The organism is Methylomonas koyamae (assembly GCF_006483455.1).
Lineage (GTDB): Bacteria > Pseudomonadota > Gammaproteobacteria > Methylococcales > Methylomonadaceae > Methylomonas > Methylomonas koyamae_B.
Genome location: NZ_PPPU01000018.1, coordinates 1 through 115343, shown reverse-complemented (window position 1 = coordinate 115343; position 115343 = coordinate 1). Strand labels below are relative to the sequence as shown.

Below are 115343 nucleotides of genomic sequence, written 5' to 3'. Positions count from 1 at the left end.
CCGGAAACCGGCTCGAATCTTTAAAAAGCGATCGCAGTGGGCAATACAGCATCCGTATCAACGAACAATGGCGGATTCGCTTTGCATGGCGAGAAGATGGTGCCTACTAGGTCGAAATTGTGGACTATCACTAGGTAAAACATGATTGAACTACTTGATGAAATACACCCTGGCGAAATCTTGCTGGAGGATTTTATGAAGCCGATGGGCATCTCCGCCCGTCAGCTCGCCCCGGATATTGACGTTCCCCCCAGTCGAATCAGCGAATTGGTCAATGGCAAACGCCCGATCACTGCCGATACCGCCCTCAGGCTGGGTTTGTTTTTCGGCATGGAACCACGGTTCTGGCTAAACCTGCAAAGCGAATACGACATGCGCACTTAACCATGGCTATCTTGAAAGCCGACATCCAAGATGTTTAAATTCTTCATGAAAAAACTGTCGGTAACGACCCAAACCAGTCAGTTTATTCGTAACATTATGTGTCGGTTGAAGGTTGTATTTCGATCATTCGAATTCACTAACTAAAAATCTAAAGGACTTCGGGCTTCCTTAATCGATCTGATTTGTTCTATGTGGATGTAAATCATCGTAGATCTTAAATCACTATGTGTGAAACGGCGTCTAGCACTTTCCAGTATTCAGCGTACTGGTAAATTCATAACATTATTTTAAAAAACAGTTGCTTGAGATTTACATGAAAAAAAATGAACTTTTTTCGCTAAAAGTGGAAAAATTTCAACGCTAATTGACAGGCTATAAACAATTACATTACACATAGAATCAAATTGACTCAAATAGGTACAAACAATGGATGCTTTAAGCGCAATTATGGCCGCAATTATTTCCGGGGCCGTTGCCTCGGCAAAGCCTACGACTGAAAAAGTAATCGGCGATCTTTACAATGGACTCAAAACGATTATTCAGCGTAAATACGGCGGTGTCTCACTGGAGGCGGTGGAGAAAAAGCCCGAATCCGAAGCTAAACAAGCCTCTTTGCGCGAGGACCTGGTAGAAGCGAAGGCGGCAGAAGATAATGAGTTATTGCAACAAGCGCAAGCGTTATTGAATGCAATTGCAGAACAGCCACCGCAAGTGGCGCAAGCAATTGGTATTAAGCTGGAAAATGTAAAAGCCGCTAATGTGCGTTTGCAGGAGATTATAGTCAGTGGCAAGCAAGCCGCAGGAGTTCATGCAAAAGGCAGTGAGTTCAGCGGCGATATTGAAATCAGCAGAGTAAAAGTTGAAGCCTCGGGAAAAAAATAGATGCCGCGCTGATGGAGGCATCTTTTGGTGCGGCTGTTTCAATGCAAAATGTCCAGGCGGGCGGTGATATCTATACTCAAGTTGTTGTTTATTATTCTGAACAAGAGCAGAGAGACATAGAAGTTATAGTCAATATCCATCATTTGCCTCAACCCACCACAGCCTTAATCGGCCGCACAAAAGAGCTCGCCGATCTAACCAAACGATTTACAGACGGCAAAACCCGCTTGGCAATTATTGTCGCGGCGGGCGGCATTGGTAAATCCGCTTTAACCGATGAATGGTTACAACACATCGCTGAACACCATTATTACGGCAAAACCCGAGTGTTTGGCTGGTCGTTTTATTCGCAAGGTTCGCATAATACTTTTACCAACTCGCAGCCGTTTTTTAGTGCGGTGTTGCCGTTTTTAGGCATTAACGAGATTCCAAAAGATGATATTGAAAAGGCGCGGTTGTTGGCGCGGGAATGTCAAAAACAGCCGTGTTTGCTGATACTCGATGGTTTAGAGCCATTGCAATATGCCGAAAATCTACCCAGCATGAATGGCGAATTGCAAGACAGCGCGCTAAAGGAGTTTATTCTGCAATTTCGGCGGGCAGCGGGGCAGAGTTTTGTGTTGTTGTCATCGCGTCAGCCGTTGGTGGAATTGAAAAAGTGGCAGGATGAACATTTTTTGAGTTTGCCGTTAGCGACGTTGCCGCATTGCGACGGCGCGAAACTGTTAGCCAAATTAGGCGTTCAGGGTAATGAAACCGAACGGCAGGCAATTAGCCAAGAGTTAAACGGTCATGCCTTGAGTTTGGTGTTAATGGGGCATTTGTTGTTGGAGCATCATGCAGGCGACCCGCGTTATGCTAAGGAATTGCCGCCGTTGACTTCGGCGCATGGATATAGTGATGCGGAAAAAGACAGCCGACATGCGCTGCGGGTCTTGGATTATTACGACAGTTTGCAGGACGCCGCCTCGCGTTGTTTTTTGCAGTTGTTGGGTTTATGCGACCGTCCGATGAATGCAGATGAAAAAAGGGAATTGCTTGCGAAAGCCGACCACGCCGCGCCGTTACGCGCTTTGACCGATGCCGGATGGAAAAGGCTGGAACAGCGATTGGAAAACAACGGTGTGTTATTGGGTAAAAAAGGCTGTTTTGGGCATATGGAATGGGATACGCATCCGATTATTCGTGCCTATTTTATTGAGAAATTTAAAAGCGACACTCCTGAAAGTTTTAAACAGGCACATTTTGTTTTGTTTGATTTTTATCAAAAACTGCCTGAAAAAGAATTTCCTGATACGCTGGAAGAAATGTTGCCTTTATATCGGGCGGTAGTGCATGGATGTTTGGCGGGAGAATATGGCAACGTCGTACAAAAAATCTTTTTAGAACGTATTTGGCGTGGTGGTGAATATTATAGCTCGAAAAAACTAGGAGCATATAGCCAAGATTTAATAGGATTATCTGCCTTTTTTTCACCAGACTGGTTACAGCCCTATGACAATGATATGCCTAAAAATGTGCAAGCAGGACTATTTTCAATTGCTTCGTTTTGTTTTATGTGTTTAGGGCGATTTGAAGAATCTGCTAAGTTGCGACAATTAGATATAAACTTACATAACGAATTAGAAGATTGGGGAATGGCAGCTAATTCTTCTGAAAATTATACAGACCTATTATTGTCCTTAGGAAAGCTCAGTGATGCTAAAAATTCGGTACGATTGGCCATAGATTTTTCTAACCGCGCAAACGATACAGCTAGAAAACTAGGTAGTTTCGGACGTTTAGCAACAGTGTTGCACCGTTCAGGCAATTTGCATCAAGCACAACATTATTTTGAAAAAACAGAGCGTTTGTGGCGAGAAGAATTTGATGACTATCCGTGGACAACTTCACTAGGCGGAAAAGACTATTGTTCCTATTTGTTAGATACAGCGTCAGATCCAGTCGCTCTAAAGAAAATATTGGAAAGAGGGATATTTGGATTAAAAATTGCGAAACAAAATAGTGATTCAAATGATATTGCTATTTTTCACCTTATTCTTGCCAAAACTTACCAAGCATTGCAAAAATCCCAAAAATCTAGTGCAGAATTCGATTTAGCTATAGAAACTATACAAAAAACAAAATTGATTATTTTCATGCCTGAGTTTTATTGCTCGCGTGCCGACTTCTATCTTACCCAAAACCAACTCAAAAACGCAGCGACCGATTTAAACAGCGCGTGGGAAGTCATAGAACGCTGCGGCATGAAACTATATCAAGTAGATTATTTATTAATACACGGACGTTACAGCCTTGCCATACAAGATGTTGATACCGCTTTAAACCACTACGAAGAAGCCATAAACATAACTCAAGAAACCGGCTATCACCTGCGCGATGCGGAATTAGATTTATTTGCCGCGCAACTGCGCAGACAATGCGGCGAGGCTTATCGGAGCACTAACCCAAATCTATATTCTCAAACGCCGGATTATTACCTGCAAAAAGCCAGACACCGTATCAAAAAAATCGGGCAATGGGGACTTTTGCGGGTAATTGAACGAGATTTTCCAGGCATTTAGAAGCTCCAGGTAGGGAACGCACCGGATAACTTTCTTGATGTTTAATTTATATGGTAAAAAAATGGTGCGACGAGGCTTATCATGTGAAAAGTGTGTTATCCCTGTCGGGATAATCATTAATTAAAAGACCGCTTTAGGTGCTATCGCCGCAATACAATTCAATTTTTGAATGTCGCAAAGTGGCCGATCTTGTCTGTCAATTGCTAAAAAATTTTGAAATTTGAACGGCAGATTTCGAGATTAACTCCCTTTAAATTTATCCAGCCTCATCCATATAATTTTGGCGGTATCGTTGTGGGCGAAGTTTACTTGCCGCAAGCCAATCCGGACGGATTGCTCGATCATGTGCTGATTCACGTCCCGGCCGGTATCGACGACGACATACGCCGGGTCGTGGGAACGTTAAAAACGGTCAAAGGCTTTGACGGCCAGGAATGGCGCTTGATGTTGGAGCATATCGGCCAGCGCAACGACTTCGAAAACGTCTCGCCTATCGTCCGGACCGCCAGTGTTTGGCAGTCGCAAACGCCGTATCTACATCCGTGGCATTGCAAAAAAGACTTTGACGTACCGGCACAGATTCGGCGGGAATGTCGGGAGCGCAAATTACCGGAACCGATAGAAATTCTGCCCATCCCGACCATCAAGCCGCACGGCCGCGAGCTACGCCCGATCGACTTTCACCGCTTTAGAAGCAAAAGAGGCCTAGTGCAGCCGGATACCCGAGGCTCGTTCTGGCAACTGACGTTCGCCGAACCACTTACCGGCCCGCTGGCATTGGGCTTTGGCTGTCATTTTGGTTTGGGCTTGTTTGCTCCAGTAGATACAGATGGATAAAAGCTCACCACAACCCCATAAGCCCCCGCAAACTCTTCTCCACCGCCGCCAGTTCCTCGGGGGTGACGGTGGCGAGCGGGCCTTCGCCGAAGCGGGAACGGTCGATGGCTCGAAGTTGTTCGGCCATGACGTAACTGGCGGCTTTCAGCCGGCCTTGCGGTGCAATCGGTATCCGTAGCGGCGCCAAGCTTGGCCGAAACTGGCTGGTCAACGGCACCACCACAATCGTGGGCAGGCCGCCGGTAATCATCGCGTTGTCCTGCAACACCAGCACCGGCCTGATCTTGCCGATTTCGGCGCCCTTGTCGGGATTCAGATTGGCGGTCCACACTTCGCCGCGCCTCATCATTCCCACCATTTTTCGTCGGGGTCGATACCGGCGGCGCGCTCTTCGGCAATCAAACGGTCCAGGCCATCGTCCGCCGCGTCGAAATCTGCGGCAATTTGCAGCGCTTCCGCCCTGGCTTGCGGATCGTTGGCCAAGGCGCGTGCCGCTTCCACCATTTCCGCCATAAACCGCTCGCGCTCGCGGCGGGCCAGGTATTCGGTGATCGCCAAGCGGGCGATTTCCGATTGGCTTTTGCCTTCCAGTTGGGCTTCGGCTTTGAGATTGGCTTCGACATCGTCGGGTAAACGCAGGCTGATGGCCGGCATGGCGGACTCCAGGTAATACGTTGATGATGACGAATTGTATTACAAAATGACTGACAACGAACGCCCGCCTGTCCAACTGGAACTACCGCTGCCCTTCCCGGAATTGTCCGGCGACATGCCGTTGCTGCCAGCGCGGATGATCAACGAATACCAGTACTGCCCGCGTTTGGCCTATCTGGAGTGGGTGCAGGGCGAGTGGGCGGCGTCGGCGGACACCGTGGAAGGCGACCATGCCCACCGCCGGGTGGACAAGCCGTCCAAAAGTTTTCCGGAAGCCGACGAACTGGACGACACCGAAAAACTGCACGGTCGTTCGATCACGCTGTCGTCCAATCGTTTGGGTTTGATCGCCAAACTGGACTTGATCGAAGCCGAGGACGGCGTGGTCACACCGATCGATTACAAACGCGGCAAGCGTCCGCATGTGGCGCGCGGCGCTTACGACCCGGAGCGGGTGCAACTCTGCGTGCAGGCCATGGTGTTGCGCGAACACGGCTACGTCTGCGAGGAAGGCGCGCTGTATTACGTGCAAAGCCGGGAACGGGTGCGGGTGGTGTTCGACGACGAACTGCAGCAACTCACCGCCAACGCCATCAACGGCCTGCGCCTGATCGCCGCCGGTGGCCACATTCCCGATCCGCTGCGGGACAGCCCGAAATGCTCCGGTTGCTCGCTGGTAGGTATTTGTTTGCCGGACGAAGTCAATTACCTGCGCCACGCCGACTTGGAGCCCCGGCCGCTGGCGGTGATGCGCGACGAAGCGCTGCCGGTTTACGTGCAGGCCTACAAAGCCAAGATCGGCAAAAAAGGCGAGGAACTGGAGATCAGCATCGACGACGAGAAAGTCCAGACCGCGCGGCTGGTGGATGTTTCCCAAGTCGTAGTGATGGGCAACGTCTACATCACCACGCCGTGTTTGCAGGACTTGATGAAGCGCGAAATCCCGGTCAGTTGGCAGGCAGCATTCCCCGGCCTCCCGCCGGGGCCTCATTGAAACATTTCGATTTAAAGGGGATGCAAACCTGCAAGCGGGCTAGCGATTTCGGCGACACGGTTTCATCTTGCCTACCCCAGCGGAATAGACGGCTAGCCCTGCCCTATCAGCAGGCGCAATTCGGCCAATTGGATTTGGGCGTCGTCGATTGCGAATCGGTCCAGTTTATTGCCGATTTCGGCGACCGCATCGCGGTAGCGGTTGTCGGTCAGGCTGCGGCGTAGTTGTTCCATCAAATCTTCCGCTGCGCCCAGATCGTGTTCCAAGGCGTGCGCCAGCTTTTCCAATACCGCAGCAACATCGGCCGGCGGTGTGGCTGCGCAGCTGTCCGCCACCGGGCCGGCAGTGCCGGTTGCCGCGAGCTTGGCAATTTCCGCCAGCAAATCGGCCAGCAAGGTTTCCATGCGTTGCAGTTCTGCCAAGTCTGGGCGCTGGTGTTGTTTCAATTGCTTGTCGATTTCGGCGGCCGCGTCGAACAAGGCCGCTGCGGCCAGATTGCCGCTGACGCCTTTCAGGGCGTGACAACGTTCTTCGGCGGCTTTCAATTGGTCGGCGTCGATCAGGCCGCGAATTTCGGCTACCGTACCGGAATAGTGCGCGGCAAAACGATGTAGTTGTTTACGATAGGCGTCGGCGTTACCGCCGATGCGGCGTATGCCCTGGGCAGCGTCTACTGCCGCCAAGGCCGCCAAATCGGCCGGGAGTTCCGCTGCCGGAATTTCGCTGCCGACGGCGACGCGTTGCGGCAACTCCACCCAGGTTGCCAGCGCAGACAGCAGCCGCTCCGGGTCGATCGGTTTGGTTATGTGGTCGTTCATTCCGGCCTCCAAGCTTTTTTCCACATCGCGCGCCATCGCATGGGCTGTCATTGCAATGATAGGGACTTTGGCGTAACGCCGGTCTCCGGTCAATTCCGCCAGATCCCGAATTCGGCGGCTGGCCTGCAAGCCGTCCAGCACCGGCATCTGAATGTCCATCAATACCGCATCGTAGTTCTGCTGCTGCACCATGATCACCGCCTCTTCCCCGTTCACCGCTTCATCGACTTGCATGGCGTGGCTGCGCAACAATTCCGAGGCGAATTCGCGGTTGATTTCGTTGTCTTCGACCAACAGCAGGCGAATGCCCTGCAACTGACGGGCATCGCCGGCGGCCCCGGTTCCAAGCTGTTTGAACTTGTCGGCCATGGCTTGCACCCGGCCGCGGCCCAATGCCGATAAAATCGCGTCCAGCAGCGATGACGGCGATACCGGCTTGACCAAAAAGCCGTCGATACCGGCGCGGCCGGCGGCATGCATCACGTCTTCGCTGCCGTAGGCTGTGACCATGATCACTTTCGGTTGCTGAGCCAAATCGGTATCCGACCGAATCCGGCGGATGGCTTCGTCGCCGTTCATGCCGGGCATTTTCCAGTCCATCAATACCACGTCGTAAGGTTCGGCGCCGGCTTGATGGATCCGATTCAGCGCGGCAGCGGCGCTGGCGGCGCAATCGATCCGCAAATGAAACGGCCGCAGCATGTCGGAGATGATTTCGCGGGAGGCGGCATTGTCGTCGACGACCAAGACCCGGACGTCCGCCAACAATGCACCGATGCTGCGTTCCATTGCCTGCTGGCGGGCCAGCGTTTCGCCGGCCACGCCCATTCGCACGGTAAAACAGAAGGTGGTGCCTCGGCCCGGCTCCGAATGTTCGATCCAAATCCGGCCGTGCATCATTTCCACCAGGGTTTTGCAAATAGCCAAACCCAGGCCGGTGCCGCCAAAACGGCGGCTGGTGCCTTGGTCGGCTTGGGTAAACTCCTTGAATAGTTTGTCTTTGTCGGCGGCAGACATGCCGATGCCGGTATCGCGCACCGAAATCCGCAAGTCTAGGGTTTCTTCGGTCTTGGCCGTACAGTAAAACGCCAATTCCAATTCGCCGGCGTCGGTGAATTTCAGGGCATTGCCGCAGAGGTTGGTCAAAATCTGACCAAAGCGCAACGGGTCGCCAACCAGCACCGGCGGGATTTGCGGGTCGTGCCGAATCAAAAACTCGATGCCTTTCAGGCCGGCTTGATAACCGATCATGTCGGCCAGTTGCTCCACCACACTATCGAAGCGGAATTCGATACATTCCAGCACCATCTTGCCGGCCTCGATCTTCGAGAAGTCCAGAATGTCGTTCAAAATGCCCAACAGCGCCCGAGCCGAGCTATGCGCCTTGGCTAAATAATTGCGTTGCGACGCATTCAAATCGGTTTGTAGCGCCAAATGCAGCATGCCCAGGACGCCATTCATCGGGGTGCGGATCTCGTGCGACATGTTGGCCAGAAACTGGCTTTTGGTTTGAGTCGCCGATTCGGCGGCGTCGCGGGCCTCCTTCAACGCGGCCTCTGCCTGGATTCGCAAGGTGACGTCTTCGTAGGTACTGACAAAGCCGCCGTCCGCTATCGGACCGCCGGCAATTTCGATCACCCGGCCGTCCAGCCGGGTACCGGTGAAGCGGTGCGGCCGGAAGTGCCTGACCTCATGGAAAAACTCGCCCAAGGCGCCGTCGGGATTTTCGAAGCGCAAGGCTGCGTCCGCCGAATCGAAGCGGACAAACTCGGCGTAGTCCCGCCCGGCCTGCAACATCGCCGCCGGATAACCGCGCACTTCGCTGAGTTTGCTATTCCATACCAGTAATTTCAGATCGGCATCGAACGCGATCAGTCCCTGCGACATGCTGTCCAGGACCGTGGCCAGCATCACGCTGTTGTGCGCCAATTTGGCGTTGGTGTCGGCCAGTTCGGCGGTGCGCGCCGCGACCCGTTCTTCCAGCGCTTCGTTGATACCGGCCAGTTGTTTTTCGTTGTCGGCCAACTGGCGGTTGGCGGCCAGTAGCTCCCGGTCGCGCGCCTCGATGGTGGCGATCATGGTGTTGAATGCGCGGTTCAAGGCACCGAATTCGTCGTCGCTGTCCACCGCCGCACGCAGCGTATAGTTTTTTTCGCTGTTGATGGTTTCGACCGTTTTTTTCAGTCGCATCAACGGTTCCGAAACCACCCGTTGCAAGCGGGACGCCAGTATCAGGGCGATGGTCGCCGACAAAGCGATGATCGCCGCAGCCGCCAATAGAAACTTGCGCCACAAGCCGATCAGTTCGTCCAGGCTGGCTTTGATCCAGACTTTACCGAGCGTCCGGCCGTCCCAGACGATGTCTTCGCCGACATTGCTGTAGCGGTCGTATACCACGACGCCGTCGTCGCCCAGCAGCCCCGGATACAGCGGCGGGCACGCCTCGTCGCGACGGTATTCGGCAAACAAATGATCGCTCTGATCGTAAATGCAGGCGGAGACAATGCTGCTTTTTACGCTGAGCGCGGCCAGGGTGCCGGAGGCGACAGCGCTGTCGTTGAAAGTCAGCGCCACCGTGCTGCGGTTGGCGACAATCCGTGCCAGGGATTGTATATCGCGGTCCATATCGGATTTGACGCGGATATGTTCGTAAGCGATGAAGCCGGCTCCGGCCAGCACTAACGCCACGCAACTGGTAGCCAACATGATTAGCACCAATTTGGTCTTGATGTTCATATCGCGTTTGATATCGGTCATGGCAAGATTCTCGCGCTCATCAGCGGACAATACGGGCTATTTCCATCAGCATAGCGTTGATTTTCAATTGGGCTTTTTGGGCAGCATCCGGATTGACGCTGAGCTTGACTTGCCCGTTCTCATGGTAAAAACCGATGGCACCGCCTCGCTCCGCAAAACCGTCGGCATCGCTGACCGTCAACACCGGATTGCCGCCAACCTCGCGCATCAGTGCCGGCAATTCCGCAACCGTGCGCTCGACGTACAAGATCTGGCACACGTGCGGATCGTCGACTCCCGACCAGATTTGCAGCAGGCGGCCTTTGGTATCGCGGCTGGCCAAATCGCTCAAGACATTGACGACCGCTTCCGAACCGACCACGCAAATATGCAACGCATCGCCGGCCGATGCCGGCCACTCGACAAACTTGGTGAAGTTATACAGGTAATTTGCCTTGGTCCGGACCTCGGCCAATTCGTCGGCAAAGCCGGTCAGGGTGGCGAAGCCGAGTGCCAAACCCAACACTCGCGCCGCCCGGCTGCCGTATCGCGCAGTTATCGAAGCGAAACCGGACATCAAAACTCCAACCGCGCAGTCAGTTTCAGCGTTAAGCCGGGGCCGGCCAAGGTACCCAGCGGCGAGCCGAAATTGGCCGAAGCGAAATCCGAGTTAAACGCCGCATAGTTTTTGAAATCGAACAGATTCAAAACGTCCAGTCGCAACTTCATCCGGGTGTCGCGCGGGGTATCGAAACTTTTGATCAACGCCACATCGACCTGGCGGTAGCCCCACCAATTGCCCGGAAAAATAAAGTCCTCGCCGCGCGGCGTGAAAGTATCGAATCGGCAACCGCCGCCGGTGCAATTGATGCCGGAACGGGTCTCGGGGGTGGCCAAGGTTAACTTGGTGGAGAATATCAAATCCCACGGCAAATCCACACTGCCGCTGGCGACGATTTTATGTTTGCGCACCCCGGCAGTGTCCAGCCAGCCGATGCCGTGGGTATTGGGATACTCGAACAGATAACTGCTGTTGTCGACAAAGGACTGCGGTTTATTCTCTTCCGAATCGGTAAAGGTATAGGCAAAGGTCATGCCCCAGCCGCTGTCCTTGCGGTAGGGCTTTTCGGCTTTCAGAAAGATCGAATTGGTTTTGGTCTGCACCCCGTTATCGAACAATATCACTTGGCCGAAGCCCGGCAATGCCTGAAAAGTGCCGCCGAAAGCCGATCCCGGCGCGAAAAAGCTGCCGTCGGCATTGCGACCGCCCAACAGCCCGACCAGACCGTTGTAGCTGACCACGTGCGAGAACGCGATTTCGGCGAACCAGTCGCCGATCCGGTTACGCATGCCCAGGCTGAATTGGTCGGAGAACGGGGTTTTCAGGTTGTTGCGGACTAAATTGATTTCGCGGCTGGTCCCCGGAACGGCGCCGGTCAGCGCCGTCAACTGTGCCGGCGAGTAATTCAGATACGCAGGGTTCCAGGGAATGCAGTCCGCCGCCGCCGCGCAATCGTAGTTCGGGTCGCCCAGAAAATTGACGCTGTAGCCGGGATAAGTGCCTTTGGTCTGTTCCAGTTGCAAAACGTCGTAAATATTGCGGTCGTAGGCCCTGGCAAAGCCGCCGAACACAATGTGGCGCTGGTCGGCCAGCAAGTCGTAGGCAAAACCCAGGCGCGGCGCGAAATTGTTGCTGTCCGCGCTGCGGTTGTCGCCGCTGCTGATGAAATTTTCGATGTCGTAACCGGCGTTGGCTTTCGCAATGTTGCTCCAGTTGCGCAACGCACCGGCGACGTCGGCCGGCGTCACGAAATTCAGATAACCCGGGTTGTACTCGTAGTCCCAGCGCAGGCCCAAATTCAAACTCAAATGCTTGTCGACCTGCCAGTCGTCCTGCAAATAAACCCCGAACTGGGTAACGTCGCTGGCAGTACTGCCGTCGCCGGCGCCGGCCAGCGCCGACGCCCAGCGCACCCGGTAAGGATTGCCGGCCGGGTTGTTCAGGTTAAAACTGAACTGCGGGTGATACGGATCGCGTTCCAGCGCGCTGAGTTCGATCTGTTTCAGTTTGACGCCGAGTTTGGCGACGTGGTCGCCGTACCAGTGTAAGTTGCTAAAGGTCAAATCGTCTTGCAAGCCTGGTCCGATCTGGCCCTTCTGCTGATAGTTGGTGGAGCCGCCGGCATTCAGCACGGCGCGGCTGGACAAGGTATTTGCCAGCAGGCTGCCGTCTAAGCGTTGCAGCACTATGCCCGGCGAGTTTTCCGCCGGCGTTTGCTGCCAATTGGCGTCTTCGTAGGTAAAACGGGCTTCGTTGACCCAATGTTCGGCCCGGTACTGGTATTTGAAATCCAGGCGTTTCTCGCTGTTGCCTTTTTCCAGCGCATAAGGCTGCGTATTGATGCCGCCGATTCCCAACGACTCGGTCTCGTCGCGGAATTTGAATGTGGCTTCGATCAAATGCCGGGTACCGATCGCCCAATCCAATTTCCCGAAAAACAGATCTTGTTCGAACGGCCGGTTGAATTCGCCCAACAAGGGCTGATAGGCGGCCGGAACCGGGCCGCCGTCCCCTGCGGCAACGTTGGCGAAATCGTCGTTGACCTTGCGCTCGTAAGCCATGAAGTAATGCGCCACGTCCTTGACGATAGGTCCGCTCAAGGTCACGCCATACTGCGCCTGTTCGGTATCGCGCTTGCCGGTAAGCTGTTCGCTGGGGGTGGCGGCCCGTAAATCCTGGTTGGTATGGTCGTAAAAGGCCTCTCCCTGAAACCTATTGCCGCCGGATTTGGTTTGAACCGAGACCGCTGCGGCGGCGACTTGGTCGAACTCGGCTTTATAGTTCTGACTGATTACCTTGTATTCGGCCACGGCCGATTCCGGAAACACGTTGCCCTTACTGGAATCCTGGCCGGCCACGCCGCCTCGCACCACGTAGTTTTTCTGGCTGACGCCGTCGATGAACAGGTTGACGCTGTCCGGCCGCTGTCCGCCGCTCTGCAACCGGGTGGCGCCGTCCTCGCCGTTGACGACATTGACGCCGGGGGCCAGGTCGGCGTAATTCAGGAAATTGCGGTTGACTTGCGGCAAACGCTGCATTTGCTCCGGCGTCAGATAAGTCGCCAGTTCCGACGAATTCTGTTCGGCCGGATTGCCGGCGGCAGCTGCGCTTTCCGGATCGAGCGAAATGTCGAGTAAGGCGGTCTGGCCGACCTGTAAGGTCAACTCCTGTGAGGTCTGCCGTCCATCCGGTGCCTGCACCGAAAGCCGGTAACGGCCGGGTTTTAACGCCATCAGCACATAGGAGCCGTCATCGCGGGAAAAGGTGCGGGTCGAGAAACCGCGTTGCAAGCTGGTGACGATGATTTGAGCGCCGGCCGGGCTAATGCCAGCGCCGGACAGCACTTGGCCGCGAATCATGGCCGCGCTGACGTCGGCACGGCTGGCCGTCGAAGCGATCAGCCCGTAACAGGCTAGTGCGATGGTTAACCGGGGCGTTTTTCGATGCATTCCTTGTTCCGGTTTGAGTGCCCGCAGCCGCCGTTCAGGCCCCGAGAGTTTGCGGTTTAATCGGCATCTTGCGCCGATAGGGGCTTGGGCAGCGGTTTGCCCAAGTAATAGCCCTGGGAAAAATCGAAACCGAGCTGCTTGGCCTTGAGTTGAATGTCGGCGCTGCCGACGTATTCGGCCACGGTACGCATGCCTAAACGGCGCGCCGCATCGACGATAACTTGAGCAATGGTTTCCGAATCCGGATCGTCGATGATACTCATGATGATCGAGCCATCTATTTTCAAATAGTCGATTTTCAAGCGCAGCAAGTGCACGAAATTGGAGTAGCCGCTGCCGAAGTCGTCGATTGCGAATTTACAGCCGTAGGTTTTCATCCGGTCGACGAACAGGCGTATTTCTTCGTAGTTTTCGATACCCTCGGTTTCGGTAATTTCCAATACAATCCGCGGACCGACACCGGGTTGCGACAGTTTTTGGTCGATGAAGGCCACGGTGTTACTGTCCAGAATGTCTTCCACCGTCAAGTTGATTGCGACCTCGCCGCTGCACTTGTCCAAAATGGCTACGGCCTGTTCGAAGATTGCTTTGGTCAACGCCGCATATTGCCTGGACAGTTTGGCCGCCCGCAAAAAGGTCGGCGCGATAACCTCGCCGTCCTCGTCTATCATCCGCATCAAGGCCTCGTGCTTGCAGACCTGTCCGCTGACATTATCGACAATCGGTTGAAAAAACGGCACGATGCGGCCGTCGGTCAACGCGCGCCGGATCTTCTGGCTCCAGCGGATGTTGTCTTTGTAATGCGATTTGATTTCCATCTGGTCGGTGTAGACCAAATAATCGCGCCGCTCTATCCGCGCCCGCTCCAAGGCCAAAGCGGCATGAGTGTAAGTGTTGTCCCGACCGAAACAGATGCCGGCTGTGACGCGGATATTGATTTTGTCGTCGCCGCAATCGACGGCCACCGATTCCAACTGATTAAGTATGGTGGCAATCAAGCTTTCGAAGCCGGCCGCGTCGCCCTGCTTTTCGGAAAACAGGGCGAATAAATCGCCGCCGATCCGGTAGGCCGAGGCACGCCCCGCCGTCATTTTTTGCAAGCGGGCGCCAATTTCGAGCAAGACTTTGTCGCCGTTGCACAAACCGTAGAAATCGTTAATCGCTTTGAACTGGTCGATGTTAATCATGCCGAGCATCGCCCGGCTGGAGGCCTTGCCCAAATCCTGCATGAGCTTGACCCGGTTCGGCAAGCCGGTCAACGCATCGGTGGTCTGCTGCCGGATCAGCTCTTCCTGCTTGATCAGGTAGGTGACATTAACGCTGGTCGAGATGAATTCGCGAATGCTGCCGTCGGCATTCAGAATCGGCACGATGGTGTTGTTGACGTAAACCTCCTCACCCGATTTGCTTAAATTGCAAAAAGTACCGCGCCATATGGCGCCGGACAGGATGGTGCTCCATAACTCGCGAATCAAGCCGGGAGGCGTACTCGGGTCGGCGATCACCCGGTGAGTTTTGCCGATCAACTCCTCGCGCGAGTAGCCGTAGGTTTCGACGAAGGCATCATTGACGTAAGTGATCACGCCTTGCGGATCGGTTCTGGAAACGATATTGGAGACGTCAGCGGCGTGCTTGTATTCGTTTAGCCGCTCGACGCGGCCTTCCAACACCTTGCGCAGACGGCCGAGTTCGAGGTGGGTTTTGACTCTGGCGCGGACCTCGTCGATATCGAACGGCTTGGTGATGAAATCGGCGGCACCCAACGAAAAACCGCGAATTTTTTCGCCGGATGCGTCGACGATCGTCACGAACAGGATCGGAATGTTGCAGGTCTTGGGACTGCTTTTCAGCCACTTGCACACTTCGTAGCCGTCCATTCCGGGCATTTTGACGTCCAGTAGTACCAGATCCGGCGGCGTCGGCCCTTGTGCCAACTCCACCGCTTTGGGGCCGTCGGTCGCAACCAGAATACTGTAGTCGTCTTTCAACGCTTCGAGGAGACCGTGGATGTTTTCGGGTAAATCGTCTACAACCAAAATGGTGGGCCTAGCGCTAGGCACTGCACAGTCGTCTCTGCTCATTGGTGTAATCGGCGTGGGGGATGTTGTGGGCTAAAATTCCCTAATTATAGTCGCCCATAACGTTTCCGATAGGCGGCCAGCTCCAAGTGTACTTCAACCCGGGCCATCAAGATTTCCGGCACTACCGGCTTAGTCACGTAATCCACGGCACCGAGCGCGAACCCGCGGCCTGCTTCCTGGGCTTCGGCGGCGGCCGTCACGAAAATCACCGGAATGCCAGCGGTACCCGGTTGGCTCCGCAGGCGTCGCAACACTTCGTAACCGTCCATTTCCGGCATCATGATGTCCAGCAATATCAAATCTGGCGGCGGCACGTGGCCGGCGATCTCCAGAGCTTTACTGCCACTGGTCGCCGCTTGGATCGCATATTTTCCACGCAGAATATTCAGTAGCGTGTGCAGATTTTCGTGAACATCGTCGACAATCAAAATTCGGGGCTTATCGGGATTGGTATCGATCATGAGCAGTAAGGAAGTCAATGCGAAGCGATATACCGCTGATCTTTAAGCGACATAATTACAAAACAAGGTTAGCCAATGTTCCGCCGCACCGCAATTGGGAGCCTCTCGTCAACGCTGAGTCCAGACCGAATCTCGTAACGCCGGCAACCCGGCAGTGACAGGAACACACTCCTCGATTGCAATTGCCCGCCGTATGAATTATTCTATTGAGCTTAAGTCAGCAAGCTGCATGCCAACGTACTACATTAGCACGCCATGACTGACCGAGATTTTGGAGAGATGGCCGAGCGGTCGAAGGCGCACGCCTGGAAAGTGTGTATACGGAAACGTATCGAGGGTTCGAATCCCTCTTTCTCCGCCAAACTTTGATCCGACCACGGATCAGACCCTTTAAAAACCCGCAAACCGCATGGTTTCGCGGGTTTTTTATTGTGACATCGCTATCAGCCGGCTGAATCCAGTAAAGCTGCGCGCATCAAACTCGCATTGTGCATCTAAATACGCCTACGCAGCAGCACATTAGCCAACGCCAATCCATCGAAACGTTTGTTTTGTCTACAATGTTATGCGGCTGCGCACCTTACAGCCGGATCATACGCTTGACTTCAGCGTAGCGCTCGCCAGCATGACGCTACACTTTGCCATTTATTTTCAATACATTGACGGAAACGCAAATCCGTTTTTAAACAGAATCGGTCTCTATCCATCATCAGAAACATGAACCATCTTCAACCTGCCAAAACAGTCACGTACGCATTTTGCACGTATAACAGGGCGGGCAGGTTAGCTAAATTGCTATCAGCAATCCGCTCGCAAACCTGCCCGGCGCCATTCGAGATATTGGTAGTAAACAATAACAGTTCCGACCAAACGACTGAGGTGTTAGAGGAATTGTCCGCGCTACCCGGAATCCGGTTACGCTGGGTGACCGAACCGGAACCCGGTATAGTTGCAGCCAGGAACCGTTGTCTGAATGAGGCGATCGACTCGGATATACTGGTATTCATCGATGACGACGAGATTCCACAACCCGGTTTGCTCGAAGCCGCTTACGATGCCATCGTCAATGAGGGCGCAGACTGCGCCGGCGGAAGAGTCGTTGTCGACTTCGCCGACCTAAACCGGCCTGAATGGCTAAGAGACGAATTGTTGGGCTTTCTGGCTGAGACTGATTATGGGGATGAGCCGTTTTGGATCAGTGACAAGCAAACTCCGCTTTGGACGGCAAATATCGCTTACAACATGCGCCTTTTTCGCGACAATCCACATCTGCGGTTTGACAAACGCTACGATCGGGTCGGAAAGGCGGTTGGTGGCGGAGAAGACGTCATCATGTTTGATGCTTTACTAGCCGCAGACTGCCGGATTCGATATCGTCCGGATATGGTCGTACTTCATTCAGTGGAAGCGTGGCGATTAAAACGCCGATATTTTTTAAAACTACATTTTGTATCGGGATACAAGAACGCGTATAACCAAACAACCGAATTCCCGCGCAGTTATTTCGGCATACCTCCTTTTTTAATTTTTAAAACAATCAAGTTATTTTCGATTTGGCTAACGTCCGCATTAAAAAGCCGGGAGATTAACATTAGAAAACTGATGAATTTCACCCACTCCAGCGGTTTGATATTCGGTTATTTCAAGCGATGGCAACAAACCAAATTAGATTCAGATAATCAGTCTTGAGAAAATCGTGCGCGACATTGTTGTTCTTATATTTTTAACAGCCTGCATAATCGCTGCACTAAAAAAGCCGTGGTGGGGCGCTCTTTCTTTAGCCATATTCAGCTACTTGAACCCGCATGCCTACGCCTGGGGATTTGTCCGTTCGCTACCGGTATATTACGTACTGTTTCTCGTCGTCACTGTCAGTACCATTGCGACAAAAGATAAACAGCCAATACCGAAAGATTGGCGCATTCCTGCCTTCCTATTTCTTTGGGTTTATTTTATTTTCACGACCACGCAGGCCCCGCTACAAGATATTGCATGGACCAAGTTTTGGTTTATTTGCAAAATATTTATACCTTTTTACTTTACCTGGGTATTAATTAATACTAGAGAAAAACTTTATTATTTGATTTCCACCATAGGCGCATCAATTGGCGTTGTAGCCGTTAAAGGCGGTATTTTCGCCATCGTTACCGCATTCGGCCACCGGGTTTATGGCCCACCCAATACTCAATTCGAAGATAACAATTTGTTCGCGGTAGCCATGCTGATGGCCATACCGCTATTATTAGTCTGGGAAAAGGAATTGACCAAGAAATGGCTTAAAACCGGCATCTTGTTATCCGTTCCGATTATTTATGCTGCTTCGTTATCTTCTTGGTCGCGCGGCGCCCTTTTGACCATGATCGCCTTGACGTTAATATTAATTTCAAATAGTAAGCGTAAATTCATGACGATACCCATCGTGATTGTTGGAATCATAGCGGTAATACCGGCTATGCCCGAGGAATGGTTCGGACGCATGCATACTTTGGAAACCTACGAAGAAGACTTATCCGCGATGTCTCGAATCGAAGCCTGGACCGACGGCTGGAACTACGCATTGAGCCACCCATTCACCGGTGCCGGATTCGACGGCTGGATCCATGTCACCATGCGGGACTGGCATAGCTCCTATATAGAGATGCTTGCCGAACACGGCTTTGTCGCATTTGGAGTCTGGTTATCGATGGTCCTGGGTAGCGTTATAAGCTTGACGAGTCTAATACGGCAGGCAAAACGGATTGAAGGGATGGACTGGGTTGTCCATTACAGCTCCATGGTTAGAGCGTCGATTATTTGTTATATGGTGGGTACTGCATTTCTTGGCCTATCGTATTGGGACTTGATCTATCATTTAATATTTATATCGGTATTAATAAAACAATTTGCGCTTCGAGACTTTTCCGAGAAAGAAAAATTCGCTGCCGAACAGCTTAGAACGAACAAAAAGCCAGCCATAGACCGAGCCTTAAACTCAACCATTGATTAGAGATGGAAAAAACACTAATATCGCTCTATAGTAGTTCCATTATTGCTTTCTGCTTTGCCCTTACCGTTATAATTCTCGCGCTCTGTAATTACTCAAGAACCGGACCGGGCATACAGCGAGAAATAGAAAAAAGATTTGGCTACTATCTTTTATACGCCATTGCCAGACTGATTTTTTGGCTATTTATCATATTCTTTCTAACATCACTACCAGGTACCGTAGCCGTTTATACTCTTTCGAGAACCTCCACTCTGATAGACTTTAATTTTGTTAGCAATCTGATGGGCTGCATCTTTTCCAGCACAATCATCACGCTTTATTTTTTTTTACACCAACTACTGTATAACCCGGGAAGCATTCAACTGTCTTTCCAATATCGATTTTCGCGACTATTCTTTCTGTGGAAGCTTTTATCTCCCAATTTAATTAAATTTTGCAAAAATTTTCTGTTGGCGTTTTTTGTTTCAGGTTGGATATCTGCGTTTTATTTTTCAACCGCTGAAGGCGAACTGTCATTTTTAATTTATATAGCGGGGTTAGCCGCTTTATATACATACATTCACTGTGCAGCTAGCGAAAAAGAACCGGCCGTAATTCAGTCGACCAAACAAAATAAAATGAACGTTGTCATGATAGGGGCCGACACGTTACGTTGCGATCGTATCGGCGGCAACGGTTATCCACGGAATCTGACACCCAACATAGACAAATTACGCTCTCAAGGCGTCAGCCTAAAAACTTGTATTACACCTCTCGCCAGAACCGCCCCCAGCCTGACTTCGCTGCTCACCGGCCTCTGGCCGCAAAATCACCGCATACGCGATAACTATCCGTCCGAATCGGATTGCAAATTGCCCCAACCCTCATTAATTGATTTGCTCAATCAACACGGCTACCTGACAGCCGCCATATCCGATTGGTGTGGTGCCGATTTTGCAAAACTGAGTTTTAATTTTTCGGAACTCTCTGTAGCCGAAGACCAATGGAATATTAAACTATTACTAAGGCAAGGCTCTTCTTTGATTAGAAACGTTTTGTCTTTATTTACCAAAAATCCGCTCGGAAAACGTTTTCTACCGGAGTTCTATTACTTGGCCGGCTCGCCTTTAACCCGCCAAATGGGACGCGAGTGTAGAAACTATCTAAAGCGTTGCGGCCAAAAATCGCAACCTTTTTTCATTAACTTATTTACGTCGGCCACCCACGTTCCCTTCAATTCGGAATATCCTTATTACAATTTATTTACACCGGCGGATTACAAAGGCGAATCGCGGTTTATTATGACCAGACTGGCATCCGCCGAAGAAATTATTGAAAAACAAGAAAAAAACGCCGATTTTTTCGATATCCAACAAATCAATAATTTATACGACAGTTGTGTAAAACAATTCGACGACGAAGTTGGCAGGATAGTGGATTATATCGAGCATTCGGGTTTGGCCGACAATACGATAATAATTATTTACAGCGACCATGGCGCCGACTTCTTCGAAACCGGGTGCTGGGGACAGGGAAATACGTTAGTCGGCAACGACCCGAGCGGCCGGATTCCTTTGATAATCAAAGGCCCTGGCGTTCCGAGCGGCATTGATTTTACATCGGTCACGCGCTCTATTGACGTGATGCCGACCTTACTGGAACTGTTGGACCTGCCGGTGCCGGCCAACATCGACGGTATCAGTTTGGTGCCCTATCTCGAAACCCGGACGTCTCCGGAACTTTTCGCATACCAAGAAACCGGAGTCTGGCTGGGACGAATTCCCGGATTACATCCACGGCAGATTTTTTATCCGAATATCGTCGAGTTATTGGATATCCCTAATAAAAAAACCGGGACGCTGGTAATCAATGAGCAACTTTATCCTACCGTCATCCAGGCCAAAAACAGGTCTATCCAAAATCACAAGTGGAAACTGATTTACATTCCAACCTACGACGGCCCCGTTTACCAACTTTATGACTTAGAAAACGATCCTTATCGCGATGTTACGGATCAATTCCCGCTGATATTTGCAGAGTTGAAATTACTGCTGGATGCACACATTGCAAACGATTCGTTAATCGCTGCTCATTGATCTCGCTCAAGCGTAGTACTCTGCGAAAATGGGCGACTTTATAGAGGCTCGACACTCACTTGCCGAGTGCCAATAATCGAAAATATTAAGTACCGACCGGCATCCACAAATTTTGCCGAACTGGAAGTGTTTGCCGACAAAGGATTCATCCGAGCCGCCAGATTTGTAGTTCCGACCATAAAGCATGCCGGAACTCAAGTTACCGCTATACGTTTGAAAAGCCTCAGCGGGAACGATAGTAGTCCAAATACCATTCAACAAAGCGCTGTATGCCCTGCTCTATGCTGGTATTGGGTTTGTAGCCGACATCGCTCACCAAGGCTTCGACATCAGCGTAAGTGTCGGGGACATCGCCGGGTTGCAACGGCAACAACTCTTTCTCCGCCGTTTTGCCCAAAAACCGCTCCAGCGTCTCGATGTAGGCCATCAGCTCCACCGGATTTTGGTTGCCGATATTGTAAACGCGCCACGGCGCTTTACTTGTACCAGGATCCGGATTCGATCCGTCCCAGTTGAGATTGGCCTGCGCGTTATGATCCAAGGTGCGCATGACGCCTTCGACGATATCGTCTATGTAGGTGAAGTCTCGCCGATGTTTACCGTAGTTAAATACCTTGATTTTTTCACCCGCCAAAATGGCTTTGGTGAATAGGAACAACGCCATGTCTGGCCGCCCCCAAGGCCCGTAAACGGTGAAGAAGCGCAATCCGGTAGTTGGAAGCTGATACAGATTACTGTAGGTATGCGCCATTAATTCATTTGCCTTTTTTGAGGCGGCATACAGGCTTAATGGATGGTCGACATTGTCATGCACTGAAAACGGCATCGACTCGTTAGCACCGTAAACCGAACTACTCGAGGCATAAACCAGATGTTCGACCTTATGGTGTCGACAACCTTCCAAGATATTGATAAAGCCGACAATATTGCTATCAATATAGGCATGGGGATTTTCCAACGAATAGCGTACCCCCGCCTGAGCCGCTAAATTGACGACTTTTTGCGGTTGGTACTTCTTGAAAACCGCGTCCATTCCGGCCCGGTCGGCAATATCCAACCTTATATCGGTAAACCCGGAATGATTTTTGATTCTATCCAAACGGCTGAGTTTGAGATTCACGTCATAATAGTCGTTGAGGTTATCGATGCCGATAACTTCGTCACCGCGTTCCAACAACTTAACAGCCAAATGGTTACCGATAAAACCGGCTGTGCCGGTCACCATAATTCTCATGTTTACAACCTTGCGTCGGTTTGATCGGCCGGAAATAAATATTTCAGATCGTAGACTATCGCCTGCGGCGTACCAAGAGCTCTGATCGCGGAGATCGGCATTTGCCGGAACTGATCGTGGGCTACCGCCAGGATGATTGCATCGTATTTGCCCTTATCGGGCTGCTGGACTGGAGAAATACCGTATTCGTGCCGAGCTTCATCAGCGTCGACCCAAGGGTCGTAAATGTCGACATTGACGCCGTAAGTCTGCAATTCGGCCACAATATCCACTACTCGGGTATTGCGAATATCCGGGCAGTTTTCCTTAAACGTCAAACCCATGATCAGTACGTTGGCTTCCTGAACGTGAATCCGTTTTTTTAGCATCAACTTGACCAGTTGCGACACCACGTATACGCCCATACCGTCGTTAATACGCCGGCCGGACAGGATGACTTCCGGGTTGTAACCGATCGCTTGGGCCTTGTGGGTCAGATAATAAGGATCCACGCCAATGCAATGACCGCCAACCAAGCCGGGTCTGAACGGCAAAAAATTCCATTTGGTACCGGCTGCCAGCAAGACTTCCTCGGTATCGATACCCAATTTATTGAAAATTAAGGCCAGTTCGTTAATTAAAGCAATGTTGACGTCGCGCTGGGTGTTTTCGATGACTTTGGCGGCTTCGGCCACTTTAATGCTGCTGGCTTTATGGGTTCCCGCAGCGATAATACTCTTATAGAGGGCGTCGACTTTTTCGGCAATTTCCGGGGTCGAGCCGGAAGTCACCTTCAAAATATTTGTCACCCGATGCAGTTTGTCGCCAGGATTAATCCGCTCGGGGCTATAGCCGACGAAGAAATCCTGATTGAATTTCAATCCGGAAACCCGTTCCAATATCGGCACGCAGACTTCTTCAGTCGCCCCCGGGTAGACCGTCGACTCGTAAACGACGATATCGCCTGGTTTGACGACCTTGCCGAGCAAATCGCTAGCTTTCTGCAGAGGCGTCAAATCGGGTTGCTTATGTTCGTTGATCGGGGTGGGAACCGTGACAATGTAAACCGAACAATCGGCGATATCCTGCAAATCCGCGCTGTAAGTCAGTCTAGTGGCTGCCGCCAGTTCCTCTCCGCTGACTTCAAGAGTATGATCCCGGCCGGCGCGCAACTCCTCGATACGATGCCGATTGATATCGAAACCGACCGTCGGATACTTCCGACCAAACTCCACTGCCAACGGCAATCCGACATAGCCCAGACCAATCATGCCAATCTTAACGTTGTCCAACATCAACTAAATCCTCCACTACCGCACTGGTACTTTTTGAGTTCGCTATTTCTTGGCGATACAACCCCACGCCATCAACCAGGCTTGAGAAAGGTAACTATCGGCCGTTTTAGGCAGCCCCCCTTTCAAGACCATTTCCAAAGTATGATTGATGATGCCAAAAAAGTAAGTGTAGGCGAGTAACGGATCAATGGCCTTAATTTCGCCGTCTTTGACACCGTTCTGAAAAATGCGCTTGATTTTGACAAACGCCGCCGTATCCAATAAAGGTTTCGGTTCGGCCAGAAACTCATCGCTGTTTACAAACAACAGGAACTGCACCACTTCCGGCGCGTCGTCGGTTAAACGGAATAATAAGTCTACTATTTCCCGCAGTTGTTCCGCCGCTTTACGGTTACGACGGCGAATATCGTCGACCGATATGCTCAGACTATCGAGAATATTCTCGTGTAAAGTCTGAGCGATCGCTTGTTTGGTTTTGAAAAACTGGTTGATACCGCTATTGGTTCTAATGCCCAGGGCATTCTTAATATCGGTCAACGAAGTATTGAAATAGCCTTTTTCAGCAAATAGTTTCAATGCCGCTTGCAATACTTCGTCCTGACTGACCGTTTTTTTCAGCTCAATCTCTGATGTCGATTCTAATTCTTGTTCCATGCTCTTTTATACAGCTTTACCTGCTGTTTACTCTCTGTTATTGCAGTATTAATACCGCTTTATTATTTTATTCGCTAATGGTGGAAAACGCCGCCACCAGGTAATTGACCATCGACCACAACGTCAATATTGCCGACAAGTATAATAGCCAATAACCTATCGAGTTGATCGGCAGACCGAACAAGTCTTCCCGGTACAACAACAAACTGACCGCGGTCATTTGTGCCGTGGTTTTCCATTTTCCCAATAACGACACCTTAACCTTGGCGCGTTGACCGATTTCCGCCATCCATTCTCTTAACGAGGCTATGGCAATCTCCCGGCCGATGATAACGGCTGCTGGTACCGCCAGGAAAGGATTACCTTGCTCCTGCACAATCAACACCAGAACGATCGCCACCATCAATTTATCGGCCACCGGATCCAAAAAGGCGCCGAAAGCCGTTTGCATATTCATTTTTCTGGCCAAGTAACCGTCCAACCAATCGGTAACGCCGGCTATCAAAAAAATCAGCGTGCAGGCGATATTCGAATACTGCCAAGGTAAATAAAACACAATGGCCAGCAACGGGATCAATGCAATCCTCAGCAAAGTCAAGTAAGTCGGAATTGTGAATCTAATGGCCATCTTGGTGGTGAAACGTATCGTAAATCCGCTGTGCTAATTGTCGGCTAATGCCATCTATACTGGCCAAAGCGTCCACGCCTGCACTGGACACTCCCTGCAAACCGCCGAACTGTTTCAGCAGAACCTGTCTTCTTTTCGGCCCCAGTCCGGCGATATCCTCCAATACCGATTGCTTATTGACTTTACCGCGCCGCTGTCTATGGCCGGTTATAGCAAAACGATGCGCCTCATCGCGAATCTGCTGAATCAACAGCAAAGCCGACGCTCCCGGCGTTACGTCCAATGGCTGTTGATTACCGACCAGAATAATTTTTTCCATGCCGGCTTTGCGATCGGGCCCTTTGGCAACCCCAACTATCATAACATCGTTTATCTCCAATTCGGCCAAAGCCTTTTCCGCTTCAGCGACCTGGCCTTTACCGCCGTCGATAAACAAAATATCCGGTGCCCGATGTTCACCTTGCTTCAAGCGCTTGAAGCGTCGGGAAACGGCTTGATAGATCGCAGCATAATCGTCGCCCGGCGCAATGCCTTCGATATTGAAGCGGCGGTAATCGCTCTTCACCGGCCCATCCCGATCGAACACCACGCACGATGCAACGGTCTGCTCGCCTTGAGTATGACTAATATCGAAACACTCCAACCGGCTCGGGATCAGATCGCAACCCAATTCCTGTTGCAAACTGGCGAATCGGCCAAACAATCCTTGTTTATCCGCCAAGCGGGCGCTCAACGCATTTTCGGCATTGGTAACGGCCATCTGCAGCCATTTCAGACGTTCCCCGCGCACATTGCTCGAGATGGCCACCGCGTGCTTGGCCTGCTCGGCCAAGACCTCGGCGACCAAAGCTGATTCCGGCAAGGCGTGGCTTACGATCAACTCCTGCGGCACGGTTTTTTCCAAGTAATATTGGGCGATAAAGGCCTGCAATATTTCCTCCGGCTGGCTTTCTTCCAACATCTTCGGAAAAAACTGGCGATTGCCCAAGTGCTGGCCGTTGCGAATGTAAAATACCTGCACGCAGGCCATGCCGGTTTTTGCGGCGCAGGCGACAATATCGACATCGCCGCGTTCGCCCTCCACGCATTGTTTCTCCAGCACCGCTCGCAATCTGGCGATCTGATCCCGGTAAATCGCTGCTTGCTCGAACTCCAGTTCTGCGGCGGCAAGCTCCATTTTGGCAACCAAGCGATCGATCAACAATCCGCCCTTCCCCTCCAAAAACAATATCGTGTTTTCGACGTCGGCGGCATATTGCACTGTGCTGACCAAGCCAACGCAAGGCGCGGTGCAACGTTCGATCTGGTATTGCAAACATGGCCGGGAGCGGGCGCTGTAATAAGAATCCTCGCATTGCCGGACCGGGAATATTTTCTGCAGCAACTTCAAGGTTTCCTTAACCGCGCTGGCGCTCGGATAAGGCCCGAAATATCGGCCGCGCCGTTTCTTGGCGCCTCGATGAAACGTCAGTTGCGGAAAATCGTGAAAACTGGAGATAAAAACGTAGGGATACGATTTGTCGTCGCGCAAACTGATGTTGTAACGCGGTTTGTACCGCTTGATCTGCTGGCTTTCCAGCAGCAAAGCTTCGCCCTCGGTATGAGTAACGGTGACCTCGATCCCGGCCACTTTAGCCACCATGGCCTGCTGCTTGGGTGAAGCGGCGTTGGTCCTGAAATAACTCGACACCCGGTTCTTCAGATTCTTGGCCTTGCCGATGTAAATGATCTCGCCTGCCGCGTCCAGCATTTTGTATATGCCTGGACGCTGGGTCAGCGTTTTGATGAACGCCTTGGCATCAAAGCCGGCCGGGTCGGTATCAGTCACGGCCAATCAGCAACGAACGAACGGTCGAAAACACTTCGGCCAGCATTGTCGGGCTTAAACGCTTGGTCTGCACATTGTAGCGGCTGCAATGATAGGAACTGACCAAGGTGTTGCCATCCGGCAATTGAAACAACGAGTGATGGCCGAATTTGGCAGCGTTGCTTTTCAAGCCATAAGCACGCAGTACGGCTTGGTGGGCGATATTACCCAAAGCCAAAATCACCGAGCGCTCAGGCAAGGCCTGGATTTCCGCTGCCAAATAGTGATTGCACCGTTTTATTTCATCGCCGGTGGGTTTATTTTGCGGCGGCAGACACTTGACGGCATTGGTGATCCGGCAGTCGGCCAAGACCAGTCCGTCGTTCAACGCGGCAGACTCCGCCTGATTGCTAAAACCGTGATCGTATAACGCTTGATAAAGCAGCAAGCCGGCATAGTCCCCGGTAAAGGGCCGACCGCTGGCATTGGCACCGTGCATTCCCGGCGCCAAACCGACAATCAGCAGTCTCGCTTCCGGATCTCCGAATGGCGCAACCGGCAAGGCATGGTAATCGGGGTATTTACGTTTGACATCATCGAGAAACCCCGCCAAACGCGGACAATCCCGGCAATCTTGATTAAAGAAATTAGAAGGCAACATGACACAGACAAAGTAAGACTGCGTTGATTTTACCCGACCCGACAAAATCCTGCCGCGGCTACGGCAAAATCCGGCCGTTAAATTAAGCGTTTGGCACAGGGGACCACAGGTAACCCACAATAAAAAAGGGCCTTACGGCCCTTTCTTGTCGCTGCGATAAGCGCTAAGCGATCAGTTGTTATCAACTTCTTTCATACTCAAGCGCACCCGGCCTTGGCGATCGATTTCCAACACCTTGACCTTGACCACGTCGCCTTCCGACAACTTATCGCTGACTTTCTCGACCCGCTCGTCGGAAATTTGCGAGATGTGTACCAAACCGTCCTTGCCCGGCAAGATCGTGACAAAGGCCCCGAAATCCATCAAGCGCACGACTTTGCCTTCATAGGTTTTGCCGACTTCGACTTCTGCGGTAATTTCCTCGATCATGCGTTTAGCTTCTTCACCAGCCGCTTTATCGACCGAGGCGATATTTACGACGCCGTCATCGGTCAAATCGATGCTGGCACCGGTTTGTTCGGTTATGGCCCGGATTGTCACGCCGCCTTTACCGATGACTTCGCGGATTTTGGACGGATCGATTTTAAAACTGATGATGCGCGGCGCGAAATCGGACATAGTCTCGCGAGAGCAGGACAGGGCTTTGTTCATTTCGCCCAAAATATGCAAACGGCCTTGCTTGGCTTGGTCGAGAGCGACTTTCATAATCTCCGGCGTGATGCCGTCGATCTTGATATCCATTTGCAGCGCAGTGACACCGTTCTCGGAACCGGCCACTTTGAAATCCATATCGCCCAAGTGATCTTCGTCACCCAGAATATCGGATAACACGGCAAACTGGTCGCCTTCTTTGATCAAACCCATCGCGATACCGGCCACCGGAGCCTTGATCGGCACGCCGGCATCCATCAACGCCAAACTGCTACCGCAAACCGAGGCCATCGAGCTGGAACCGTTCGATTCGGTGATTTCAGATACCACGCGCAAAACGTAAGGGAATTCGCCCATGTTCGGCAACACCGATTGCACGCCGCGCTTCGCCAGACGACCGTGGCCGATCTCGCGGCGTTTCGGCGAGCCGGTACGGCCGGTTTCGCCCACACTGAACGGCGGGAAGTTGTAGTGGAACAGGAAAGTGTCTTTGTATTCGCCAGCCAACGCGTCAATGATCTGCGCATCGCGCTCGGTACCCAAAGTCGCGACGACCAAGGCCTGAGTTTCGCCGCGGGTGAATAACGCAGAACCGTGGGTTCTGGGCAATACGCCGGTACGAATCGTAATCGGCCGCACGGTGGTCAAATCACGGCCGTCGATACGTTTGCGATCGTTCAGAATTGCACCACGGACGATGTTGTATTCCAGAGTTTCGATCACATTGCGAATGGCTTTTTCGTCGTAAAGACCTTCCGCAGTCAATTTTTCCACGACGTCGCTACGGATTGCGCTCAGCGCATCCTGTCTCGCCAACTTCTCGGGAATTTGGTACGCGGCTTTGATTTGCGCTTCGGCTTCGGCGGCAACGGCAGCTTTCAGGGCTTCGTTATCGGCCGGAGCCGTCCAAGCGATTGCCGGAGTGGCGGCTTCGGCGGCAAATTCGTTGATCGCGTTGATTGCAACCTGCATTTGCTCGTGGCCGAACAATACTGCACCCAGCATAACGTCTTCAGGCAACAAATCGGCTTCCGATTCCACCATCAACACCGCTTTGTTAGTGCCGGCAACCATCAAGCGCAAACGCGATTCTTTCAGTTGCGGCAAGGTCGGATTCAACACGTACTGGCCATCGATATAACCGATGGTCGCAGCGCCCAGCGGACCGTTGAACGGCAGGCCGGACACGGCCAGTGCGGCGGAAGCGCCCAGAATAGCCGGCGCTTCGGTATCTATTTCAGGATTCAACGACAGTACGGTAGCGATGATCTGTACTTCGTTAGTGAAACCTTCGGGAAACAGTGGACGAATCGGGCGATCGATCAGGCGAGAAATCAGCGTCTCGTTCTCGCTTGGACGGCCTTCGCGTTTGAAAAATCCGCCGGGAATTTTACCTGCGGCAAAGGCTTTCTCTTGATAGTCGACAGTCAACGGAAAAAAATCACCGCCGCTGCTTTCCTTTTTGCCGACCACGGTCACCAACAGCGTGGTGCCTTCGACATCGATAATCACCGCGCCGTTGGCTTGACGGGCAATTTCGCCGGTTTCTAACGTGACGAGACGATCGCCGTACTGAAATTGTTTCCTGATAGGATTCACTATAAGGTTCCTTCGATTAAAGGTTATGCTGAAAATTTTGCCCTAAAGCAGAAACGGCGCCCCATGCGCCGTTTCCAGATTGTGTTACTTGCGGATACCCAGGCGTTCAATCAAGGAACGGTAACGCGCCACATCGGTGTTTTTCAAATAATCCAACAGTTTGCGGCGTTGGTTAACCATGCGCAACAGACCGCGGCGCGAATGATTGTCTTTCTTGTGGGTAGCGAAGTGCGGAGTCAGTTGGTTGATATTGGCGGTCAACAAGGCAACCTGGACTTCAGTCGAGCCGGTATCGGATTCCGACAAACGGTATTCTTCAACGACGGCTTTTTTTTGTTCTGCAGTTAATGACATTCTTAATCCCTATCGATTAATTTTGATTTTAAAAAACCATCTGACGATGGCAAGGATGGCACCGTCTCCGCAATAGGGTGCAGCGACGATGCATAGACCCGGATAATCAAACAGTTTGACTATCCAGATGAAACAGTTTTTTCGGGGCTAGTTTACCATCCATTGAAATTTCCCCCAACCCCAAAAAACACTCAGGCGAATAGATTCTGACCCGCTCGGCAGCGGCTTCCGCCACTCGGATACGCTGCCCCTGGCGAACCCGCTCCGCTTGTTCGGCAGTCAAAGCAATTTCCGGCATGCCCAGCAACGGTTGGTCCAATGCGATCAAAACCTGCTGCAATTGTTCAGAATCCATTGCCTGCAACCCCTCCAACGTATGAGCTTGGCCGATGTCAAACATGCCCGCAGCGGTGCGGCGCAGCATCTTGACACTGGCGCAACTGCCCAAGCGATGGCCGATATCTTCGGCAAGCGAACGAATGTAAGTGCCTTTGGAACAGGAGACATCCAGCGTCAAGCTGCCGCGCTCGAAATCGGCCGCCACCAACTGCAGCTGGTATATTTTGATACGTCTAGCCTGCCGCTCGACGGTCTTGCCCGCCCTGGCCAACTCATACAGTTTTTGGCCTTGATATTTGAGCGCGGAGTACATCGGCGGCACTTGCTCGATCTCGCCGAGAAATTCAGTCAGACACTCCAGCAGGCGACGCTTATCCAACGGCGGCACCGGCATTTCGGCAATGACTTTACCTTCACTGTCGCCGGTATCGGTCATTACCCCCAACTGAATCGTCACCAAGTAACGCTTGTCGTCGTCCAGCATTAACGCCGATACTTTGGTCGCTTCGCCGAAACAAAGCGGTAGAAGCCCGGTGGCAAGCGGGTCCAACGCCCCGGTATGGCCCGCTTTGTTGGCATTGAACAACCTTTTTACTTCCTGCAGCGCCTGATTCGAAGACACCCCCAGCCGTTTATCGAGCAGCACGATGCCGTGCACATCGCGCCCAGACTTGCGTTTCGCCATTAAACGTCCTGTTCCGGAGTATCGTCGCTAGCCGCAACGGGCTTACCGCCTTCCAAATCGTGCAACAGCGCCGCGACGCGCATACCGGTATCGAACGAATTGTCGTAGTAAAAATGTAATTCGGAGATATGCCGCAAACGCATCCGCTTCGCCAACTCATGGCGAATGAACGGCGATATCTCGTTCAACACTTTGACATTGGCTGCCTTACCGGCATCGTCGGCGTTCAATACCGTGACGAAAATTTTCGCCACCGCCAGATCCCTGGACAGCTCGACCTCGTTGATCGTCACGAAACCAAGCCGACTATCCTTGACGTCGCGCTGCATGATGATGGCCAATTCCTTCTGCATCTCCGAAGCGACCCGCTGGCTGCGGCCGAATTCTCTGCCCATGCTTAGATTTCCCGCTTCACTTCGATACGTTCGTAAACTTCGATCTGGTCGCCGGCTTTGACGTCGTTATAATTTTTGACGCCGATACCGCACTCCATGCCCATTTTGACTTCGTTGACGTCGTCTTTGAAGCGACGCAACGACTCCAATTGGCCTTCGAAAATCACCACGTTGTTACGCAGCACCCGGATCGGCAAATTGCGCTTGACGAAGCCGTCGACGACCATACAGCCGGCGATCGCGCCGAACTTCGGCGAACGGAATACGTCGCGCACCTCGGCCAAACCGACGATCTTTTCCTGAATGTCCGGCGCCAGCATGCCGCTGATCGCACGCTTAACTTCATCGATCGCCTCGTAAATGATGCTGTAGTAATGCAGATCGATATCTTTTTCTTCGATCAACTTACGCGCGACCGCATCGGCACGAACGTTGAAACCGATCAAAATTGCATTGGAAGCGAGCGCCAGATTGGCGTCGCCTTCGTTGATACCGCCGACACCGCCGTAAATACACTTGACTTGCACTTCCTCGGTCGACAGGCCCACCAGTGATTCGCGCAAGGCTTCCAAACTGCCCTGTACGTCGGTTTTGATGACGACATTGAGAGTCGAGGTCTCGCCCGCAGACATCCGGGAGAAGACGTCATCCAGTTTCGACGCATGCTGCGCGGCATGACGGCTGGAGCGTTTGCGCTCTTCACGGTGCGCAGCCAGTTCCCGCGCCACCCGCTCGTTTTGCACGACCAGGAACTCGTCGCCGGCATCCGGCGTACCGGACAAGCCCAAAATCTCGACCGGCGCGCTGGGGCCAGCTGACTTGATCGCATGCGAATTCTCGTCGAACATCGCCCGAATCCGGCCGTATTCGTGTCCGCATAAGACGAACTCGCCTTTGCTCAGCGTACCCTTTTGAATCAGCACCGTAGCCACCACGCCGCGGCCTTTGTCCAGACGCGACTCGATACAGACACCGGAAGCCACCCCGTCTTTCGGCGCTTTCAGCTCCAATACCTCGGCCAGCACAATCAACGCCTCGATCAAGTCGTCGATACCGGCACCGGTTTTGGCGGAAACTTTCAGGAACTGCACGTCGCCGCCCCATTCTTCCGGCACCACGTTCAACGTAGCCAATTCCTGCATGACTCGGTCCGGATTGGCTTCCGGTTTGTCGATTTTATTCAGGGCGACGATGATCGGCACGTTGGCGGCGCGAGCATGGTCGATTGCCTCCTTGGTTTGCGGCATCACGCCGTCGTCGGCAGCAACCACGACGATAACGATGTCGGTGACTTCCGCACCACGCGCCCGCATCGCGGTAAATGCAGCGTGACCCGGTGTATCGAGGAAAGTTACCGAACCGTGGTCGGTTTTGACCTGATAGGCACCGATATGCTGGGTAATACCGCCAGCCTCCCCGGCAGCGACACGGGTTTTACGGATGTAATCCAGTAACGAGGTCTTACCGTGGTCGACGTGACCCATGATGGTCACGATCGGAGCTCTAGCCGATAGCTTGACCTCTCCGGCCTCGCCGATCACTTCCGCCAGCATTTCCTGCTCGAAATCGTCCTCGCTTTGCATGATGGCTTTGTGTCCCATCTCTTCAACCAAAATCACCGCAGTTTCCTGATCGATGGTCTGATTGATGGTGGTCATGATGCCCAACTTCATCAAGTGCTTGATCACTTCGGCGGCCTTGATGTTCATTTTCTGCGCCAGATCGGAGACCACGATAGTCTCCGGAATGGTGACTTCGTAAACGGTAGGCGCTTGCGGTTTTTCGAATTTGTGGCGAGCCTGATGCAGATCGATCTCGAATTCAGGTTTTTCCCGACGCGGGGCCGGTTTCGCTTTCTTGGCCTTGCCGCGCCGCGCATCACCGCCGCCGCCACGATCGACTTCGACATCCGGAGTAGGACCGCGTGAAGGCTTGAATTCGGCTTTTTTCTTATGCAGCGTCTGCTGTTGCTTGGCTTCGGCTTTCTTTTTGACCTTCTCAGCCGTTCTTTGTACCGCCGCTTCCAAGCGCTGCTTCTTTTCTTCCTCCAAACGCTGCTCTTCGGTCAACTCCACCGGTTTGGCGGGTACCTGAACTGCAGCGGCCGCAACTTCCGACTTAGCCTCCGCGACGGGTTCCTGTTGAACCGCGACCGGTTGCTCCAACTCCTGGGCGGCAGCTGGCGCTGGTGGTTCGACAGCCACAACCACGTCTTCCTCGACGGCCTTGGGTTTCAGCTCGATTTGCTGCTTGCGTCTTTCCTCTTCCAGCAGTTGCTGTTTGCGTTGTTCTTCCAGAGCTTGTTTGGCCAGCTCCGCTTGCCGCTGCTCATCGCTACCGGGTAAATCGCTACGCTTGATATATGTCTTTTGCTTGCGCACTTCGACGCTAACCGTTTTCACCGCGGCACCGGGCGGAGTCGATTGCTTCAATTCGGTCTTGGTGCTGCGTTTCAGCGTAATGCGCTTGGGCGTTGCCGCTTCCTGATCGGCATCGGTCTTACCGTGGCGTTTTCGCAAATGGGCGAGCAGTTTGACTTTTTCGTCGTCGTCAATGACGTCGTCCGGCGCGCTGGCGCTCAAACCGGCTTCCTTCAACTGCTCCAAAAAACGTTCCAGAGGGATGCCTACAACTTCCGCTAATTCCTGTACTGTTTTATCGCTCATAATCTCCTCCGGCCTCAGCCCTTATCCTCTGCGAACCAAGACTCGCGGGCTTTCATGATTAGTTTACCAGCACGCTCTTCGGTCATTCCGGTAAATTCGATAATATCATCGATGGCCTGTTCCGCCAGATCGTCCAAAGTCACGATACCTTTGGCAGCCATTTCCCTGGCCAACTCAGCGCTCATTCCTTCCATGGCCAGCAGCTCCGGACTGGGTTCGGCGGTTTCGATCTTTTCTTCCGAGACAATCGCGCTGATTAACAACGCGTCTTTGGCCCGGCTGCGCAAGGCTTCGACCAACTCTTCGTCGAAGCCTTCGATTTCCAGCATTTCGTCGACCGGAATGTAAGCAATTTCCTCGATATTATTCAAACCGACATCGACCAGGACGTCGGCGATTTCTTCATCCACATCCAACAGCTCCATGAACTGTTGTTTGGCTTTCGCCGCAGCTTCGTCGTGACTCTTGCCGACCTGGGCTGCGTCGAGAATATTCAATTCCCACCCGGTCAGCTCGGTAGCCAGCCTGACGTTTTGGCCGCCGCGGCCGATCGCCTGCGACAGACTGTCGGTCGCCACCGCCACATCCATGCTGTGTTTATCTTCGTCGACCACGATCGATTGGATTTCAGCCGGCGACATGGCGTTAATCACGAACTGCGCGTCGTTGGCATTCCACAAAATAATGTCCACCCGTTCGCCCGCCAGTTCATTGGAAATGGCCTGGACCCGGGAACCGCGCATACCGACACAAGCACCGACCGGGTCCAATCGCGGATCGTTGGCTCTGACCGCAATTTTTGCCCGCGACCCCGGATCGCGGGCCGCAGCCAATATGTCGATCAAACCTTCACCCACTTCCGGCACTTCCAGACGGAACAGTGCAATCAGCAACTCCGGCGCGGTGCGACTGACAAACAGTTGCGGCCCGCGCGGCTCGGAGCGAACCGCTTTCAAATAGCCGCGCACCCGGTCGCCCATCCGCACCGGCTCCTTCGGAATCATATCTTCCCGGGCGATATAAGCCTCGACGTGACCGCCAAGGTCCAGGTAAACGCTGCCTTTTTCCAGTCTTTTGACGACACCGGTCACCAATTCGCCGACTCGGTCTTGGTATGCCTCGACGATTTTCTTGCGTTCCGCTTCGCGCACTTTCTGAATGATCACCTGCTTGGCGGTTTGCGCGGCAATCCGGCAAAATGCAACTGACTCGATCTCTTCTTCGACATAGTCGCCGACTTGCACCTCGGGATTATCCAACTGTGCAGCTTCCAACAGAATTTGCCAGCCGGGATGCTCGACATCGCCGTTGATTTCCGGATTGGCGTCGACAACCTGCCAGCGGCGGTAGGTCAGATAGTCCCCGGTATGGCGGTTAACTGCCACCCGAACTTTGACCGGATTTTCGTAACGTTTGACAGTGGCCGCTTCCAAGGCCGATTCGATCGCCTGAAAGATAATTTCCTTATCGATTTCTTTTTCGTTGGCAAAAACATCCGCCACCAACAGAATTTCTTTATTCGCCACTGCGACCTCCTTTATTAAAATCGTAATCCGGCGCCAAGCGCGCCTTGCTCATTGCCTGAAACGGCACGCTGAATAATTTTTCGCCTTCTTGAATCACAACCGTCTCGCCATCGACGCTTTTGATTTCGCCAGTAAGCTTGCGGCGCTTATCGATGGGTTTAAACAAACTGATATTGACTTTGCTGCCGATAAAACGCTGAAACTGGCTCAGCTTGAAAAACGGCCGATCGGCACCGGGCGAAGACACTTCCAACTGGTATTCGCCGGGAATCGGATCTTCGACGTCGAGCATCCCGCTCAACTGGTGACTGACTTTGGTACAGTCGTCCAACAAAATACCCTGTTCGTTGTCGATATAAACGCGCAGCATGCCATGCGAGGGATGCGGGTTATATTCGATGCCAACGCATTCGTAACCCAGTCCTTCTACGATGGGCTCGATCAAATCCACCAAGTGTTCCGGAGCCTGTTTCATTGCCGTCTTGCCTTTTCAAACCCAAAAAAAAAGAGCCTCAGGCTCTTCCATAAACGTTAAACACTGCCATGGGATTCCAATTTCGAAAGCCCACAAAACAAAAAACCCCATAAAGGGGCTTTCGGTTTCTCAAACCACGCTTAGGAATGGTGCCCAAGGACAGAATCGAACTGTCGACACGAGGATTTTCAGTCCTCTGCTCTACCGACTGAGCTACCTGGGCTACGGCCTATCCAAAAAATCTGTGGTGCCCAAGGACAGAATCGAACTGTCGACACGAGGATTTTCAGTCCTCTGCTCTACCGACTGAGCTACCTGGGCGGCGCTAAGAGCCGTGCATTAAACTAGGTTATCCGGATTTAGTCAAGCAAAAAACACAGATACCGCCACGAACTGGACAGCAAGCGGTTTTTTATGCAATTCTTCGCCGCCTGTTGGCCGGCCGCTGAAAGGTCCGGCTTCGCTCGGTTTCAGCCGATTTTACGACAGGCATTTGCCCATTCGCCAACTTCGACCATCAAATCCAGTTATGCAAGAATTCAATGACGTCCGCGGCTTAATCATCGACATGGACGGCGTACTGTGGCATGGCGACCGCCCGCAGGCCGGGATTGTCGAATTTTTCCAGACCCTGAGAGACAGGCGCCTGCGGTTCGTACTTGCCACCAATAACGCCAGCATGACCGCCGACCAGTACGTCGCCAAACTGGCCGGCATGAGCGTCAAAGTCGAATTGGACGAAATTCTGACCTCCGGCATGGCCACCGCGCTGTATCTGGCACAGCGCTACCCGCCGCAGGCGACCCGCGTATTCGTGATCGGCGGCATCGGCGCCCGCCAGCCACTATTGGACTTGGGCTTTACCCTAACCGGACTCTACGAAACCGAACCGGAAACGCGCGCTCAATTGGTAGTTTGCGGCATGGACCGCGAGCTGAGCTGGGACAAACTCGCCACCGCGACCTTGAACCTACGTGCCGGCGCCCACTTCATCGGCACCAACGGCGACATGTCGCTACCCACCGAGCGCGGCGAAACCCACGGCAACGGCGCGATTCTGGCCGCATTGACCGCCACGACCGGCGTCAAGCCGATGATCATCGGCAAACCCGAACCGATCATCTACCGCCAGGCGCTTGGCTTGCTGAACACGCCCCCCGAACAGACCATCGCCATCGGCGACCGCCTGGACACCGACATTCTCGGCGCAGTGCGTACCGGCATCCGTAGCCTGATGGTGTTGAGCGGCGTTTCCAGCCAGGCCGATGTCGACACCTCCGACTTCGGCCCGACCTGGATCGTACCGGACATTCGCGACATCACCCAAATGTTACTCGACTTACCGGCCTGACCCTTTTTCCATTCGCGGGGACACTTCATGAAAAAATTCATCGACGATCCGAATAGCTTGCTGGACACCAGTCTGCAAGGGTTTGCAAAAGCACACGCCGACATCCTGGAATTGAATCCGGAACCGCGCTTTGTCTACCGCAAGCAACGAAAATCCGGCAAAGTGGCGCTAATCTCCGGCGGCGGCTCCGGTCACGAACCGCTGCACAGCGGCTTCGTCGGCTTCGGCATGCTTGACGCCGCTTGCCCGGGCCAAGTCTTCACCTCGCCAACCCCCGACCAAATGATCGCCGCGGCAGAGACCGTCGACGGCGGAGCCGGCATATTGTTTATCGTCAAAAATTACGCCGGCGACGTGATGAACTTCGAAATGGCCGGCGAAATGCTGGCCTTGCCGAATGCCAGCGTATTGGTCAACGACGATATTTCGCTGCCGAAATCACATAGCATCGGCCGGCGCGGCGTCGCCGGCACCACCATTATTGAAAAAATCGTCGGTGCCGCGGCCGAAGCCGGTGCCGACCTCGCTACTTGCAAAGCACTGGGCGAGCGCGTCAATCAAACGACCGCATCGCTCGGGGTAGCGCTGACCAGCTGCACCGTGCCCGCACTGGGCCACCCGACTTTCGCGCTCAATGAAGACGAAATGGAATACGGCGTCGGCATCCACGGCGAACGTGGCCGGGAAACCGTCAAACTAGCCAGGGCTAGCGAAATCGTTGCCCAATTGTCCGAACATATCGCAGACGAACTGCCGATCTCACCCGGTCAAAACGCCTTACTGCATGTGAATGGTTTCGGCGCAACGCCATTGATAGAGCTACATTCGATTTACGAGCTGGCTTGGCAGCAATTCAACCGGCGCGGGATACGGATTCAACGCTCACTCGTCGGCAACTTCACCACTTCGCTGGATATGGCCGGCTGTTCGCTGACCCTGACATTGCTTGACGACGAGTTACTGCGCTACTGGGATGCACCGGTGAATACCGCGGCGTTGCGCTGGGGCTGTTAGCGCGGCCGCGACCGGATTTAAGCGACCACAAAATCCAGCACGTCGGCGATCGCAGAGATCATCAGCTGCGCGGTCTTGGCACCAGCGTCGACATGGCCTTTGCTGCGCTCGCCCAAAAACGACGCCCTGCCCTTGGTTGCGACCATATCCCGCGTCGCTTCAGCCCCTTCCGTCGCGACTTGACGCAAACGCGCCAAAATCGTCGGCAGCGCACTGTTCGCCGCCGCCTCTGCCTGCAAAGCCTGAGCGGCCGGCACCAATACGTCGAGCATGGTTTTCTCGCCGACATCCGCCTTGCCGCGCTGTTTGACCGCTTCCACCGCCAGCAACAAAGCTTCAGAGAATCCCCGGAGATCCAGGGATTTACCCTGACTGCTCTTCGCCAAACCGATAAACAAGGTGGCGTACAAAGATCCGGAGGCGCCGCCAACGGCGGACATTACCGTCATACCTATCTTTTGCCAGGCCGCTGGCCAATCCAAGGTTGCAATGTCATCGGCATGTTGCTGTAAAGCCAGCAAACCGCGCTGCAAATTGAAAACATGGTCGCCGTCGCCTATCGCCTGATCCAATTCGGTAACCGCATCGGCATTGGCGTCGATCGCGGCGATCAAGGCCCGGATCAGCTCCGGAAATATTACGGGGGTAATCGGCATACCGCCTCCTGCATATTGATAAAGCGCTCGAGCATAGCCAAAGCAGCGCCAGTCTGTCCAGCAGTTGGAAACCGCCCTATCTTGTTCTGCAGTGCGGAGCAATTAGCGAGGAATAACGTCTTGGTTAAGCCCCGAATAGATTCAGGCAGCAACAGCGAACCAGGATTTCAATCAGCTCTCTTCAGATCCCGCCTCGTTATCTACGGAATCTAAGGACAACAGCAACTCGCTTTCCTCCAACGGAACAGTGAATCGGTATTTCTCCTGCAGATAATCGTGCAACCAAGCATCGGTATCGGTCCGTTTTTGCGGCAGAGCTTCGTTCATCTGCAATAACCGTTGCCGCACCGCATGCCGCGGCAACAATAACAGTTCGATATCGGCCATCGATACGAATTTTTCCGGCTCGGGATTGCGGCCGTTGAAGATTTTAAACAACTGGTGTTTTTTTAAGCCCAAATGGGTATTAAGTTCGTTTTTAAACTCGATGAACAGCGGCAACAAATCGCTGCCAACACAAGCGTCGTCATGGAGCTTGTGCAAGCGATTCAATAAATGATAAACGGCAAAGCGGTACAACTCCGACTCGCGCACCAATAGTCTCGCGGCAGTCGAACGCACTGCAATCCGGTCGGAATTATTCAGCCTTATCGAAACGATGTGTTTTTTATCGTCTATCAGATGCTCGTTCTCGCTCAACGCAAATCCCTTGAAAGTTAACCCCAAGCCGGCCGAAACGGCTGTAAATGGCGGAACTCTACTGCATCAATATTACAAATTTATAACAATGCCGGCCGCTTGCCCGGCAAGAGTTTGTTTTAAAACTGCCGGACGCGAATCCGGCACAAACAATGCCCAGGCAACCGAAACTATTGTTTGCTTCCACAGCTATTAAAAAATATAATCGCGCGCTTTTTTCAAGCGAACTGCGTTTTTCAAAACACCTTCAGAGCCTTGCTAATGACCAGCCATATCATGCCCACTTACGCCCGCCAGTCGGTCACTTTTTCGCGCGGAGAAGGCGCGTGGTTGTGGGACAGCGAAGGGCGACGCTATCTGGATGCAGTGGCCGGTATCGCCGTTTGCAGCCTGGGCCACGCCCATCCCGCAGTCCACGAAGCCGTATGCCGGCAAAGCAAGACCCTGTTGCATACGTCCAATTTGTACGGCGTGGAATTACAGGCGCAATTGGCCGACCGTTTGATCGCACTGAGCGGTATGGACAATGTGTTTTTCGCCAACTCCGGCGCCGAGGCCAACGAAGCCGCCATCAAGATTGCCCGCAAGTACGGTCATCAACGCGGCATCGACAATCCGGTAGTGATAACCATGGAAAAGAGCTTCCACGGCCGTACCATGGGCACCTTGAGCGCGACCGGCAACAGCAAGATCAAACAAGGTTTTGCACCGTTATTGGCCGGCTTCAGCCATGTACCTTACAACGATATTCCGGCGCTGGAAGCCGCCATCGCAGCGGACAGCAACATCGTGGCGATCATGGCGGAACCGGTACAAGGCGAAGGCGGTGTCAACATCCCGGCCGCCGACTATCTGAACCGGATTCGCGAGCTGTGCGACCGCCATAACTTGCTGATGATATTGGATGAAATCCAGACCGGCGTCGGCCGTACCGGAAAATTTCTGGCTTATCAACACAACGCTATTTTGCCCGACGTCTGCACCATGGCGAAGGCCTTGGGCAACGGTGTGCCGATCGGCGCCTGCCTGGCACGCGGCCAAGCGGCCGAAGTACTGACAGCCGGCAACCACGGCTCGACCTTCGGCGGCAACCCGTTGGCGTGTAGCGCTGCCCTGGCAGTACTGGAAACCTTGACCGGCTCCGGCTTGATCGGACAAGCGGCCGAGAAAGGCGAAAAAATCCAGGCGGCGTTGAAACTGGCCCTGGCCGGCAATCCGCACATCGTCTCGATCCGCAACAAAGGCTTGATGATTGGCGTCGAACTGGACCGGCCCTGCGGTGAACTGGTCGGCATTGCCTTGGCCCACGGCCTGCTGATCAACGTCACGGCTGACAACACCATCCGTTTATTGCCGCCGTTGATTATCGACGACGCCCAAATTACGACGCTGACCGAAACTTTGGCGGCGCTCATTCAGGACTTTAGCAGGTAAATCGCCATGCAACCCAGACACTTCATCAGCCTGCTGGACTTAACCAGCGCCGAGCTCCATGCCTTGATTCTTCGCGCCATGGAGCTGAAACGCCATCGCGATCCCAACTATCAACCGCTGAAAGGCAAAGTGCTGGCGATGATTTTCGAAAAATCCTCGACCCGGACCCGAATCTCGTTCGAAGCCGGTATGGCCCAGTTCGGCGGCACCGCGCTGTTTTTGTCGCCGCGCGACACCCAACTCGGCCGCGGCGAACCGCTGGAAGACAGCGCGAAAGTGATTTCCAGCATGGTGGACTGCATCATGCTGCGCACCCACAAACACGAGACCGTCACTACTTTCGCCCAGCACTCGCGGGTTCCGGTGATCAACGGCCTCACCGATTTGAAACACCCCTGCCAATTGCTGGCGGATATGCAGACCTATTTCGAGTTTCGCGGCGACATCGCCGGCAAGACGGTAGCCTGGATCGGCGACGGCAACAATATGTGCCACTCTTACATCAACGCCGCCCGCCAGTTCGGCTTTAAACTGAATATCGCCTGCCCGGTCGATTACCGCCCGCTGCAAAGCATCGTCGATCCGGCCGGCGAGCGGGTCGCGTTCTTCAATACACCGGAACAGGCCGCGCATCAGGCCGACTTGGTCGTCACCGACGTCTGGGCCAGCATGGGCCAGGAAGAGGAGCAAAAGAAACGCGAATTCGTGTTCAAAGACTTCCAGGTCAACGCCGCCACCATGGCTGCCGCCAAACCCGACGCACTGTTCATGCATTGCCTGCCGGCGCACCGCGGCGAAGAAGTCACCGCCGACGTGATCGACGGCCCGCAAAGTGTGGTTTTTCCGGAAGCGGAGAACCGTCTGCACGCTCAGAAAGCGTTGCTGGAATTTCTCATCTGTCGATAATTTCGCTAGAATCGACGCTTTATTCAAAAGCCGACCGACGAGTGATACCGTGAAAAAGTCCTTTATTTGCTTCTTTGCCTGTCTGTTTTTCACCAATATCGCGGCAGCCAGAACGGCCTATGTCACGGATAAAGTCGAAGTCCCTTTACGTAGCGGCGAAAGCGAGCGCACCAAAATCGTCAAGATGCTGGAAAACGGCGCGCCGGTTACGGTATTGGGCGACAATACCGAAAACGGTTACACCTATATCCAGACTGGTAGTGGCGCCGAAGGCTTTATCCTCAGCCGCTATCTGACCGGCGAACCCAGCGCCCGCAACCAACTTGAAGCCGTGAACAAAAAACTGGAAGCCTTGTCTGAAGAAAACAAGCAACTGAAAGCTTCTCAGGCCGGCAGCCAGGAAATCGGCAAGGAACGCGACAAGCTCAGTGCCGAACTCAGCGAATTGCAGCAAACCGCCGCTAACGCGATCCAATTGAAGCAGCAACGCGACCAGTTGCAGGAACGCGTCATCGCAGTCGAACGCGAACTGCAGCAATTGAAACGGGAAAATCTGGCCTTGACCGACAACACCAACCAGGACTGGTTTCTGTACGGCGGCGGCCTGTCTCTGTTCGGCGTGTTGCTCGGCTTCATCCTGCCCAAATTGAGCTGGCGCCGCCGCTCCAGCAGTTGGGATACCTTCTAGTTTTTTATTACTTAGCCGTGCGATAAACTCGCGGCTGATACACCTTCCCCGGCGGCCGTATACAACGGCCGCTTTCCGCTTTAAGTAGGAATCACCCACCATGCCTGCATACCGCTCATACACCACTACCCAAGGCCGCAACATGGCAGGCGCCCGCGCATTGTGGCGCGCCACCGGCATGAAAGAAGGCGACTTCAACAAACCGATCATTGCCGTCGCCAACTCCTTCACCCAGTTCGTGCCCGGCCACGTACACTTGAAAGACTTGGGCCAATTAGTCGCCCGCGAGATCGAACAAGCCGGCGGCGTCGCCAAGGAATTCAATACCATCGCCGTTGACGACGGCATCGCGATGGGCCACGACGGCATGCTCTACAGCCTGCCCAGTCGGGATTTGATCGCCGACAGCGTCGAATACATGGTCAACGCCCATTGCGCCGATGCACTGGTCTGCATTTCCAACTGCGACAAAATCACCCCCGGCATGTTGATGGCGGCGATGCGCCTGAACATTCCGGTAATCTTCGTCTCCGGCGGCCCGATGGAAGCCGGCAAAGTCCGCTTGGCCGAAGGCGCGGACATCAAAAAACTGGATTTGATCGACGCGATGGTGATGGCGGCCGACAGCAAAGTCTCCGATAGCGATCTAGCGGCGGTCGAGCGCTCGGCCTGCCCGACCTGCGGCTCCTGCTCCGGCATGTTCACCGCCAACTCGATGAACTGCCTGACCGAAGCGCTGGGCCTGTCCTTGCCGGGCAATGGCACCGTGGTCGCCACCCATGCCGACCGCGAGCAACTATTCAAACAGGCCGGCCGCCGCATCGTCGAACTGGCTAAGCAATATTACGAACAAAACGACGAATCGGTGCTGCCGCGCGCGGTCGGCTTCAAAGCCTTCGAAAACGCCATCGCGCTGGATATTGCAATGGGCGGTTCGACCAACACCATTTTGCACTTACTGGCGATTGCCCTGGAAGCCGGTATCGATTTCACGATGGCCGACATCGACCGTATGTCGCGCGTGGTGCCGCAGCTGTGCAAAGTCGCGCCGAATACCAACAAATACCACATCGAAGACGTCCATCGCGCCGGTGGCATCATGGCGATTCTGGCCGAGCTGAACCGGGCCGGCAAACTGCATACCGACGTACCGACCGTACATGCCAAAACCTTGGGCGAAGCCTTGGCGGAATGGGACGTGATGAACAACCCCAGCGATGCGGTAAAAGCCTTTTACATGGCCGGCCCGGGCGGCATTCCAACGCAAGTTGCTTTCAGCCAAAACGCGCGCTGGCCCAGCTTGGACCTGGACCGTGCCGAGGGCTGCATTCGCTCGTTCGAGCATGCCTTCAGCCAGGAAGGCGGTCTGGCAGTGCTGCACGGCAACATCGCGTTGGACGGCTGTGTGGTCAAAACCGCCGGGGTCGACGACAGCCTTTTGGTATTCGAAGGCAGCGCCCATGTGGTTGAGTCGCAGGACGAGGCCGTGGAAAACATCCTGGCCGATAAAGTCAAAGCCGGCGACGTGGTCGTCGTTCGCTACGAAGGTCCACGCGGCGGCCCGGGTATGCAGGAAATGTTGTATCCGACCAGCTACATCAAATCCAAGGGCTTAGGCAAAGCTTGCGCGCTGCTGACCGACGGCCGTTTCTCCGGCGGCACTTCGGGTCTGTCGATCGGCCATTGTTCGCCGGAGGCAGCGGCCGGCGGCGCGATCGGCTTGCTGAAAAACGGCGACCGCATCAGGATCGATATTCCCAACCGCTCGATCAACGTCTTGCTGTCCGACGAGGAGCTGGCGCAACGCCGGGCCGAACAGGACAAGCTGGGTTGGAAACCGGCCAAGCCGCGCCCGCGCAAAGTATCCGTCGCCTTGAAAGCCTATGCAGCCTTCGCTACCTCGGCCGATAAAGGTGCGGTCAGGGATTTGTCGAAGCTCGCAGCAGATTGAGCTCGCCAGACCGAACCGGTACTGGCGATGGCCGGGTTTGAGACAGCTTACAGTTTCAAACCCGCGGTCGGCTTTCAACAGGATTCCAGATAGCGACACCAGATCAAACCACGTTTGGACGATTCAATGCTCGCCTATTTTCGCAACACGCTTTATATCGCTATAACGCCCGAGTTAATCGAAATCACCCATGCCGAAACCGGACTTAAACTGGCCGAACCGCCCTTACTGGCATTAGAGATCAAGGGGGGCCGAGATACAATTGTTGCAGTGGGATCAATGGCAAAACAGCTAGCCGGTAGGCCCAATGTCCGCATCGAAAACGGCTTCGCCCATCCCCGCACCCTGCTGGCGGATTTCGCCGTCGCCGAACGCACCCTGCGTTATTTGATTAAACAAGCCTTACCGAAGCGCTTCTTCGTCGCCAAACCCCTTGTAGTGCTGCATCCCTTAGCCATGCTGGAAGGCGGCTTGACTCAAATCGAAATTCGCGCTTTTGCAGAGTTGGTCAGCGTGGCCGGCGCATCCCAAGCCTACGTTTGGCAGGGGCCAAGGTTGACCACAGAACAATTAGGCAAACGCAGCTTTCCTGAAGATGGCCGGCTATTGTTTCCCTAACATACCCCCCATTCGAAATCGCCATTCCGACGTGAAACGTTTCTTACTGCTACTCCTGAACATCTGGAAACAAAAACTGAAAATCTATTTTCTGGCCGCCTGGATCGGCGCCGGGATGGGGATTTTTCTGTTGGCGCCCAGTTACGATTACATCAGTTCGCGCGAACGCAATGCCGACCCGATTTCGTCGATAGAATTCGTCATCGGCCAGTTTACCGAGGTGATGACTGGGCAGATCAACCAGAATAATTTGATCCTGTTCTACGCTGAAATCGGCGCGCTCCTGGGTTTGCTGTCGCTCGGCTTTTACCAGATGCTGCATAAACGCCTGGTCGACCTGGATGCCTTGAAAGCCGAGCTGGAAAAAGACCTGCCGACCATCATCCGCCAGGGCGAAGGGCCGTTGCTGGAGTTCAAATCGACGTTGCGCTGGGATTTGCAGGAGCAGCGCGTGAATCGGACTCTGGAAGGCGTCGTATTGAAAACGCTGGCCGGATTTTTCAACAGCCACATCGGCGGCACGTTACTGATCGGAGTCGCCGATAACGGCGAGATCGTCGGTCTGGAACCGGACTTTCAGACTTTGAAAAAATGCGATCAGGACGGTTTCGAACAAACCCTGATCACTGCGATCGCCGAGAATTTGGGAGCGGACCTGTGTCGCTTTGTGCATATCTTGTTTCACAAGATCGACCACAAAGACGTGTGTCGGGTCATCGTCTCGCCGGCCTTGCGGCCGGTGTTCCTCAGCATCGGCAATACACCTAAGTTTTTCGTCCGTACCGGCGGTGGCACCCGCGACCTGAACATCCAGGAAGCGCTGGAATATGTCGCCGGCCGCTGGAAATCTCTTAAGTAAAGGGGATTCCGCGCCGGTAGCGGTATCATCGGCCGCCGGTTAAACTAGCCCAATACGAATCAACACTCTTACCAATGGAACAACAGCCCACCTTCGTCACCTGGTTTAGAAATTCGTCGCCTTATATCCATGCCCACCGCAATCGCACCTTTGTGATTTTCTTCGGCGGCAATGCGGTCGGCGAAACCGATTTCGACAATCTGATTCACGATTTCGCGTTGCTGAAAAGCCTGGGCGTCAGGCTGGTGCTGGTCTACGGTATCAGGGCCCAGATCGACGAACAATTGGCGGAACACGGCGATACGCCGAAATTCCACCACCACTTGCGCATCACCGACGCCACCACCTTGCAATACGTCAAACAGGCGGCCGGCCTGGTTCGGGTCGAAATCGAAGCCTTGCTGTCGATGGGCGTTTCCGGTTCGCCGATGGCCGGCGCCCAAATCCGGGTCGCCTCCGGCAACTTCGTTACCGCAAAACCGCTCGGCGTGCTGGACGGCATCGACTACTGCTACACCGGCACGGTGCGCAAGATCGACGCCCAGGCCATTCATCAGCAACTGGACCAAAACAATGTGGTGCTGATTTCACCGGTCGGCTATTCGCCTAGCGGCGAGGTGTTCAACCTATCCGCCGAAGAAGTCGCCACCGAGGTGGCGATTGCGCTGCAGGCGGAGAAACTGATTTTATTGACCGAGCAAACCTGCGTCGATCCGGCCTCAGGCGCTGCACTGTTACAACTGACTACCGACCAAGCCGCGGAATTGCTGAATAAAACCCCGGCACTGCCGGACGCCGTCGCCCGACCGTTGACGGCGGCGATGCAAAGCTGCCGCCGTGGCGTGCAGCGCGCCCATCTGATCAACCGCCATGTCGACGGCGCCTTGCTGCTGGAACTGTTTACCCGCGACGGCGTCGGCACCCTGGTCAGTTCCACCGCCTTCGAAACCATCCGCTCGGCGACGCTGGACGATATCGGCGGCATCATGGAACTGATCAAACCGTTGGAAGCCCAGGGCATTCTGGTCAAACGTTCGCGGGAAAAACTGGAGATGGAAATCGGCGACTATATAGTTATCGAGCGCGACGGCCTGATTATCGGCTGCACCGCATTCCACGTCATGACCGATGCCGGCAGCGCCGAACTGGCCTGTCTGGCAGTGCATGGCGACTATCGCCAGGGTGGGCGTGGCGATAGCCTGCTGAATTACCTGGTCAGTCAGGCTCGAGCCCGCAACATTCGCCGCCTGTTCGTCCGTACCACCCAGACTTTGCATTGGTTCGTCGAACGCGGCTTCGTAGCCTGTGCGATCGAAGATTTGCCGGCGCCGATGCAGAGCGCCTACAACTACCAACGCAACTCCAAGCTGCTATATAAAGACGTAATTTAATTCAATCCGCTCATCTACCGAGGGACTCGCCATGCTCGCCAAACAGGACTTTCTCAACGTGGTCGATTTAACGCCGCTGGTATCGATCGATTTGATCGTCAGCTCCGCCGACGGCAAGATTCTGATGGGTCAACGCCTCAACCAGCCGGCCCAAGGTTATTGGTTCGTGCCGGGCGGCAGAATTTACAAATCGGAAACGCTGGAACAAGCGTTCCGGCGGATCACCGAAACCGAACTGGGCCAAATTTACGAAATTGGCGACGGCCGCTTGGTTGGCGCCTTTACCCATTTATACGACACCAATTTTGCCGACGCACCGGGAATCAGCACCCATTACGTGGTGCTGGGCTACCAACTGAATATGGGACTCGAGTCTGCGCAGCTGCCGCAGCAGCAACACAGCGCGTATCGCTGGATCGGCGCCGACGACGATTTAAGTCAAGTCCACCCGAACAGCCAGGCTTATCTGCCTTATCTGCGCTAAGCGATGTCGACGCTGAAAATTCTACAGCTGACCGACCTGCACATTCTGCCGCATGCCGGCGCTACTTTGCTGGGCGTAGACCCCGAATATTACTTCGCCCAAGTGTTGGACGCGGCTCATACGAGACACGGCAGCTTCGACCTGATCGTATTGACCGGCGACCTGGGCCAAGATCCGGGCCCGGACAGTTACCGGCGTATCGCCGACCGCTTGCAACGCTACGCCAGCCCCTGTCTGTTTCTGCCTGGCAATCACGACGATTGGCCGTTAATGCAAACCGAATTAAATCGGAACCAACTAAGTTGCGGCAAACACCGGCTATTTCCGCATTGGCAAATTATCGGATTGAACAGCCAAAAGCCCGGTTATCCTGGAGGTTATCTGGCTGACGCCGAATTGCTGTTTTTAAACGCGACCTTGGAAACTTGCAATTTGCCGGCCGTACTGGCGGTGCACCATCATTGCGTTGCCAGCGGCAGTCCGTGGATGGACACCATGATGATCGAGAACGGTGAGGAATTGCTGCAGATTGCGGCAAGATTCCCGCAGGTCAAAGCGATCACCTGCGGTCATTTGCACCAGGAAATGGCAAAGCACTATAGAGGTATTCAAATAGTGTCCGCACCGGCAACTTGCGTGCAGTTCAAGCCCGGCGCCACCGAATTCGAATTGGATGTTAAACCACCCGGCTACCGGGTGTTCGAATTGTACGACGACGGCACGTTGAAGACCGTCTGCTATAGAATCGATGCCGAACAGCCCGAACTCCGGCTGGATTTGAAGAGCTACTAGCCGGCTTCCAATCTGCCAGACAGATAACTTTCGGCATTGACGCCGACATCGTTGGTAATAAGCAAAGCGCCCAACTCGTCCATCGCCTTACGATAAACGCGGCGTTTAAAGTAAACCACGTCCTTCAACGGATACCAGTACTCGACCCATTTCCAGCTATCGAATTCCTGTTTATGGCCGCAATCGAAACGTACCATCGACTCGTCCGTGTTTAAGCGCAAAATGAACCAAATTTGTTTTTGGCCTATACATAGCGGCGTGGAGTTCTTACGGATATAGCGGTCCGGTAACTTATAACGCAACCAGTATCGGGTTCTACCCAACAGTTGCACGTGTTCGGCGCGCAAACCGGTCTCCTCCCACAATTCCCGGTACATCGCGGTTTCCGGGTCCTCGTCGCCATCAATTCCGCCTTGCGGAAACTGCCACGAATTCGCGCCCTTGCGCTTGGCCCAAAACACACGACCCTCGTCATTGCAAAGGATAATCCCGACATTCGGCCGGTATCCTTTCGAGTCTATCATGTAAAAAACCTGTATCATTTGCCGCCCGATTGCTAATGCCGGAATGTTAAAATTAGCAGCGGTACGGCCATTAAAGTTAATGCCGCAATTGTTCCACAAATACTTGGCCGACGCTACCGGCCTTATCTTTTTCTTTACGACGACGGGTTTGCCGTGAGCTTAGCCATTTTCGATTTGGATAACACGCTGATCGCAGACGACAGCGACTTTTTATGGGGCCAGTTTTTGGTCGATCGCGGCATCGTCGACAAAGACCATTACGAACAAGCCAATAAAAAGTTTTACGAGGATTACAAACAAGGCACGCTGGACATCGTCGAATTTCTGCATTTCTCGTTGGCGCCGCTGGCGCAGCACGAGGCCAACCAGCTTTACCGCTGGCGGGAAGAATTCGTTGACAGCCTGATCAAGCCGATCATGTTGGATGCGGCGCGGGCGCTGATCGACCGGCATCGCCAGGCCGGAGACACGCTGCTGGTGATTACCGCGACCAACCGTTTCGTGACCGAACCGATCGTGAAACTGTACGGCATCGACAACTTGCTGGCGACGACGCCCGAATTCAAAGACGGCCGCTACACCGGCAAATTCCAGGGCACGCCCTGCTTTCAACAAGGCAAAGTCGATCTGTTGCGGGATTGGTTGGCCGAATCGGCGGAAACGTTGGAGGGTTCATGCTTTTACAGCGATTCGCATAACGATCTGCCGCTGTTGAACTTGGTAGACCGTCCGGTCGCCGTCGATCCGGACGAAAAACTGAGGCAGGCTGCGGAGTTAGCGAATTGGCCTATCATCAGCCTGCGCTAAGCCCATTATTTTTTTTGGATGTAAAAGATCTGCCGGTCGGCATCCCGTAAATTGTGAACCAATTGGTGTCCTGCCTGATCGATATACACGCCGAAATCCAAATGGGCGGCCGGATCGGTGGCTATGACCTTGACCACCGAGCCGCTGTTGATTTCCATAATGGCTTTTTTCAGGCGCAACAGCGGCAGCGGACACTGTAAACCGCTGGCATCGACTTCCAAATCAAATTCAATCATATCGGTATTCGCTCAATCGCTAATTGACGGCACGTATCATAACATCAACCCCCAGACCCCGAAAATCAAGGACCATGGATTACTTTCCGCTATTTTTAAAACTCAAGGGCCAATCCTGCCTGATTGTTGGTGCCGGCGAAATCGCCAGCCGAAAAATTGAGCTATTGGCAAAAGCCGGAGCCAAAATTAGCGTAGTCGCGCCGGAAGTTAGCGACAGCGTCGCCGACATGGCAAACGCTGGCCTCGTAATGCTGACCCAAAAACCTTTCGCCGATAGCGACCTGGACGGCATGTGCCTAGTGGTTTCGGCCACCGACACCAGAAGCGTCAACGAAGCAGTGGCCCAAGCGGCAAATGCGCGTAACATACCGGTCAATGTAGTCGATAACCCGGACTTATGCAGCTTCATCTTTCCCGCTATCGTCGACCGCTCGCCGTTGACGATCGCGGTCTCTTCCGGCGGCGTATCGCCGGTGTTGGCACGTTTGCTGCGATCCAAGGTGGAAACAGCTATTCCTGGCGCGTTCGGCCTGCTAGGGCAATTTGCCGAGGAGTTCCGGGCATTGGTCAAACAACGCCTACCGGATGCAGCTCGACGCCGAGTATTCTGGGAAGACGCATTACAGGGCAATATTGCCGAGCTGGTGTTCTCCGGGCGCCGCGACCAAGCCGCCGCCGAACTGCAAGCCAAACTGGATGCGGCCGAACAAGCGCAAAGCCGCGGCGAAGTGTATCTGATCGGTGCCGGACCGGGCGATCCTGACTTGCTAACCTTTCGCGCCTTAAGGCTGATGCAGCAGGCGGATGTGGTCGTCTACGACCGGCTGGTATCGAAAGAGATTCTGGAAATGGCCCGCCGCGACGCCGAAAAAATCTACGTCGGCAAGCAACGCAGCAACCACAGCCTGCCACAGGAATCAATCAACGAACTGCTCGCCAATCTGGCCCTATCCGGCAAACGTGTAGCCCGCTTGAAAGGCGGCGACCCGTTTATTTTCGGCCGCGGCGGCGAGGAAATCGAAACGCTGATGCAACAGGGCATTCAGTTTCAAGTGGCACCGGGCATTACCGCCGCGGCCGGCTGTGCCAGCTATGCCGGCATCCCGTTGACCCATCGCGACCACGCCCAATCCTGCACCTTTGTCACCGGCCACTTGAAAGACGGCAATATCAATCTGAACTGGAGCCAACTGGCGGCTCCCAATCAAACCATCGTGATCTATATGGGCTTGGTTGGACTGGAAACGATTTGCCAATCCCTGATCGAACACGGCTGCCCGGCCGACCAACCCATTGCGCTGATTCAGCAAGGTACCACCCGCCACCAACGGGTGATTACCGGGACTTTGAGCGATATGCCGAAAAAAGTGGAGAATGCCGATATCAAGCCGCCGACCTTAATTATTGTCGGTACCGTTGTACGTTTACGCGAACAACTGGAGTGGTTTCTACCCATCTGCTAGGCGATTGCGGGACAATTTCCCGATTTCAGCCAAATTTAAGCTTTGGTTGGAAAAATCAGGCCGCAAGCGGGCTAACGGCAGTGGTGCAACAGAAAATCGATTGAATTTTTTGCCAAAGTTCCCTATCCTTTACCCGCTTAACTTCCCTGTGAGCTGCTTATTCAAAACAACAATACGCAGTTCTTTTTTTAAACACAACGAGAGAAGAAAATGAAAAAATCATTCGGTTTATTAGTAGGCGCAGCTCTTATCGCGATCAGCGGCCAAGTTGCAGCTAACGAAGCGGAAGAAATCGGCGCAAAAATTTACGAGCGTGCTTTCGGCCGTGGTTGCGGCGCTTGCCATGACATCTCTTCTAACCCACAACTGAAAGAACTGATCAAAGCGGGTAAACTGCCGAAAGACCAGTTCGCCAGCGTCCTGAAAAACGGCAAAAACGGCATGCCTAAAGCCACCGCAGCGATCATGGAAGTGGGTCCTGTCAAAAAAGCTGGTTATACCGAAGACCAAGCCATCGACGCAGTCTACGAATATTTGAAAAAATAATCGCAGTTCGACAGGCAAATAAAAAGCCGCTATCCGTAACGGATAGCGGCTTTTTTATTCGCTAAATAAAATGGCGGGCTAATCGCCTCTGCCAAGATAGGCTTGGCGACTTCGCTGATGCGTTAGACGGTAACGACCACGCAGCCAGACCCCGGCAATCGCCGCGATCATCAAACCGCAAGAGACAAAGGTCAGATAAACCAAATCCTTTACATCGTTCAATTCCTTGATCAAGGCCTGATTCACTGCCGCGCCATCGGCTCTGGCCGGCGAATCGATCGAATAGGTCGTCAGGATTTTTACATCCCCTTTCAAATCGCGAATGGTATCCAAGGAATCGGCAACGCTGCCTTTTTTAATATTCTCTTCCAATGTCCGCAATTTGCTTTCGATTGAACCGCTCAACAAACCGAATAACTGCCCTTTCAAAGCACTAATTTCTGCAGATAGCGCCGGGTTCTGAGTCGCATAAACCGCAGACAAGGTCTGATGTTTTTGGATTTCGGTCAGCAAATTTTGTCTGGGCAACAATACAAACCCCAACACAAACACAACCGCCATCAACCCCATCACCAACAGCAGCAGCACGCGGTTGGCTTTTACCAATGCCTGATGCTGGTTTGCGGTCCGCAAATAGACAATCTCGCGCGTGTCGCTTATGACTTCATCCGGATTAATCTCAGGCATGTCGCTCATTATTGTTTTAATCTTGCTAATCGGGAAGCGTCTCTGCCCGCCGACGTAGCCAAGTACTACGATCGACGGACAGTTATCGGCGCATTATACAAGCTTGCGGAAAAATGTCCTGTTTTCTGCTTTCGGGCTTAACGGCCTTTTTTTGCCGCAATCCGCATCCGCAGGGCGTTCAATTTAATAAAGCCTTCGGCGTCTTTTTGGTTGTAGGCGCCGCCGTCTTCTTCGAAGGTCGCGATGTTTTCGTCGAACAAACTGTTGGTTTCGGATTGGCGGCCGACGACGATGACGTTGCCTTTGTACAACTTAACGCGAACTTTACCGTTCACGTTCACTTGCGACTCGTCGATCATGGTTTGCAGCATTTTGCGTTCCGGACTCCACCAATAACCGTTGTAAATCAGAGAGGCGTAACGCGGCATCAACTCGTCTTTCAAATGCGCCACCTCGCGGTCCAGAGTCAGAGATTCGATCGCGCGATGGGCCTTCAACATCACGGTGCCGGCCGGCGTTTCGTAGCAACCGCGCGATTTCATACCCACGTAACGGTTCTCGACGATATCCAACCGACCAACACCATTGGCGCCGGCGATTTTGTTCAGTTTCTCCATGACCTGATGCGGCGTATGCGGTTCGCCGTCGATGGCGACGATATCGCCTTTTTCATAGGTCAATTCGACATAAGTGGCTTGGTCCGGCGCATTTTCCGGCGACACACTCCAGCGCCACATGTCTTCTTCCGGCTCGGTCCACGGATTTTCCAGAATCCGGCCTTCGTAGGAAATATGCAGCGAGTTGGCATCCATTGAGTAGGGCGAGGTTTTACCTTTCTTCATCTCCACCGAGATGCCATGCTGCTCGGCGTAATCCAGCAGTTTTTGCCGTGAATTCAAATCCCATTCCCGCCAGGGCGCAATGACCTTAATGTCCGGCCGCAACGCATAAGCACCCAGCTCGAAGCGGACTTGGTCGTTGCCCTTGCCGGTAGCACCGTGGGAAATCGCGTCGGCGCCGGTTTCGTTGGCAATTTCGATCAGACGCTTGGCGATCAGCGGCCGGGCGATGGAGGTACCCAGCAGATATTCGCCCTCGTAAATGGTATTGGCGCGGAACATCGGAAATACGAAATCGCGGGCAAATTCCTCGCGCAAATCGTCGATATAGATTTCCTTGATGCCGGCTGCCTTAGCCTTGGCCCGTGCCGGCTCCAGCTCTTCGCCCTGGCCGATGTCGGCGGTAAATGTTACGACCTCACATTGGTAAACATCTTGCAGCCATTTCAAGATCACTGAAGTATCCAGACCGCCCGAATAGGCCAGCACCACTTTTTTAATATCCGACATAATCCGCTATTAACCTAAAAAATTAAAAACCAACGAATTATAACGGAAAACACCGAGCGCTTTCCGCCAAACCGTCAGGACCGCTTCAAACATCCAAGCTTTCAGCCAATAATGCAGCAGTCCGCTCAGCCGCTCCTTGATTGTCGGCAACAAACTGCCGGGCGTTGCCAACCAGACGATTTTTAAATCCGATATCTTGATAAAGGCGTAACACCGCACCCGGCAAGGCCTGAGCCCCGGCACACTGAACGGCCGCTTCGGCGGCGAGCATGCGCTCGGCTATTTCCTGAAAATTAAACATTTCCGGACCGAAGATTACCGGTACGCCGGCAGCCGCCGGTTCCAACACATTGTGGCCGCCAACCGGAACCAAACTCCCGCCGACGAACGCAGCATCGGCCGCGGCATACAGCATTTTCAATTCGCCCATGCTGTCGCCGATATAAACGTCGGTCTGTGCGCTGCAAGCCCGCTGTTCGCTGCGCATCACCACTTGCAACCCACGTTGCTCGCAGAGCGCTCTCACCGTTAGAAATCGCTCGGGATGCCGCGGCACGATCAGCAATAACAATTCGGGCAGCGCGGCTTTTAGCTGCGGATACAGTGCGAGGAACACCTCTTCTTCACCGTGATGACTACTCGCAAGCACCAGAACCCAACGCCCGGCAAATGCCTGGGCCTTTAGAGTTTGTCCTCGCCCCTGCACCTCGGGCGCTATGGTCACGTCGAATTTGATATTGCCGAGCACCCGCACGCGATCGGGTTGAGCTCCGATCTGGATAAACCGAGTCCGGTCATCAACGGTTTGCACTGCAATCGCCGCCACACCGGCCAGTGCCGGCCGCACCAAGGCCGGGATTCTTTGATAAGACTGCGCCGAACGCGCCGACAACCGGGCATTGACGATATACAGCGGTAGAGAAGCCTCGGCGCAGGCGGCAAACAGGTTCGGCCAGATCTCTTTTTCCATGATTACCGCCAGGCGGGGCCGAAAATGCGCGATAAAGCGTCCCACCACCAGTGGCAAATCATAAGGCAAGTACACATGCTCGACCCTATCGGCCAACACTGCCCGCACGCGGGCCGAACCGGTCGGCGTGGTCGTCGTCACCAGCACCGGCAATTCGGGATATTGAGATTGCATCCATTTTATTAGCGGAAACGCCGCTTCGGCCTCGCCGACCGAGACCGCGTGAAACCAGAGCACGCCTTGGCGGGATTGAAATGAGTAAACTCCCAAGCGTTCGCGCCAGCGTCGCCGGTATTCCGGCGCTTTGGCCCCGCGCCAATACAAGCGCAGCAACACCATCGGCAATGCCAAATGGAACAGCAAGGTGTAGACGAATCGCATAAGCCGATTAACCACCGCGCGACGGCGAACAAAATTCAGAACTCGCAGAACGAGGCCGCAAATCTGGCATGAAATTCTCCATGGGAATGAGCGAAAATTGGAACAACACGGTTGGAAAGCATCTGTATTGGAAAAACTTTAAGCCAGCGCTCGGCGCCGACAACTAGCCGAAAGCGGTGCTTGACAGACTGACTGAGCCGCAAGCCCCGGCAAAAAACCAGCCCATAATAACGGTCCGACGTCATGATCGTTCAGGACATCTCCGCTTGGCTATCGCCCCAAGCACTGTTCCAATTCCAACACCCGCTGCGTTGTGGGTAACACAGTGTCAGGATTCAAGCTCATCGAATCGATCCCGATTTCCACTAGATATTCGGCCATTTCCGGATAATCCGACGGCGCCTGGCCGCACAAACCGGAATGGCGGCCGTTGCGCCGGGCGCCTTCCACCGCCAGCCGAATCATGGTTTTGACGCCGGGATCGCGCTCGTCGAAGTCGTTGGCAACAATCTCCGAATCGCGATCGACACCCAGCGTCAATTGGGTCAAGTCGTTGGAGCCGATCGAAAAACCGTCGAACAGTTTGGCAAATTCGTCGATCAGAATCACGTTATTCGGAATCTCGCACATCACGTAGATTTCCAGGCCGTTATCACCGCGCTGCAAGCCGTGGCCGGCCATCGCCGCCAACACCCGCTCCGCCTCGTCGATGCGCCGGCAAAACGGGATCATCAATATCAGATTGGTCAAACCCATCGTCTCGCGCACCCGCTTCATCGCTGCGCATTCCAAGGCAAAGCCCTCGGCGTAAGCCGGATGCACGTAGCGCGACGCGCCGCGAAAACCGATCATCGGATTGGCCTCGTCCTGCTCGAACCAGCGCCCGCCCAACAAAGTGGCGTATTCGTTGGTCTTGAAGTCCGACATCCGCACCACCACCGGCTTGGGATAAAACGCGGCGGCAATCGTCGCCACGCCTTCGGCCAGGCGCTGGATAAAAAACTCTTCCGGGCTTTCGTAACCCTCGGTCAAACGCTTGAGTTGTTCCAACTCGGCGGCATCCTGAACCCGATCCGGATGAATCAAGGCCAGCGGATGAGCCTTGATGTATTCGGTGATGATGAATTCCATCCGCGCCAAGCCGACACCGTCGTTCGGCAAAAAGCTGTGCTTGAAGGCCAATTCCGGATTGCCCAGATTCAGCATGATTTTGGTCTTCGGCCGCTGCATTTGGGCCAGATCGGTCCGCAGCACCTCGAATCCGACCTGCCCCTGATAAACCTTGCCGACGTCGCCCTCGGCGCAACTGACCGTAATCTCGCTACCACTGGCGATTGCCGTCGTCGCGTTCTCGCAACCGATCACCGCCGGCACGCCCAGTTCGCGGGCGATGATCGCCGCATGGCAGGTACGGCCGCCGCGATTGGTGACGATGGCGGCAGCCGTTTTCATGACCGGCTCCCAGTCCGGCGTGGTCATATCGGCGACCAACACTTCGCCGGGCTTGAAACTGGATAACTGCGCCACGCTGGCAATCACCCGCGCCTTGCCGGCAGCTATTTTGCTGCCGACCGCGTGACCGCGGGCGATGACCACACCCTGCGCCAACAAGCGGTATTGTTCCAACAGGTTGCCGCTACGCTGCGAAGCCACCGTCTCCGGCCGGGCCTGCACGAGGTAAAGTTTGCCGTCCAGCCCGTCCTTAGCCCATTCCATGTCCATCGGCCGGCCATAATGGCGTTCGATTTTGGTCGCATAGTCGGCCAGTTCCAGCACTTCGGCGTCGGCAATGCAAAAGCGGCGCCGCTCGTCGTTGGCAGTAGCGATGTTGCGTACCGGCTCGCGGGTAGTGCCGTCGCTATAGACCATCTTGATCTTTTTCGCCCCCAGATTGCGGCGCAGCACCGCGCGGTAACCTTGGGCGAAGGTAGGCTTGTGCACAAAAAACTCGTCCGGATCGACCGCACCTTGCACCACGTTTTCGCCCAGGCCGTAAGCCCCGGTAATGAACACCGCATCCTGGAAGCCGGACTCGGTATCGAGTGAGAACATCACGCCGCTGGCGGCCAAATCGGAGCGTACCATTTTCATTACGCCAATCGACAGCGCCACCTTGAAATGGTCGAAACCCTGGTCGATGCGGTAATGGATGGCGCGGTCGGTGAACAGACTGGCAAAGCAGCGCTTGCAGGCATCCAGCAAGCTGTGACCGCCGCGAATATTCAGATAGCTGTCCTGTTGACCGGCAAAACTGGCGTTAGGCAGATCCTCCGCGGTGGCGGAACTGCGTACCGCGACAGTCAAGTCAGCGCCGTATTCGCGCTGCAACTCGGCAAATGCGGCATGGATCTCGGCCTGCAAATCAGCGGGCAGCGGCGCGGCGTAGACCAAATCGCGGGCTTGCTGGGCGCGACGGGCCAGATCGGCAACGTCGTCGGCATCGACATCGTCCAATAATTCGTGCAAGCGGGGCCAAGCGTCGGCTTGATCCAACAGACAACGATAGGCGTCTGCGGTGATCGCGAAACCGTTCGGCACCCGGATACCCTCTACGGCCAAGGCTTGGTACATTTCGCCCAACGACGCATTCTTACCGCCGACTAAAGGAATATCCTGGATGCTGAGTTGGTTAAACCAACGGATGTATCGGTAGACTTGGGACATTGGGGGAACTCCTTGGCTGTAATTCTGCTTATCGTTATAAGCATACGCGCTTGAAACGCGGCCGTAACCAGGATTTTCGGCATCAGCGCGGTTAACGCTGACGGTTAAGCCACTCCATGTAGAGCTGAACACCTTCTTCCACCGACTTAAACCGATGCTGGCAACCGACGGCGCGCAGTTTTTCCAGATTGGCTTCGGTAAAACTCTGATAACAGCCTTTCAGATGCTCCGGAAACGGGATGTATTTGATATAACCACGTTGGTGATAACGAATCACCGCATTGGCAACGTCGTTAAAGGTCTGGCTGCGACCGGTACCGCAGTTGAAGATGCCGCTGACTTCGGGATGGTCCAAAAACCATAAATTCACGTCGACAACATCGCCAACGTAAACAAAATCCCGGCGTTGCTCACCGTCGGCATAACCGTCGCAACCTTCGAATAATTTCAATTCGTCGGATTGCTGCATCTGCTTATGCAAATGAAACGCGACGCTGGCCATGCTGCCCTTGTGCGCCTCGCGCGGGCCGTAGACGTTGAAGTAGCGCAGCCCGACTACTGGCGCCGTCAACTTGGTTTGCCGGCGCAGATACTGGTCGAATTGAAACTTGGAGTAACCGTAAACATTCAGCGGACCTTCGTAGGCCAATTCTTCCTTGAAAGTCAGATCGGCGCCATAAGTGGCTGCGCTGGATGCGTAAATAAATGGAATTTTGTGGCTTTGGCAATAATGAAACAGGGTTTTGCTGTATTCATAATTGTTGTCCATCATGTAACGGCCGTCCCATTCCGTGGTACTGGAACAGGCGCCCTGATGGAATATCGCGGCTATCGATTCGGCTTGGAATCGGCCTTGTTGCAGGCGTTCGAGAAACGTGGCTCGGTCGAGATAATCGGCAATCCGGCAATCGACCAGATTCCGAAATTTGATACCGTTGCTTAAATGGTCGACCACCAAAATATCATCGTAACCGCGGGCGTTCAGCCCCGACACCAGATTACTGCCGATGAAGCCGGCACCACCGGTTACGATGATCAAGCGCTTACTCCGCTACGACTTTAATCGTCAGCGTCGCGACGACGTCGGTGTGCAGGTTGATGGCGATGTCGTAATCGCCGATATTGCGGATCACGCCGTTCGGCAAACGTACCTCGTGCTTTTCAACTTTGACGCCGGCAGCGCTGATCGCGTCGGCAATGTTCAGCGTACCGACCGAACCGAACAGACGGCCTTCGTCGCCGGTTTTATGAGCGATCGTAATCGCCAGTTTGCTCAGAGCTTCGGCACGGGCGTTGGCAGCCGCCAATTTTTCGGCCGCTTGCTTTTCCAGCTCGGCGCGACGCTCTTCAAATTCCTTGATTTTAGCCGGGGTCGCCTGAACGGCTTTACCTTGCGGGATCAGGTAGTTTCTGCCATAACCCGGTTTAATGGTGACTTTGTCGCCCAGGTTGCCCAGGTTGGCGGTTTTTTCCAGAAGAATGACTTCCATCGTTTATACCTCTTGGTTCGACTCGTATGTCGAAAAATCGGGAGCTTTAGGCTCCATTGGGTTTAAATTTGTTTCGCAAGTCCAGCCAAGTATCGCTTAGCCCGCAAAGGATGACCACGGCGGTCACGTGCGGCACCAACATCAACGTGATGTACAGAAAAGGCACCATGAACCGACCGCCCTTGCTGGTGGCAAAGGCCGCGTGCAGCACTGCAGTACCGACAAAGACATACAGCACGAACATGACCAGCAAGACGTTCCAGCAGAACTCCGCGATGTCAGCAGGACTCAACCAAGCCACTGCAACCAGCGCCAGTGTCGCCAATGTGAACGGCAAATGCGCCCGCAACGCTAGAAACTCGCTTCTGAAACCGCCGGGATTGTAGAGCGCGGCCTGCCAAAACCGGGCCAAAAACAGGCCCAGCAACAAGCCGCAAACACTACCCGCCGCGGCGACACCAGTCATGTAATGCGCCAACGTATCCGCCGATTGGCGAATCTGTTCGACGGCAACATCGGTTTGCCCGCTCAACATCGGCTGAATCATGAACTCCAGGATTTGCCGCCAAAACAACGCCGGCTGCTCCTGGAATACATAAATGCTGAATACCGCAGCCAAACCTAGCAACACGGCGATTTCGATCGCCACAACCAAGTGTCTGCCCTCGCGCAAGACGATCGAGATCAACCAGACCGGCAGCCAGAACGCCAGACCGTACATCAATGCGTACTGATAATTGCCCAGCAACATCAGGCTCAACACCGCGGCCGCCAAGCAGGAACACAGCAGGACGTACATGCCCTCGCCGGCTCCGCGCCGCAAAGTGACCAGCGCTAGCGAGGCCGAACTTACGATACTAATCGGAGGAAACAACAGGGAAAGCAACGCCAAGCTGGATGCAACGGTCATCGCTTGCACCCTCCCCTTCATGATGAAAGCGGCCAGAAATTGCACGCCTGCCTTCCTCCGGATTGCGAATCAGTTACTTATGCGCGTCGCAAAACGGCAACAAAGCCAGGAAACGGGCTTGTTTGATCGCCGCAGTCAACTGTCTTTGGTATTTCGCGCTAGTCCCGGTAATCCGGCTCGGAATGATTTTGCCGGTTTCGGTGATGTATTCGCTGAGCAGATCCAGATCTTTGTAGTCGATCACGATCGCGTCTTCGCCGCTGAAACGGCAACCTTTTTTACGTCTGATATTGTTACGTGCCATGAAAATTCTCTACGTTAATTTGGGTTACTCTGAATCGGCAGCTACTTCAGCTTCGTCGCTGGTTTCGACTTCGGCTTCGACTTCTTCTTCGGCGTCACCTTTGGCACGGCTGGCGGATTTTTGGCCGTCGCTGCCGCTGGTTGCAATCACGGAAGGACCGGTGATGGCTTCTTTTTTCGCCAGGGTCTGGCTGCGCAAAATGGCGTCGTTAAAGCGAAAACCGGCTTCCAGTTCTTCCAGAGTGGCTTGGTCGCATTCGATATTCATCAGCACGTAATGCGCTTTGTGAATTTTTTTGATCGGATAGGCCAGATGTCTACGGCCCCAGTCTTCCAGACGGTGAATTTTGCCTGAGGCTTCTTCAACGGTGGATTTGTAACGTTCAATCATAGCCGGCACCTGAGCACTTTGGTCAGGATGGACTAAGAAGACGATTTCATAATGTCGCATGATTTCTCCTTACGGGTTGAAAGCTTCCCGCCGGCAGGCAGTGAAGCAAGGATTCGGAGCCGGAAGACTCCAAAAAGCTGGGCATTATAGAAACCGGCGTTGTTTTTGCAAAGCAATTTTTGTTACAACGCCGGCTCGGGGACTAGGCGAACAGACTGAGCAAGCCGTTGCTGGCGATAGCACGCCCGGCTTCGATTTCATCAAGGATATTGGTTGCGGAGGTGTTGTTTGCACCGCCGTCGCTGAAATCAGGGTCTTGATTGCCGCTCCGGCGCTGGTCTCCAGCCATTTGATAGGATTCTCGGCCTTGTTTTTGTTCGGAATGTTGCTGGGACACATTAACGTCCGCCAAATCCAGCTTTTGCTCGCCCAACATTTCCCGCAGCTTCGGTAACGCGGCTTCTATTGCTTCTTTGACTCCCGCATGCTGCGTTGTGAAAGAGACACTGGTTTGGTCTTGATTGACGTCGATCTTAATCGAAATAGGCCCCATGTGTTCGGGGTTCAACCGAATTTCGGCGGACGGAATATCCTGTTTGTGCATCCAAAGCAATTTTTCGCCAAGCTCCACGTTCCAGCCCGGCTGAGCCAAATGCTTGGATATTTCAGCCGTTGCCGGACTATGACCGGCAGAGTTGACCGACTTCGACAATTGGGCAATATCGGCCGCCATCGCCGCAAAATGTTTGCCATTGTCAACCGAACCCGTTTGGTTTTTTGCGGCAATCGCGTCCGCCTCGTTGCCGAAAGCGTTAGCGGAATCTTCCGGGCTATCTTGCCGCAGATCGGCTTGGTCCTGGCCGGACAGCGCCTTCGCCAAGCCGGCATCGGCCGGCTGACCCGGCGACTCGCTTTTTGCCGAGACTGACGCCGCATCCAGTTTGGTCTTCACACCGGTTTCGGCCGAGTTGTTGCCGACTATCGCCAGTGCCTGACCTACCGGATCGGCACTGCTTAACAGATCGCTCGCTCCGGAAACTTGCGTGGCCGAGGTGTCGCTGGCGCTCGCAGAATTGGCCTGTATCTGAGCCAGCGCCGCCGCGGCCTGCGCTGCCGCCAGAACGGCATCGGCTTCTTCCGCATTCTGATCGTCTTGAACGGCGCCAGCTATTGCCGGAGTGGGAGGCGGGGTTGCCGGCACGCTGTCCAGGCTCTGTAAATACTGTAGCACGTCGGCTAACGCCGCCATCGTATCGTCCAGATCGATATCCTGGTCAAGTTTGGCCGCCGTCGGCACGCTATTGCCGAACATAGCGGCAACTTTTTGCAGGTCGCGGCCGGTCAAATTCTCGGCATTTATACCGCTGAGTTGCTGCAAATTCGCCAATTCTCCGCCGCTGCCGCCCGCACTATTCGCCAGACTAGTCTGCAACTGGGCCAATTGTTCCAGGAATGTCGCGGAAAACAGCCCTGCGTTGACGCCGTCGCCCAGCATTCCAGCACCAAGACCGGCCGTCGGGTCGGAACCGGACAACAAAGACAGCGGATTCGAGCTTTGTATATTCATAACCATTCTCCTGTCAGTTTGTTACGGTTATGCAGTTCCCGTGCCATTACCGTTTACCGTGCGCGCAGCCCGATCGTCTTGCTCGGCCTGTTCGCGTTTTTGTTCGTTTTTTATCTCTTCCGCCAAGGCCAGCTCGCTAACTTTTCGCAAACTTTTGGTTCGCTGCCGGGAATCCTCCCAGTGTTTGCGCGCGCGCTGGACTTCACGTTCTTGCTGCGCAACCGCTTGCCTTTGGCTATCGATTGCACTGTCCAATTTTTCCGAAAAGGCTCTGAATTCCATGAGTTGGCTGACGGGTATTCCACTTTGTTGACGGGCGGCGAAATTGTGCAAATACTCCACCCGATAATTTAGCAGGCTGTCCAGCTGGGCTTGCTGCTCGCGCAAACGTTGTTGAACATCCCCCAATGCCGCCAACGCATCCTGCTCCTGACGGGCGTGCAATTCGATCACCACATTCAAGCGCTGCGACTTTTTCATCAGCTTGCCAACAATTGCGCCAGCTCGCTGATGCTGCGGCTTAGGTCGACCGATTCGTCCATGCTTTGTTGCAGAAAATCCATGATCGCCGCGTTCTTCGCCACCGCCTGATCGATCCGCGGGTCGGAACCGGAACGGTAAGCGCCGACGCTGATCAAATCCTTGTTCTGCTGATAGATGGAATACAGGCGTCGCAAATCCCGCGCCATCTGCATATGTTCTGCCTCGACGATGTCCGGCATTACCCGGCTGATCGAGGCTTCGATATCGATGGCCGGATAATGGCCGGACTCCGCCAAACTACGCGACAACACCACGTGGCCGTCGAGAACGCCGCGCGCGGCGTCGGAGATCGGGTCGTTGGTATCGTCGCCCTCGGCCAGTACCGTGTAAAAGGCGGTAATAGAGCCGCCGCCCACGTCACCGTTACCGGCCCGTTCCACCAATTGCGGTAATTTGGCAAATACCGACGGCGGATAACCCTTGGTGGCCGGCGGCTCGTTGATTGCCAATGCGATTTCCCGATACGCTTGAGCGTACCGGGTCAGAGAATCCATCAACAGCAAGACGTCCAGACCCTGGTCGCGAAAATACTCCGCAATACTGGTGGCCAGCATCGCGCCGTGCATCCGCATCAATGGCGAATCGTCGGCCGGCGACGCCACCACCACAGCCCTGCGCAGCCCTTCCTCGCCCAGAATTTTCAGGACGAATTCGTTGACCTCGCGACCGCGTTCACCGATCAGGCCGACCACAACGACATCGGCGTTGGTAAACTTGGTCATCATCCCCAACAACACGCTCTTACCGACCCCGGTACCGGCGAACAAGCCCATGCGCTGGCCGCGACCGACGCTGAGAACGGCATTGATGGCTCTGACGCCGACATCCAATGCTTCGCGAATCGGTTTTCGGGTTAAGGGATTAATCGGCGTACCGGCCAAAGATACCTTGGCGTCGGTATCCAACGCGCCTTTGCTGTCCAGCGGATTGCCGGCCCCGTCCAAGACCCGGCCCAGCAAACCGAAACCAACCCGCGCCAGACTATTTTTACCCATTGGGATCACCCGGCAACCGGGCTCAAGGCCATGCGTATCGCCGGTCGGCATCAGGTAAATATGCGCGCCGCTGAAACCGACCACCTCGGCAGCGATGATTTTGCCGGACTTGGTGACGACTTGACACAACGAGCCTATCGCCGCACGGCAACCCTCGGCCTCCAGCGTCAAACCCACCATGCGCGACAATTTACCCTCGACCACCATTTCCAGCGGCTCATGCAGACGTTGCCGGTAAGGCCGCAGCCGGGCCAACCACAGTTCGGCACGGTCGGCGCTGACTATCATTTCTCGGCGTCCTCGCGCCGGTCCCCGCCCAGCACATTCGCAATAACGGCCGCCATCCGGCTCTCGACGCTGGCATCGACCCTGGAGACTTCGGTTTCGACGACACAGCCACCCCGACTCAGCAAGGGATCTTCCTGCAACCGCCAGGGCGGCATGCTTTCGTCGAGTTTCAAGGCGCTACGGACCAAAGCCGCGTCCTCCGGGTGCAAATTGACGGTGACCTTCTGCGAAGCCAACGGCAAGACCTTAATTGCCTCCCTGACCACGGCAACGATTTCGCCCGGCTCTGACTTCAACTCACGGCGGATCAGCTGGCTGGCGATCGCAATCGCCAGTCTGACCAACTCTTGCTCTATCGCCTCGTCGAGCTGTTTGAACGGTTCGCTCAAGGCATCCAGCAATCCGGCCAATTCGGCTGCCTGTTTTTGCAGCAAGTGCAAACTTTCTTCATAACCTTGCTTACGGCCGATCTCCAGGCCTTCGGCCCTGCCCTCGGCAAAACCTTGCTGCCGGCCTTGCTCGAAGGCTTCATCGTAGGCCTGCTTCTGAATCTCCTCGATCTGTTCCACCGTCAGGATTTCGGTCGCCTGCTCCAGTTCCACCGGTTCCGAATGAGGCGGCGCCTTAAAATCCTGCAGCCCGGTCCAGGGATTCAAGGCCTGCAGTTCGTCTTCGGAAAACCGCGGCGTCTTAGACGAATTCATCACCGCCGCCACCGCCGCCCAGACTCAATTCGCCGGCATCCGACAGACGTTTGGCGATAGCCAAAATATCTTTTTGGGCGGCTTCGACTTCGCTGAGCCGAGCCGGCGGCGCAGCTTCCAAATCGTCGCGCAACATTTCCGCCGCGCGCCGCGACATATTGGCGAATACTTTGTCGCGCAGTGCGGCGTCGACACCGCGCAAGGCCAACAACAGTTGATCGGTGGAGACTTCGCGCAACAAGGTTTGTATACCGCGGTCGTCGACGTTGATCAGATCGCCGAACACGAACATCTTGTCTTGGATGCGTTGCCCCAGGTCGGCATTGACTTCGTTGATGTTCTGCATCATCGGATCGCTGATGGCGCTTTCGATGAAGTTGAGGATATTGGCCGCAGCGTCGATACCGCCGATTTGCGACGACTTGACGCCGTCGCTGCCGGTCAATTGTTTTTCCATGATATCGTCCAACTCGCGCAAGGCGGCCGGCTGCACGCCTTCCAGCGTGGCGATCCGCATCAGCAGGTCGGACCGCATGTTCTCCGGCAGCAGCGTCAAGACGTCGGCGGCCTGGTCGGGATCCAATAAGGACAGAATGATGGAAATGATCTGCGGATGCTCCAGCCGGATCAAATCGGCGATCGCCCGGGTGTCCATCCACTTCAACTGCTCGATACCCTTGCTGTTGGCGCCGAGCAGGATACGATCGATGATACTGCCGGCCTTGTCCGCGCCCAAAGCATTGGTCAGCATATTGCGAATGTACTCGTCTGAGTCCAAGCCCAAACCGGTTTCGTTCTTGATTTCGATAATGAATTCTTCCAGCACTTGATCGATCACGCCGGAGGTAATCGAGCCCAGTTGCGCCATGGTCGAGCCGACCAGCTGCACTTCCTTCGGCCCCATGTGGCGCAATACCGCTGCTGCCCGGTCCTGGCCGACTGCCAGTAGCAGCAACGAAGCGCGTTGCGCCTTGCTATATCTGTCGTCCTCAGCCATCGTCTTTCAACCAGGTTTTGATGACCTGCGCGACCAGTTTCGGGTCTTCGTCGATCATTTTTTGTACATACTCCAGACGTTTTTCGTAGCTTTGCGGCGCTTCCAGCAGCAGCAAATCTTCCATCGCACTCGGCAAGGCGTGAATTTCGCCGGTTTCCCGATCGACTTCCACCGGAACCGCTACCGGCCGCCCTTCTTCATCAAAGCGCACCACGCCACCGGTCGCTTCGGCAATCGCCCGCGCCTCTTCCAAGGCCAGCAACTGTTCTTCCTTGGTGATCAAACCTTTGAATACCGGCCGCAACACGCCCATGATCAACAGTAACACCACCAACACCGCTCCCAATTGTTTCATCGCGCTGGCGAACCAAGGCTGATCCCAAATCGGCTCCGAAGGCAGTTCTTCCAATGCGTCCGGCAATTTAAAGGCCACGTTCGTCACGGTGACTTGGTCGCCGCGGCTGTTGTCGTAGCCCACCGCCTGCTTGACCAAATCGCGGAGCTGATTCAAATCTTCCTGCGAATAGGGTTGTTGCGTGACCTTGCCGTCGGTTTGTACCAATTTTTTGTCGTCGACCACCACCGCGACCGACAGCCGGCGTAGCGCGCCGGTCGCCAAACGGGTATGGGTAATGGTTTTATCCAGCTCGTAATTCCGTGTAGCCGACTTGCTGGCCGCACCGGATTCGCCGGCTGCGGTTTTTTCCTGGCCGCTCGCCACCTCCGGAGCCACGCCGGTCGGCGGCGGCTGGTTGGAAAGCGCGCCGGGCACACCTTGAACTTTAGACGAAGAATTGGTTTCTTCCTGAGTTTGTTCGCTGCGCAACGCCGGCAGATCGGGGTTGAACATTTCCTGGGTTTTTTCGGTGACGGTAAAATCCACGTCGGCCGAGATTTGCGCGCGCATGCCGTCTCCGCCCACCAAAGGCGTCAGGATGTTTTCGATGCGTTCGCGCAAGTGTTCTTCGATATTTTTCTTGTACTCGAATTGCTTGCCGGACAGCGTGATATCTTCCCCGGCCTCTTTGCTGTTCAGCAGGCGACCCTTCTGATCCACCACCGTGACTTGACTGGCTTCCATCAGCGGCACGCTGGACGCGACCAAGTGGATGATTGATTCGATCTGTTCTTTTTCCAGCGTCCGGCCTTGGTAAAGTTCCACGACCACCGATGCGCTGGGTTTTTTCCGCTCGCGGACAAACACCGATTGCACCGGGATTGCCAATAACACTTTAGCGGCCTTGACGTTTTGAATGGTTTGAATGGTCAGGGCAATCTCGCCTTCCAAGGCGCGTTGAAAGCGCATTTGTTCGACGCTTTTGCTGGCGCCGAAACCGTTGTCCTTGTCCAGCAGTTCGTAACCCAGGCTGGCGCTGCGCGGCAGGCCTTGCGCCGCGAGTTTCAATTTCATTTCCCTGACTTTGTCGGCCGGCACCATGATGGCTCCGGAACCGGTCTCGACTTTGTAGTCGACGCCCATCTTCGTCAGCGTATCGAGTATTTCCGCCGAGTCCTTCTCCGCAACGCTGGCGAACAGCAAATCGTAAGCCGGCGCTTGCGACCACAGCACCACCGCAACGCCGATGGCCACGCTCAGAGCCAATCCCAGCATCAAACCGACTTGGCGCGATACCGGCAACTTGCTCAGGCCGGTCAGCGCCTGTTGCATTTTACTGGTCTCGGCGGTCTCTTGAGACCGCGAATCCATCGGTAGATTTCTGTCCAACTCGCTCATGGCCGACTTCCGTTAACCTAAATCGACATGCCCATGACGTCTTTATAAGCGTCGACCAGCTTATTGCGGACTTGCAACATGGCTTGAAATGAGACGCTGGCTTTTTGGGATGCAATCATCACCTCGGCCAAGCTGACATCGCTCTGGCCCATTTCGAACGACTTCGCCAAATTATTGGCGGTCTGCTGGGTCTGGCTTACCGAATCGATGGATTGTTTCAACATCGCGGCGAAATCGCCGCTGGTATCGGCCGGTTGCGCTTTGCCGCCGGCCTCGATAGACATGGCCCGCATTTGGGCCAGGACTTGGTTGACGTTGATGTCTGACATGATATTGACTCTTTATAAGTTGCCTACCGGTTGGCAAGCATTTTTCAGGCCAACATGGCTAACCAGGCACAGCCACCCCGGCTTCTTTCATTCGCGCAATTTTGTAGCGTAAGGTGCGCGGACTGATACCGAGCTTGGCCGCCGTGGCCTTCCGGCTGCCGCTGACATCCCGCAACATTTGCAAAATAATCTTTTCTTCGGCGGAGCGGACGCCATCGTTCAGACTGCCGGCTTCGTTGATATCGATAGCCGCATCGTAGGGCCAGGATTCTATGGCAATAGTTTGCCCGGCGGCAGGCTGGGCCGGCAAAACTGCGGCCTCGTCATCCAAAATTAGCTCATCGGCACCGATGACACCGTTATTTTGCAAAATCAAGGCGCGCTGCACGACGTTTTCCAATTCGCGCACGTTGCCGGGCCAAGCGTATCGGCATAACTTGTCCAGCGCGGCCTCGTCGAAACGACACAGCGGCCGCCCCGGTGCGGTATGTTTTTGGAGCAATTGCTGCGCCAACGGCACGATATCTTGCCTGCGTTCGCGCAGCGCGGGAATCTTCAACGGAAACACGCTGAGACGGAAATACAAATCCTCGCGAAACCGGCCCTCCCGCACGTATTCCTTCAATTTGCGGTTGGTCGTCGCCAAAATTCTGACGTTCAGCGCAATCTTGCGTTGGCCGCCCAGACGTTCCACTTCTTTCTCCTGCAACACCCGCAATAACTTGGCCTGCAGAGCGATATCCATTTCGGATATTTCGTCCAGTAACAGCGTACCGCCCTGCGCCTGTTCGAACTTGCCTGGAGCGGATTGGACAGCGCCGGTGAAAGCCCCCTTCTCGTAGCCGAACAGCATTGCTTCCAGCATGTTTTCCGGAATCGCCGCACAGTTGATCGCGTCGAAAGGCCCGGCATGGTAGTGGGAATTCTTATGGATGTAGCGCGCCAAAACCTCTTTACCGACGCCACTCTCGCCTTCCAACAGCATGGTCACGTTGGTTTTCGCCACCTTGCCGGCCAGCGCGTACAGCTTTTTCATCGCATCGTCGGCGACCACACGCTCAATCGGCACTTGCGGCATCGGCGCAACCAAGGCGGCAACCTTGTCGACCAAGGTCGTGGCCTCGAACGGTTTGATCAAATAATCGGCCGCACCGGCTTGCATGGCTTCGACCGCTTTAGGGATGGTGCCATAAGCCGTCATCAACAAGACCGGGGTTTCAGCGAATTTTTGCTGAATATTCTGCAGCAACTGAATACCGTCCATGACCGGCATCTGCACGTCGCTAACCACCAAACGCACGGCATGTTTAGCCAATTGGCTGAGCGCTTCAGTGCCGTTTTTGGCGGAAACCACGCGGTAACCTTCTATTTCCAGAGTGTCGCACAAGGCTTCGCAGAGCGCGACGTCGTCTTCTACGACCAGAACATCATACTGCTTCATGGTTGATCTCCATATTATTAGCGCCCGCTGAAAGGCTTAACGCATAGTGGTTGTGACACGGCAAGGTCAACGTGAAACAGGTGCCGTTTCCCGGCTCGGAACGGCAACACACGCTTCCGCCGTGGGCCCTGGCAACACTATCCACGACCGCCAGGCCCAGGCCGGTGCCGTTGGATTTGGTGGTAAAAAAAGGCTCGAATAATTTGGCGCGCTGGTCGGGAGGAATACCGGGGCCGTCATCGCTGACACTGATGTCGATGCCGCCGACACCGGCCATCGCCCGCAGCCGGATTTTTTGAGCGCCCGCCTCCGCAGCGTTGTTGATCAAATTCAACAGCGCGCCGCGCAAGGCATCCTGATTTCCCAACAACTCCAGGTCGCCGGCCATGTTAGCGATCTCAAATTGGCCGGCATAGCCATCGCCCGCTTCCCTCAAATGCGCCAACAAGGTGGTTAACGAGAAACCCTGCATCGCCATCCGCCCCTGTTTGGCGAAAATCAACATGTCGTTGACCTGCCGCTCCAGATAGTGCAAACGTTCCAGGATCTTTGCCGAAAATTGCCGACGTTTGTCCTCGGCGATTTCAGGCCGGCTCATTTGCGAGGCATACAAGATCGCGGTCGCCAACGGGGTACGGACCTGATGCGCCAGACCGGCCACCATTTCCCCCATCGCACTGAGATGCTTCTGCTGAACCAAGGTCTCCTGCAACGAGCGGATTTCACTGACGTCGGACAATAGGATGACTTGCTCGGCGTGGTTCCCCAGCACGTTGTGGGTGATATTGACTTTGCGGCCGTCGCGCAATTGCCGCTCGTGTGGCGATTCGAAGACCGGCTGCAAACTTCTGCCGACCACCTCGGACCAGAATTGGCCTATCACCGGTTCACCGAGAAAATCGATTGCATGATTGTTGCAGTCGATCACCATGCCCTGGGCGTTCAACACGACCACCGCGGCCGGCAATGCCGCCAGAATTTGCTGCAAGCGGCTAGCCAACTTCTCTTTCTCGATCAATGTATGCAGCCGCTCGTTGCGGGCGGCGGCCAACTCCCGGTTCAACTGGGCTATCTGCTCTTCCAGCCCCTGGTAAGAATGGGTCAAATTCGCGGAAAGTTCGTTGAATAGCCGAAAAGCGTCGGTCAAACGCTCGGCTTTTTGTTGTTGCTGAAAGCTTAAAGTGTCCATTGCAATTCCGCCAGATTACTCTAACGGCCAAAAAGCAAAAACCAGACCACAATAAAAATTAATTTAAAAACAAAGCACTACAGACACAAGCCAAGATTTTGACGGCCCCACCACAAGTAAGCGCCCAGCGCCCGCCGGTTTGGTCATCCCCAGTCCCAAAGCCTGCAGGCAATCGAATCGACAATCCGGCGCAACTGGAGACAAATCCGCTTTGCGGCTATTCTATGCGGACTCAATGAACGGAAACGGTCTTCTCATGCGCAAATCCCAATTACCTTACCGTCTTACCCTGGGCACATTGCTGCTGGTTGCAGGATTGACCCCGGAAAAAGTTGCCCTGGCCGACGACATTCTGGCCGGACAGTATTACGAGCAGGCCTTACAGGCCTACAGGGAACACAAAAACGACGAAGCGGTAATCCATTTGAAGAACGCCTTGCAGCAAAACGACCGCTACGTCGCGGCCCATATACTGCTCGGCGATATCTATTTGCAGCAGAAATCCTTATCGGCTGCGGAAGTGCAACTGAATCTCGCCAAACAACACGGCGTCGACCCGGCGTTAATCGTCGAAAATCTGGCAAAACTCTACACCTATCAAATCCGCTACAACGATTTAATTAGGGAAATCGATCCGGTACGCTTTAGCACCGAGTTGCGTCCCGCATTACATGTATTCCGCGGAAACGCTTATTTGCAGCTCAATCAGATCAGCGAAGCCTTGAACGAATTCGACAGTGCGGCGCAAATCGATCCGAACTACGTGGCGGCGACGGTCGGCCGTGCCAATGCGCTATTGAAACGCGGCGACCGGAAAGGTGCCGAAGCGGCGGCGGATAAAGCCATGCAAATCCAGGCAAACGACCACGGAGCCTGGTTCGCGAAGGGTTCGATCAAACACGCCAATATGGAGTTGGAGGAGGCGCTCAAGTTTTACGACAAAGCGGTCGAACTCAATCCGGACCATATCGACACGCGCCTGGCCCGCGCCGGCCTGCTAATGGATTTAAAACGCGACGAACCAGCCAAGCAGGATTTGCAGTATGTCCGCGAAAAGTACCCGTTCGAACCCAAAGCCGCCTACCTGAACGCGGTACTATTGGATCGGAACAACCAAAAAGACGCAGCCGCTAAGGAGTTAGTCATCGCGGCCGACACCCTTTCATCGATCAAACCGGAATACCTGTCGGCGCATAGCTCGACTTTGATGCTCTCCGGCTTGGTGAACTACAGCCTGCAGCGCTTCGACCTGGCTGCGGAATACCTTCGACTATACGTGAAACAATTCCCCGAGCAATCCGGCCCGTATAAACTGCTAGCGAACGTTCTGCTGAAAAAAAACGAGCCTGAACAAGCTATTGAATTGCTCCGCCCGATCCAAATGCGCAACCCGCAAGACCAGCGACTCGCATACTTGTTGGGGAACGCCTTCATGCAGGCCGGCAAGCACGACATGGCTAACATCATGTTCGGCAAAGCCACCGCGATGAGCGACGGCAACGACGACTTGCAAACCGAAATCGGTCTTAACCGGCTGGCAATGGGCCACGAGCAAGCGGCAATCCAGGATTTGGAGACGGCGTATAAGCACAATCCCGACTCCTTAGATGCCGGCATTCCGCTGGTGGCACTGAAAATGAGCCAAGGGGACTCTGAAAGCGCCTTACAAATCGCACAGACACTCTACAAACGAGCGTCGACAAATTTAACACTGCTGAACTTGCTAGGCACCACCCAAGTCGCCAACGGCCAATACAAACAAGCCAGACAGAGCTTCGAAAAGGCCATCGATTCGGAGCCGAATTTTCTCGACGCTCAAATTAACTTGAGCAAACTCGACGTTGGCGAACGTAAATTCGATCAAGCCAGACAGCGTCTGCAAGCCTTGAGTCAAAAAGACCCGAATAATCTGGACATTTTGGTGGAACTGGCCAAAGTCGAGCAAAGCGCCGGACGTCTCGATGCTGCCAATGATTGGCTGGAACGCGCCAAAAAGCTCGATTCAAAATCGCTCCCGGTGCTGCTGGCATCGGTCGATTTGTTTTTGAAGATGGGCAAAACCTCTGAAGCCAGTGCCGCGGCTCAAGCAGCCGAAGTGATCGATAAGAATAATCTGCAGGTGATTGATGCGCTGGCGCGCAGTTACTTGGCCAACAACAATCGAGAAAAGGCCTTGGGCGTTTTTATCCGCATGGCCGACCAAGCCCGCTTCAACGTCAAACAGCTTTACAAGGCGGCTCGTTACCAAATCGATGCCGGCGACTATTTCGAAGCCATCAAGACCTTAAAAAAAGCGGTATTAGTCGATGAAGATCATATTCCATCGCAGATTGCCCTGGTCGAAATGGAACTCAACCACGGCAAGCCGGTATTTGCCGCAAGCCGGGCCGAGAGCCTACTGAAACGCTACCCCAAACGGGCCTTTCCACACCAATTATTAGGTGACATTGCAGTCCACGACAGTAATTTCAGCTTGGCCAACAGCCACTATCAAACGGCGTTCGAACTGGAACCTGATACCACGTCGTTGATGCAGCTTTTCGAAAGCATGCAGAAAACCAACCAGCCGGATAAAGCCTTCAATTTATTGGAACAATGGGTGAAAAAGCATCCCCAAGACTACCCACCGATGGCAGCCTTGGCCAGCGAATTATTAAAAAACGGGAATTTCAAAGAAGCCGAAAAATATTACGATCTGTTGCTCAAACAGTTCCCGAGCGAACCGCAATTTTTAAACAACCTCGCCTACGTTTATTTGAATGTCGGCAACAACAAAGCGCTTTCTTTAGCTGAACAAGCCCATAAACTGGCTCCCGACCAAGCGGCGACCAACGATACTTTGGGTTGGATTCTAGTCAACGCAGGCCAAGCCGAACAAGGCTTGCACTACCTGCGCAACGCGCATTCGCTACAATCGCACGACCCCGAGATCCGCTATCACATCGCTGTCGCGTTAAATCAAATGCAACGTCGGGAAGAAGCCAGACAAGAACTGGAAGAAGCACTGAAAGCCAATACGGAGTTCAACGGGCACGAGCAAGCCAAGGCTTTATTGGACAAGCTGCGCTGAAATTCGGACGGGTAAGGTCTGTCGTGTTTTTTTACAATACCTATACCCACTCAGCGAGCCTTAACCGTAACAATATGAATTTAAACAAAATTAAATAATGGCCCAATAAATGCTTATCAAATTTCGACAAAAGCGTTTTGCTCTATGGCCGATAGTACAATTGTTATTTCCAGACCGGCACAGACAATAACGGAAGAAAATGAATTCAAAAAATTGCGAGGACTCTATGATCCGGAAATATTTGGCTATCACAACACTGCTGTTGACACCGTTTGCGGCAAACGCCACAACATGGACCCTCGGGGGGGCGACACCCGCAGGTATTACAAGCATCAACGCGTATTCAGTAGGAACCAGTGCGACTTCGACTTTTGCTTCCGCGACCGTGGGAAAATATTCCGGTGGACTAGGTGTAACAACCAGCGGCGAAAGCACAACCTCGCCTGAGCACGCAACCGACAACGTAGGCAATATCGAAGCGCTGCTTTTTCGGTTCGACTCCGACACAATTTTAGATAAATTAACGATAGGCTGGCCATCGGTGACTTCCGGCTACGATTCAGACATCTCGGTCCTGAGATACACTGGAACGCTGACAAACAATGCACTGCCAACCGATAGAGACATTAGCAACGAAAAAATTTCAGATTTGCTCGCTCGCGGCTGGGAATTTGTCGGTAGCTACAATACGGCTCAAAATGTTGTGGAAGACATCAACCCTAACAACCTGTCATCCAGTTTCTGGTTGATTAGCGCTTATAGCAGCACTTGGGGTACCGGCAAAGGCGATCCATCGACCGAGCTCACCAATAGCAACGACTATTTCAAATTAGCGTCTTTGGTCGGCACTACTGCCAGCACCTCCCCAGGCCCTGGCGCCAGCGTTCCGGAACCTACCAGCTTGTTACTGTTGGCAAGCGGCATATTTGGCTGGCGGATCAACAGCAAAAAGCGAACCCTCACCGCTTAAGCAGCTGCAGGCTCTCAATTAAAAACAAACCGCCTGTCCGGATTGTCCGGCAGGCGGTTTTTTATTGCTCAAATTTATCTAAATCTCAAGGATAAAGCGCAACCGTTTCAAGACCAGCTGCTTCAGCCAAACCAAACATCAGATTCATGTTCTGCACGGCCTGCCCCGAAGCGCCCTTCACCAGATTGTCGATCACCGACAAAACCACCACCGTATCTCCGCCCTGCGGTTGATGTACTGCAATCTGGCAGCGGTTGCTGCCGCGGACATTACGGGTGTCGGCATGGCTACCGGCGGGTAACACGTCGACGAAGCGTTCTTCCCGATAACGTGCTTCGAATAGCGCCTGTAAATCCGCAGCGCGACCATGCAAACGCGCATAAAGCGTGGCGTGAATCCCACGGATCATCGGCGTCAGATGCGGCACGAAGGTTAATCCCACCGCATTGCCTGCGACACGCGCCAATCCTTGCCTGATTTCCGGCAAATGGCGATGGCCGGCAACCGCATAGGCTTTGAAACTTTCGCCGGCTTCACTCATTAACGACGATATCTCCGCCTTGCGCCCGGCACCGCTGACGCCGGATTTGACATCCGCCACCAATCCATTCGCATCTACAATCCCAGCTTCCAGCAAGGGCAAAAAACCCAATTGCACAGCAGTCGGGTAACAGCCGGGACAGGCAATCAAGCGCGCCTGCTTGATCTGCTCCCGGTTTACCTCCGGTAAACCGTACACGGCCTCATCGATCAAACTCGGACTGGCGTGTTGCATGCCGTACCATTTCTCCCATTCGGCCGGGTCTTTAATCCGGAAATCGGCGGATAGATCGATGACTTTGACACCCCGTTCCAGCAACGCTGCCGCCATCAACATGGCCGTGCCGTTCGGGGTCGCGAAGAATACCACGTCGCATTCCTGCAAATACTTCAGTTCCGGCGGACTGAATTGCAAATCGCAATACCCTCGCAAACTGGGATACAACTGATCCACCCTCGACCCGGCATCGGCGCGGGAGGTGACGACTGTGACATCCACCTGCGGATGCAACACCAAAATTCTTAATAACTCGACGCCGGTGTATCCCGTACCGCCGACAATACCTGCTCGTACCATGGGTTCTCTCGAGGAAACTATACTTCTGCTAAATTGGGCCGCATATAATACGACACTACTCCAGCAATCCTTAACATCATGCGCGCCGTTCAGCTTCAAACCAACGCCGATACCACAGAACTCGTCGTCAAGGACTGGCCGCAACCGTCTCCGCGCGAGAATCAAATTCTGATCCACACCAAAGCCGCCGGCATCAACCGGCCGGACCTGGTGCAGCGCCAGGGCCTATATCCGCCACCACCGGACGCCTCCCCCATCCTGGGTCTGGAAGTTGCCGGCACTGTAGCCGAAATCGGCAGCGCGGTAACCGGGTTTAGTGTCGGCGATCCGGTCTGCGCTCTGGTCACCGGCGGCGGTTATGCCGAATATTGCCTGGCCAGTGCCTGCTGTAGCCTGCCGATACCGCGCGGATTCAGCTTTATCGAGGCCGCCGCACTGCCAGAGACGTTTTTCACGGTTTGGAGCAACGTTTTCGACCGGGCCGGATTGCAAGCTGGCGAATCGCTATTGGTACATGGCGGCACCAGCGGCATCGGTACCACGGCAATCCAACTGGCAAAAGCCTTCGGTAGCCGCGTCGTCACGACAGCCGGCAGCGACGAAAAATGCCGGCGCTGCCTGGAATTGGGTGCCGACCTTGCCGTGAATTACCGGCAACAGGATTTCGTCGAAGCCGTGCTGGATTTCACCGAAGGTAAAGGCGTCGACGTGATTCTGGACATGGTGGGCGGCGATTATTTGCCGCGCAATTTAAAGAGCTTGGCGATTGACGGCCGCTTGTTGCAAATCGGAATTCAGCGCGGCGGCAAGGCTGAAATCAATTTGGCCGCGCTGTTGATGAAACGTCTGACGCTGGCCGGTTCGACCTTACGCTCCCGTAGCGACGAGTTCAAAGCCAACATTACCGGGCAATTGCGCGATAAAGTCTGGCCATTGCTGGAATCCGGCCAAATCAAACCCGTGATAGATTCAGTCTTTGCGCTAGCCGAGGCCGACCGCGCCCACCGGCTGATGGAAAGCAGCCAACACATCGGAAAAATCATTTTGGAGCTATGAGCATGACTTACACCACGCTGATTTCCGCCGCCACTTTGGCGGCCAATCTCGACAATCCGAATTGGCGGATATTCGATTGCCGTTTCTCGCTGGCCGATAGCGCCGCCGGCTTTAAATTCTACCGGTCGGGCCACATTCCCGGCGCAGTCTATGCCGACTTGAACCAAGACTTGTCGTCCCCGGTACAAGCTTACACCGGCCGCCACCCGCTACCGAACTTCGATTCGCTCGCCGAAAAACTGGGCAAATGGGGAGTTAACAACCGCAGCCAAGTCGTGGTCTACGACGATGCCGGCGGCGCCTTTGCCGGCCGCATGTGGTGGCTGCTGCGCAGCATGGGCCATACTCAGGTCGCAGTGCTCGACGGTGGCTACGGCCACTGGCGCAAACAAGGTCTGCCAACGGCGACAGCGCTGCCGAAAATCAGCGCCAGCGCGTTCCGCGCCTATCTCGATAACCGGCAATGGCTTGGCGCAAGCCAGGTCGAAACCGGCCTGGCGAGCCGCAGCATAATATTGGTCGACGCCAGAACTCCGGAGCGCTTCCTCGGCAAAGTTGAACCGATCGACCCGGTGGCCGGCCACGTGCCGGGAGCGATTAACCGGCCGTTGCAATCCAATCTGGATCGAAACGGCCTGTTCCTGGCCCCTGACCAATTACGCCAACAATTTACCGATTTGATTTCGCCTTTTCCGGCAGAGCGAGTGGTGCATATGTGCGGCTCCGGCGTAACCGCCTGCCATAACCTGTTGGCGATGGAAATTGCCGGACTCGGCGGATCGAAATTGTACGCCGGCTCTTGGAGCGACTGGATCCGTAACCGGAACCGGAGTGTTGCCAGCCGTTAAGCAGTGGCAGGACCAACGCTACCGCGTTAGTTCGTATTGAGAAACGCGCCGGCGTGGCTTCGCAGCAGCCCAGCCGGCGACTTTCGGAGCAGGGTCGTATCCGCCAGGATCAAGCCGCGAACGGATTTTCCAGGACGATGGTTTCGTTGCGATCAGGACCGGTGGACAATATCGTGACTTTGACGCCGACCAATTGTTCGATCCGGGCGATGTAAGCCTTGGCATTTTCCGGTAATTGCGCGAAATCGGTAATCCCGGCGGTACTACCGCTCCAACCCGGCATTTCCTCAATCACCGCCTCGCAAACGGCGTATTGGTCGGCGCCCAACGGCGCCGTTTCGGTGATTTGGCCGTCAATTTTATAGGCGGTACAAATCCCGATTTTGTCCAGACCGTCCAACACGTCCAGCTTGGTCAAACAGATGCCGGTCAAGCTGTTCAATTGGGCTGATTTACGCATCGACACCGCATCGAACCAACCGCAACGGCGTTTACGCCCGGTGGTAGCGCCGAATTCGTGGCCCTTCACGCCCAAATGTTCGCCATAACTGTCCATCAATTCGGTCGGAAACGGGCCGTTGCCGACCCGAGTCGAATAGGCTTTGGTAATGCCCAGAACGTAATCCAACGCTAACGGCCCAACGCCGCTGCCGGTCGCCGCGCCACCCGCGGTAGTATTGGAAGAGGTCACGTACGGATAAGTGCCGTGGTCAATATCCAGCAGTGCACCCTGCGCGCCTTCGAATAATACGTTGTTTCCTTGCTGTTGGTGGCTATACAGCGCCTCGCCGACATCGGTCAGCATCGGCTTGATGATTTCCCCCAAACGCAAGGTGTTATCCAGAATTTCTGCATAGTTGACCGGTTCGGCCTGGTAATAATTGACCAACATGAAATTATGGTATTCGACCAGCTCCTTCAGCCGGGCGGAAAATTCCTCGCGATTGCGCAAATCGCCGGCACGCAAGCCGCGACGGGCCACTTTGTCTTCGTAGGCCGGACCGATGCCGCGACCGGTCGTACCGATCGCTTTGCTGCCGCGCGCCTTTTCCCGGGCCTGATCGACAGCCACATGGACCGGCAGAATCAAGGCGCAGGCTTCGCTGACTTGCAACCGGTTCCTGACCGGTACGCCCGATTTTTCCAGTATCTCGATTTCCTTGAGCAAGGCTTCCGGACAAAGCACCACACCGTTACCGATCATGCATTGCACTCCGTCGCGCAAAACGCCGGACGGAATCAGGTGCAACACGGTTTTTTCGCCGTTAATCACCAAGGTGTGGCCGGCGTTATGGCCGCCCTGAAAGCGCACGACGGCCGCTGCCTGCTCGGTTAAAAGATCGACCAGCTTGCCCTTGCCTTCATCGCCCCATTGCGTGCCGATAACAACTACATTTTTTCCCATACTTTTCCAACCTTAAACTAATGGTTTAACGACCCAGCGTTGATTCTGATTTTGTAAAACTGCGTTGCAGCCCAGTTGAGGGGCCGCATCGGTTTGCCCCGGCAATTGCTGTATGACGACCTCGCCCTGAGCACGTAAATCTCTGATGGTTTGCAGCAGATCGACATCCTCGCCGAACGGCGCATAAACCACTTGTCTGGCACTATCGATATCCTGGAACATGGCTGCCAATACCTTAAGATCGGCACTAAACCCGGTAGCGGCCCGAGCCCGGCCGAAACGTGCCCCGATATTGTCGTAGCGGCCGCCGCGGGCAATCTCCTTACCCAAAGCCGGCACGAAGGCGGCGAACACCATACCGGTGTGGTAATGGTAACCGCGTAATTCCGCCAGATCGAAACTGACGCTCAAGCTGGGAAAATCGCGCCGCAGTTTGTCGGCTATGCCGCGCAAGTCGGTCAAGGCATCTCCAATGATGCCGCTACAGGGCAAGCCGGCCAGCAAACCGTCGGCCTTGTCCAATACTTCTCTGCCGCCGTTCAATTTAGGCAACGCATTGAAAATGGCCTGGAAGCGTTCGTCGAGCGCAAAGCCGGCCAACAATTCCACCAATTCCGTTCTGGCTTTACGCTGCAACACGTCGAACAATTTCGACTCCTGTTGCTGGTTCAAGCCGGCTTGTTCGGCCAGCGCCCGGTAGATGGCAACGTGGCCCAAATCCAAATGTACGTTTTGCAGCCCGCTGATCGCCAACATTTCCAGCATCAAGCGGATCACTTCGTAATCGCTTTCCAGTCCGGCGTGGCCGTATAGTTCGGCGCCGATTTGCATCGGGCTGCGGCTTTTTTCCAACGGGTCGCCTACGGCGTGCAGCACGGTTCCGGCATAACACAAGCGGGTAGGACCGTCGTGCTGCAGATGGTGGGCGTCGATTCGGGCAACTTGCGGGGTCATGTCCGCGCGTACCCCAAGCATTTCCCCGCTGAGTTGGTCGGTCAGCTTGAAGGTCTGCAAATCCAGATCGTGGCCGGAACCGGTCAGCAGCGAATCCAGGAAATCGACGAAGGGCGGTATTACCAACTGATAACCCCAACAGGCAAAAGTATCGAGCAGGGTTCTGCGCAATTTTTCCAAATGCGCCGCTTGCTCCGGCAGTACCTCTCCGATGCCTTCGGGCAACAGCCAGTTGTCTTTTCTTTGCATTTTTTTGTCTATCCCAATCACAGCAAACGCCCCGCAGAGCGGGGCGTCTGATCGTGCAGTGTCAGATTGATGGTTTACTTCTGATTCTTGAAATACTTGAAGAAATCGGAGTTCGGTTCCAACACCATGATATTTCCGGACTTACCGAGCGCTTCTTTGTAGGCGATCAAACTGCGGTAGAAAGCAAAAAAATCGCTGTCTTCGCCATAGGCCTTAGCGAAAATATCCGCAGCCCTAGCATCGCCCTCGCCGCGCAGCACTTCTGAATCGCGATAAGCGTTGGCCAGTATGATTTCGCGTTGCTTGTCGGCATCGGCACGAATCCGCTCTGCAGCCTCGGAACCTTGGGAACGAAACTCGCGCGCTACCCGCGCCCGCTCCGCTTCCATCCGTTGGTATACGGAGGTGCTGACTTCGCTAGGCAAGTCGATGCGCTTGACTTGCACGTCGACAATGTTAATTCCCAAGCGTGAGGCGTGCGGCGATACGTTGGTGATCAGCGAATCCCGAATCGCGCTACGGTCAGTGGAGACCAGTTGCCTGATCTCGCGTTTGCTAAACTCGCTCCGGGCGGCATCCTTTATAATCTGGTCCAGGCGGATATTGGCCTGGCCCACGTCACCGCCCACCGTAGTGTAGAAGGTTTTCACGTCGCCGATTCGCCATTTGACGAAAGAATCGACGATAACGTTTTTCTTCTCGGCAGTCAGGAACCGTTCCGGCGTCGCGTCCATCGTCAGAATACGGGCGTCGAATTTTTTGACGTTATTGATGAACGGAATCTTCAGGTGCATGCCGGGCTGGAAGTCGGTACCGACGATTTCACCCAACTGGAACTTAATGACTCTTTCGGTTTCGCCGACGGTGAAGACCGACATCGACAATACGACCGCCAGCACACCGACGGCAACTAATATCTTGTTTCCCATGTTAGCGTCCTCTCACATCGCGTTCGCGGCTGGATGCACGAATATCGTTCCTACTCTCTTTGACTTGAGGCGCGGGCGCTGTCACCTGTTCGTGAACCGGTGTCGGTGCCGGCGCAACGTCATCAGCACCCTTAGTCACCAGCTTTTCCAACGGTAAGTACATGATGCTGCCGCCGGATTTAACATCCACCAACACATTATTCGATTTACCAAGCACTTGTTCCATTGCTTCGATATACATACGCTGTTTGGTAACCGCCGGCGCCTTTTTATACTCGGTGAGCAATTGCGAGAAGCGGCTGACGTCGCCGTTGGCTTGAGCAATCACCCTCTCCTTATAAGCTTCGGATTCCTGCACGATACGCGATGCGGCACCCCGAGCCTTAGGCACTACGTCATTGGAATAGGCTTCGGCTTCGTTGATCAGGCGTTGCTTGTCTTCGCGCGCCTTGATAGCGTCTTCGAACGAACCCTGTACCTGTTCCGGCGGTTGGGCATCCTGCAAGTTTACGCTGGTGATCAGTATGCCGGTTTTGTAGGCATCCATGACCGACTGAATTTCAGTTTTGATTGCGGCAACGATTTCGCTACGACCTTCGGTCAGCACAAAATCCATATCGCTACGGCCGATAACGCCGCGTTGCACGCTTTCGGTAACTTGCTTCAAGGTCGAAGCCGGATCGAGAACGTTAAAGGCATAATCCTTGGCGTCTTTGACTTGGTATTGCACAGCCAAACGCACATCGACAATGTTCTCGTCTTTGGTCAGCATCATCGCCTCTTTCGGCACTGAGCCCATGGCCTGCCCGCCGCCGGAACGGTAACCGACCTCAATGAAGCGTTGCTGTTCGACATTGATAACTTGCACTTGCTCGATCGGTGACGGGATATGCCAGTTCAAACCGGGCTGCGTGGTCGCAACGTAAGCACCGAAACGGGTGACGATACCGCGAGTACCCTCATCGACGGTATAAAGTCCGCTCAAACCCCATAATGCCAGCGCGCCAGCAGCCAAAAAGCCGATACTTTGCATCGACGGGCCACTGGGAGAACTGTCGCCGCGTTTGCCGCCGCCGAATATACCGCCCAGTTTGTCCTGCAGGGACCGGATCACTTCGTCCAGATCGGGAGGATTATCCTTTTCGTTGCGACCACTCCAGGGGTCTTTTTTATCACCGCCGGGCTCATTCCAAGACATACCAAACGCTCCAATAATTGGATTTGCAAACTCAAAATTCGACTCGCCATGTACCGCAAAGCCGGAATTATGTTTCAGGAACAGCGCGCTGCTTCCGAAAGCGCGCCATTCTATCTCAAATTACCATTAACCGAGAAAATAACTAGGTATCGAAAACGGTTTCCGGATCAGGCTAGCGCTTCGACCCGGATATGTTTCAACAGGCCCAAATGCTTTTTATCGATTTCTATTGTCAACTCGCAGTCGCCGTGGTCGTCGGTGACATCGTTTATTATTCTGACAAACGCAAACAGCTTGGCTTTCAAGCCGGCCTGCCCTGCCGGCAGATAGCATTTGCGGATCACTTTGCTGCTGGCGAACAGTTCACTCAATGCCTGTTGCAGTAAATCGCAGCCGACACCACTCTGCGCCGATATCCAGACGCTGACCGGCCGACCGTCGGCGTCGTAATCGATATGCGGTTCGAGATCGTCGAGTAAATCGATCTTATTGAACACTTTCAGCTGCGGTATCTTACCGGCACCGATATCCTCCAACACCTGGTTGACCTGGACAATGGTGTCGTCGCGATCTTCCGCAGCCGCATCGATCACGTGTAGCAATAAATCGGCCTCGGCCGCCTCCTGCAGCGTGGAACGGAACGCCGCAACCAATTCGTGCGGCAAATGGCGGATGAAACCTACCGTATCGGCCAGGATGATCTCGCTACCGTTTGCCAACGGCAACTGCCGCAGAGTCGGATCCAAGGTCGCGAACAACTGGTCGGCCGCATAAATCCCGGCTCCGGTCAATGTGTTGAACAAGGTCGATTTGCCGGCGTTGGTATAACCAACCAACGACACAGTGGGAATTTCCGCCTTTTTCCGCTTACTGCGGCTTTGATGGCGCTGCTTTTCGACTTTCTCCAGACGCTGCTGGATTTGCTTGATCCTGACCGCCAGCAAACGCCGGTCGGTTTCCAACTGGGTTTCGCCGGGACCGCGCAAGCCGATACCGCCTTTTTGCCGCTCCAGGTGGGTCCAACCGCGAATCAATCGAGTAGACAGATGCTTCAACTGCGCCAGTTCGACTTGCAACTTGCCTTCGAAAGTCTGCGCGCGTTGCGCAAAAATATCCAGAATCAAGCCGTTACGGTCGACCACCCGCACTTCCAGCGCCTTTTCCAGATTGCGCTCCTGGCTGGGCGACAAAGGATGATTGACGATGATAATGTCGGCCTGGAGTTCGGCTACGGCGACCTTGATTTCGTCGAGCTTGCCAATGCCGACGAAATATTTGGGGTCCGGCCGGTGGCGGCTGCCGGTGACCACATGAATCGGTTGGGCACCGGCGGATTTGGTGAGTTCTTTCAGCTCGTCGAGATCTTCTTGTCCGACTTGCAAATTCAGGTGAACGAGTATCGCCCGCTCGCCCGCATCGGGACGTTCAAACAAAAATAAACCTCTTAGCTCTCGTCGCTAGGCTCGGCATCACGGTGCATATTGACGTTCTTGCCGGGGACGATGGTGGAAATGGCGTGTTTGTAAACCATTTGGTTGACGGTGTTTTTCAGCATCACCACATACTGATCGAAAGAATCGACGCGACCTTGCAGCTTGATGCCATTCACCAAGAAAATCGACACTGGGGTATGCTCTTTTCTCAGGGCGTTCAAAAAATTGTCCTGCAAGTTTTGTGCTTTCGACATCCTATTTCTCCTTATTATTGTTCGGTGCGCTATTAATACATTAACCGCTACAACCACCGATTTCAACCGGACGGCAGCGGCTTAAGAAAAAACTAAAATCAAGTTTGGGACAAACCAGCGCTATTTCAAGTTCAAGGCCCACATTAATTGGCTATCGGGTCCGCCGCCATTGTCGGCAACGAACCCTTAACTCGGACTTAGCCGATTTTTTTGTATTTGATCCGGCGCGGATTATCGGCGTCGGTTCCCAACCGGCGATGACGGTCGGCTTCGTAATCGGCGTAATTGCCTTCGAACCAGACCACCTCGCTGTCGCCTTCGAACGCCAGCATATGGGTGGCAATCCGATCCAGGAACCAGCGATCGTGCGAGATCACCACAGCGCAACCCGGAAAGCCCAGCAACGCCTCTTCCAGTGCTCGCAAAGTTTCGACGTCCAAATCGTTGGTCGGCTCGTCGAGCAGCAAGACGTTACCGCCACTTTTCAACAGCTTGGCCAGATGTACGCGGTTGCGTTCGCCGCCGGACAAGTCGCCGATGCGTTTTTGCTGATCCGCCCCCTTAAAGTTGAAGCGCCCGCAGTAAGCGCGCGACGGCGTTTCGTACTTGCCGACCGTAATCATGTCCAGACCGTCGGAAATCTCTTCCCAAACAGTTTTGTTGTTATCCATATCGTCGCGGAACTGCTCGACGTAGGACAACTGCACGGTTTGGCCGAAATTAAACGCACCTGAATCCGGCTGCTCCATGCCGGCCATCATTTTAAACAGCGTGGTTTTACCGGCGCCGTTCGGGCCGATAATCCCGACGATGCCGCCCGGCGGCAATTTGAAGCTCAAGTTGTTGATCAACAAGCGATCGCCGAAGCCTTTGCTGATATTGTCTGCCTCAATCACCACGTCGCCCAGGCGCGGTCCGGGCGGAATATAAATTTCCTGAGTTTCGTTGCGCTGTTGCACTTCCACCGACGACAACTCTTCAAAGCGGGCCAGACGCGCCTTGCTCTTGGCGTGGCGACCTTTCGGATTCTGCCTTACCCATTCCAATTCGGCCTTCATGGCTTTCTGGCGAGACGATTCCTGCTTCTCCTCCAGCTCCAGACGTTTTTCCTTCTGTTCCAGCCAGGACGAATAGTTGCCTTCCCAAGGAATACCCATGCCACGGTCCAGTTCCAGAATCCAGCCGGCGACGTTATCCAGAAAGTAACGGTCGTGGGTTACCGCAACGACGGTACCGGTGTAATCGTGCAGGAAGCGCTCCAGCCAGGCAACCGATTCGGCGTCCAAGTGGTTGGTCGGCTCGTCCAGCAACAGCATATCGGGTTTGGACAGCAACAAGCGGCACAACGCGACGCGACGCTTTTCGCCACCGGACAGCTTGTTGATGTCGGCATCCCAATCCGGCAATCGCAGCGCATCGGCGGCAATTTCCAGTTGCCGATCCAGGTTATGGCCGTCACAAGCGTTGATGATGTCTTCCAATTTGGCCTGTTCGGCGGCCAATTTATCGAAATCGGCATCCGGATCGGCATAGGCCGCGTAAACCGCATCCAGTTTTGCCAGCGCATCCTTGATGTGCCGCACGGATTCTTCGATGATGCCGCGCACGTTTTTGGTCGGATCCAGCTGCGGCTCTTGCGGCAAATAGCCGATGTTGATGCCCTTCAGCGGAATCGCTTCGCCTTCGATTTCCTTGTCAACGCCGGCCATGATCCGCAGCAGCGTCGATTTACCGGAGCCGTTCAAGCCCAACACACCGATCTTCGCCCCCGGAAAAAACGACAGCGAGATGTCCTTCAGGATGTATTTTTTAGGCGGCACCACCTTGCCGACCCGGTTCATGGAGAAAATATATTGCGCCATTGCAGTCTACAGAACGAATAAAAAAGCCATTATACCGTGGCATCTCGGATTTGAATGCCTCCGTTTAAGCCCAGCCCAATTACCGGCCACACCCTATCGCAATCTCACCAAGCATCCGATAGACGTATAATCCCCCCAGCAATGTTAGCCCGTTTGTTATACCGCCCCACTAATCGCGCTTTGACGGAAAAACAATCATGCCCGAACTCAACCATATCGGCCTACTTGACGACGAACCCACACTGCACGACGCGCTTAATCGCCAAGACATCGTCGAAGAGCTGGCCTATCGGATACTGACCTGCCCAACACCGCTGGTATTGGGCATTCATGGCGACTGGGGTGCAGGCAAGACCAGTTTTCTGAAGCAATTGCGAAATTTACTAGACCACACTGAAGAACGGCTGAACGTCGATCCGCAAGTACCCAAATTATTTAATCCAGTCACGGTATGGTTCGATGCCTGGCGCTACCAAAACGAAGCCGCTCCTGTAGTCGCCTTATTGTCCGCGATTCGCGAAGAATTCGGCCGCATAGCCAAAACCGCAAACTGGCTGAAGAAGATTGGCGACGTCACCATCAGAAGTTTACTGGCTATGCTCTCCGACATCGGTAAATTCATCCAATTTGAGGTCATGCCCGATGCGGCAAAAGTTCAGGCATTCGGCGAGCAATGGGAAAAAGACCATCTCGCCAACAAACTTAACACGGACACCGCTTTGGAATTTCTGCAAGAAGCGATCAATATTCTTCTGCGCGGATCAAGCAACAAGAACAACCAATCGCCGACAAGACGAGTCGTGGTTTTTATCGACGATCTGGACCGCTGCGAGCCGGAAGCAGCCTACAAACTTTTGGAAGGCTTGAAAATTTACCTGCACTTGGAAAACTGCGTATTCATATTGGGTATGAATCAACGCGCTGTCGAAGACGCCATCGCGTCACGCCTGCCAAAGAGCCTGGAAAACCAAGACCACATCACCCGCATCCGCGCCGCGGCCTATCTGGAAAAAATCTGCCAAAACGTCTGGCGCCTGCCACTACCGGAAGATCCGGCAAAAATTCTTCAGGGCTGGATCGGCAGTCAAATTGCCAACCATAACAATCCGCCTGTCGACCTCAATCAACTGAACCAGTTGTTTGCGACGGCATTCATCGACAAAAACGGTACTCCGATCAAATGCCTGCCGCCCAATCCGCGCCGGTTAAAAGGCTTGGCGAATTTTTTACTGCGCCACCTGGACTTACTCCCGGCAACCACTGACCCAAATCTGCAAAAACGCGACTTTCGCAACCTCTTGCTGGTGGCTTATGTGTTTCAGTTTCACCACGATTTATTTGTCCGCTGGCAATACGAGCCCAAACTGTACAACCTGTTATTGCGCTGGCTGCGTAGCGAACTTTCCGACGAAACCAAACCCATTTTTCTAAAAGCGCTGCAACTTCCCGAAAGCCTGATCCGCGACGCCAGTACGCCCACCCCCTCCTACAATGTCCAGCCCAACTATCCGGATCCGGGTGAAGCCAATCTGTTCTGGATTGCCCCGTTGTTGCTCGACATGGCGGAACAGCATGTTGCCGCCGACTTTATTCCCTATCTGAAATGCCAATCATGAGTAGTACATCGTTCGCCTTCCCCGAGCCCAGACGCAACTCGGTATTGATTAATTACTTGAGCGAAGTATTGAAATGGCACGGCTACGTCCGTTTTCTGGGCTTACCCCATTTGCAAGAAAACCCGGACGTCGCCATCGACCGGCTCTATGTGCAGCCGCAAGTCTGCACCAGCCCGATTAGCGCCGACACCAACCTGGAAAATTGGCCACAAACCGAATCAGCCCTCGCAGCCTTGGAGCGCGAACGTCGACTAGTGCTACTTGGCGACCCAGGTAGCGGCAAATCAACGCTAATTAACTGGCTGGCCTGGAGCTTTGCCAACCAAATTGACGACCGCTGGTGCCAACGCATGGGGCCCTTGGTCCCAATCCCTATGGTTCTGCGCGAGCTGCATCTGAGCGCGGTCAACACATTTGCCGATTTGCTGTCGGCTTGGTTACGCCACGGCGTCTCTGCGCCGATGTCCGACCATCCAGAAGCATTGGAAAGCCTCTTGGTATCGGGACAAGCTCTAATGTTATTGGACGGCATCGACGAAATCGTCGACCAATCGTTACGCAAGCGCCTCCGCCAAGCAGTCTGGGAAGGGATGCAACGCTACCCGGACTGCGTCTGGTTGTTGACGTCGCGTCTGGTTGGCTACGACGAAGTGCCCTTCGATCGGATTGTCGAATCGAGGGATATCAATACCCTCAGCCACTTCAGCGATCCCTTCGACAGCAAACTCGTCGCTCGCGACGACATACTTGCTCGGATCAGAGAAAAAGGCAGCTTCCAGGCCGACGGGTTCCCAAAACTGCTGTATTTATCTCCGTTCAATGACGCGCAAATCGAAGCGTTTGCTTACAACTGGTATGTGTTACGCGAAACCAGCACGCTAGAGGCGGAGCGCAAAGCGCGCGAGCTTATTGCACGCATACGCGAAAACCCTTACACCCAACGCTTGGCCCGCACCCCTAATTTGCTGACGATGATGGCGTTGATCTATCGCGTACTGGCCAACTTGCCGCATGGCAAAGCCTTGCTTTACGAGGAAATCGCCAAGGCCTATCTGCAATCGATAGACGAGCATCGCCGCCTGAACACCAGCCTGGATTTCCCGCTAGAGCAAAAAAAGCGTTGGTTGGCGCACGTCGGCTTCCAGTTACAACTACGCCGTAACGAAAGCAAGCAGAACGAACCGTCGGACCAAGCGATATTGGCCGAGGAAAACGAGGTACTGGCCTGGATCAACGCGGCGATGGCCGATAGCAGCTATGCCGCAGACCAATCCTTTGCAACTGCCTACCTAAAATTGATCGGCGAACGTAGCGGCCTGCTGTTACCGCGCGGCGAAGGTCGCTACGCTTTTATTCACTTGTCGTTTCAGGAATATTTTGCCGCCCTTTATTTGTCGGAGCTGATTATTAGTCCGGAATGGACTGCCGAGGGCCATAGCGACATCAATCCGAGCATCGATCGCGATTTTTTACGGAATATTGCGAACCAACCCCAATGGACCGAAACGTTGGTGTTCCTATTTGAAATATGCGCCAGCAAATATCCACGCTGGGTCAAAACTTTGTTTCGTGATTGTTTTTATTTCGACGGCCTACTGCTAGGCCCTACAAATCCGAGTCGCTGGATCGAAAGGCGTAAGCAGCTCTCGGCACCCCGTTTGCTGGTCAAACTTATTATCGATCTCCACTCTGGATTGTCCGAGGAGTTGCGAAAAGATGCGGTTTACCGTTGTCTGGATCTAGCTGGCGAGGCTGGCGACATCACGAGCACATTGCTCTACGCCGGCAACTCCAACAACTCAGGCGACCTGCCTGGACGAGTAGCATATTGGGCTCGCAACTGGCTATCAGAACAAAAACATCTCCGAACCCTGAGCCTAAGTGGTCCAGTTGTTGACGACTTATCGTTACTTACAGGCATAGATTCTATCGAAGAACTGTTTCTTATTTTGGTACAAGCCAGCGACTTTAGTCCTTTGGCAAGCTTACCCCGATTGAAGACACTTCATCTATGGCAACCTAATTCGCAGCATTTTGACTCTTTCTTTCATTTGACCGGCATAGAGTGCTTAACTCTAACTTCCGATCGAATTTACGACCTAAAGCCTATCACCCATCTTAAACGGCTAAAAGATTTAATGTTACTCCGATGCCCGGCAGTTACCGATGTAGGTCCACTAACTGCCTTAACCGAATTGGATAGTTTGAGCATTTTGAGTTGCCATGGAATCCAAAATCTTGAACCACTGAAACTCTTGAACAATCTTCAGATTTTAATATTGGAAAGCACACCCATAACGGATTTAAGTCCTCTCAGCAAATTATCCAAACTGAAAACAGTCATTATTAGGAATACCAAAATTTCCGACCTAGCGCCTTTGAGCGGAATAAAGGAGCTTTTCCGCCTCGAAATTAGCAACAGCCTTGTATCCGACCTAAGTCCGCTAATTAACCTGCCGAATCTCAGATATCTGGACCTAACCGGCTCACCAATTACAGATTTCTCTCCTTTGGCACATCGCCAAGACTTGAAAATAATTGGCATGCCAAGCAATGGCTAGCCGACTTGATCGAATTTGAGCTTACTCGCCATACGGCAAACTTGTAGCAGCGACAAAGCGATGTTAATGCCACATCCGCTGATTGACATACACTGCCACGCGGACCGTCCAGCAACCGGCTGCCGGATTTCAAGCCTGGATATCAGCACCGTTGTCGACGGCCTCTATTTGCAATCGGAAACAGCGGAGCCAAATCGCTATGTCAGCATCGGCATCCACCCCTGGTTCATAGCGCGTCAACCGCTTGAACAGTCATGGCAAAAGCTACAAGCCCTATGTATCGATCCGCAAGTCATTGCCATCGGCGAATGCGGCCTGGATCGCTGCACAGACGCCCCACTGACGACACAAAGCAAAATATTTAGCTGGCAAATCGAACTTTCGGAACGCCTCGGCAAACCGCTGATCGTTCATTGCGTCCGCGCCTTTGCCGAATTATTGGGGTTGCGCAAAGCGTTTAAACCGGCCCAGCCCTGGATTATCCACGGCTTCAGCGGCAAGCCGGCACTCGCGCAACAGCTGATCAAACCCGGCTGCTATTTGTCCTTCGGCAAAGCCCTGCTCAAACCCGACAGCCGGGCCAGTCAAACCCTGCCGACCATCCCGTTGGATCGGCTGTTTCTGGAAACCGATGCCGCCGATGACATCAGCATCGCGCAAATCTACGCGGCTGCGGCTAAAATACTCGGCCTCGATGTCGGTGCGCTCAGCGCCGAACTGCACCGTAACTTTACCCGCGTGTTTTTGCATGACTGATTTAAGCTGGCTGTCCCGTACCGAATTGCTGATCGGCAAACCCAAGCTGGATAAGCTCCAGCAATCCCATGTATTGGTAGTGGGCATGGGCGGCGTCGGTTCATTTGCTGCCGAATTCATCTGCCGGGCCGGCGTCGGCGAGATGACCATCGTCGACGGCGATGTGGTCGACCCCAGCAACCGCAACCGCCAGTTACCGGCCTTAGCAACGACCCACGGCCAATCCAAGGCCGACATCATGGGCGAGCGTTTATTGGCGATCAATCCGGATTTGAAACTGCACATCCGCCACGAATTCATCACCCCGGACACCGCCGCCGAACTGTTGAACACCCATTACGATTACATCGTCGACGCCATCGACAGTCTGACGCCAAAAATCCATTTAATCCGTGCCGCCAAAAGCCGCAAGATGAAGATCGTCAGCTCGATGGGCGCCGGCGGCAAGATGGACCCGACCCATCTCAAGGTGGTGGATATTTCCAAGACCTATAACTGTCCGTTCGCCCAGTTCATCCGCGTCCGCTTGCGCAAACACGGCATCAGCCGCGGCGTAAAGGTGGTGTTTTCGCCGGAAGTGGTGAATAAAGATTCGTTGATGTTCACCGACGGCAGTAATTACAAAAAGTCGGCCTACGGTACGATTTCCTATTTGCCGGCGGCGTTCGGCGGGGTGTGCGCCTCGGTGGTGATCCGCAACCTGATCCACGATCCGGCCCACAGCCATAAACATCAAGTATGAACAACCATAAACCCAGCGGCAACGGCATGACGGTCGGCTTTGCCCAAAGCAGCCGACTGCGGGAAATGCGCGAAAAAGCGTTAGGCGCCACAGCGCCCTCGCCTGCTCCCCAAACATCAAAGCCCGAAACCAGCCCCGACGACGCCAAGCTCAGCCCGGAATTACTCCTGGCCCGGCGCTTGATCGATCAACGCCTGGCCGAGTTGCTGGCAACCTTGCCGCCCGGCAAGCAAAACAGTTTGTTCCGCATCCGTTTCGGCCTGGAACTCAGCCAAATCAAAGCGTTGCCGATTCGGCAGGTGTTCGGCAAGCTGAAGATTGCCGACCCGCAATTGCCGCCGCAGTCGCCGGCCATGAAGCGCATCGGCGATCTGAATTATAATGGCCAATCTTGCGGCTAATACCGCGCCGCACTTTTGCTTTTAGCCCGCTCTCACGCCATCCAGCCATTCATGTCAGCTACGATCTATACCCTAGAACCGAACCAGGATTACCGCGACCAAAGCCTCCGCCACGGCGCCGAGCTGTCCACCGCCGAACTGCAAGCCGACGCGGCCAAGCATTACGACGACTGCTATCACGATTATCTGTTCGCCTGGTGCAACCGCGACAACCTGGCCTTGCACTACGGCTATTGGGACGACGCCAAACCTTACGACCAGCATCAGGCCCTGCTGAATAAAAACCAGGTGCTGTACGACAAAGCCGGGATACAGCCGGGCGACCACGTGTTGGACGCCGGCTGCGGCATCGGCGGCAGTACGATCTGGATGGCCAAACAGCGCGGCAACCGGGTCACCGGCATCACCATCAGCGCCAAACAGGCCGACTATGCCCGCGACCATGCCAAGCGCCACGGTGTAGCCGAATTGGTGGATTTTCAAGTGGCGGATTTTTGCGCGACGCCGTTCGCCGATGCCTCGTTCGATGTGGTCTGGGCGCTGGAAAGCTCCTGTCACGCCCTGCACAAGGGCGATTTTTTAAAAGAAGCCTGGCGGTTGTTGAAACCGGGCGGCCGCATTGTGGTCTGCGACGGCTTTGTGTTGCAACGCCAGTTCAGCCCCGAGCAATGGCAAGCCGTCGTCACCTGCCTCAACGGCTGGGCCGTACCCAATTTGTGCGGCCGCGACGAATTTACCGGCCTACTGCAACAGCAAGGTTTCGCCGACATCGTCTGCCACGACATCACCGCGCAAACCCAGGCTTCGGTCGAGCATATGTACAAGGTAGCCAAACGCCTGAAACCGGTCCAAACTATCAGCCAATGGTTGGGGTTGCGTTCCAAGGCCCAAACCGCCAACTATTTGGTCGGCTTAGCACAGTACCAATTGTTTACTGAAAAACTGACCGAATACTGCATTTTTACCGCGTACAAAAACTAAAAGAGCCGTTCATGTTGTTACCGCGTTTGAATTGGATACCGTTGCTGGTGTGCCTGGCCGGCTGCGCCAGTGCGCCGACCAACAGCGGGATGGACAGTTTCGCCGACTATGCCGAGTCGGTGTTCCGCCATCAAAACGCCATCATCAGCCGGTTGATGATGCTGAGCGATTCCGATCTACTTCCGGATAGCGATAATTTCGAAGATACCGAACAGGCCATGCACGACGCCTGCCATCTATTGAACGAATACGCAGAACACGAGGCGGACGGCGAGAGCATGGGCTTAAGATTCAAAGCCAAAGTTCGATCCAGTATCGAGGGCTGCGACGCCAGCGTACAGAAAATGGAAGGACTATTGTCCAATATCGACCCATCGCCAGTCCCGCCGCACGGCCAACGCTAAGCGCCACGCTTGATCCAAAACCGGCTTACCACTGCCGGCGATAATCGGCATAATCGTAACGTTTCTGTAATGTTAACCCGGACCGGTTCCAGGTATAAACATCCGGCAAATTGTAGCCGTTGAACCGGTTGGCCTTGATCAGGGTATAAGCACCGACATCGGCAAACACCAGTTTTTCGCCGACTTCCGGAACGCGATCGAAACGGTATTCGCCGAACACGTCGCCGGCCAGACAAGTCGAACCGGCCAAAATCGCGGACTGACCACCCTCGGTAACTTCGTCCAACAAACGCGGCCTGATTTGGTACTCGAACACCTCCGGATGGTGGTTGATCGAAGTATCCAGCATCAACACCTGCTTGCCGTCGCTGACAAAGCGGTCCAGCACCGTCGCCACCAAATAACCGGCGTTGCCGACGATGGCCTTACCCGGCTCCAAATACACCTCAATGGCAAACTCCGAACGCAGCCCGGCGATCAGCTCGGCCAGCGAGTCAAGATCAGCGATATCGTGGTACAGATAACCGCCGCCCAGATTCAACCAGCGCAGTTGTCGATTGCGTTCCAGAATGGGCCGCAAGGCTTGCACGGTCGTTTGCAGCGGCACCAAATCGCGACAAGAAAACACGGTATGGAACTGCAAACCCGCGACGCCGCCCGGCACGCCATCCCGCAACAACTCGATATCAACCCCGAGCTTGGAATGCGGCCGGCAAGGGTCGAACCGCCGATCCGCCGCAAACGGCAATTTGGGATTGACCCGCAAGCCCGGCGAATAATGAGCGCTCAGACCGGATAATCGCTGGTGCTGCGACAAGGAATTGAAACTGATATGGCTGCACAGCTCTGCCAGTTCAGCGAATTCGTCTGGACGCAGACCGGGCGTGGTCAAATGAATACTTCCCTGATCAGCCAAAATTTCGTTTGCCAGCTTGGCTTCGAACAAGGAGCTGACCGAGAAGCCGTCGACTTGCGGTTTGATCAATCCCAACAGATGCGCCAAAGGCAAGGCCTTGATCGCATACAACACCTTGCAGCCGCCCGCCGCGCGCAATGCCGATAACGGTTGTAAATTGGCCAGCACCTGCGCTTCATCCAACACAAAAGCCGGCGAGCTGGAGACGTGCCGTTTCAGTTCGGCAGCATTCAACATCCGGCTCTGCCCCGGCCCGAATAAACCACCTGCTCGGTGACGACAAAGTCCATGTAAACATCGTGCCGGTCCATCGCAACCGCGGGTAACAATTGCGCCTCGTAGCAGATTGCCGCCAACACCGCGTCGGGCCGCACGCATGCCAATAACCGGTCGTAATAACCGGCACCGTTACCCAGCCGTCCGCCCTGCCGATCGAAAGCCACACCGGGCACGATGACGGCATCCAGTTCCTCGGCGCGAATCTGCTTTGCCGGCTCCTGCCAGCGCTCGCGCGGCGGTTCGAGAATATTCCACATGCCCGGCCGCAACTCGTCGAGCGCTTGCAAACGCCAAAGGCCCAATTGCTTCTGGCCTGAAGCATCGACCGTGCAATACGGCACGACGATACGCTTGCCGCCGGCCAGTTCGGCGGCAACGGTCGACAAAGTCCGCACTTCCGAGCGGCAATGCAGATACCACATCACGGTATCGGCGGCCTGATACCAGGACTGCGCGATAATCCGGTTGCAGATTTCAATGCTCAGCATTTCCTTATCAGGCTGGGCATTGCGGGCGGCGTAAGCGATTTGGCGTTGGTTAGCTTTATCCACGTTCGCGGCAATGATGTAACGCTTGTTGCAGCAGATCGGTAGAGCCGCTGATCAAATGGCAGGCATCCTGCTCCTTGCGTAGCCAAGTAAATTGACGTTTGGCCAGTTGCCGGGTAGCAATGATGGCTTTGTCGCGCATTGTCGCCAGATCGTATTCGCCGTTTAAATAAGACCAGGCTTGGCGGTAACCGACGCAGCGGATCGACGGCATGCTTTCGTCCAGATCGCCGCGTTGCCATAATGCCCGGACTTCTTCGAGAAAGCCCAGCTCCAGCATTGAATCGAAACGCTCGGCGATCTTATCGTGCAAGGTTTTGCGCTGCTCCGGCGCGACGATCAGTTTAATAAAGCGGTAAGGATGCTCATCTTGTTGCTCGGCACCGAAAAAACTGGATAACGGCCGGCCGCTGATTTCGTAGACTTCCAGGGCGCGTTGCACACGCTGCGGATCGTTGACGTGAATGCGCGCCGCCGCTTGCGGGTCGACTTGCGCCAAGCGGGCATGCAGCACTTCCTTTCCCAGTGATTCCAGCTCCGCGTCCAGCCGCTGGCGAATTTCCGGATCGGCTTCCGGCAACTGCGCCAAACCCTGGGTCAAGGCGCTAAAATACAGCATTGTGCCGCCGACCAGTAACGGCAGTTTGCCGCGCGCGGTGATGTCGGCCATCAACTCCAAAGCCCGATTGCGGAATTGGCCGGTGGAAAAGGCTTCGCTGGGATCGAGGATATCGATCAAATGATGCGGCACGCCGCCGCGCTCGGCCTGGGTCGGCTTGGCGGTGCCGATGTCCATCCCGCGATAGACCAACGCCGAATCGACGCTGATGATTTCGGTATCGAGGGTCTGGGCCAAGGCCACGCCCAACGCCGTCTTGCCGGAAGCGGTCGGCCCCATCAACAAGATGGCGGCCGGTTTTTGCAATTCGCTCATTTATTGGCCGCGCATGAAAAACCGGTCCAAATCTTGGTGGCTCAACGCCACCCAGGTCGGTCGACCGTGGTTGCATTGGCCGATGCGCTCGGTTTGTTCCATATCGCGCAACAAGGCGTTCATCTCTTCGATGCTGAGCTTGCGCTTGGCCCGCACTGAACCGTGGCAGGCCATCGTCGCCAGGACTTGGTTGATACTTTCTTCGGCTTTATGGCTGACACCATGGGTTGCCAGGTCGGCCAACATATCGCGCACCAGTTGGTCGACGTCGGTTTTCGCCAGCAAGGCCGGCGTTGCCCGCAATACCACCGTTTCCGGGCCGGAACGATTGATTTCAAAACCCAGAGTCAGGAAAAACGCATGCTCTTGCTCGGCCAGATCGGCCTCGGCGGCCGTCACTTGCAATTTGATCGGCAACAACAACGGTTGCGAGACGATGGCCCGGTTGTGGTAATGCTGCTTCAAGCGCTCGTAAGTCACCCGCTCGTGCGCCGCATGAGCATCGACCAAAATGATGCCGTTGGCGGTTTCGGCCAGGATGTAAATGTTGTGAATGTGGGCCAAGGCAAAACCCAATGGCGGCATGACCGAATCCGTCGCTGCCTGCGGCGCCGGCACTGGCTCGTTTTTTGGATAAAGTTTGGCGTAGGCCTGGATTTGCTCGGCAACGTCGGCCGCGGTAGTTCGTTCCGGCTGCGGCCGGTAAGCGCCAAACGCCGGCGGCGCAGCAGTACTTGCATTGCCGGCGGTTGGCGCCGGAAACGTCATCGGCAGCGCCGTTTGCTGGTTCAAAGTTGGCCGCTGCGGCGCTGACGCGGGCGGGCTTTCCGAAAATTCGGCAACGGTTTCGATCCGTTGCGGCAACGGCTGAGAACCGGGCCGCTGCTCGGCCAGACTGCGATGCAACGCCTGAAACAGGAAGTCGTGCACCATCCGCCCTTCCCGAAACCGCACTTCCAGCTTGGTTGGATGGGCATTGACATCGACCAGCGCCGGGTCCAATTCCAGATACAAGACAAACACCGGATGGCGGCCATGGTAGAGCACGTCCTGATAAGCCTGCTTGACGGCATGGGCGACCAGCCGGTCCTTGATCAAGCGACCGTTGACGTAGAAAAACTGCATGTCCTGCTGGCTGCGGGAAAAGGTCGGCAAGCCCACCCAACCGTGCAGACGCAAGCCAGACGCGGCGTACTCGATCTTGACGCAATTGTCGACGAAGGCCGCCCCGCAAATCGCCGCGATACGTTTCTCCTGGGCGGCTTGGCTGTCCGCCGATTTCAGATTCAACACTTCGCGCTGATTGTGGTTCAGGACAAAGCCGACATCGAACCGGGCCAGGGCCAATTTTTGGATCAGGCTCTCGATATGGCCAAATTCGGTTTTCTCGGCTTTTAAAAACTTGCGCCGGGCCGGGGTGTTGTAAAACAGGTCGCGGACATCGACGGTGGTGCCGGGCGGATGCGGGTCGGGCTGCGGGTCGAAATTGCGCTCGCTGCCGTCGGCGCTGACTTGCCAGGCGCAGTCGGCGTCGGCGGTGCGGGAAATCAAGGTCAGCCGCGCCACCGAACTGATGCTGGGCAAGGCCTCGCCGCGAAAGCCCATGCTGGCGACGTGTTCCAGATCTTCCAGCGAAGCGATCTTGCTGGTGGCGTGCCGCGACAGCGCCAGCGCCAGATCGTCCTTGACGATGCCGCAGCCGTTGTCGCGAATTTTGATCTGACGAATCCCGCCCTGTTCGACATCGATTTGAATCTGGGTGGCGCCGGCGTCGAAGCAATTTTCCACCAATTCCTTGACCACCGACGCCGGCCGCTCAACCACCTCGCCGGCAGCGATTTGATTGACTAATTGCGTGGGTAAAGCGTGAATCCGCATCGAGGCGCCCGAAAAAAAGCGCGTATTTTAGCGGATCAAAACGAAACGGGGCGAAATGATTCGCCCCGTAACGGATCAGACAATCGGCAACGGATGCCTCAGCTATCGCGCGGGATTTGCAGCACCTGACCGACGCGGACGTTACCGTCGTTCATCGAATTGGCCAGACGCAACGCCCGCATCGACACGCCGTAGTGTTGAGCGATGCCGGACAAGGTCTCGCCGCGGTTAATCACGTGCTGGGTTTGGCCGGCACCACTGGCAAGCACCGAAATGGCTTCGGCCGGCGCCGCGTCGTTGTCAGCCAGCAAGGCTTTGGCCTCGACTCTTGACTTGGCCGCCGGGGCCGGTAGCGGCCGTTCGTCCGGTACGGAATTGAGCGCCACCATCCGCGGCGCCTTGGCGGAACGGTTCAATTGCGCCATCAAGGTATCGGCCGGCGCATATTGTTTGAAATGGCCGACGATGCCGTTGAACACCGCCGCCGCCATTTTGTATTGGTAGGCTTTGCTGGTCAGGCGCCGCTCTTCTTCCGGATTCGAGATAAACGCGGTTTCCACCAGAATCGACGGAATTTCCTGAGATTTCAACACGACAAAGCCGGCTTTTTGCACCGCGCTCCGGTGCAAATGGCCCACGCCTTTCACGCTTCTCAAGACTTTATTGCCGACGTTCTGGCTGGCCTCTTTCGCGGCCTTGCTGGATAAATCCATCAAGACCGAGGCGAGCGTTTCATTGCGGTCGTCGCCGGCTCCCGCCGCGCCGTCGACCGCGTTTTCGCTGGCAGCCAACCAACCGGCACCGGCACTGGAAGCGCCTTTGGTGGCCAAGGTATAAACCGAAGCGCCGTGGGCCTGGCTATCGCTGAAGGCGTCGGCGTGGATCGAGACGAACAAATCGGCTTTGGCGGCGCGGGCGATCCGGCGGCGTTCGTCCAATTTGACGAAATAATCGCCGTTTCGGATCATCACCGCTTTCATGCCCGGCTGGGCATTGACCAGATTTTCCAGATTCCTGGCAATCGCGAACACCACGTCTTTTTCCTGGGTGCCGTTCGGCCCCTGGGCGCCGACGTCTTTACCGCCATGACCGGCATCGATCGCCACGACGATGTTACGGCCTTTGGCTTTATTGGCTGTCTTCATCGCCACCGGTTTGACTGCCGTTTCGGATCTTTTCGGCGATTTTTCCGGCGCCGGTAGCGGCGGCATCGCGGCAGTGGCGGTGGCGGTTTTCTCGCGGATTAAAGCCACTGGTTCGCCCGCGGTCGGCAGCGGCTTGGCTGCCAGATCGACCTGCAAGGCATTGCCTTGCATCACGACTTTGGCATCGGCATCCGCTTTCAACTCAACCACTACCCGTAAATCGCCGCTACCGCGCATCGCACTGCGGGCACCGGCAAATAACGGATGGTCGGCCGGCGGCTGATTGACGGCTTGCCCCAGTTTTGCACCGGTAAAATCGACTACCAGGCGGCTCGGGCTTTTCAACACGAAAGCGTGATGACGCGCCGGGCCGGACAAGCTGAACACCACACGATCCGCCGAGGTGTAGCTGACCGCGCCTAACTCGGCCTGGGTCGCCGCTGCCGAAACGGCAGGCAACAACAAGCCCCAAATCCAGAAAATTCGATAAATTCGCTGCATAACCGACGCGACCGCTAATGACAAGATTGTTTAGATTATAGCAGTAGGTCTTTGTTTTTCCAGTTTAGTTTAATTGTTCCGGCGCGATTTTGCGCTAACACATTGATTTGCGCGACACGTTGCTGTCGCGCGTACTGCAAACCGATCTCGATATCCGCCGGCGGCAATACCCCCTGCCCCATTTCCGGCCACTCGATGCAGCACAATGCATCTTGCTGTAAATAATCGTCGATACCCATCCACTCCAACTCTTCCGGATCTTTGAGCCGATATAGATCAAAATGGAACAACCGCCGGCCGTCGATTTCGTATTCCTCGACCAAGGTATAAGTCGGACTTTTCACCGCCCCGCGATGGCCTGCCGCCCGCAGCAAGCCCCGCATCAAGGTGGTTTTGCCAGCTCCCAATTCGCCGCGCAAATACACCAGGCATTTTTCAGGCAAGGCCTGCCAGAGCGCAGCGCCCAAGGCTTCGGTGTCTTCGCTGCTTTCCAAATCGATGTTCATCTATTCAATAACTCCCTGATACGTGGCGGCAAATCGCCGGCCAGCAAACCGCGTTCGCCGAATTCGGCGGCGAGACTATCGGCCGCGGCGGCATGAATCTGGGCGCCGGCCAGCGCGGCTTTATCTAACGAAAAACCTTGGGCGATCAAGCCACCAATCAAGCCGGCCAAGACATCGCCCATACCGCCGCTAGCCATGCCCGGATTCCCGGCAGCGACGACATAGTGCTTAGAGCCATCGCCGATTAAAGTCCCGGCGCCTTTTAACAACGCGACGCCGCCATAACGTTGCTGCAGCGCGGAAACCGCCGCAAACCGATCCGAGCCGACCTGCCGGGTATCGCAGTTCAATAGCCGCGCCGCTTCGCCGGGATGCGGCGTCAGCACCCAGTTATCGCGTCTGGAATTTCCAAGCGCCAATAGATTCAAGCCGTCGGCGTCGACCACGCAGGGTTTACCGGCCGCCACGGCGCCATCGAACATGGCCTGGGCCCAGGCATCGCGACCCAAGCCCGGACCGACCACCACGACATCGGCTTTGTCCAGCATTTGCTCCAAATCGCCGACCTGTTCCGCCGCCCGGCACATCAACTCCGGCCGGGCAATATTGACCCAGGCGCTATGCGCGGCCCGGGTGGCGACGCTGACCAAGCCGGCACCGGCTCGCAGCGCCGATTCGGCGGCAAGGCGGATCGCTCCGGAATAGCCGTGGTTACCGCCGATCAACAACACGTGGCCGAACTGGCCTTTGTGCGCACTACGTTGACGCTTGGGCATACCGATATTTTTCAGCAACAGCGAAGCCGGCTCGACGCCGACCAGCAATGTGCCGATTTCCAAATCGGCACAAACCACTTCACCGCGGCAATCGGCCGCCGCACCGGTATACAAACCTTGTTTAGGGCCGATAAAGGTCACAGTCAGATCGGCAACCACCGCCGCCCCCAGGATGCACCCGGTATCGGCCTGCAAACCGGACGGTACGTCGACCGCCAGCACCGGACCGCCGGCGGCATTGATGGCGGCTATCGCCGGCAAATAGGCTGCCGCTACGTCCCGGCTCAAACCGATACCGAACAAGGCATCGACGACGACACCCTCTATCTCGGAAAGGCCGGGCTCAAAATCGGAAACGCAGCCGCCGGCCTGCAAAAAATCCCGGTAAGCGCCGCTAGCGTCGGCGGGTAACTTGTCCGGATCGGCCAGACTGTATACCGCGACCCGGTAGCCGGCCTGATGAGCCAGACGCGCCACTTCGTAACCGTCGCCGCCGTTGTTGCCGCCGCCGCAAAACACCGTCAGTTGCCCACAGTCGGGCCAACGCTGCCGAATCTGCCGAAATAAAGCGCTGCCGGCCCGCTGCATCAACTCCCGTCCCGGAATGCCGAGGCCTTCGATAGCCCAGCTTTCGGCGCTACGAATTTGCGCTGTTGAATAAAGAGCTTCAGTCGAAATCTGCATGTTTTGTCCGGAGCGCAAGCGAGTTCCGCGAAATCAAACCGTTGAAAATTTGGTTGTCATTCTATCGCCAAACCGGCCATGACCGGCGGAAATCGCTAAAGTTATGCCACAATGATCTCCCGAGAAAATGCCGGGACTGCCGTTACAATCTGCGGTCGGCACTGTTCCAACCTTTGTTGAATAAACTATGCCAGCACCCGCTCCCGTCGATACCGAACAATTAGTTTGCCTGATCAAACAATGGGGTATGGAGCTGGGTTTTCAGCAAATCGGCATCAGCGATACCGGCCTGCATCAGGCCGAAGACCATCTGCAAAACTGGTTGGATCGAGATTTCCACGGCGACATGCAGTACATGGCCGCGCACGGGCTGAAGCGCAGCCGACCGGCGTTGTTGCAGGAAGGCACGCGCAGCATTATTTCAGCCCGAATGGACTATCTGCCGGAACCCTCGGCCCGAAGCCACAGCCTATTGGCCGATCCGGCCGCCGCCTTCGTCTCGCGTTACGCTCTGGGCCGCGATTACCACAAAATTTTACGCAACCGCCTGCAGAAACTGGCCGATCAAATAGCGACAGCCATCGGCCCGTTCGGCTACCGCGCCTTCGTCGACAGCGCTCCGGTGCTGGAAAAGGCCATCGCCGAGAAAGCAGGCTTGGGCTGGATCGGCAAACATAGCAATCTGATCAACCGCCGCGCCGGTTCCTGGTTTTTCCTGGGCGAAATCTATACCGATTTGGAACTGCCGGCGGACCAGACGGCAAGCAACCACTGCGGCGACTGCCGGGCCTGCCTCGATATTTGCCCGACCCAGGCCATCGTCGCCCCCTACCAGGTCGATGCCCGCCGCTGCGTATCCTATCTGACGATCGAACTGCATGGACCAATACCGGAAGATTTGCGCCCGCTGATCGGGAATCGGATTTACGGTTGCGACGACTGTCAGCTGGTCTGCCCCTGGAACCGGTTTGCCAAACTCAGTGCGGAAGTCGACTTTCGGCCGCGCCAGCGTTTGGACAGTGCGACGTTACTGGAGTTATTTGCCTGGGGCGAAGCGGAATTTTTACAAAAAACCGAAGGCTCGGCGATCCGCCGCATCGGCCATCAACGCTGGCTGCGCAACATCGCCACCGCACTGGGTAACGGCCGGCCGGCGCCTGAGGTTCTGGCCGCATTGAACCGACGCCTGCACGATGCCTCCGATCTGGTCGCAGAGCACGTCCGTTGGGCGTTAAGCCGTTTGACTGGCGCTTGAGTTTTAGCGGAGAAAGCGTATATTTGCGAACCAGTTTAAGCTTTTCGGTGACGAGCATGCAGGTAACCGCCGCGTCGAATACATACCATGTCTACGCCCCGCAAAGCCGATCTCCGGCCGCTGCCGCGTCGAACAAACCCCAACCCTCCGCCAACGCCGAGACAAGCGGCGAATTGAGCCAAGAACAACGCCAGCTGGTTGAAAAGTTAAAAGCCCGCGACCGCGAAGTCCGCGCCCACGAACAGGCGCATCTGAGCGCGGCCGGCAACCTCGCCGTCAGCGGCGCCAATTACGATTATGTGACGGGGCCGGACGGCCAACGCTACGCCAGCGGCGGCGACGTCAGCATCGACGTATCGGCAGTCGCCGGTGACCCGCAGGCGACGCTGCTGAAGGCCGATACCATCCGCCGGGCGGCACTGGCGCCTGCGAATCCGTCGGCCCAGGACCAGAGCGTAGCCGCCAGAGCCACGGCGATGGCGAACAAAGCCCGGGCTGAGTTGCTGAGCCTGCAAGGCTCTGCAAACGGCGGGGCTACAATCGATTTAAGCGCCTGATTGCTAACTGCCTGAGGACGCTAGCCGGAACGGCCGGGACCATCGAGCAAGCGCGAACGGTATCAATCTCTGCTGCAAAACTCGACGGCAAAACCGGAATCCGGATCGATACGAACCACCCTGACCAACTGCACCGGAGCGTCGTCAAATTCCGTGGTTTGGACTTCCAGTACGGTACCGATTGGCGGAATCAGCGCTTTATCGCACTGCAAAAACAAGCCGGTTTCCGAAAAATCCCGCATTTCGACGATATTCTCCAACGACTCGGGAACGATCAATTTGATTTTGGCGCGGTGTTTTAAACGCGGATGCCTGCGCTTATTGTCAATCACGAATTCTCCTGAATTCTGCTTAGAATTTAAGCCGGTCCAAGCCGGCCACGAGCCCGCTATGCTTAGCCGCCGCGGGCAAACAAATACATGCCCAAGCCAACCATCACTGCGCCGCTGACCAATTTCAACCAACGGCCGTGGTTGCGCTGCAAGCGCTGTTGGCTCAATGTTACGATGCCCAGCGCCAACACCACAATATCGTCTAGCATATACGCCAGATTATAAAGCAGCAAATAGCCGTAATAGTCCCAGCCTTGTAACTGGCGCAAGGTCAATATTCGCGTATACAAAGCCGGAAAGCCGGAGGTGCAGAATAATTCGACGATTTGCACCAACACCGCCAGCAGCACTGCACCGACCAACGCGCCCCACAGGTTTTCCGCCTGCAAAATCCGCCGGATCCGCGCATAAATGTCAGGCTTGGCCGCTTGCGGGATCGATAACGACGGACCGACACCCAGGGCCCAGAAATCCTTCAGATTCAGCGCACCGGCGGCAACGGCAATGGCTGCGATCGCAATTTCAGAGACGCGCGACAAACCTATCCATAAAAACAGGTTCAACCATGCCGCCATAAACACGAAGTAAGCCACGCCTTCAACCAAAACGAAGGCCCCGGCGACCGCCAGCATTCGCGGCCGGTTCCGCATCGGCGCCAGCATCGATATCATCAACAGCAACACCCACATCGAACACGGATTGAATCCATCCAACAGTCCCATCGCCACGGTAAACGCCGGCAGCCCTACCCGGTCCAGCGCCACCCGTTTCCCCAGCACGGCCAGTTCGAACGGCTCAGGCTGCGCCGGCGGATTGGCGGCATTGCCGGCTTCGCAGGTTTGCACGGTTTCCACCTCGCAACTACCGCTTGCCTGCTCGACGGCGGCCGGCGGACCTGTCTCGGCTAACGCCTCACGCAACAACAGGTCGCCGGTTTCGGCCGAATAGCCTATAACCAGCTTCCCGCCGACCCGGAAGGTCGGCAGCCTAAGCGGCGCTGGCGGACTCTGGGCTGCGGCCAGGTTTTGCAAGCGCTGCCAGGCGTCGGGCTCGCGGCTGACATTGCGGATCACGATGTTCAACTGCGGTCGTTCCCGTTGCAACTCGGCCAGAAAAACTTCGGCGCGTTCACAATGCGGGCAACCGTCGCGCACGAAAGCTTCGATATCGGCTTGGGCAATCGGCGCCGAATACGCCGAATTGACCCAAACCAATGCCAATAGCCAAAGCCTGAACCACAAGCTTAGCCTGGACGATTGCGTTTGAAACTCTAGTACTGCAGCGGCCATAACCGTTTCTCCCCTACCAACAGCTGCCAGCCGAAGTCGCAGCCACCTCGATTTTGTTAGATAATATCAGGCCAACCGCATCGCAGCACAAAACGCCGCGACCGCCTCACCCTTTATCCGCGCTGCCAATCGCCGTAGCGCAAACCGCAAACCGACCTGATGGCCAGAACACCCAGACCCCGCAGATCAGCCGTTCGACGCAGAAAAACCAAATCCCAGGCATCCTGGTTGTTACGCTTACTGGTTCCGCTGGCTCTGATCGGCGGTTTCGTGTTGGCGGTTTACGTCGGCTATCTGGATTTCACCGTGCGCCAGCAATTCGAAGGCAAGCGCTGGTCGATTCCGGCCCGGGTCTATGCCAGTCCGGTCGAGCTGTATGCGGGTTACGAAATTTCCGCCAAGAACTTTGAGGACTTATTGCTGGAGTTACATTACCGGCAAGACCCGCAACTGGTCGGCGAAGGCTCATACAGCGCCAAGGGCAGTGTCGTTAACGTCCGCACCCGTGCCTTCAATTTCGGCGACACGGTGCAGGAAAGCCGCAAAATCAGCGTTGCATTCTCCGGCGCGGCAATCAGCGGTTTGACCGACGCCGGCAGCGGCGAAAATCTGGCGATCGTGCGGATGGACCCGGTGCAAATCGGCAGCTTTTACCCGACTCGCAAGGAAGACCGGATTCTGATCAAACTGGACGAAGCGCCGCCAACGCTGGTACAGGGCCTACTGTCGACCGAAGACCGGGATTTTTACAGCCATTTCGGCCTATCGCCGAAAAGTATCGCCCGCGCCATGTGGTCAAATCTGAAAGCCGGCGGCATGGTCCAGGGCGGCAGTACCATCACCCAGCAGTTGGTGAAAAACTTCTTCTTGACGCCGAAACGCACCTTGCGCCGCAAACTCAAGGAAGCGTTGATGTCGTTCATTCTGGAATACCGCTACAGCAAGGACGAGATTCTGGAAGCCTATCTGAACGAAATCTTCCTGGGCCAGGACGGCGCCAGCGCCGTCCACGGCTTTGGTCTGGCCAGCGAATTCTACTTCGGCCAGTCGCTGAAAACATTGTCGCTGCACCAAGTGGCGACGCTGATCGCCTTGGTGCGCGGCCCGTCGGAATACGATCCGCGCCGCAAGCCGGAACATACTCTGGAGCGGCGTAATTTGGTCTTGGATTCGATGCTGAACGAAGGCTACATTACCGAGCAACAGGCCGTGGAAGCCAAGAAACAACCGCTCGGCGTCGCTGCGGTGATCCATCGGTCCGCCAACCGTTATCCGGATTTTATCGATCTGGTCAAACGCCAGTTGAAGCAGGAATACAAGGAGGAAGATCTGACCTCCGAAGGCTTGCGTATCGTCACGACGCTGGACACCCGGATCCAGGACATTCTGGAACGCTCGATGGCCACCAAGCTCAAGCAATTGGAGAAGAGTCCGAAAAGCAACGACCTGGAGAGCGCTGCCATCGTCACCCGTCGCGACAGCGGCGAGATCGTCGCGCTGAGCGGCGGCCGCAATAGCGAATCCACCGGCTTCAATCGTGCGCTGGACGCGGTCAGGCCGATCGGCTCGCTGATCAAACCCGTGGTCTATCTGACGGCGCTGGAATATCCGGAGCGTTACACCATCGCCACACCGGTCAGCGACACCCAGATCAGCATCGAAGCCGAGCGCGGCAAGTCCTGGTCACCGGACAATTACGACAACCGCGAGCACGGCATCGTCCCGCTACATACCGCCCTGACCCATTCCTACAACATGGCCACGGTGCGGATCGGTATGGACATTGGCTTGGCCAAAGTCGCCAACACCTTGAAAAACATGGGTGTCAGCCGGCCGGTGGATTTGTACCCGTCGTTTCTATTGGGCGCGCAACCGCTGACGCCACTGGAAGTGACCCAACTTTACCAAACCCTGGCCGGCGACGGCTTCGCCACACCGTTGCGCTCGATCCGCGCCGTGAACGCGGCGGACGGCAAAGCCCTGCAAAGTTACCCGTTGACGGTGCGGCAGGCAGTGGACCCGGCAGCCACCTTCATCACCAACACCATTCTGCAGGAAGTGATGTACGCCGGCACCGGCCACTCTGCGTATAATTACCTGCCGAAGGAAATGGCGCTGGTCGGTAAAACCGGCACCACCAACCAATTGCGCGATAGCTGGTTCGCCGGTTTCAGCGGCGACTTTCTGTCGGTGGTCTGGATCGGCCGCGACGACAACAAACCGTCCGGCCTGACCGGCGGTAGCGGCGCGCTACAGATCTGGGCGGAGACCATGCGGCAGGTTTCGAAAAAGCCGGTCAGTCTGGTACCGCCGGATAATGTCCAAATGACTTGGATCGATCCCGAGAGCGGCCTGCTCAGCAGCGAGAGCTGCCCCGGCGCCAAACTGCTGCCGTTCGTCGAGGGCTCGGCGCCGACCCAGTTCGCCGAATGCGGCGCCAATGCTGAATCCGGCGAAAGCTGGCTCAATAACCTGAACCCTTTTTAATATGCTACGTCAATTAAGCTCCGCTCTGGTTTTATCGATCGCAGCCGTCACCAACGGTTATGCCGACGAGGCGCCGATCAACCGTCTGAAAAGTTTTCTGGCGGCCAGCGCGTCGCTGGCGGCCGATTTCAAGCAGGTCAGCTTCGATAAAAGCGGCCGACCGGCCCAATCCAGCAGCGGCAAATTTTATTTGAGCCGGCCGGGTAAATTCCGCTGGAACTACCAAAAACCGTTCGAGCAGGAAATCGTGTCCAACAGCGGCAAAGTCTGGTTTTACGATGCCGACCTGGAACAGGTCACCGTCAAGCAACTGGACGACTCGCTCGGCTCCACGCCGGCACTGCTGTTGACCGGCCAGGTCGATATCGAGGAAAAATTCGTCCTGCAGGAACAGGGCCAGGACGAAGGCATGAACTGGGTCAAGCTATCGCCGAAAAACGAGGAAAGCGGCTTCAAATACATCCTGATCGGCATGAACGGCAACCAGCTCGGCGGCATGGAACTGAGCGATAATTTCGGCCAACTGACCCGGATCTATTTTTCCAATATTCAGCTCAACCAAAAGCTGGACGACAGTTTGTTTAATTTCAAGCCGCCCAAAGGTGCGGACGTGTTCGAAAATTAAGTGCGGCCGCTCCGGTCCGCCGGAACCATGGCCACCAATAACAACAAGACCTGCCATTGTATCGAGGAATCCACATGCAAAAATTCAAACCGCAACTGAGTCTATTTTTGTTGGCCGCAACCTTCGCGGTACAACAGCCGGCGTGGGCGGAACCGGAAGCCGACGGCCACGATCCGGCCCACGCCCACCACACTGCGAAAGAACATCACTGGCTGGGCGTCTATAACGGATTTCTGCCCTGCGCCGATTGCGCCGGTGTCAAAACCCAATTGGGCTTGAACAAAAACGGCAGTTATATTTTGATGACCACATTCTCCGGCAGATCGGAGCGCGAGTTTGTCGAGAAAGGCAAATTTACTTGGGACGAAAAAAAAGATACGGTGACCCTGATGCCGAAGAAAGAAGGCGCGATCGGTAACCGGTATTTGATCGGCAACAACATTCTGACGCAGTTGGACAGCGCCGGTAACCTTTACACCGGCAAGCTAGCCGAACGTTACGTATTGCGCCGTAACGAGATCACCGAAAAAGAACCCTCTCACGCTCACTAAACGGCGACAACCGATGCGGCCAATATTTGCCGCATCGGCAACCTCCGGCTAGAAACCGGCCTCAACCCGGTTGCGGCCAAATTTTTTAGCTTGATACATCGCCGCATCGGCCCGTTTCAACAAGCTATCGACGGTATCGTCGCCTTGCAATGTGGCAACCCCCAGGCTGGCGGTCAAATTCAACACATCCATGCCGTAAGCCAGCGTATGCGACTCGATATCGGCCCGAATCCGTTCACCTATTATCAGGGCGCCGTCGATGTCGGTATCGCTGAGTAGAATCACAAACTCCTCGCCGCCGTAGCGATAGACTGCGTCGCTGCCGCGCACGCTGTCTTTCAACCAACCGGCCACCGAGGCCAAGGCCAAATCGCCGCATTCGTGACCGTATTGGTCGTTGATCGATTTGAAATGGTCGACATCGACGAAGATCATCGATAAATGGCTGCCACTACGATGCGCCCGTTTGATTTCGCGCATCAGGCTGTCGTTAAACGCGGTGCGGTTGTTGGCTTTGGTCAACGGGTCGGTGAACGCCATTTTCAACGCTTGCTGAAACAGCGTAGCATTGCGCAACGGATAAATCAGACAGCACAGCAGACTTTCCAGCATTTTCAGCTCGTCCTTGCTGAAACGTTGGCTCCGGGTCAACTTCAACTCGCCCAACTGTTGTTCCTCGACTTTCAAAGCGTAAGAACAGGAATGGCGAGCCAGCACGCCGCGTTTGTATTCCAGGTCGAAATCGGTATTGGTATATTCGACGCCGTTATGCGGTATGGTGTTTTGGATTTTGTTGCAGAAGATCGCGATCAGCTCGTCGAACTCCAAAGTGGTCTGCAACGCGCTACTGATATCGTAGTGATGCAGATTTACGGCGGTCGACGCAGCGAAGGTTTTGTTGCTGACTATGGCTAATTCGGCGGCTTTTTCTTTCATGACGCTTCCTCGAGTCTGGAATCAATGCTCAAGAAGGAAAAGCCAACTCCGTGCCAATTTTATTTAATAAATAAAAAACAAACACTTAAACCAAAAACAACCCACCACGCCAACCTGAAGCGGCAATTTTCCGCCGCCAGGAAGGACGGCAGTTTAAAACAGGCCCAATTGTACCTGCGCCACTTCCGACATCATCTCGCGCGACCAGGGCGGGTCCAAAACCACTTCCACTTGCACCGAACTGACGCCCGGTAAAGCGCGGATCGACTTTTCCACGTCACTCTGAATTACCGGCCCCATGCCGCAGCCGGGCGCGGTCAGCGTCATCCGGATATGCACGTCGTTACCGCCCTCGGCATTGCCGGTGACGTCGCAACCGTAAACCAGGCCCAAATCGACGATATTGACCGGAATTTCCGGGTCGTAGACGGTTTTCATCACTTCCCAGCAATTCTGCTCCACCGCCTGGCGGTCGGTTTCCGATACCAGGGTTTGCAGATGCTGAGACTCCTTACCCAGCGCATCGGCATCGCTGCCGGCAATCCGGACCATGTGGCCGTAGTCGGTCACGACCGTGTAATTGCTGCCGAGAGACTGGTGAATCGTCACTTCCTGGCCCTTTTGCAAGGTACCGTGATTGCCGTCCGGGATTGTGACGATATTGACATCCCGGGTTAGAAAAACAACTTCTCTGTCTGCCATAGCGATACTTAAGGTTTGAAAGTCTGCGCGTCAATAATTTGACCGGTAACGCCGATACTGGCGTCGCCGAATAAATAAAGGTAAAGCGGTTCCAAACTGGACATCGGCGGAATAGCGGCCTTGTCTTCCGCCGGATAGGCGCGTTTTCGCAACGGCGAATCGATCGGGCCGGGGCACAAGGTATTGACCCGAATCTTCTGGCCGGCTTCCAGTTCGGCGGCCAGGATCGCGGCAAAGCCTTCCAGCGCAATTTTGGAGACGCCGTAGGCACCGGAATAGGCCTGCGCCTTGCGTGCGCCGGAATCGCTGGTAAAGACGATGGCGGCATGCCGGCTTAGTTGTAACAACGGCAACAATACCCGGCACAGAATGAACGGCGCGTTGAGGTTGACGTTCAGCGCATGGCCCCAATCCTTGGTCTTGTAATTGACGATCGGACTGAAGGCGCTGAATTCCACCGCCGAATGCAGCAAGCCTTGCAAACTGCCGTAACGCTGTTCGATCGCATCGGCCATTTCCTGGTACTGGGCCTCGCTGGCACCGGCCAGATCGAACGGGTACATCACCGGTTCCGGCCCACCGGCCTCGACGATCGCATCGTAGACCTGCTCCAGCTTCGGAATATTCTTGTCCAGCAGAATGATTTGAGCGCCGTGCTTCGCCAACGCTAAGGCTGCAGTCGCGCCCAAGCCGCCGCCGGCGCCGGTGATTAAAATGACTTGGTCTGTTAACGGCATATCTGCGCCTGTATCCATTCCATCAGTTGTTGCGGCCGCTTGATCAAGCCGTCTGCGCCCCAGGATTCGGGGACGTCGTCGGCTTTCAGATAACCGTAGACGGCGGCCAGGGTTTTCATATTCGCGCGCTTACCGGCGGTAATGTCGTGGGCGGCATCGCCCAGGTAAACGCAATTTTCCGGTGCGACTCCAGCCTCGCGGCAGGCGGCAAACATCGGCTCCGGATCGGGCTTGCTGCTCGGTGTCGAATCGCCGCTGATCACGCAGGCGGCGCGTTGGCGCAACCCCAATGCCGTTAACAACGGTTCTGTGAAGCGGGTTTTCTTGTTGGTCACCACACCCCACTTCAAACCCTCGGCCTCGATTGCCTGGAGACTGTCTGCCACCCCATCGAACAGCCGACTGTAATCGGCAACGTTATCTTCGTATTGGTTCAACATAAATTCCAGCATCCGCTCCGCTTCGGCCTGATCCACCTCGACGCAATGCCGAATCATGGCCAAGGCCCCGTGGGAAATCAGCGGCCGCACCGCAGCCGGAGCCGTTTCCGGAAAACCATGGGCGGACAATGTCCGGTTCAAACACGCGATCAGATCCGGTGCGGTATCCACCAAAGTGCCATCCAGATCGAACAGCACGCAATCGAGCTTGAATCCAGTCATGTTCAATCGGCGCGTTTGAAAGCGGCGATGTAATTCACCGAAACATCTTTACCCAGATAAAACGCCTTGCTGAACGGGTTGTATTCGATACCGACCATGCCCTGCAATTCCAGACCGGCAGCGCGGGCCATCCGCCCCAGCTCCGACGGCTTGATGAAGGTTTTGTAATCGTGGGTACCCTTCGGCACCATTTTCAAAAGATGTTCCGCGGCAACGATCGCCAACAACCAGGCTTTCGGGTCGCGGTTCAAGGTCGAAAAAAACACGGTACCGCCGGGTTTGACCAAGGTGGCGCAAGCCGCAACTACAGAGGCCGGATCGGGGACGTGCTCCAGCATTTCCATGCAGGCGACATGGTCGAAACCGGCCGGTTGCTCTTCGGCCAGCTGCTCGGCGCTGATTTTGCGGTAGGTCGCCGCGACACCCGACTCCAAACCGTGCAGATCGGCGACGTCCAGCAAATCCTGGCTCAAATCGATACCCAGAGCGTTGGCGCCCAGCCGGGCCAGACCTTCGGTCAGGATGCCGCCGCCGCAGCCGACGTCGACCACCTGCTTACCGCTGATATCGGCGTATTCGCCAACAAACTGCAACCGTAACGGGTTAACCTGATGCAAAGTCTTGAATTCGCCTTCGCTATCCCACCACCGCTCGGCCAAAGAGCCGAACTTGTGTATCTCGTGCGGATGAACGTTATCTGCTGTCGCCATAATGCCAAACCTTTTCTGTGTGCCTATAGTTTACTGTATTACTAGGTTATTAGTCATGAGCTTTGCGCGCCGACGGCAACGCCTTGCCGCCCCTCATAACAGGAAACCGGGGAATTAACTGCTTAAACGCTGCTGCCAAACCGCAACCCGCTCGTTGAGCGCCGCCAGATCCATCGTGGTCAATTGCCGGTTTTTCAAGAGTTGCCGGCCGGCGACCCAGACATCGCTGATCTGGCGGCGGTCGGCGGCATAGACGATCTGCGCCAGCGGATTGAACAAGGGCTGGGTTTCCAGTTCGCTCAAGTCGATTGCCGCGACGTCGGCCTGCTTACCGACGCTGAGCGAACCGATTTCCGCCTCCAAGCCCAAGGCTTTGGCACCGTTCAGGGTAGCCATCCGCAACGCCGTTTCCGCCGAAACCGCCCCGGCGTCGCCGGCCACTGCCTTGGCCAGTAATGCCGCCGTGCGCATTTCCGAGATCATGTCCAGATCGTTATTGCTGGCGGCACCATCGGTGCCCAGTGCAACGTTGATACCCGCCGCCAAGCAGTCCGCAACCGGGCAGAAACCGCTGGCCAGTTTCAGATTGGACTCCGGACAATGCACGATGTGGGCCCCGGTTTCGGCATACGCTGCCATGTCGGCGGCCGTCAACTGCGTCATATGCACCCCAATGAACGACGGATTCAGCAAACCCAGTTGTTGCAGGCGTTGTATCGGCGTTTGCCCGGTCTTTTGTTTTTGTTCTTCGACCTCGTGCGCCGTTTCGTGCAAATGCATATGCACCGTCAGATTCATTTCGTCGGCATAAATCAGCACGCTGCGTAACGGCGCATCGGACACGGTATACGGCGCATGCGGCGCGAACGACAGGCTCAGCAAATTTTCGTGGCGCAACTTCTCGTGCAGAGCCAGACCCTTGGTCAGATAGGCGTCGGCGTTTTCGGCCCACACGGTCGGAAAATCGAATACGATCAAGCCGATATTGGCGCGGATACCATGTTGCACGGCTTGTTGCGCGGCAATTTCGGGAAAGAAATACATGTCATTGAAGCAAGTGGTGCCGCAGCGCAGCATTTCGGCAATCGCCAGATCGACGCCGTCGCGAACGAAGGCCTCGCCGACCCATTTCTGTTCCGCCGGCCAAATGTGGTTTTGCAGCCAATCCATCAACTGCAAATCGTCGGCAATACCGCGCAATAACGACATTGCCGCGTGGGTATGGCAGTTGACCAAACCCGGAATCAAGGCGTGGCGGTCCAGCATTTCCAACTTACGCGGCTGGTATTTTCCCCCAATTTCGGCAGAGGGTAACAGGTCGACGATCTTGCCGTCGTTGATCACCAGGCTGGAGTGCTCGAAGATTTGACCCGCGGGTTCGACCGGAATTATCCAGCGCGCCTGAATCACGAGATCGACCTGCATATAAGCCTCCGGGTATGAAATATGGGCGATTATAACCGTTAAGCCGCCCCAGTCCGATAACTTAGCTAACCTTCCCCGCCCGATTATCGAAGACGCAGCGGAAAAATCCCCCGGGGTCGGCTTGTGGCATGCCGATCAAGACTGGTCCGTTAGTAGGTGCATCGGCAAGCTCTCACGCCTGGAAACTACCCGCCACGCTAAGAACCAGCTTAAAATTAAGCCACGGCGGTCCGTAGTCTCTAAAGCAAGAAAAGCCCGGCACCCACGACTTTTGCCCTGGACGGCCCGCACCCCGATAACCTCATCAACCGAACAACATGAGCCAAACATCGCAATTATCGGTCCAAGCCCTGCAATGGACCGGACACAGCCTGAAAGTACTGGACCAGCGCGTCCTGCCGCAAACCATCGCTTACGACGAATACCGCGACGCCGCCGGCGTCGCTACAGCCATCGCCTCGATGCGGGTGCGCGGCGCGCCGGCGATCGGCATCGCCGCCGCCTACGGCGTGGTGTTGTCGGCCATGCGCCATTATCCGCAAGCCGATTGGCAAGCCGCGGTCGACCGCGACATCGAACAATTGGCCGCCTCGCGGCCGACCGCCGTCAATCTGTTCTGGGCGCTGGACCGGATGCGCAGCTTGATCGCGAATAATCCGGCCGATCCGGTCGCCGCGCTGACCGAGCTGGCACAAACCATCCACGCCGACGATTATGCTGCCAACCAAGCCATGGGCGAGCGCGGCGCGGACCTGATCGGTACCGCAAAAGCGGTGTTGACCCATTGCAATGCCGGCGCGTTGGCGACCGGCGGTTACGG

The 115343-nt window shown here is 54.9% G+C and carries 104 protein-coding genes, 3 tRNA genes and 1 pseudogene (1 of these 108 running past the window's edge); 41 read left to right on the top strand and 67 right to left on the bottom strand.

Annotated elements, in window-relative coordinates:
* The 5 genes from C2U68_RS11475 to csb2 form a co-directional block, all read left to right on the top strand.
* Positions 1-110, top strand: the end of a protein-coding gene (locus C2U68_RS11475; RefSeq protein ID WP_140912624.1) for a type II toxin-antitoxin system RelE/ParE family toxin. Its footprint begins 145 nt before the window's first position; the window shows 110 of its 255 coding nt (coding positions 146-255); the start codon falls outside the window, past its left edge; the stop codon is at positions 108-110.
* A 31-nt stretch (positions 111-141) separates the two neighbouring features.
* Positions 142-384 carry a HigA family addiction module antitoxin gene (locus C2U68_RS11470; protein WP_140912623.1) on the top strand — a complete coding sequence of 81 codons (243 nt, stop codon included), beginning with the start codon at positions 142-144 and terminating at the stop codon, positions 382-384.
* Between the two features lie 426 nt (positions 385-810).
* The gene (locus C2U68_RS11465; RefSeq protein WP_140912622.1) at positions 811-1266 is read left to right on the top strand and encodes a hypothetical protein; all 456 of its coding nucleotides are present in this window, start codon (positions 811-813) and stop codon (positions 1264-1266) included.
* 11 nt (positions 1267-1277) lie between these two features.
* On the top strand, positions 1278-3830 hold the full coding sequence (locus tag C2U68_RS11460; RefSeq protein WP_140912621.1) for an ATP-binding protein: 2553 nt from the start codon (positions 1278-1280) through the stop codon (positions 3828-3830).
* A gap of 294 nt (positions 3831-4124) precedes the next feature.
* A complete protein-coding gene (csb2, locus tag C2U68_RS11455; RefSeq protein ID WP_186289586.1) occupies positions 4125-4667 on the top strand; it encodes a type I-U CRISPR-associated protein Csb2 in 543 nt (180 codons plus the stop codon).
* 4 nt (positions 4668-4671) lie between these two features.
* Here the strand turns inward: csb2 and C2U68_RS11450 are convergent, their stop codons facing one another.
* Both C2U68_RS11450 and C2U68_RS11445 read right to left on the bottom strand, forming a co-directional pair.
* Positions 4672-5016, bottom strand: a complete 345-nt coding sequence (locus C2U68_RS11450) for a type II toxin-antitoxin system PemK/MazF family toxin (RefSeq protein ID WP_222101901.1) — start codon at positions 5014-5016, stop codon at positions 4672-4674.
* The gene (locus C2U68_RS11445) at positions 5013-5321 is read right to left on the bottom strand and encodes a ribbon-helix-helix protein, CopG family (protein WP_140912618.1); all 309 of its coding nucleotides are present in this window, start codon (positions 5319-5321) and stop codon (positions 5013-5015) included. Before C2U68_RS11445 ends, C2U68_RS11450 begins: the two co-directional genes overlap by 4 nt.
* Before the next feature lie 46 nt (positions 5322-5367).
* On the opposite strand from C2U68_RS11445, the gene cas4 reads away from it, so the two are divergent.
* On the top strand, positions 5368-6315 hold the full coding sequence (cas4, locus tag C2U68_RS11440) for a CRISPR-associated protein Cas4 (RefSeq protein ID WP_260839321.1): 948 nt from the start codon (positions 5368-5370) through the stop codon (positions 6313-6315).
* Between the two features lie 92 nt (positions 6316-6407).
* Here cas4 and C2U68_RS11435 read toward each other — a convergent pair whose 3' ends face one another.
* From C2U68_RS11435 to C2U68_RS11415, 5 genes are read right to left on the bottom strand one after another with little or no spacing between them, the layout of a single operon-like run.
* Positions 6408-9890: a response regulator gene (locus tag C2U68_RS11435; RefSeq protein WP_140912617.1), complete on the bottom strand. Its 3483-nt coding sequence runs from the start codon at positions 9888-9890 to the stop codon at positions 6408-6410.
* 19 nt (positions 9891-9909) lie between these two features.
* Positions 9910-10446 (bottom strand): YfiR family protein, encoded by a 537-nt coding sequence (locus tag C2U68_RS11430; RefSeq protein ID WP_140912616.1) that lies wholly within the window; start codon positions 10444-10446, stop codon positions 9910-9912.
* Positions 10446-13379 (bottom strand): TonB-dependent receptor, encoded by a 2934-nt coding sequence (locus C2U68_RS11425; RefSeq protein WP_140912615.1) that lies wholly within the window; start codon positions 13377-13379, stop codon positions 10446-10448. Before C2U68_RS11425 ends, C2U68_RS11430 begins: the two co-directional genes overlap by 1 nt.
* A 56-nt stretch (positions 13380-13435) precedes the next feature.
* Positions 13436-15460: an EAL domain-containing protein gene (locus C2U68_RS11420; protein ID WP_140912614.1), complete on the bottom strand. Its 2025-nt coding sequence runs from the start codon at positions 15458-15460 to the stop codon at positions 13436-13438.
* 44 nt (positions 15461-15504) lie between these two features.
* Positions 15505-15921 (bottom strand): response regulator, encoded by a 417-nt coding sequence (locus C2U68_RS11415; protein WP_140912613.1) that lies wholly within the window; start codon positions 15919-15921, stop codon positions 15505-15507.
* Between the two features lie 273 nt (positions 15922-16194).
* Between C2U68_RS11415 and C2U68_RS11410 the strand changes: the two genes are divergently transcribed.
* The 4 genes from C2U68_RS11410 (at position 16195) to C2U68_RS11395 (ending at position 20982) form a co-directional block, all read left to right on the top strand.
* Positions 16195-16282, top strand: a tRNA-Ser gene (locus C2U68_RS11410).
* Positions 16283-16638: 356 nt separating this feature from the next.
* Positions 16639-17610 (top strand): glycosyltransferase, encoded by a 972-nt coding sequence (locus C2U68_RS11405; RefSeq protein ID WP_140912612.1) that lies wholly within the window; start codon positions 16639-16641, stop codon positions 17608-17610.
* A gap of 7 nt (positions 17611-17617) precedes the next feature.
* Positions 17618-18907 carry a putative O-glycosylation ligase, exosortase A system-associated gene (locus C2U68_RS11400; RefSeq protein WP_140912611.1) on the top strand — a complete coding sequence of 430 codons (1290 nt, stop codon included), beginning with the start codon at positions 17618-17620 and terminating at the stop codon, positions 18905-18907.
* A gap of 2 nt (positions 18908-18909) precedes the next feature.
* Entirely contained in the window at positions 18910-20982 is a 2073-nt protein-coding gene (locus C2U68_RS11395) for a sulfatase-like hydrolase/transferase (protein WP_140912610.1), read from the top strand.
* A gap of 223 nt (positions 20983-21205) precedes the next feature.
* Here the strand turns inward: C2U68_RS11395 and C2U68_RS11390 are convergent, their stop codons facing one another.
* The 15 genes from C2U68_RS11390 to C2U68_RS11320 form a co-directional block, all read right to left on the bottom strand.
* Positions 21206-22216 (bottom strand): NAD-dependent epimerase, encoded by a 1011-nt coding sequence (locus C2U68_RS11390; protein WP_140912609.1) that lies wholly within the window; start codon positions 22214-22216, stop codon positions 21206-21208.
* Positions 22217-22218: 2 nt separating this feature from the next.
* On the bottom strand, positions 22219-23490 hold the full coding sequence (gene tviB, locus C2U68_RS11385) for a Vi polysaccharide biosynthesis UDP-N-acetylglucosamine C-6 dehydrogenase TviB (protein ID WP_140912608.1): 1272 nt from the start codon (positions 23488-23490) through the stop codon (positions 22219-22221).
* A gap of 42 nt (positions 23491-23532) precedes the next feature.
* A complete protein-coding gene (locus C2U68_RS11380) occupies positions 23533-24144 on the bottom strand; it encodes a TetR/AcrR family transcriptional regulator (protein WP_140912607.1) in 612 nt (203 codons plus the stop codon).
* A gap of 67 nt (positions 24145-24211) precedes the next feature.
* Entirely contained in the window at positions 24212-24772 is a 561-nt protein-coding gene (gene pgsA, locus C2U68_RS11375; protein ID WP_186289585.1) for a CDP-diacylglycerol--glycerol-3-phosphate 3-phosphatidyltransferase, read from the bottom strand.
* Entirely contained in the window at positions 24762-26600 is a 1839-nt protein-coding gene (gene uvrC, locus C2U68_RS11370) for an excinuclease ABC subunit UvrC (protein WP_140912606.1), read from the bottom strand. The genes pgsA and uvrC overlap by 11 nt, the downstream gene beginning before the upstream one ends.
* On the bottom strand, positions 26593-27192 hold the full coding sequence (locus C2U68_RS11365) for a uracil-DNA glycosylase (RefSeq protein WP_313901411.1): 600 nt from the start codon (positions 27190-27192) through the stop codon (positions 26593-26595). The genes uvrC and C2U68_RS11365 overlap by 8 nt, the downstream gene beginning before the upstream one ends.
* 219 nt (positions 27193-27411) lie before the next feature.
* Positions 27412-29490: a polyribonucleotide nucleotidyltransferase gene (gene pnp, locus C2U68_RS11360; RefSeq protein ID WP_140912604.1), complete on the bottom strand. Its 2079-nt coding sequence runs from the start codon at positions 29488-29490 to the stop codon at positions 27412-27414.
* 84 nt (positions 29491-29574) lie between these two features.
* Complete coding sequence (gene rpsO / locus C2U68_RS11355; protein WP_064021993.1) at positions 29575-29844, bottom strand: 30S ribosomal protein S15; 270 nt, start codon at positions 29842-29844, stop codon at positions 29575-29577.
* Between the two features lie 106 nt (positions 29845-29950).
* Entirely contained in the window at positions 29951-30868 is a 918-nt protein-coding gene (gene truB, locus C2U68_RS11350) for a tRNA pseudouridine(55) synthase TruB (RefSeq protein WP_140912603.1), read from the bottom strand.
* A complete protein-coding gene (gene rbfA, locus C2U68_RS11345; protein WP_140912602.1) occupies positions 30868-31263 on the bottom strand; it encodes a 30S ribosome-binding factor RbfA in 396 nt (131 codons plus the stop codon). The genes truB and rbfA overlap by 1 nt, the downstream gene beginning before the upstream one ends.
* A gap of 2 nt (positions 31264-31265) precedes the next feature.
* Complete coding sequence (gene infB, locus C2U68_RS11340) at positions 31266-33929, bottom strand: translation initiation factor IF-2 (RefSeq protein ID WP_140912601.1); 2664 nt, start codon at positions 33927-33929, stop codon at positions 31266-31268.
* Positions 33930-33943: 14 nt separating this feature from the next.
* Entirely contained in the window at positions 33944-35455 is a 1512-nt protein-coding gene (gene nusA / locus C2U68_RS11335; protein ID WP_140912600.1) for a transcription termination factor NusA, read from the bottom strand.
* Positions 35445-35930, bottom strand: coding sequence for a ribosome maturation factor RimP (rimP, locus tag C2U68_RS11330; RefSeq protein ID WP_140912599.1), 486 nt, complete (start codon positions 35928-35930; stop codon positions 35445-35447). The genes nusA and rimP overlap by 11 nt, the downstream gene beginning before the upstream one ends.
* Before the next feature lie 147 nt (positions 35931-36077).
* Positions 36078-36153 (bottom strand) — tRNA-Phe (locus C2U68_RS11325).
* Positions 36154-36175: 22 nt separating this feature from the next.
* A tRNA-Phe gene (locus C2U68_RS11320) sits at positions 36176-36251 on the bottom strand.
* A gap of 208 nt (positions 36252-36459) precedes the next feature.
* Between C2U68_RS11320 and C2U68_RS11315 the strand changes: the two genes are divergently transcribed.
* Both C2U68_RS11315 and dhaK read left to right on the top strand, forming a co-directional pair.
* The gene (locus C2U68_RS11315) at positions 36460-37281 is read left to right on the top strand and encodes an HAD-IIA family hydrolase (protein ID WP_140912598.1); all 822 of its coding nucleotides are present in this window, start codon (positions 36460-36462) and stop codon (positions 37279-37281) included.
* A 27-nt stretch (positions 37282-37308) separates the two neighbouring features.
* Positions 37309-38295 carry a dihydroxyacetone kinase subunit DhaK gene (gene dhaK / locus C2U68_RS11310; RefSeq protein ID WP_140912597.1) on the top strand — a complete coding sequence of 329 codons (987 nt, stop codon included), beginning with the start codon at positions 37309-37311 and terminating at the stop codon, positions 38293-38295.
* A 17-nt stretch (positions 38296-38312) separates the two neighbouring features.
* Here dhaK and dhaL read toward each other — a convergent pair whose 3' ends face one another.
* Positions 38313-38951, bottom strand: a complete 639-nt coding sequence (gene dhaL / locus C2U68_RS11305; RefSeq protein ID WP_140912596.1) for a dihydroxyacetone kinase subunit DhaL — start codon at positions 38949-38951, stop codon at positions 38313-38315.
* A 171-nt stretch (positions 38952-39122) separates the two neighbouring features.
* A complete protein-coding gene (locus tag C2U68_RS11300) occupies positions 39123-39650 on the bottom strand; it encodes a hypothetical protein (protein ID WP_140912595.1) in 528 nt (175 codons plus the stop codon).
* Positions 39651-39911: 261 nt separating this feature from the next.
* Between C2U68_RS11300 and C2U68_RS11295 the strand changes: the two genes are divergently transcribed.
* The 9 genes from C2U68_RS11295 (at position 39912) to cpdA (ending at position 48773) form a co-directional block, all read left to right on the top strand.
* A complete protein-coding gene (locus tag C2U68_RS11295; RefSeq protein ID WP_140912594.1) occupies positions 39912-41084 on the top strand; it encodes an acetylornithine transaminase in 1173 nt (390 codons plus the stop codon).
* A 6-nt stretch (positions 41085-41090) separates the two neighbouring features.
* Positions 41091-41990, top strand: coding sequence for an ornithine carbamoyltransferase (gene argF / locus C2U68_RS11290; protein ID WP_140912593.1), 900 nt, complete (start codon positions 41091-41093; stop codon positions 41988-41990).
* A gap of 49 nt (positions 41991-42039) precedes the next feature.
* A complete protein-coding gene (locus C2U68_RS11285) occupies positions 42040-42678 on the top strand; it encodes a TIGR04211 family SH3 domain-containing protein (RefSeq protein WP_140912592.1) in 639 nt (212 codons plus the stop codon).
* A 100-nt stretch (positions 42679-42778) separates the two neighbouring features.
* Positions 42779-44629, top strand: coding sequence for a dihydroxy-acid dehydratase (gene ilvD, locus C2U68_RS11280; protein ID WP_140912591.1), 1851 nt, complete (start codon positions 42779-42781; stop codon positions 44627-44629).
* Between the two features lie 126 nt (positions 44630-44755).
* Positions 44756-45247: a rod shape-determining protein gene (locus C2U68_RS11275; RefSeq protein WP_140912590.1), complete on the top strand. Its 492-nt coding sequence runs from the start codon at positions 44756-44758 to the stop codon at positions 45245-45247.
* Between the two features lie 31 nt (positions 45248-45278).
* Complete coding sequence (locus tag C2U68_RS11270) at positions 45279-46106, top strand: helix-turn-helix domain-containing protein (RefSeq protein ID WP_140912589.1); 828 nt, start codon at positions 45279-45281, stop codon at positions 46104-46106.
* 74 nt (positions 46107-46180) lie between these two features.
* The gene (argA, locus tag C2U68_RS11265; protein ID WP_140912588.1) at positions 46181-47497 is read left to right on the top strand and encodes an amino-acid N-acetyltransferase; all 1317 of its coding nucleotides are present in this window, start codon (positions 46181-46183) and stop codon (positions 47495-47497) included.
* A 31-nt stretch (positions 47498-47528) separates the two neighbouring features.
* On the top strand, positions 47529-47981 hold the full coding sequence (locus tag C2U68_RS11260; RefSeq protein WP_140912587.1) for a GDP-mannose mannosyl hydrolase: 453 nt from the start codon (positions 47529-47531) through the stop codon (positions 47979-47981).
* 3 nt (positions 47982-47984) lie between these two features.
* The gene (gene cpdA / locus C2U68_RS11255) at positions 47985-48773 is read left to right on the top strand and encodes a 3',5'-cyclic-AMP phosphodiesterase (protein WP_140912586.1); all 789 of its coding nucleotides are present in this window, start codon (positions 47985-47987) and stop codon (positions 48771-48773) included.
* Here cpdA and rppH read toward each other — a convergent pair.
* Positions 48770-49297: an RNA pyrophosphohydrolase gene (gene rppH, locus C2U68_RS11250; protein ID WP_140912585.1), complete on the bottom strand. Its 528-nt coding sequence runs from the start codon at positions 49295-49297 to the stop codon at positions 48770-48772. The two genes, cpdA and rppH, sit on opposite strands and share 4 nt — an antisense overlap.
* Positions 49298-49450: 153 nt before the next feature.
* On the opposite strand from rppH, the gene C2U68_RS11245 reads away from it, so the two are divergent.
* Positions 49451-50104: an HAD family hydrolase gene (locus C2U68_RS11245; protein ID WP_140912584.1), complete on the top strand. Its 654-nt coding sequence runs from the start codon at positions 49451-49453 to the stop codon at positions 50102-50104.
* A 5-nt stretch (positions 50105-50109) separates the two neighbouring features.
* Here the strand turns inward: C2U68_RS11245 and C2U68_RS11240 are convergent, their stop codons facing one another.
* Positions 50110-50340: a sulfurtransferase TusA family protein gene (locus C2U68_RS11240; RefSeq protein ID WP_140912583.1), complete on the bottom strand. Its 231-nt coding sequence runs from the start codon at positions 50338-50340 to the stop codon at positions 50110-50112.
* A gap of 74 nt (positions 50341-50414) precedes the next feature.
* On the opposite strand from C2U68_RS11240, the gene cysG reads away from it, so the two are divergent.
* Positions 50415-51803, top strand: coding sequence for a siroheme synthase CysG (gene cysG, locus C2U68_RS11235; RefSeq protein WP_140912582.1), 1389 nt, complete (start codon positions 50415-50417; stop codon positions 51801-51803).
* Between the two features lie 210 nt (positions 51804-52013).
* Positions 52014-52349, top strand: a complete 336-nt coding sequence (locus tag C2U68_RS11230; protein WP_140912581.1) for a c-type cytochrome — start codon at positions 52014-52016, stop codon at positions 52347-52349.
* A 78-nt stretch (positions 52350-52427) separates the two neighbouring features.
* Here C2U68_RS11230 and C2U68_RS11225 read toward each other — a convergent pair whose 3' ends face one another.
* The 18 genes from C2U68_RS11225 to C2U68_RS11140 all read right to left on the bottom strand — a co-directional run bounded on the left by C2U68_RS11225 (position 52428) and on the right by C2U68_RS11140 (position 71282).
* Positions 52428-53045, bottom strand: a complete 618-nt coding sequence (locus tag C2U68_RS11225; protein WP_140912580.1) for a hypothetical protein — start codon at positions 53043-53045, stop codon at positions 52428-52430.
* Between the two features lie 128 nt (positions 53046-53173).
* Positions 53174-54385, bottom strand: a complete 1212-nt coding sequence (locus C2U68_RS11220; protein WP_140912579.1) for an argininosuccinate synthase — start codon at positions 54383-54385, stop codon at positions 53174-53176.
* 85 nt (positions 54386-54470) lie between these two features.
* The gene (gene waaA / locus C2U68_RS11215) at positions 54471-55736 is read right to left on the bottom strand and encodes a lipid IV(A) 3-deoxy-D-manno-octulosonic acid transferase (protein ID WP_140912578.1); all 1266 of its coding nucleotides are present in this window, start codon (positions 55734-55736) and stop codon (positions 54471-54473) included.
* A gap of 270 nt (positions 55737-56006) precedes the next feature.
* Positions 56007-58400 (bottom strand): phosphoenolpyruvate synthase, encoded by a 2394-nt coding sequence (ppsA, locus tag C2U68_RS11210; protein WP_140912577.1) that lies wholly within the window; start codon positions 58398-58400, stop codon positions 56007-56009.
* A gap of 91 nt (positions 58401-58491) precedes the next feature.
* A complete protein-coding gene (gene rfaD / locus C2U68_RS11205; RefSeq protein WP_140912576.1) occupies positions 58492-59439 on the bottom strand; it encodes an ADP-glyceromanno-heptose 6-epimerase in 948 nt (315 codons plus the stop codon).
* Between the two features lie 4 nt (positions 59440-59443).
* On the bottom strand, positions 59444-59890 hold the full coding sequence (gene rplI / locus C2U68_RS11200) for a 50S ribosomal protein L9 (protein WP_140912575.1): 447 nt from the start codon (positions 59888-59890) through the stop codon (positions 59444-59446).
* A gap of 46 nt (positions 59891-59936) precedes the next feature.
* A complete protein-coding gene (locus C2U68_RS11195; RefSeq protein ID WP_140912574.1) occupies positions 59937-60845 on the bottom strand; it encodes a hypothetical protein in 909 nt (302 codons plus the stop codon).
* A gap of 28 nt (positions 60846-60873) precedes the next feature.
* Positions 60874-61104 (bottom strand): 30S ribosomal protein S18, encoded by a 231-nt coding sequence (gene rpsR, locus C2U68_RS11190; protein WP_054758676.1) that lies wholly within the window; start codon positions 61102-61104, stop codon positions 60874-60876.
* 24 nt (positions 61105-61128) lie between these two features.
* Positions 61129-61554, bottom strand: a complete 426-nt coding sequence (gene rpsF, locus C2U68_RS11185) for a 30S ribosomal protein S6 (RefSeq protein ID WP_140912573.1) — start codon at positions 61552-61554, stop codon at positions 61129-61131.
* Between the two features lie 142 nt (positions 61555-61696).
* Positions 61697-63061, bottom strand: a complete 1365-nt coding sequence (locus C2U68_RS11180) for a flagellar hook-length control protein FliK (RefSeq protein WP_186289584.1) — start codon at positions 63059-63061, stop codon at positions 61697-61699.
* Positions 63062-63088: 27 nt separating this feature from the next.
* Positions 63089-63541 (bottom strand): flagellar export protein FliJ, encoded by a 453-nt coding sequence (fliJ, locus tag C2U68_RS11175; RefSeq protein ID WP_140912571.1) that lies wholly within the window; start codon positions 63539-63541, stop codon positions 63089-63091.
* Positions 63541-64887: a flagellar protein export ATPase FliI gene (gene fliI / locus C2U68_RS11170; protein ID WP_140912570.1), complete on the bottom strand. Its 1347-nt coding sequence runs from the start codon at positions 64885-64887 to the stop codon at positions 63541-63543. Before fliI ends, fliJ begins: the two co-directional genes overlap by 1 nt.
* Positions 64884-65591 (bottom strand): flagellar assembly protein FliH, encoded by a 708-nt coding sequence (locus tag C2U68_RS11165; protein WP_140912569.1) that lies wholly within the window; start codon positions 65589-65591, stop codon positions 64884-64886. The genes fliI and C2U68_RS11165 overlap by 4 nt, the downstream gene beginning before the upstream one ends.
* On the bottom strand, positions 65578-66588 hold the full coding sequence (fliG, locus tag C2U68_RS11160; RefSeq protein ID WP_140912568.1) for a flagellar motor switch protein FliG: 1011 nt from the start codon (positions 66586-66588) through the stop codon (positions 65578-65580). Before fliG ends, C2U68_RS11165 begins: the two co-directional genes overlap by 14 nt.
* Entirely contained in the window at positions 66581-68323 is a 1743-nt protein-coding gene (gene fliF, locus C2U68_RS11155; RefSeq protein ID WP_140912567.1) for a flagellar basal-body MS-ring/collar protein FliF, read from the bottom strand. The genes fliG and fliF overlap by 8 nt, the downstream gene beginning before the upstream one ends.
* 17 nt (positions 68324-68340) lie before the next feature.
* Positions 68341-68652, bottom strand: a complete 312-nt coding sequence (fliE, locus tag C2U68_RS11150; protein WP_140912566.1) for a flagellar hook-basal body complex protein FliE — start codon at positions 68650-68652, stop codon at positions 68341-68343.
* Between the two features lie 58 nt (positions 68653-68710).
* Positions 68711-70093: a sigma-54-dependent transcriptional regulator gene (locus C2U68_RS11145; protein WP_140912565.1), complete on the bottom strand. Its 1383-nt coding sequence runs from the start codon at positions 70091-70093 to the stop codon at positions 68711-68713.
* A complete protein-coding gene (locus tag C2U68_RS11140) occupies positions 70080-71282 on the bottom strand; it encodes a sensor histidine kinase (RefSeq protein WP_140912564.1) in 1203 nt (400 codons plus the stop codon). Before C2U68_RS11140 ends, C2U68_RS11145 begins: the two co-directional genes overlap by 14 nt.
* A 256-nt stretch (positions 71283-71538) precedes the next feature.
* Here C2U68_RS11140 and prsT point away from each other — a divergent pair, with 256 nt between their 5' ends.
* The gene (prsT, locus tag C2U68_RS11135; protein WP_140912563.1) at positions 71539-74352 is read left to right on the top strand and encodes an XrtA/PEP-CTERM system TPR-repeat protein PrsT; all 2814 of its coding nucleotides are present in this window, start codon (positions 71539-71541) and stop codon (positions 74350-74352) included.
* Between the two features lie 226 nt (positions 74353-74578).
* The gene (gene xdp1, locus C2U68_RS11130) at positions 74579-75322 is read left to right on the top strand and encodes an exosortase-dependent surface protein XDP1 (RefSeq protein WP_186289583.1); all 744 of its coding nucleotides are present in this window, start codon (positions 74579-74581) and stop codon (positions 75320-75322) included.
* Between the two features lie 85 nt (positions 75323-75407).
* Here the strand turns inward: xdp1 and argC are convergent, their stop codons facing one another.
* A complete protein-coding gene (argC, locus tag C2U68_RS11125; RefSeq protein ID WP_140912561.1) occupies positions 75408-76439 on the bottom strand; it encodes an N-acetyl-gamma-glutamyl-phosphate reductase in 1032 nt (343 codons plus the stop codon).
* Positions 76440-76517: 78 nt separating this feature from the next.
* On the opposite strand from argC, the gene C2U68_RS11120 reads away from it, so the two are divergent.
* Both C2U68_RS11120 and C2U68_RS11115 read left to right on the top strand, forming a co-directional pair.
* Entirely contained in the window at positions 76518-77495 is a 978-nt protein-coding gene (locus C2U68_RS11120) for an NAD(P)H-quinone oxidoreductase (RefSeq protein WP_140912560.1), read from the top strand.
* A 2-nt stretch (positions 77496-77497) separates the two neighbouring features.
* Positions 77498-78343 carry a sulfurtransferase gene (locus C2U68_RS11115; protein WP_140912559.1) on the top strand — a complete coding sequence of 282 codons (846 nt, stop codon included), beginning with the start codon at positions 77498-77500 and terminating at the stop codon, positions 78341-78343.
* A 109-nt stretch (positions 78344-78452) separates the two neighbouring features.
* Here C2U68_RS11115 and C2U68_RS11110 read toward each other — a convergent pair whose 3' ends face one another.
* From C2U68_RS11110 to ettA, 7 genes are all read right to left on the bottom strand, one after another.
* Positions 78453-79748, bottom strand: coding sequence for an adenylosuccinate synthase (locus C2U68_RS11110; protein ID WP_140912558.1), 1296 nt, complete (start codon positions 79746-79748; stop codon positions 78453-78455).
* A 12-nt stretch (positions 79749-79760) separates the two neighbouring features.
* The gene (locus C2U68_RS11105) at positions 79761-80951 is read right to left on the bottom strand and encodes an ATP phosphoribosyltransferase regulatory subunit (RefSeq protein ID WP_140912557.1); all 1191 of its coding nucleotides are present in this window, start codon (positions 80949-80951) and stop codon (positions 79761-79763) included.
* Between the two features lie 74 nt (positions 80952-81025).
* Positions 81026-81880, bottom strand: a complete 855-nt coding sequence (gene hflC / locus C2U68_RS11100; protein WP_140912556.1) for a protease modulator HflC — start codon at positions 81878-81880, stop codon at positions 81026-81028.
* A 1-nt stretch (position 81881) separates the two neighbouring features.
* Positions 81882-83078, bottom strand: a complete 1197-nt coding sequence (hflK, locus tag C2U68_RS11095; protein WP_140912555.1) for an FtsH protease activity modulator HflK — start codon at positions 83076-83078, stop codon at positions 81882-81884.
* Positions 83079-83245: 167 nt separating this feature from the next.
* Entirely contained in the window at positions 83246-84511 is a 1266-nt protein-coding gene (gene hflX, locus C2U68_RS11090) for a ribosome rescue GTPase HflX (protein ID WP_140912554.1), read from the bottom strand.
* An 11-nt stretch (positions 84512-84522) separates the two neighbouring features.
* A complete protein-coding gene (gene hfq, locus C2U68_RS11085) occupies positions 84523-84765 on the bottom strand; it encodes an RNA chaperone Hfq (protein WP_054758645.1) in 243 nt (80 codons plus the stop codon).
* A 197-nt stretch (positions 84766-84962) separates the two neighbouring features.
* Complete coding sequence (gene ettA / locus C2U68_RS11080) at positions 84963-86627, bottom strand: energy-dependent translational throttle protein EttA (protein ID WP_140912553.1); 1665 nt, start codon at positions 86625-86627, stop codon at positions 84963-84965.
* A gap of 197 nt (positions 86628-86824) precedes the next feature.
* Between ettA and C2U68_RS11075 the strand changes: the two genes are divergently transcribed.
* Genes C2U68_RS11075 through C2U68_RS11045 form a run of 7 tightly spaced genes read left to right on the top strand, consistent with a single transcriptional unit; the run spans position 86825 to position 94088 of the window.
* Positions 86825-88243 carry a P-loop NTPase fold protein gene (locus tag C2U68_RS11075; RefSeq protein ID WP_140912552.1) on the top strand — a complete coding sequence of 473 codons (1419 nt, stop codon included), beginning with the start codon at positions 86825-86827 and terminating at the stop codon, positions 88241-88243.
* Between the two features lie 56 nt (positions 88244-88299).
* On the top strand, positions 88300-90804 hold the full coding sequence (locus tag C2U68_RS11070) for an NACHT domain-containing protein (RefSeq protein ID WP_186289582.1): 2505 nt from the start codon (positions 88300-88302) through the stop codon (positions 90802-90804).
* Between the two features lie 60 nt (positions 90805-90864).
* On the top strand, positions 90865-91560 hold the full coding sequence (locus tag C2U68_RS11065; RefSeq protein WP_140912550.1) for a TatD family hydrolase: 696 nt from the start codon (positions 90865-90867) through the stop codon (positions 91558-91560).
* Positions 91553-92302: a ThiF family adenylyltransferase gene (locus C2U68_RS11060; RefSeq protein WP_140912549.1), complete on the top strand. Its 750-nt coding sequence runs from the start codon at positions 91553-91555 to the stop codon at positions 92300-92302. Before C2U68_RS11065 ends, C2U68_RS11060 begins: the two co-directional genes overlap by 8 nt.
* On the top strand, positions 92299-92703 hold the full coding sequence (locus tag C2U68_RS11055; RefSeq protein ID WP_140912548.1) for a hypothetical protein: 405 nt from the start codon (positions 92299-92301) through the stop codon (positions 92701-92703). The genes C2U68_RS11060 and C2U68_RS11055 overlap by 4 nt, the downstream gene beginning before the upstream one ends.
* Before the next feature lie 51 nt (positions 92704-92754).
* Positions 92755-93684, top strand: coding sequence for an SAM-dependent methyltransferase (locus C2U68_RS11050; protein ID WP_260839319.1), 930 nt, complete (start codon positions 92755-92757; stop codon positions 93682-93684).
* Between the two features lie 11 nt (positions 93685-93695).
* Complete coding sequence (locus tag C2U68_RS11045; RefSeq protein WP_140912547.1) at positions 93696-94088, top strand: hypothetical protein; 393 nt, start codon at positions 93696-93698, stop codon at positions 94086-94088.
* 25 nt (positions 94089-94113) lie between these two features.
* Here the strand turns inward: C2U68_RS11045 and C2U68_RS11040 are convergent, their stop codons facing one another.
* From C2U68_RS11040 to C2U68_RS11010, 7 genes are all read right to left on the bottom strand, one after another.
* On the bottom strand, positions 94114-95241 hold the full coding sequence (locus C2U68_RS11040) for a carboxynorspermidine decarboxylase (protein ID WP_313901410.1): 1128 nt from the start codon (positions 95239-95241) through the stop codon (positions 94114-94116).
* Positions 95235-95834: a 5-formyltetrahydrofolate cyclo-ligase gene (locus tag C2U68_RS11035; RefSeq protein WP_140912546.1), complete on the bottom strand. Its 600-nt coding sequence runs from the start codon at positions 95832-95834 to the stop codon at positions 95235-95237. Before C2U68_RS11035 ends, C2U68_RS11040 begins: the two co-directional genes overlap by 7 nt.
* Entirely contained in the window at positions 95827-96765 is a 939-nt protein-coding gene (gene miaA / locus C2U68_RS11030) for a tRNA (adenosine(37)-N6)-dimethylallyltransferase MiaA (protein ID WP_140912545.1), read from the bottom strand. Before miaA ends, C2U68_RS11035 begins: the two co-directional genes overlap by 8 nt.
* A complete protein-coding gene (mutL, locus tag C2U68_RS11025; RefSeq protein ID WP_140912544.1) occupies positions 96766-98643 on the bottom strand; it encodes a DNA mismatch repair endonuclease MutL in 1878 nt (625 codons plus the stop codon).
* Between the two features lie 98 nt (positions 98644-98741).
* On the bottom strand, positions 98742-100289 hold the full coding sequence (locus C2U68_RS11020) for an N-acetylmuramoyl-L-alanine amidase (RefSeq protein WP_140912543.1): 1548 nt from the start codon (positions 100287-100289) through the stop codon (positions 98742-98744).
* A gap of 35 nt (positions 100290-100324) precedes the next feature.
* On the bottom strand, positions 100325-100795 hold the full coding sequence (gene tsaE / locus C2U68_RS11015) for a tRNA (adenosine(37)-N6)-threonylcarbamoyltransferase complex ATPase subunit type 1 TsaE (RefSeq protein WP_140912542.1): 471 nt from the start codon (positions 100793-100795) through the stop codon (positions 100325-100327).
* Positions 100792-102255, bottom strand: coding sequence for an NAD(P)H-hydrate dehydratase (locus tag C2U68_RS11010; RefSeq protein WP_140912541.1), 1464 nt, complete (start codon positions 102253-102255; stop codon positions 100792-100794). The genes tsaE and C2U68_RS11010 overlap by 4 nt, the downstream gene beginning before the upstream one ends.
* A 187-nt stretch (positions 102256-102442) precedes the next feature.
* Between C2U68_RS11010 and queG the strand changes: the two genes are divergently transcribed.
* Together queG and C2U68_RS11000 are read left to right on the top strand one after the other, a co-directional pair.
* Positions 102443-103510, top strand: coding sequence for a tRNA epoxyqueuosine(34) reductase QueG (gene queG / locus C2U68_RS11005; RefSeq protein ID WP_140912540.1), 1068 nt, complete (start codon positions 102443-102445; stop codon positions 103508-103510).
* A 56-nt stretch (positions 103511-103566) separates the two neighbouring features.
* Entirely contained in the window at positions 103567-104067 is a 501-nt protein-coding gene (locus C2U68_RS11000; RefSeq protein ID WP_140912539.1) for a putative metalloprotease CJM1_0395 family protein, read from the top strand.
* A 62-nt stretch (positions 104068-104129) separates the two neighbouring features.
* On the opposite strand, the gene C2U68_RS10995 is transcribed toward C2U68_RS11000, so the two are convergent.
* The gene (locus C2U68_RS10995) at positions 104130-104399 is read right to left on the bottom strand and encodes a PilZ domain-containing protein (RefSeq protein ID WP_140912538.1); all 270 of its coding nucleotides are present in this window, start codon (positions 104397-104399) and stop codon (positions 104130-104132) included.
* Positions 104400-104461: 62 nt separating this feature from the next.
* Positions 104462-105688: a glutaredoxin family protein gene (locus tag C2U68_RS10990; RefSeq protein ID WP_140912537.1), complete on the bottom strand. Its 1227-nt coding sequence runs from the start codon at positions 105686-105688 to the stop codon at positions 104462-104464.
* 159 nt (positions 105689-105847) lie between these two features.
* On the opposite strand from C2U68_RS10990, the gene mrcB reads away from it, so the two are divergent.
* The 3 genes from mrcB to C2U68_RS10975 all read left to right on the top strand — a co-directional run bounded on the left by mrcB (position 105848) and on the right by C2U68_RS10975 (position 109351).
* Entirely contained in the window at positions 105848-108175 is a 2328-nt protein-coding gene (mrcB, locus tag C2U68_RS10985) for a penicillin-binding protein 1B (protein ID WP_140912536.1), read from the top strand.
* A gap of 1 nt (position 108176) precedes the next feature.
* Positions 108177-108800: an outer membrane lipoprotein chaperone LolA gene (gene lolA, locus C2U68_RS10980; protein ID WP_140912535.1), complete on the top strand. Its 624-nt coding sequence runs from the start codon at positions 108177-108179 to the stop codon at positions 108798-108800.
* Positions 108801-108874: 74 nt separating this feature from the next.
* The gene (locus C2U68_RS10975) at positions 108875-109351 is read left to right on the top strand and encodes a copper resistance protein NlpE (protein WP_140912534.1); all 477 of its coding nucleotides are present in this window, start codon (positions 108875-108877) and stop codon (positions 109349-109351) included.
* A 48-nt stretch (positions 109352-109399) separates the two neighbouring features.
* On the opposite strand, the gene C2U68_RS10970 is transcribed toward C2U68_RS10975, so the two are convergent.
* The 6 genes from C2U68_RS10970 to C2U68_RS10945 all read right to left on the bottom strand — a co-directional run bounded on the left by C2U68_RS10970 (position 109400) and on the right by C2U68_RS10945 (position 114523).
* Positions 109400-110287, bottom strand: a complete 888-nt coding sequence (locus C2U68_RS10970; protein ID WP_140912533.1) for a GGDEF domain-containing protein — start codon at positions 110285-110287, stop codon at positions 109400-109402.
* Between the two features lie 153 nt (positions 110288-110440).
* On the bottom strand, positions 110441-110989 hold the full coding sequence (gene sufT, locus C2U68_RS10965) for a putative Fe-S cluster assembly protein SufT (protein WP_140912532.1): 549 nt from the start codon (positions 110987-110989) through the stop codon (positions 110441-110443).
* A gap of 8 nt (positions 110990-110997) precedes the next feature.
* Complete coding sequence (locus C2U68_RS10960; protein ID WP_140912531.1) at positions 110998-111726, bottom strand: SDR family NAD(P)-dependent oxidoreductase; 729 nt, start codon at positions 111724-111726, stop codon at positions 110998-111000.
* Positions 111717-112388 (bottom strand): HAD family hydrolase, encoded by a 672-nt coding sequence (locus C2U68_RS10955; protein ID WP_140912530.1) that lies wholly within the window; start codon positions 112386-112388, stop codon positions 111717-111719. The genes C2U68_RS10960 and C2U68_RS10955 overlap by 10 nt, the downstream gene beginning before the upstream one ends.
* A 2-nt stretch (positions 112389-112390) precedes the next feature.
* The gene (gene ubiG / locus C2U68_RS10950) at positions 112391-113098 is read right to left on the bottom strand and encodes a bifunctional 2-polyprenyl-6-hydroxyphenol methylase/3-demethylubiquinol 3-O-methyltransferase UbiG (protein WP_140912529.1); all 708 of its coding nucleotides are present in this window, start codon (positions 113096-113098) and stop codon (positions 112391-112393) included.
* 114 nt (positions 113099-113212) lie between these two features.
* Positions 113213-114523, bottom strand: coding sequence for a TRZ/ATZ family hydrolase (locus C2U68_RS10945; protein ID WP_140912528.1), 1311 nt, complete (start codon positions 114521-114523; stop codon positions 113213-113215).
* 317 nt (positions 114524-114840) lie between these two features.
* Between C2U68_RS10945 and C2U68_RS10940 the strand changes: the two are divergent.
* A pseudogene (locus C2U68_RS10940) lies at positions 114841-115343 on the top strand (S-methyl-5-thioribose-1-phosphate isomerase); the annotation flags it as partial.

What these genes read in the sequence shown, in the direction of transcription:
- C2U68_RS10970 (WP_140912533.1), bottom strand. Translation starts at nt 110,287, where the DNA reads ATGAAAGAAAAAGCCGCCGAATTAGCCATAGTCAGCAACAAAACCTTC.
- fliI (WP_140912570.1), bottom strand. Translation starts at nt 64,887, where the DNA reads ATGATAGTCAGCGCCGACCGTGCCGAACTGTGGTTGGCCCGGCTGCGG.
- C2U68_RS11470 (WP_140912623.1), top strand. Translation starts at nt 142, where the DNA reads ATGATTGAACTACTTGATGAAATACACCCTGGCGAAATCTTGCTGGAG.
- C2U68_RS11105 (WP_140912557.1), bottom strand. Translation starts at nt 80,951, where the DNA reads ATGCAAAGAAAAGACAACTGGCTGTTGCCCGAAGGCATCGGAGAGGTA.
- C2U68_RS11435 (WP_140912617.1), bottom strand. Translation starts at nt 9,890, where the DNA reads ATGACCGATATCAAACGCGATATGAACATCAAGACCAAATTGGTGCTA.
- fliJ (WP_140912571.1), bottom strand. Translation starts at nt 63,541, where the DNA reads ATGAAAAAGTCGCAGCGCTTGAATGTGGTGATCGAATTGCACGCCCGT.
- rimP (WP_140912599.1), bottom strand. Translation starts at nt 35,930, where the DNA reads ATGAAACAGGCTCCGGAACACTTGGTGGATTTGATCGAGCCCATCGTA.
- fliG (WP_140912568.1), bottom strand. Translation starts at nt 66,588, where the DNA reads ATGGCTGAGGACGACAGATATAGCAAGGCGCAACGCGCTTCGTTGCTG.
- C2U68_RS11110 (WP_140912558.1), bottom strand. Translation starts at nt 79,748, where the DNA reads ATGGGAAAAAATGTAGTTGTTATCGGCACGCAATGGGGCGATGAAGGC.
- mrcB (WP_140912536.1), top strand. Translation starts at nt 105,848, where the DNA reads ATGGCCAGAACACCCAGACCCCGCAGATCAGCCGTTCGACGCAGAAAA.
- C2U68_RS11145 (WP_140912565.1), bottom strand. Translation starts at nt 70,093, where the DNA reads ATGAAGCAGTATGATGTTCTGGTCGTAGAAGACGACGTCGCGCTCTGC.
- C2U68_RS11045 (WP_140912547.1), top strand. Translation starts at nt 93,696, where the DNA reads ATGTTGTTACCGCGTTTGAATTGGATACCGTTGCTGGTGTGCCTGGCC.
- C2U68_RS11180 (WP_186289584.1), bottom strand. Translation starts at nt 63,061, where the DNA reads ATGAATATACAAAGCTCGAATCCGCTGTCTTTGTTGTCCGGTTCCGAC.
- C2U68_RS10975 (WP_140912534.1), top strand. Translation starts at nt 108,875, where the DNA reads ATGCAAAAATTCAAACCGCAACTGAGTCTATTTTTGTTGGCCGCAACC.
- C2U68_RS11075 (WP_140912552.1), top strand. Translation starts at nt 86,825, where the DNA reads ATGCCCGAACTCAACCATATCGGCCTACTTGACGACGAACCCACACTG.
- rpsF (WP_140912573.1), bottom strand. Translation starts at nt 61,554, where the DNA reads ATGCGACATTATGAAATCGTCTTCTTAGTCCATCCTGACCAAAGTGCT.
- hflK (WP_140912555.1), bottom strand. Translation starts at nt 83,078, where the DNA reads ATGTCTTGGAATGAGCCCGGCGGTGATAAAAAAGACCCCTGGAGTGGT.
- cysG (WP_140912582.1), top strand. Translation starts at nt 50,415, where the DNA reads ATGGATTACTTTCCGCTATTTTTAAAACTCAAGGGCCAATCCTGCCTG.
- C2U68_RS11220 (WP_140912579.1), bottom strand. Translation starts at nt 54,385, where the DNA reads ATGTCGGATATTAAAAAAGTGGTGCTGGCCTATTCGGGCGGTCTGGAT.
- C2U68_RS11460 (WP_140912621.1), top strand. Translation starts at nt 1,278, where the DNA reads ATGGAGGCATCTTTTGGTGCGGCTGTTTCAATGCAAAATGTCCAGGCG.
- C2U68_RS11055 (WP_140912548.1), top strand. Translation starts at nt 92,299, where the DNA reads ATGAACAACCATAAACCCAGCGGCAACGGCATGACGGTCGGCTTTGCC.
- C2U68_RS11020 (WP_140912543.1), bottom strand. Translation starts at nt 100,289, where the DNA reads ATGCAGCGAATTTATCGAATTTTCTGGATTTGGGGCTTGTTGTTGCCT.
- C2U68_RS11225 (WP_140912580.1), bottom strand. Translation starts at nt 53,045, where the DNA reads ATGAGCGACATGCCTGAGATTAATCCGGATGAAGTCATAAGCGACACG.
- hfq (WP_054758645.1), bottom strand. Translation starts at nt 84,765, where the DNA reads ATGTCGAAAGCACAAAACTTGCAGGACAATTTTTTGAACGCCCTGAGA.
- hflC (WP_140912556.1), bottom strand. Translation starts at nt 81,880, where the DNA reads ATGGGAAACAAGATATTAGTTGCCGTCGGTGTGCTGGCGGTCGTATTG.
- cpdA (WP_140912586.1), top strand. Translation starts at nt 47,985, where the DNA reads ATGTCGACGCTGAAAATTCTACAGCTGACCGACCTGCACATTCTGCCG.
- ilvD (WP_140912591.1), top strand. Translation starts at nt 42,779, where the DNA reads ATGCCTGCATACCGCTCATACACCACTACCCAAGGCCGCAACATGGCA.
- argA (WP_140912588.1), top strand. Translation starts at nt 46,181, where the DNA reads ATGGAACAACAGCCCACCTTCGTCACCTGGTTTAGAAATTCGTCGCCT.
- truB (WP_140912603.1), bottom strand. Translation starts at nt 30,868, where the DNA reads ATGGCGAAACGCAAGTCTGGGCGCGATGTGCACGGCATCGTGCTGCTC.
- C2U68_RS10960 (WP_140912531.1), bottom strand. Translation starts at nt 111,726, where the DNA reads ATGCCGTTAACAGACCAAGTCATTTTAATCACCGGCGCCGGCGGCGGC.
- lolA (WP_140912535.1), top strand. Translation starts at nt 108,177, where the DNA reads ATGCTACGTCAATTAAGCTCCGCTCTGGTTTTATCGATCGCAGCCGTC.
- C2U68_RS11380 (WP_140912607.1), bottom strand. Translation starts at nt 24,144, where the DNA reads ATGGAACAAGAATTAGAATCGACATCAGAGATTGAGCTGAAAAAAACG.
- ppsA (WP_140912577.1), bottom strand. Translation starts at nt 58,400, where the DNA reads ATGTCCCAAGTCTACCGATACATCCGTTGGTTTAACCAACTCAGCATC.
- rpsO (WP_064021993.1), bottom strand. Translation starts at nt 29,844, where the DNA reads ATGTCATTAACTGCAGAACAAAAAAAAGCCGTCGTTGAAGAATACCGT.
- C2U68_RS11415 (WP_140912613.1), bottom strand. Translation starts at nt 15,921, where the DNA reads ATGATCGATACCAATCCCGATAAGCCCCGAATTTTGATTGTCGACGAT.
- rpsR (WP_054758676.1), bottom strand. Translation starts at nt 61,104, where the DNA reads ATGGCACGTAACAATATCAGACGTAAAAAAGGTTGCCGTTTCAGCGGC.
- C2U68_RS11315 (WP_140912598.1), top strand. Translation starts at nt 36,460, where the DNA reads ATGCAAGAATTCAATGACGTCCGCGGCTTAATCATCGACATGGACGGC.
- rbfA (WP_140912602.1), bottom strand. Translation starts at nt 31,263, where the DNA reads ATGGGCAGAGAATTCGGCCGCAGCCAGCGGGTCGCTTCGGAGATGCAG.
- fliE (WP_140912566.1), bottom strand. Translation starts at nt 68,652, where the DNA reads ATGTCAGACATCAACGTCAACCAAGTCCTGGCCCAAATGCGGGCCATG.
- C2U68_RS11445 (WP_140912618.1), bottom strand. Translation starts at nt 5,321, where the DNA reads ATGCCGGCCATCAGCCTGCGTTTACCCGACGATGTCGAAGCCAATCTC.
- C2U68_RS11260 (WP_140912587.1), top strand. Translation starts at nt 47,529, where the DNA reads ATGCTCGCCAAACAGGACTTTCTCAACGTGGTCGATTTAACGCCGCTG.
- fliF (WP_140912567.1), bottom strand. Translation starts at nt 68,323, where the DNA reads ATGAGCGAGTTGGACAGAAATCTACCGATGGATTCGCGGTCTCAAGAG.
- C2U68_RS11000 (WP_140912539.1), top strand. Translation starts at nt 103,567, where the DNA reads ATGCAGGTAACCGCCGCGTCGAATACATACCATGTCTACGCCCCGCAA.
- C2U68_RS11420 (WP_140912614.1), bottom strand. Translation starts at nt 15,460, where the DNA reads ATGAGCAGAGACGACTGTGCAGTGCCTAGCGCTAGGCCCACCATTTTG.
- C2U68_RS11060 (WP_140912549.1), top strand. Translation starts at nt 91,553, where the DNA reads ATGACTGATTTAAGCTGGCTGTCCCGTACCGAATTGCTGATCGGCAAA.
- C2U68_RS11065 (WP_140912550.1), top strand. Translation starts at nt 90,865, where the DNA reads ATGTTAATGCCACATCCGCTGATTGACATACACTGCCACGCGGACCGT.
- C2U68_RS11050 (WP_260839319.1), top strand. Translation starts at nt 92,755, where the DNA reads ATGTCAGCTACGATCTATACCCTAGAACCGAACCAGGATTACCGCGAC.
- C2U68_RS11120 (WP_140912560.1), top strand. Translation starts at nt 76,518, where the DNA reads ATGCGCGCCGTTCAGCTTCAAACCAACGCCGATACCACAGAACTCGTC.
- C2U68_RS11010 (WP_140912541.1), bottom strand. Translation starts at nt 102,255, where the DNA reads ATGCAGATTTCGACTGAAGCTCTTTATTCAACAGCGCAAATTCGTAGC.
- argF (WP_140912593.1), top strand. Translation starts at nt 41,091, where the DNA reads ATGCAACCCAGACACTTCATCAGCCTGCTGGACTTAACCAGCGCCGAG.
- C2U68_RS11040 (WP_313901410.1), bottom strand. Translation starts at nt 95,241, where the DNA reads ATGTTGAATGCTGCCGAACTGAAACGGCACGTCTCCAGCTCGCCGGCT.
- rplI (WP_140912575.1), bottom strand. Translation starts at nt 59,890, where the DNA reads ATGGAAGTCATTCTTCTGGAAAAAACCGCCAACCTGGGCAACCTGGGC.
- C2U68_RS11465 (WP_140912622.1), top strand. Translation starts at nt 811, where the DNA reads ATGGATGCTTTAAGCGCAATTATGGCCGCAATTATTTCCGGGGCCGTT.
- C2U68_RS11230 (WP_140912581.1), top strand. Translation starts at nt 52,014, where the DNA reads ATGAAAAAATCATTCGGTTTATTAGTAGGCGCAGCTCTTATCGCGATC.
- tviB (WP_140912608.1), bottom strand. Translation starts at nt 23,490, where the DNA reads ATGTTGGACAACGTTAAGATTGGCATGATTGGTCTGGGCTATGTCGGA.
- dhaL (WP_140912596.1), bottom strand. Translation starts at nt 38,951, where the DNA reads ATGCCGATTACCCCCGTAATATTTCCGGAGCTGATCCGGGCCTTGATC.
- C2U68_RS10990 (WP_140912537.1), bottom strand. Translation starts at nt 105,688, where the DNA reads ATGGCCGCTGCAGTACTAGAGTTTCAAACGCAATCGTCCAGGCTAAGC.
- mutL (WP_140912544.1), bottom strand. Translation starts at nt 98,643, where the DNA reads ATGCGGATTCACGCTTTACCCACGCAATTAGTCAATCAAATCGCTGCC.
- ettA (WP_140912553.1), bottom strand. Translation starts at nt 86,627, where the DNA reads ATGGCGCAATATATTTTCTCCATGAACCGGGTCGGCAAGGTGGTGCCG.
- C2U68_RS10945 (WP_140912528.1), bottom strand. Translation starts at nt 114,523, where the DNA reads ATGCAGGTCGATCTCGTGATTCAGGCGCGCTGGATAATTCCGGTCGAA.
- waaA (WP_140912578.1), bottom strand. Translation starts at nt 55,736, where the DNA reads ATGCGATTCGTCTACACCTTGCTGTTCCATTTGGCATTGCCGATGGTG.
- rppH (WP_140912585.1), bottom strand. Translation starts at nt 49,297, where the DNA reads ATGATAGACTCGAAAGGATACCGGCCGAATGTCGGGATTATCCTTTGC.
- C2U68_RS10955 (WP_140912530.1), bottom strand. Translation starts at nt 112,388, where the DNA reads ATGACTGGATTCAAGCTCGATTGCGTGCTGTTCGATCTGGATGGCACT.
- pgsA (WP_186289585.1), bottom strand. Translation starts at nt 24,772, where the DNA reads ATGGCCATTAGATTCACAATTCCGACTTACTTGACTTTGCTGAGGATT.
- C2U68_RS11425 (WP_140912615.1), bottom strand. Translation starts at nt 13,379, where the DNA reads ATGCATCGAAAAACGCCCCGGTTAACCATCGCACTAGCCTGTTACGGG.
- C2U68_RS11430 (WP_140912616.1), bottom strand. Translation starts at nt 10,446, where the DNA reads ATGTCCGGTTTCGCTTCGATAACTGCGCGATACGGCAGCCGGGCGGCG.
- queG (WP_140912540.1), top strand. Translation starts at nt 102,443, where the DNA reads ATGCCAGCACCCGCTCCCGTCGATACCGAACAATTAGTTTGCCTGATC.
- tsaE (WP_140912542.1), bottom strand. Translation starts at nt 100,795, where the DNA reads ATGAACATCGATTTGGAAAGCAGCGAAGACACCGAAGCCTTGGGCGCT.
- C2U68_RS11405 (WP_140912612.1), top strand. Translation starts at nt 16,639, where the DNA reads ATGAACCATCTTCAACCTGCCAAAACAGTCACGTACGCATTTTGCACG.
- C2U68_RS11240 (WP_140912583.1), bottom strand. Translation starts at nt 50,340, where the DNA reads ATGATTGAATTTGATTTGGAAGTCGATGCCAGCGGTTTACAGTGTCCG.
- ubiG (WP_140912529.1), bottom strand. Translation starts at nt 113,098, where the DNA reads ATGGCGACAGCAGATAACGTTCATCCGCACGAGATACACAAGTTCGGC.
- miaA (WP_140912545.1), bottom strand. Translation starts at nt 96,765, where the DNA reads ATGAGCGAATTGCAAAAACCGGCCGCCATCTTGTTGATGGGGCCGACC.
- C2U68_RS11115 (WP_140912559.1), top strand. Translation starts at nt 77,498, where the DNA reads ATGACTTACACCACGCTGATTTCCGCCGCCACTTTGGCGGCCAATCTC.
- C2U68_RS11275 (WP_140912590.1), top strand. Translation starts at nt 44,756, where the DNA reads ATGCTCGCCTATTTTCGCAACACGCTTTATATCGCTATAACGCCCGAG.
- C2U68_RS11295 (WP_140912594.1), top strand. Translation starts at nt 39,912, where the DNA reads ATGACCAGCCATATCATGCCCACTTACGCCCGCCAGTCGGTCACTTTT.
- cas4 (WP_260839321.1), top strand. Translation starts at nt 5,368, where the DNA reads ATGACTGACAACGAACGCCCGCCTGTCCAACTGGAACTACCGCTGCCC.
- C2U68_RS11140 (WP_140912564.1), bottom strand. Translation starts at nt 71,282, where the DNA reads ATGGACACTTTAAGCTTTCAGCAACAACAAAAAGCCGAGCGTTTGACC.
- infB (WP_140912601.1), bottom strand. Translation starts at nt 33,929, where the DNA reads ATGAGCGATAAAACAGTACAGGAATTAGCGGAAGTTGTAGGCATCCCT.
- argC (WP_140912561.1), bottom strand. Translation starts at nt 76,439, where the DNA reads ATGGTACGAGCAGGTATTGTCGGCGGTACGGGATACACCGGCGTCGAG.
- C2U68_RS11395 (WP_140912610.1), top strand. Translation starts at nt 18,910, where the DNA reads ATGGAAAAAACACTAATATCGCTCTATAGTAGTTCCATTATTGCTTTC.
- C2U68_RS11450 (WP_222101901.1), bottom strand. Translation starts at nt 5,016, where the DNA reads ATGATGAGGCGCGGCGAAGTGTGGACCGCCAATCTGAATCCCGACAAG.
- C2U68_RS11165 (WP_140912569.1), bottom strand. Translation starts at nt 65,591, where the DNA reads ATGAATTCGTCTAAGACGCCGCGGTTTTCCGAAGACGAACTGCAGGCC.
- dhaK (WP_140912597.1), top strand. Translation starts at nt 37,309, where the DNA reads ATGAAAAAATTCATCGACGATCCGAATAGCTTGCTGGACACCAGTCTG.
- sufT (WP_140912532.1), bottom strand. Translation starts at nt 110,989, where the DNA reads ATGGCAGACAGAGAAGTTGTTTTTCTAACCCGGGATGTCAATATCGTC.
- C2U68_RS11390 (WP_140912609.1), bottom strand. Translation starts at nt 22,216, where the DNA reads ATGAGAATTATGGTGACCGGCACAGCCGGTTTTATCGGTAACCATTTG.
- xdp1 (WP_186289583.1), top strand. Translation starts at nt 74,579, where the DNA reads ATGATCCGGAAATATTTGGCTATCACAACACTGCTGTTGACACCGTTT.
- prsT (WP_140912563.1), top strand. Translation starts at nt 71,539, where the DNA reads ATGCGCAAATCCCAATTACCTTACCGTCTTACCCTGGGCACATTGCTG.